The sequence below is a fragment of the Pseudonocardia sp. 73-21 genome, from assembly GCF_001899645.1.
Lineage (GTDB): Bacteria > Actinomycetota > Actinomycetes > Mycobacteriales > Pseudonocardiaceae > Pseudonocardia.
The window spans coordinates 28,745-115,090 of sequence record NZ_MKVV01000047.1 but is presented as its reverse complement, the minus strand read 5'-3'; the positions used below and the strand labels follow the sequence as shown (position 1 = coordinate 115,090).

Here is an 86,346-nt window from a genome sequence, read left to right as displayed (position 1 = left end):
GAAGAACACGGCGGACACACCATCACCGGTGCCGCCGCCCGGGCCTACCAGCGACCACCCGCCCCGACCGCCGCGATCGGGCACAACCACCACACCGGCCAACCCGTCCAACGATCACTCTCAGGCCCACGACCATCGACCTGGGAATCAGTCATCTACTGGGAAACACCGTGGGCTGGGCCGCGTCTGGTCGGCCACGCCTCTGGTGCGGCGCGGCCGTCGGCCGGCCTGAGCGGGTCGTTGGGCTCTACGCGCGGTGATCGTCGACGACGACGCTGGGGGCATGAGCAGAACGACGATGACGGCAGTGGCGGCCGCGGCGGTGGCCGTCCTGGCCGGGTGCGGCACCGGAGCCGGCGCCGTACCCGGCCCCGGGATGATGAACGGGGCCGGGTCCGCCGGCTACACCTACTCGGGCCCGACCTGCGCAACGCCGGCGACGCTGCCCGGGCACACGGTCACGGTGATGCTCGCGGACGCGGGCATGGGCTCGATGATGGGGGGCACCGCCCCGCTGGGTGCGCCGATGATGCTGCGGAGCATGCCCGCCACCGTCGCGGCGGGCCGCATCAGCCTGGTGGCGCAGAACCGGGGGTGGCGCACCCACGAGCTGGTGGTCCTGCCGCTGCGGGCCGGGTCGGTGGCCGGTGCGCTGGTCCCGGGAGCGGACGGTCGGGTCGACGAGACCGGCGCGCTGGGCGAGGCGTCCGCGACCTGCGCGGCCGACGGCGGGGACGGGATCACCGGCGGCGCGGTCGGCTGGACGACGGTGACCCTGCCCGCCGGCCGCTACGAGCTGGTGTGCAACCTCGCGAACCACTACGCCGACGGGATGCACCAGGAGCTCGACGTGACGGCCGGCTGAGGCTTGTGGCCGGCGTCCGCGTGCGGGAGGTTCGGCTCATGATCCTCCCCGCGGTCCGGGACCCCCGCTTCGTGACGGTCCGCCGCGGCGGCACCCTCACCGACCCGGACCACCACCTCCTGGCCCTGTGGGCGGCGGCGTGCGCGGAGCACGTCCTCGACCTGTTCGAGTCGGTCCGGCCCGGGGACGACCGGCCCCGTCGGGCGGTGGGGCACGCCCGCGCCTGGGCGCGCGGCGAGGTCACGATGACGCAGGCCCGCACCGCGGGCGGGCACGCGATGGGCGCGGCGAGGGGCCTGCGCGGCGCCGCCCGGCACGCCGCCTACGCCGCCGGCCAGGCCGGCGTCGTCGCGCACGTCGCCGCCCACGAGCTCGGCGCGGCCGCCTACGCGATCAAGGCCGCGCGGGCCGCCGCACCGGAGGGCGCGGGGGAGGCCGAGGGCCGGCGGGAGTGCCGGTGGCAGCGCGACCAGCTCCCGGAGGCGATCCGCGAGCTCGTCCTCGACGACCAGCGGTTGCGCAACGACATCTGCTGGTCGGTGTTCGACTGCTGAGCCCGGCGATCCGGTCAGCGCGCGGCCAGCGACCGGACGAGGTCGGTCGCGGTGACGATCCCGACCAGCCGGTCCCCGTCGACGACCACGACGGCGTCGGTCGCGGCGGCCGCCATGACCTGCGCCGCGGTGGACCGCCGGTCGCCGGGACGGACGGCGGGCGCGGGGCGGCACACGTCCGCGACGGTGAGCGCGCGCCGGACCAGGCTCTTCAGCAGGTCGGTCTCCCCGACCAGTGCCACGCAGCGGTCACCGTCCATCACCGGCAGGTGCCGGACCACCCCGTCGGCCATCAGCTGCAGCGCGACCGGGATCGGCGCCCCGGACACGATGCCCAGGAGGCGGCGGGTCATCAGGGTCCGGACCAGCGGGTCGTCGTCGGCGGTCTCGGGACGTGCGGCCAGCCGCACCTCGTGGTCGGTCACGCGGTCACCTCCATCGGCCGGGCGGCGGGGGCCCCGAGCCGCAGCGCCGGCAGACCGGGTGTCTGGTCGGGGCGGTGGGTGACGATCAGCGCGGTGCGGCCCGCGGTGACGGTGAGCAGCTCGGACGCCAGCGCGTCCGACGTCGCCGGGTCGAGGTGCGCGGTGGGTTCGTCCAGGACGAGGACGGGCCGGTCGGCCAGCAGCGCGCGGGCGATCCCGAGGCGCTGGCGTTCACCGCCGGAGACGGGCCCGCCGTGCTCGCCGAGCGGCGTGTCGAGGCCGTCCGGGAGGCCGTCGAGCCAGCTCCCGAGCTGGGCCCGGTCCAGCGCGGCGACGAGAGCGGCGTCGTCGGAGGCGGGGGCGGCGAGCCGCAGGTTGGCCCGCAGGGTGCTGTCGAACAGGTGGGTGTGGGCCCCGCACCAGGCGATGCCGCCGCGGACCTCGTCCCCGGTGAGCTCGTGCACGTCGCGCCCGTCGGCGTGGACGGTGCCGGCCGTGGGCTCCAGCGTGCGCAGCAGGGCGGCGACGACGGTGGACTTGCCCGACCCGGACGGTCCGGTCACGGCGAGGCGGGTGCCGGCGGCCAGCACCAGGTCGACGTCGCGGACGGCGTCGCGCCCGGCGCCGGGCCAGCGCACGGCGAGCCCCTCGGCGGTGAGGCGCGACGGGGGAGCCACGCCGGCCGGACGGGCGGGATCGGCGACGGTGGCGGGCACGGACCCGAGGTCGGCGAGCCGCTGCGCGGCCGGGACGGCGGTGAGCAGGCGGACGGCGGCGTCGGGCAGGCCGACGAGGACGTCGCCGAGCGCGAGCGGCGTCAGCGCCAGCACGGCGAGCGCCGGACCGGGCAGCATCCCGGTGCGCAGGGCCGCGATCCCGACGGCCGCGGCCAGCACGGAGGTGGCGCCGACGGCGAGCACCCCGATGCCGCTGCCGAGCCCGCGGGCGGTGGCGGCCCGGCGCAGCAGTGCCGCGAGGGAGCGGTCGGCGGCGGCGAGCCGGTCGCGGTAGTGCGATGCCGCACCGAAGACGATCAGGTCCGGCGCCGCGTCGAGGATCTCGACGGTGCGGGCCAGCACGTCCCCGCGGGCGGCGGCGGTGCGGCGTTCGGAGCGGTGCGCCGCCCACAGGGTGGCGGCCGGGGCCACGACACCGGCGGCGACCAGCCCGGCCAGCACGACGGCACCGGCGGCGGGCAGCAGCAGCCACAGCCCGGTGACGGCCAGCGCCCCGACGACGGCGGCGGACGCGGCCGGGACGGCGGCCCGGATCAGCAGGTCCTGCTGGGCGTCGACGTCGCCGACGAGCCGCGAGAGCAGCTCGCCGCGGCGCAGCCGGGCGGTGCCGGCCGGGCCGATGCGCACGAGCTCGTCCCAGATCCGGGCGCGCAGCGCGGCCCCGGCGCGGAGCGCGGCGTCGTGGGAGACGAGCCGCTCGGCGTAGCGCAGCACGCCTTTCCCGAGCCCGAACGCGCGCACGGCCACGATCGCGACCATCAGCGTGAGCACCGGTGGCCCGAGCGCGGCCGCGGAGATCAGCCAGGCCGACGTCGCGGTCAGGGCGACGCCGCAGCCGAGGGCGGCCGTGCCGAGCAGGACGGCGAGGGTCAGCCGTCCGCGCTGCTCGCGGGCCGAGGCGAGCGACCAGCGCAGGGCGGCGACCGGGCCCGTGGCGGGGGCCGGGCCCGGCCGCGCCACCCGGGGGGCGTGGGCGGGCGCGGCCGGGGTCGATGTGGCCGTTGCTCCGGCCAGGGTGGGGTGCCGGGGCCCGGGCGTCACGGCGACCCCGACGGTCAGCACGCGGTCGCACGCGGCGAGCACGTCGGGGCGGTGGCTGACCAGCACCACGGTGCGGCCCGCGGCGATGCGGGGCAGCGCGGCGACGATCGCGTCCTCCGTGCCGGCGTCGACGCCCTCGGTGGGCTCGTCGAGCAGCAGCAGGGGCCGGTCGGCGAGCACGGCCCTGGCGAGCGCCACGCGGCGCTGCTGGCCGGTGGACAGCCCGGCGCCGCCCTCTCCGACGGGGGTGTCGAGGGGCACGTCGAGCGCGGCGAGGGCGGCGGCCGCCGCCACCAGGTCGGCGGGGGCGAACGGGTGGCCCAGCCGGATGTTGTCGGCGACGGTGCCCGCCAGCAGCACGGGCTGCTGTGGCACCCAGGCGACGCGGCGCAGCCAGGCGTCGCGGTCGATGTCGGCGAGATCGACGCCGCCGACGGTGACCCGCCCGACGTCCGGGGTGCGCAGGGCGAGCAGCAGATCGACGAGGGTGGACTTGCCGCCGCCGCTGGGGCCCTGCACGCCGAGGACCCGGCCGGGCTCGATGATCAGGTCGAGGCCGTCGAGCACCCGGCGCCCGCGGCCCTCGACGACGACGCCCTCCAGGCGGAGCGGCAGCAGCGCGGGGTTCGGGGCGGGCACGCGGTGGCCGCCGCCGGCCTCGGGGGTCTCGAGCACCGCGAACACCTCGGCCGCCGCGGCCAGGCCCTCGGCCGAGTCGTGGAAGCGGGCACCGACGGCGCGCAGCGGCAGGTAGACCTCCGGGGCGAGGATCAGTACGACGAGCCCGGTGGGCAGGTCGAGCCGGCCCTCGACGAGCCGCAGGCCCACCGACACCGCGATCAGCGCCACCGACAGCGTCGCGAGCAGTTCCAGCACGAGCGCGGACAGGAACGCCACCCGCAGCGTGCGCATGGTGGCCCGCCGGTACTGCTCGGCCAGGTCGCGCAGCCGCGAGGACTGGTGCCGCCCGCGCCCGAACGCCACGAGCACGTCCAGACCGGTGACGAGGTCGAGGAAGTGGTGCCCCAGCACGGCCAGCGCGCGCCACTGCCGCTGCGTGGAGCGCTCGGTGTGCATCCCGACGAGGATCATGAAGATCGGGATGAGCGGGACGGTGAGCCCGACGATCAGCCCCGAGAGCAGGTCGCCGACCAGGATCCGCGCGGCGACGACGGCCGGGACGACCGCGGCGACGAGCAACGCGGGCAGGTAGCGGCTGAAGTAGCCCTCCAGCCCGTCGAGGCCGCGGGTGGCGAGCGTGGCGACCTCGGCGGTGGGGGGCAGGCCGCGGTGCCGCGGGCCCAGCCGCAGCACGTGGCCGACGAGCCGGGCCCGCAGCTGCCGGATGACGTCGGCCGACGCCCGGTGGGCGGCGACCTCGCCGGCCCAGGCCAGCACCGCCCGGCCCGCCACGACGGCGAGCAGGGCGGCCAGCAGGGGCGTCAGGTCGGCGAGGCCGGCCCCGCCGAGGAAGGCGCGGTCGATCCCACCGGCCAGCAGCTGGGCCTGCACGAGCACCAGGCCCGCGGTGGCGACGGCAATGGCGGCGGCGAGCCCGACGAACCGACGTGCGGCCGACGCGTGGCGGAGCAACCGCGGGTCGAGCGGCTTCATCGCCCGGAGGCCACGGGCAGCCCCGACGCGGCCGGGATGTCGCCCGCGCCGATGCGCCGGCGGAACACCCAGAACGTCCAGGACTGGTAGACGAGCACGATCGGTGTGAACACCACGGCCACCCACGTCATGATCGTCAACGTGTAGGGCGTCGAGGCCGCGTTGGTGGTGTTCAGGCTGTTGGCCGCCGACGTGCTCGAGGGCAGCACGTCCGGGTAGAGCGTGCCGAACAGCGTCACCGTCACACCGACGATCGCGGCGGCCGTGAGCAGGAACGCCCAGCCCTCCCGCACGCGGTGGATCATGAGTACCGCGCCGACCAGCGCGAGCGCGGCGACCAGCATTGGCGCCGCCGTCCAGATCCGGTCGTGGGCGAGGAACGTCCAGACCAGGAACGAGCCGCCGGTGAGGATCGCGGCGAGCCCGGTGCGGTGGGCCAGCCCACGGGCCCGCGCCCGGACGTCGCCCGTGGTCTTGAGCGCCAGGAACACCGCGCCGTGCAGGGCGAACAGCGACAGCGTCGCCAGCCCGCCGAGCAGGGCGTAGGGGTTGAGCAGGGTGAGCAGCGAGCCGGTGAACTCGTGGCGCGCGTCCAGCGGCACGCCCTGGACGATGTTGGCGAACGCCACGCCCCACAGCAGGGCCGGGACGGCCGAGCCCACGACGATCGCGACGTCCCAGTTGCGGCGCCAGCGGTCGCTGTCGATCTTGCCACGGAACTCGAAGGCGACCCCGCGGATGATCAGCGCGACCAGGATGAGCAGCAGCGCCAGGTAGAAGCCCGAGAACAGGCTCGCGTACCACTCGGGGAACGCCGCGAACGTCGCGCCGCCCGCCACGAGCAGCCAGACCTCGTTGCCGTCCCAGACCGGGCCGATCGTGTTGATGGCCACCCTGCGGTTCGTCTCCGAGGGGCCGGTCTCGGTGCGCCCGACGAACGGCAGCAGCATGCCGACGCCGAAGTCGAAGCCGTCGAGGACGAAGTAGCCCGTCCAGAGCACGGCGATGAGCAGGAACCAGATGTCGGTGAGAGCCATGGTGCCGCTTCCTTCAGTACGCGACGGCGAGCGGACGCGGCTCGTCGGTGACGGGGTCGACGGGGGTGGGCGGGGGAGGGCCGGCCTTGGCGTAGCGCACCATCAGGACGCCGTCGACCACCGCGAGCGCGCCGTAGAGCAGCGTGAACACGATCAGCGACGTCAGTACCGTCCCGGCGCCGACGGTGGGCGAGACGCCGTCGGCGGTGCGCAGCACCCCGTAGACGCTCCAGGGCTGGCGGCCCATCTCGGTGAAGACCCAGCCCACGCTGTTGGCGGCGAAGGGCAGGAACAGCCCGGCGAACGCGGCGCGGTAGAACCAGCGCGGGACCTGCCGGACGGCCCGCCTGCGGGTGAGCCACAGGCCGACCAGCGAGATCAGGCCGGCCAGCATACCGAACCCGATCATGAGACGGAACGTCCAGTACGTCATCGGGATGAGCGGGGTGTAGTCGCCCGCGCCGAACGTCGCGGCCTCCTGCGCCTGGATCTGGTTGACGCCCTCGACCCTCCCGTCGAACGAGCCGGTGGCCATGAACGACAGCACGCCGGGCACGCGGACGCTCCAGACCTCCTTCGACCCGTCGAGGGATCCGATCGTGAACAGCGAGAACGACGCGGGCGCGGTGGTGTCGTAGAGCGCCTCGGCGGCGGCCATCTTCATCGGCTGCTGCTGGGTCATCAGGCGCGCCTGCAGGTCACCGGTGAACACGACGCCGATGCTGGCGATCAGCACCGTGACCAGCGCGATGCGCAGCGACGGCCGGAACACCTCGGTATCGGTGCTCGGGCCCGACGGGTGACCCGCGGTGTGCCGCCCACGGGCGAGGTGCCAGGCGCTGATCGCGAGCACGAACATGCCGGCGGTGACGAAGCACGCGGTGATCGTGTGGGCGAAGGCGCCGACGGCCGTGGAGTTGGTGAGCACGGCCCCGAAGTCGGTGAGCTCCGCGCGGCCGCGGGCGTTGTTCACGACCGAGCCGACGGGGTGCTGCATCCACGAGTTCGCGGCGAGGATGAAGTAGGCCGAGAGCATCGTGCCGATCGAGGCGATCCAGATGCAGGCCAGGTGCAGCCGCTTGGGCAGCCGGTCCCATCCGAAGATCCACAGTCCGAGGAACGTGGACTCCAGGAAGAATGCGAGCAGGCCCTCGATGGCCAGCGGCGCGCCGAAGATGTCGCCGACGAAGCGGCTGTAGTCGCTCCAGTTCATCCCGAACTGGAACTCCTGGACGATCCCGGTGACCACGCCCATCGCGAAGTTGATCAGGAACAGCTTGCCCCAGAACTTCGTCATCCGGAGGTAGCGGTCGTCGTCGGTACGGACCCAGGCCGTCTGCATGCCCGCGACGAGCACGGACAGCCCGATCGTCAGCGGGACGAACAGGAAGTGGTACACGGTGACGATCGCGAACTGCCAGCGTGCGAGGTCGAGGTTCATGGGCTCCTCCGGCTCATGCGGCCGGGGCCCCGGCCGTTGCGAGGAGCGTCCGGCAGCGCATGGCGGCAGCGGCAGGGCCGAGAGTCCCGATCACCCGGGACCAACAGCTGACCTGGGCTTTGCCCCGGTGACCGGGGCCACGTTCCCCGCCCGCCCGGCGCCGGTGGCCCGGCTGTGTGTCGAGGACCCGGCGGCCTGACGCACCGGACGGTGGTTGTCCCGCCGCCGCCCGGCCAGCAGGATGGGCGGCTCGCACCGAGGGACCGGAATCGGGGGACACAAGTATGTCGGAGCGTGACCGCCCGCCGCCCGCCGGCGTGGTGCCGGACCTGCTGGCCGGGCTGCGGCTCGACGAGCTGCTCACCGAGGTCCAGGAGCGGATCGCCGAGATCGTGGCGACCCGTGACCGGATGCAGGGGCTGCTGCGCGCCGTCATCGCCGTCGGGGAGGGGCTGGAGCTCGACACCACCCTGCACCGGATCGTCGCGTCGGCCGTCGATCTCGTCGACGCGAGCTACGGTGCGCTGGGGGTTCTCGGGCCCGACGGCGGGATCACGCGGTTCCTGAATGTCGGGATCGACGAGGAGACCCGTTCCCGGATGGGTTCGCTGCCCGAGGGCAAGGGGCTGCTGGGCCAGCTGATCCTGGATCCCCGGCCGCTGCGGCTGGCGTCGCTCGCCGCGCACCCCTCGTCGGTGGGCTTCCCGCCGCACCACCCGCCGATGCGGACGTTCCTCGGGGTCCCCGTGCGGGTGCGGGACGCGGTGTTCGGGAACCTCTACCTCACCGAGAAGCGGGGCGGCGCGGAGTTCACGGCGGCCGACGAGGTGGTCGTCGAGGCACTGGCCGCCGCGGCCGGGATCGCGGTGCAGAACGCCGACCTGTTCGAGCAGACGCGCCTGCGGCAGCAGTGGCTCGAGGCGTCGGCGGAGATCCGCTCGGAGCTGCTCTCGGGCGCGAGCGACGCCGACGCCCTGCGGCTGATCGCGCAGCGCACCCTCGAGCTCACCGGCTCCGTCGCCACCCTGATCGTGCTGGGGCCGGGCCCCGACGACGGCGAGTTCGTCGTGCGGGCGGAGTGCGGCACGGAGCCGCTCGGGCTGCTCGGGCGGCCGCTGGACGCGGAGGACCCGCTGCTGCGGGAGGTCGTGGAGGGCCGCGCCGCGGTGCTCGCCACCGCTCCTCCCGCGACGCTGGCCCCGCACTACGGGCCCACGCTCGCGGTGCCGCTGCGCTCCCAGGACATCGTGACCGGCGTGCTCCTGGCGTTGCGTCGCACGGACGGGCCGCGGTTCCAGCACAGCGAGGTGCCGCTGCTGACGTCGTTCGCCGAGCAGACGACGCTGGCGCTGGAGCTGGGGGAGAAGAACCGGGCGCAACGCCAGCTCGACGTGTTCGCCGACCGCGACCGGATCGCCCGCGACCTGCACGACCACGTCATCCAGCGGTTGTTCGCCACCGGCCTGCAGCTGCAGAGCACGTTGCTGCGCACCGACGACCCGGTGGTGCAGGAGCGGATCGGGCACGCGGTGGAGGAGCTCGACACCACGGTGCGGGAGATCCGCACGGCCATCTTCGACCTGCACACCGTCGGTGGCGAGTCTGTCGCGCTGCGCCGACGGATACTCGACACCGCGGCCGATGCCGCCGCGGGGTCCGGGGTCTCCCCGTCCGTGCGGACCTCGGGGCCGGTGGACGCGCTGGTGCCCGACGAGGTCGGCGTGCACGCGGTCGCGGTGGTGCGGGAGGCGATCAGCAACGCACTGCGCCACGGGCAGGCCGCCGAGGTCACCGTCACCGTCGAGGCCGGCCCCGAGCTGCTGGTGGAGGTCGTCGACGACGGTATCGGGATCGACCCCGCGGCCGCGCGCAGCGGCCTGCACAACCTCGAGGACCGGGCGGCCGCGTGCGGCGGCACGCTCGTGGTGCAGCCGATGCCCGGGCGGGGCACCCGCCTGAGCTGGCGGGTGCCCCTGTCCTGACGGGACCTCAGCGGTCGGGGAAGGGCTCGACCACGTCCTGGAGCCGCCGCCGCGGGGTCGGGGGCAGGGCCTCCTGCGGCCCCCAGCCCAGCCGCAGCACCACCTGCGGGGACATCGCGCCGCCGAGCACGTCGTCGCGCAGCGAACGCCGGGTGGCGTCGACCTCGAGGACCTGGGTCAGCGGGCAGGACGCCAGGCCCAGCGTCGTGGCGTGGAGCGTCACGGCACTCAGTGCCTCACCGGCGCGCAGCTGGGAGAGCGTGTCGTCCGACGCGGTACCGAGCACGGCGAGCAGGGCCCCGTCGCGGACTCCGGTCGAGCGGTCGATCGTGCCGGTGGCGAACCGCCCTCCTGTCACGGCGCCCGGCCCGCGCAGCAGGTTCGCGGCCGGGATGCCGTCGGCACCGGTCCGGCGTCCGGTCCACACGGTGGTCTCGGTGGCGTAGCCCGGCGTCCGGTCCTGGGCGGCGGCCGCGGCGGCGACGGCGCGCCGGAGCGCGGCCCCGTCGGTGACCGGCGTCAGCACCGCACCCTGGTGGGCGGCGACCGCGGTCAGCTCGGCCAGCATCGCCTCGGGCACCTCCCAGCTGGAGAAGCCACGACGGTCGCTGCGCCGCCGGGTGATCGCCGCGGCCAGGGCGACGTCCGCTTCGGGGGCCACCCCGGGCGCCAGCTCGACGGCGGCCAGGTGGTCGGGCTCGTCGGGGTCGGTCAACCGGTGCACCGTGGCGCGCAGCCCGGACGCCGCGAGTGCGACGCGCAGGTGGTGCAGGGCGGCCCCGCAGCTCAGGACCAGGTCGCGGCCGTCGGGGTCGGTCGCCGGCAGCCAGCGCCGCAGGTCGGCGAGCAGGTGGACGCTGCGGTCCCCGATCCGCCACCGCCACGGCTGGCTGTTGTGCACGGACGGTGCGCGGCAGGCCAGCTCCAGGGCACTGCGCACGGTCCGGCGGTCCACGGTCTCGGTGATCATCAGCGGGCTCCTCGGCGGTCGGGTTGCACCGTCGAGGTTCCCGTCCGGGCCGGTCCCGCCACCACCGCCGTCGGTCCTGCCGCCGCCGGGCCGATGGACCTACCGGGTGCCGTCGCGGCGCAGCTCCGTGGCGTAGACGGCGGCCTCGGTGCGGCGGGCGAAGCCGAGCTTGTGCAGCAGCGAGGAGACGTAGTTCTTGACCGTCTTCTCGGCGAGGTACATCTCGGCGCCGATCTGGCGATTGGTGAGGCCGTCGGCGATGAGGCCGAGGATGCGGCGTTCCTGGGGGCTCAGCGACTCGTAGCGGGGGTCGACGGGGGCGTCGCCGGCGCGCAGCCGGGCGAGGACGGTGGTGGTGGCGCGGGGGTCGAGCAGGGATCCACCGGCGGCGACGGTGCGCACGGCGCCGACGAGGTCGACCCCGGCGACCTGTTTGAGCAGGTAGCCGGCCGCGCCGGCCATGATCGCACCGAACAGCGCCTCGTCGTCGGAGTAGGAGGTGAGCATCAGGCACGCCGGCGGGGGCGAGACCGCGGAGCGGACGTCCCGGCAGACCGAGATGCCTTCGCCGTCGGGCAGCCGGACGTCGAGGATGGCGACGTCGGGGCGCAGCGCGGGGATGCGGGCCATGGCCTGGGCGGCGGTGCCGGCCTCACCGACGATCTGGATGTCGTCCTCGGTCTCGAGCAGCTGCGCGATGCCGCGGCGGACGATCTCGTGATCGTCGAGCAGGAACACGGAGATGGTCACCGAGCGAAGGTACCCCCGATCGACGGGCCGCGGAGCCGCCGGACGGCCCCCCACCGGGGGACGAAGGTCACTGGTCCGCCGCGGCACGGTCGCTCGGCGGGGTCCGCGGGACCTCCGGCCCTTCCGGCCGCCCGACCGTCCGGCCGACACTCGTCGCATGTCCGCATCGCCGACCGCCCTGCCCACGGACGGGCCGTTCGACCCCGCCGAGCTGCTCGTGGCGCTCACCGCCGCCCCGTCGCTGCACAACACGCAGCCGTGGCGCGTGCGGCGCATCGACCGCGGCCTGCAGCTGCGGTCCGACATGCGCCGGTGGCTGCCCGCCACCGACGCGGGCGCGCGCGAGCTGCGCCTGTCGTGCGGGGCCGGGCTGCTCAACATGCGCCTGGCGCTGGCCGTGCAGGGGAGGCGACCGGTGGTCGAGCTGCTGCCCGACCGCACCGACCCGGTGCTGCTGGCGACGATCCGTCCCGGCGTGCCGGTCGACCCCACCCCGGAGGACGTCGCGCTCGCGGCCGCCATCCCGGTACGGCACTCCGACCGGCGGCCGTTCCGGCCCGAGCCGGTCGCGGCGCTGCACCGGCACCTGTTGCGCCGCGCCGCCGAACGGGAGGGGGCGTGGCTGCACGGTGTCACCGATCCGGTGGAGCAGGAGCGGCTCCGGGACCTGCTCGACCGCGCCCACCGGGCCCAGTCCGCTTCGCCGGCGTTCCTGCAGGAGTGGGAGGCCTGGACCGGCGTCGCCGACGGCGAGCCGCGAGGCGTTCCCGCGCGCTCCGGCGGCCTGCCGCCGGGGGAGAACGACGCGTGGATGCTGCGCGACTTCACCGGCGGGGTGCCCGGCGGGGAACCGGACGGCCCGGAGTTCGACGCGTCCCCGCTCGTCCTCGTGATCAGCACGCCGCACGACCTGCCGACGGCCCACCTGCGTGCGGGGCAGGCGATGCAGCGCGTGCTGCTCACGGCCACCGCCCTCGGCCTGGCGTCCTCGGTGCTCTCGGCTCCGGTGGAGGTCGGCCACGTCCGCCGCGAGCTGGGCCGGCTGGCGGGCCGCGACGTGCACCCCCAGATCCTCGTCCGGGTCGGGCACGGCGACGGCCCACCGGCCGTCACCCCCAGAGTGGACCCGGCCCGGCTCTGGGGGTGAGCCCCGCCGCTCAGCCGGTCCGGGCGGGGTCGACGAGGCCGTAGCGGCCGTCGTGGCGGTGGTGCAGCACCGCGGCCCTGCCGTGGTCGGCGTCGAGGTAGAACACGAACGGCCACCCGGTCAGCTCCAGCCGCGCCACGGCCTCGTCGGTGTCGAGCACCGGCGCTGCCTGCGTGCTGACGGTGACCTCGGGACCGTAGGGGCCCGTGGTGTCACCGTCCGCGAGCGCGAGGCGCAGACCGGTCGGGCCGGCGCGGTAGACGACGGCGTCCTGGCCGCTCACGACGTCGGTGAACAGGTGGAAGTCGTAGCCGAGGTCGTCCATCTCGGCGGCGGCGTCCTGCACCGAGCAGCATGTGGCGCTCAGCGAGCGGTGCCGCACGATCTCCGGGTCACCCGGTGCCACCGGTCCGCGGGCCGCCTCGGGCCGGGGCCGGTGGGCATGGCGGATGACCCGTTCCAGACGGTGGTCGAGCCGCTCGACGAGCAGGTCCACGGCCTCCCGCGGCTGCGTCGCCGCGACATGCACCCGCACGGGGCGGCCGTCGAGGTCGACGTCGGCGGTGGCCACGACGGGCCGCTCCCGGGCGGGGTCGTGGTGGCGCAGCACCCGCACGCGGGCCCGCAGCACCGCACGGCCGGTGTGGCCCAGCACGACCGCCATCTTCTCCCGTGCGTAGTCGGCGAGGTCGGGGGCGATCCCGCCCCGCAGCTCGACGACGGCGACCGGCACGTGCTGCTCGCTGGTTGTCATGCGCCGATGCTCGCTCCGGGGACACCCGCCGGGCAGGGCCGGGAGACCCGGGCGCCGCGGGACCCCCGGCCCTGGGGCCTGTCCGACGGACCTCCAGCCGGCTGCGCGACGCCCAGGTGGGCACCTCGCGGCGTTGTCGTCGCCACCGATCCAACACCGGGATCGGCGGCTCCTCCGCCTTGTGATGCACCCACCTGGACGCCGCTCGCTCGGCATGGATCGGTCGGACAGGCCCTAGGAGCGCGGCATGAGGACGGCGTCCAGCCTGCGCCGCGGGGTCTCCGGGAGCTCGTCGGCGAGGTTCGCCGGGTGGCCGATCCGCAACAGGATCTGCGGGTGCTCGGGCACGTGCAGCACGGTGCGGCGGATCACGTCGCGCGTGGCCCGCACCTCGACGGCCTGGCTCAGCGGGGTGGTGGCCAGCCCCAGTCCGGTGGCGGTCAGCAGGACCGCGCTGGTGGCCTCCCCGGCGCGGAGGTGGTCGATCACGTCGTCGCCCGGGGTCGTGACGGCGAACAGCGACGCGGCGTCGTCGGGGACGCGCGGACCGGACGGTTCCCGCGGCTGGGACAGCAGCCCGTGCGGGAAGTGGCGCAGCGGCATGGGCTTGAGGAGGCCGACCGGCGGTGGCGCCACGCTCTCGCGGGGCACCCCGTCCCGGGCCCCGGAGTAGCGGCCCGTCCACATGCGCAGTTCGGCCGGGTAACCGGGGACGAACGCCTGGCGGTGGGACGCGTCGACCATCACCGAGGCGAGAAGCTCCCGGGCGGCGGGCGTCGTCACGGGGAGGAGGGCGCCGCCCGCCCGCTCGGCGGCATCGACCAGGGCACGGAGCTGCGTCGGGGTCAGGTCGGTGTGGCCCATCCTGCGGCGGTCGGTCCGGCGCCGTTCGATCGAGGGGCTCATCGCGGCCGCCTCGGGATCGGCCGGGCCCGGCCGCAGGGTCACGGTGGCCAGATGGTCGCGGTCCTCGGGATCCGGCAGCCGCCGGACCTCGACCGCGGACCCGGCCGCGGCGAGGGCGACCAGGAGGTGGTGCAACGCCGTGCCGCAGCTGATGACGAGGTCGCGACCGTCGGGATCGGTGGCGTCGAGGTGGCGCAGCGGATCGGCGAACAGCTGCACGCCGTCGGCCGTGATGCGCCAGCGCCACGGCTGGGTGTTGTGGACCGACGGAGCGCGGAGCGCGCGCTCGACCGCCCGTGGGAGGTCCGTCACCGCCTACCCGTTCCGAGGTCGGTCACCGTCAGCTCGCGTTCGGGCTCGATGAGGTCGGCGACCGGGCGGCGTGGCGTGGCGTTCACGGGATATCCGCGGCCGATCCGGAGGACGGCCTGGGGCGGGCGTGTCCCGCCCACGAGCCTGCGCAGCTCCTCCCGCGTCCGCGGCACCTCGATGACCTGCGACAGGAACGACACAGCCAGCCCCGCCACCGTCGCGGTGAGCAGGACCCGTTCCAGCGCCTTCCCGACCTGGACGTCGGCGCGGTCTCCGGTCAGGTGGGCGGTCAGCACCGCGACCGTCGGGTTCTCCTCGAACTGCGACACCCCGGGCTCGTCGGTGTCGTGGCCCCGGAAGTCGCGCAGCAGCCAGCGGCGCTGCGGCGCCGGCAGCGGCCCGCCCGCCGCGGCGGGCACCCCGTCGTCGCGGCCGGGACCGGTCGCGGTCCACCGCCGGATCTCCTCCCGGAAGGCGGGGTCGGTCATCTGCTGGCGGTGGGCCTCCGCGGCCAGGTCCTGCAGCCGGTCCCGCTCGGCGGGCTCCTGCACGACGTGCAGCCAGGCCGCCTCGGCGAGCGCGGCCCGCCGCAGAGCCTGCAGCTCGCCGAGGGTCGGGCCGGTGTCGGTGAACGGCTGCCGGTTGGTCCGGCGTCGCGGCACCGCACGGAGCAGCTCGCGCTGCTCGGGCGTGGCGAGCTTGTGCCCACCGTTGCGGACGGTCGCGATGAGCGTCGGCCGGGCGGGGTCGGGGAGGATCGTGATGGTCGGCCGGACGTCGAGGCCGTGCAGGGCCAGGCTCAGGTTGAACAGGGCCGCTCCGCAGGCGATGCGCATCTCCCGGCCGCCGGGATCGATGACCGGTACGGCCCGTGCCGGGTCGCAGTGCAGCTCGATCACCTGGGGCGTGATCCGGAACCGCCAGGGCTGCGTGTTGTGCAACGAGGGGGCGCGGCCGGCCGTCTCGAGCAGGTGCTCGATCTGCCCGGCGGTCAACCCTAGGGCGCTGGGAATCGCATTCATCATCACGTCCGGGACGTTGTGCCATCCGGCGAGCTGCCGGCATCAGCCTGACAGTGCCGGATCCGGCACCGTCAGGGGTACGGCCGAAAGTCCCGTCGCGTGCTGTCGACCTGCCCGGTGCCCATCAGCGGCACCCGTCCGCGACCGCGGTCACGAGGTGGGGCAGCAGCGTGGCCCGGCCCTGCCGGCCGCGGCCGCTCCCAGGCGTTCTCGGCCGCGTTTCCACGCGGTCACCCGGCCGACCGATGAGTTCGGGCCGCCGGGCGGGTCTCCATCTCCGAAACCACCCACCCGGCGCGATCCGAGAGGCACCTCATGGCCACCAGTGCACTGCCGCCCGTCGTCGACACCGACACCTGGCAGCGTCAGCTCGACGAGCTGCGCGCCCGCGAGAAGGCCGCCACCCGGGAGCTCGACGCCATCGCCGCGCAGCGCCGCCGCCTGCCGATGGTCGAGATGCCCGACTACACCCTGGAGGGCGAGGACGGGCCGGTCCGGCTGGCCGACGTCTTCGGCGATGCGTCGCAGCTGATCGTCTACAACCACATGTGGTTCCCGGGCCAGGAGTGGCAGTGCGGGGGCTGCACGGGGTTCACGTCGCAGTTCACCCGCCTGGAGGTCCTGGGCAACTACGACGCCCGTTTCGTCGTGGTCACCCAGGGGCCGATCGACGAGGCCCTCGCCTACAAGAAGCGCGTCGGCAACGCCATGACCTGGTACTCCACGGCCAACAGCCCGTTCGGCGACGACGTCGGCGCGCCTCTCGACGGCGGGTTCGCGGTCAACGTCTTCCTGCGGGACGGCGACACGGTCTACCGCACCTGGCACACCACCGGCCGGGGCACCGAGCAGCTCAGCCACACCTTCGCGCTGATCGACCTGCTGCCCTACGGGCGGCAGGAGGTGTGGCAGGACTCGCCGGAGGGCTGGCCGCAGGGGCCCACCTACAGCCGGTGGGGCGGCTCCGAGGACATCGCCGCGCTCTACGGTCCGGCCCGGGTCGGGTAGGTACCGCGCCGTCACGGGCTGGGGGAGGTGCAGGAGTCGGTGAGAGGCGCCGCCTGCGGCGCGGCCGTAGCGGGGGCGGCTGTTCCTGCGGCCGGTGCCGGGGTCGAGGCGCCCGCCGGCGGGCCCGGCGCGGGAGCCGACATGCCGGCGATCGTCGTGGCGACGACCTGCCGGACGAAGCCGTAGTCCGGATGGGAGGGGTCGAACTTCCCGTCGCGCTGCAGCGGGTCGTGCAGGGTCGGGTCGAAGGCGACGCTGTCGAGCTCCAGGCTCTGTCCGTTGCCCGCGAGCGACGCCAGCGAGGGGAGGAACGACTGGGGGATGTTGGTGGCCACGCTGTCCGCGGTGGCCGCGGCGACGGCCTGGAAGTGGGCCAGCAGGTCGGCGGCGCTCTTCTGCTTCAGCAGCGTCTGGATCATGCAGCGCTGGCGGCTCATGCGGTTGTAGTCGTCGGAGTCGCGGCGCGACCGCGCGTACCAGAGGGCCTGGTCGCCGTCGAGGTGCTGGACACCGGCGGGCACGTAGCCACTGGGGGCGACGTGGGTGCCGTCGGGTAGGACGCCGCCGATCGGCAGCGGGACCGGCCCGACGTCGATCGTGACGCCGCCGACCGCGTCGATGATCGAGGAGAACCCGGCCATGTCGATCTTGACGTAGTAGTCGAGCGGGATCCCGAGCATCGTGCCGATCGACGACATGAGCAGGTTGAGGCCCGGGTCCGGGGTGGGGCCGGCGGGTGCCACACCCGGGTGGGTGATGGCGTAGGTGTACTCGGCGTTGAGCAGGTACTCCCCCGACAGCGGGTCCTTCGGGTCGAAGAAGCCGTCCGGGAACCGGGCCGCCATGGGGGAGCCGGGCGGGAACGGGGCGTGCTCGAGGTTGCGCGGCAGCCCGAACAGGACCGCACGCGAGGTGGTGGTGTCGACGCTGGCGACCATCATGGAGTCGCTGCGAGTGCCCGTGCGGTCGGTGCCCGCGTCGCTGCCGAACAGCAGGACGTTGATGTGGGCCGGGAGAGCCACGTCGGCGCCCGCCGTCCCCCCACCGGTCGGGAACAGGGTGTTGACGACGCTGCGCTCGGACTGGGCCAGGTCGGCTGCGAACCCGAACGGGGCCGCCACGGCGAGACACAGCAGTGCCACGACGGCGACGCCGAGGATCCGGCGGCCGCCGCCGATCCGGCGGGGCCTGGCCAGGACGTAGGTGCGGACGACGACAGCCATCCACCCGGCAGCCAGGATGCCGCAGCCGATCTCGACACCGAGCAGCACACGTGTGTCCAGCGCCAGGCCCAGCAGTCCGCTACGGCCCTCGCGAAGGGCGAGGACCGTCCCGCCGACGGCGAGCAGCACGAAGGTCGAGAGGATCAGGATGCCGGGACGGCGTCGTCGTAGCAGCAGGTGGCCGGAGCCGGGGAGCACCGCGGCTGCCGCAGTCGTGAGCAGGGCCCGCCCGAGTCCGCCGGTGGGCCGCGCGGAGTGGACCGCGCCCCGGGGCCTCGCGTGTCCGTCCTGCCTGCGACGGACGACGTGGACGGAGGGGGTCGCGACCGGTATCACGACCGTAGGCGGATCCACCGTCCGGGGCCGCGACGGTCGTGGCCGCTGGTGGACAGGAATGCGCGTGGTCGGACCCTCCGCATCCGGCGGGGTGGCGACCGTACGGCGCGGGCGTTCGGCGAATACCATGGCGTCCGTCCGCTCCTGTCCCGTTTTCGGCATTTGTCAGAACATCACCCGTGTTAGTCACGGAGAGTGATACTGCGAGGTCACGACGCCGGGACAGGATAGAGGGGGTCTGCGCGCGGTTGAATACGGGACGGCCGCAGCTCGGTGTGTCGGGGCCGCTTCGGGCCGTGGGGCATCATTGCGGCAAATCGACGGTTGGTGGTATTTGCCGACCGCTATCACCGATGCGTGCATACTTCGATCCGTGTTCGGAGCGGGTCGAGGGATCGAAGCGGTACGTGTGATGTGGTTCCGCGCGGCGGTGGCCGCCGGGACGTGGACGGCCCGGCTGTCGCGGCGACTCGGCGCCGGAAGCGGCTCCATCATCGGTGGTCGCGTCACGCTGGCCCTGTGCCCCGATGCCCTGGCCCGGTTGGCGGCGGGGAGGCAGGTGGCGCTGGTCTCGGGAACCAACGGCAAGACCACCACCAGCCACCTGCTGGCTGCGGCCCTGGCGTCGATGGGGACGGTGGCCCACAACGCGACCGGGTCGAACATGCTCGACGGCGCGCTCGCGGCCCTCGCCCAGGACCCGGACACCCGGTTCGCGGTGATCGAGGTCGACGAGCTGCACCTCGCGACCGTCGCCGAGGCGGTCGATCCCGAGGTGATCGTGCTGCTCAACCTGAGCCGCGACCAGCTCGACCGCGGCAGCGAGGTCCGCTCCGTCGCGGCCGCGCTGTCCGCGGCGCTGATCCGGCAACCCCGCACGACGGTCGTCGCGAACGCGGACGATCCGATGGTGGTGTGGGCGGCGGCACCGGCCGTGCGGACGGTGTGGGTGTCGGCGGGGGCGACGTGGGCCGGCGACACCACCACGTGCCCCCGGTGCGGTCGCTCCCTGGCCTCGACCACCGAGCGCTGGGCGTGCGAGTGCGGCCTGGCCCGGCCGGACGCGGCGTGGACGGCGGTGGACCAGGCGGCGGGAGCCGCGTCCGCGGTGCGGACCACCGGTGAGTCGGTCCCGGTCCGGCTGTCCCTGCCGGGCCGGTTCAACCTGGGCAACGCGGTGATGGCGATCGCTGCGGCAGCGCGGATGGGCGTGGATCCGCAGGATGCGTCCGACGCGATGTCGCGGGTCGACGACGTCGCGGGTCGCTACTCGCTGGTGACCTACGGGTCGCACGAGGTGCGGCTGCTGCTGGCGAAGAACCCGGCGGGATGGACGGAGACACTCGGGGTGATCGACGATGCCAAGGCGCTCCTGATCGTCGTCAACGCCCGGGAGGCGGACGGCCGCGACACCTCGTGGCTGTGGGACGTGCCCTTCGACGAGCTGCGGTCCCCGACCGTGGTGGCCTGCGGCGAGCGCGCGGCCGATCTCGGCGTCCGGCTGAGCTACGCCGACATCGTCCACACCACCATCGCCGATCCCGTGGCCGCGATCGCGGCCATGCCGCCGGGGAAGATCGACGTCGTCGCGAACTACACGGCGTTCGCCGACCTCCGTCGGCGCCTGCCGTCGGCACCGGCCGAGGCCCTCTGATGGGGGGTACCGCCGACTCGACGCTGGTGATCGGCGTACTGCTGCCGGACGCGCTCGGGACCTACTCCGACTCGGGCAACGCCGTGGTGCTCGCCCAGCGGGCCCGCTGGCGGGGCATCGCAGCCCGGGTCCTGCAGATCACCGCCGACGTCACCCCGCCGACCGGGTGCGACATCTACGTGCTCGGAGGAGGCGAGGACCAGGCGCAGGTCACCGCCACGCGATGGCTGCAGCAGCATCCCGCGCTGGTCGGGGCGATGGAGACGAGCGCGGTGACGCTGGCGGTCTGCGCCGGGTTCCAGATCCTCGGCCGGTCGATGTCGGACCGCAGCGGGCACTCGTACTCCGGGGTGGGCCTGATCGACGTCACCACCGTCCCCGGCCCGCGGCGAGCGGTCGGCCAGGTGATCACGCACTGCGTGATCCCGGGTGTCGGGCAGCTCACCGGCTTCGAGAACCACCGTGGCATCAGCACCGTCGCCGCGAGCCACGTGCCGCTCGGGCGGGTCGTGCGCGGGACCGGCAACGGCACCCCCGACGCCGCAGGTCACCTCGGTGACGGGGTGTGGACCGACCGGATCGTCGGCACCTACCTGCACGGACCGGTGCTGGCGCGCAACCCGGCACTGGCCGACCACCTCCTGACCACGGCGACCGGCCGCACCCTGGACCCGCTCGACCTGCCCGACCAGCAGGCGCTGCGCCGGACCTACCTCCAACGGTCTTCGCGCTAGATCCGGAAGGATGGGCCCTCCACCCCCCGATCCCCCGGAGGCCCTCTCGTGAAGCTGCTCGACATCATCCTGGCGTTCCTGCTCCCGCCGCTGGTCGTGGCCCTGCGGACGGGGTCGGTGAAGAAGACCCTGCTCTCCATCCTGCTCATGCTGCTCGGGCACATCCCGGCCGTCGTCTACGCGCTGTACATGATCAGCCGGACCGATCATCACGTCGTCGGCCCCGGCGCCTGAGCCCTGCGTCGCCCGGATCAGGGGCGCAGGTACCAGGCGTACCAGTCGCGGCTCGTCGGAATGAGGTAGTGCCCGGGCGCGACCCGCTCGGCGTCGAAGAGCCGGAAGCCCTGCGGCGCGCCACCGGGCTGGTCGTGGAAGTAGGTGCCGCTGACCCAGGTCGGGTTGATGTCGAGCTCCATGCCGCGCACGACCCCGGCGTTCTGCAGGATCCGGCCGAGCGTGCACACCGACAGCGCCGGGCCGCCGACGTAGACCTCGGCGCCGGTCGCGGTCACCCCGAACCCGGAGCGGTGGATGTACGCGGCCTGGCCGACGGTGCTGCCCCACTCGGCCTGGCCGCCCGTGGCGCACGTGGGGTTGACCTGCCCGCCGTCGACGAGCGGGAGCAGGTTCTGGCGGACGCTGGCGACGTCCGGCGCCATCCGGACCTCCGTGCCCCACGTGCCGACGTCGGCGGTGCCGTCGGTGTGCAGGACGAGGCTGGCCTTGCCGTCGACCAGCGGGCGGACCGTGCGGCCCTCGCTGAAGTAGCCGTTGTGGCTGGGGTCGCTGAGCCGGAAGCCGCCGTGGAAGGCCACCACCGTCTGCCACTGCCCCTCGCCGGGCAGCGCGGGCCCGGCGGCCAGCGGCGGGAGCGCCGGGACGGGTGCAGGATGCGGGAACCGGGACGCCGGCGTACTCGCCGACGGCGCGCCGGTCGTCGGGGTCACGGCGCCGGCCGCCGCGGGAACGCCGCCCGGGGGGAGTCCGCCGACCTCCGGGGGCGCCTGCTCGTACTGCGCCGCCTCCAGCCACGTGACCACGGGGTTGAGCCCGTGGTCACGGCCCCACTCGGCGAGCTTGGCCGTGGGCTGGTCGTCACCGGGGGCCTGCAGGGCGTCACCGACGACGAGCGCGCCGCCGAGCAGCGTCACGACGATGAGGGAGAGCGCGAGCCGGGTGAGAGTCCGGCGGACCGGCCGGGTCGTCGTCACGGTCGACGGCCGGGGTGGTGCGGGTCGTTCATGGTTCCACCGTGTCGTGCCGTTCTTGGGGATTCCTGAGCCGTGGTGGCGGCCGGTCACCCCGCGGCCAGGGTCCAGATGCCGGTGAGCGGCCGTGCGGTGTCCGTGGAACCGAGGGCCGGGAGGCCGTACATGTCCTCCAGCGTCCGCAGCACGTCGTAGTGGTCGATGGTCTGCGTGCTGGTGCCCGGCCGGACCATCGGCCCCACGACCATGGTGGGGATCCGGTTCGCAGCGGTGCCACCGTCCTCATCGAACGTGACGACCAGCAGGCTGTTGTGGGTCGCGGCCCACGTGACGTACGGCGCCAGGTGCTGCCGCGCCCAGGCGTCGCCGGTGGCGATCGGGCAGCTGTGCATGTCGTCGCACAGGTTCGGCACCACGATCGACACCGTGGGCAGGGCGCCGTAGTCCTGCGGCAGCGCGCTCAGCGGCTGGTTGGCCGTGGCCGGCACGTCGGCGAAGTCGGCCCAGGGGTTGTGCTTGCGGGCGTAGGAGCCCGCGGTGCACCCGGTGTAACCGGCGCGGGGGAGGTCCTCGGAGTAGCCGGTGAACGTGTGGCCGGTGGCCACCAGCTCGCTGGCGAGGTCGGGGCCGCTGAGCGCCTGCGGGCAGGCGTCGCTGCTGACGCCCTGGGTGCCGCCCGAGAACAGCGCGACGTAGTTGGGCTGGCTGGGATGGGCCACCCCGTGCGCGTCGGTGAAGGCGGCCCCGGACGCCGCGAGGGAGTTGAGGTACGGCGCGGTCGAGGCACCGAACACGGCCGTGCTGTCCTCGTTCTCGAAGACCACGAGCATGACGTGGTCGGGCCGGGGGAGCGCCCCGGGCACGGACGTGACGGTGGGTCCGGTGGCGTCGGGATCGGGGGTGGCGGTGACGGTCGAGCACGCCGCGACCGCCGTCAGCAGCACGGCGCCCAGCGCGGGGAGGAGCCGGTTCATGACGACCACTGTCCCCCGCTCCCCCCGGGGGACCGGGAGCGGGTGCGGTCCCAGCGGGTTCCAAGAATTCCGGTGGACGCTGGGCGATGTGGACATCATCGAGCGGCCCGGCAGCGTCACGGCCCCGGCCCGACCCGACGGGGGCGCTGAGGGGAACACCCGCCTGACGTCGCTCGTCGGCATGGTCCTGCTGGTGCTGTTCGCCGCCGAGGGGGTGACGATCCTGAGCGTGCGGCGGCTGCTCGTCGTGCACGTGGTCGTGGGGATCGTGCTGATCGCGCCGGTGCTGCTCAAGACGGCCACCACCGGCTACCGGTTCGTGCGGTACTACCGCGGGTCGGCGCCCTACGTGCGGAAGGGGCCGCCCCATCCGGTGCTGCGCGTCCTCGGCCCCGTCGTGATCGCGTCCAGCCTGGCGGTGCTCGGGACGGGCGTCGCGCTGCTCGCGGTCACCCCCGCCACGGCGGGGCTGCTGCTGTTCGCGCACAAGGCGAGTTTCGTCGGGTGGGGTGCGGTGATGACGGTGCACGTGCTGGGGCACCTGAAGGAGGCGATCGTGTCGTCGTGGCGGGATGTCCGCGCGACGGCGCTGGCCGGGCGGGCCCGGAGGCTGGTGCTCGTGGCGTCGGTGCTGGTCGTCGGGGTGGTCGTGACGGTGGCCGTGCTGCCGGCGGCGACCGCGTGGACGACGCGGTAGGGCCCGATAGCCTCGCGGTCATGTGCGAATCGTCGTCCGATCCCCGCGAGGCCCGCGTGTCCGCCCCTCGCCCGGCGCCGGGCGCCGCCGTCGACCCGATCGCGCTAGAACCGGTCGACGAGGTGCGCATCACGACGCTCGTGGACAACACCTACGACGCACTGCTGACCGGTGACGACCGCACCACACGCACCCCGTTCGGTGTCGCCACGGCCGCCGCCGCGCAGTTCGAGGGCGGGTCCACGAACGTCGGGCTCGTGGCCGAGCACGGGTTCTCCGCGCTGGTCACGGTGCGTCGCGGGGAGACCGACACGACCCTGCTGTTCGACACCGGCCTGTCGCCGGACGCAATGGTCACCAACGCGAACCGGCTCGGGATCGACCTGTCCGGGATCCAGGGGGTGGTGCTGAGCCACGGTCACTTCGACCACGCCGGTGGTCTGGCCGGGCTGGTCGGCCGGCGCAGCGTCCGGTCGCTGCCGATGGTGGTGCACCCCGGGATCTGGGCGCGCCGGCGTCTCGCCGTGCCCGGCCGGGAGCCCGAGGCCATGCCCACGCTGAGCAGACGGGCGCTCGACGGCGAGGGGTTCGCGGTCGTCGAGCGCCGGCAGCCGTCGCTGCTCGTCGACGGGTGCGTGCTGATCACCGGCGAGGTCGACCGCACCACGGAGTTCGAACGCGGCATGCCGCCCGCGCACCAGGCGTGGTCCGGCCACGATTGGCGCCACGACCCGCTGGTGATCGACGACCAGGCGCTCGTCGTCCACGTCCGTGGCCGCGGCCTCGTCGTGCTCACCGGCTGCGGCCACGCCGGCGTCGTGAACATCGTGCGCCACGCGCAGCGCCTCACGGGCGTGCCGACCCTGCACGCCCTCCTCGGTGGCCTGCACCTGGGCGGGCCGGCGTTCGAGCCGGTCATCGCCCCGACGGTCGCGGAGCTGACCGCGCTGGCCCCCGACCTCCTGGTGCCGGGACACTGCACCGGCTGGCGGGCCCAGCACGCGCTGGCCGCCGCGCTGCCCACCGCATGGACGGCCGGCTCCAGCGGGTCCGCCTTCCGTCTCGCCGCCTGAACCGGAGACCGCCGTGCCCACCGTCCAGACCGTGATCGTCACCGCCCGGTTCGACGACCTGCTGCGCTTCTACACCGAGCTGTTCGGCGGCACCCAGGTGTCGCGGGTGCCCGACGAGGGGCCCGCCTTCTTCGTCGGCCTGCGGGTCGGCGACTCCGAGATCGGGTTCGTGTCCGACACCGGGGTCGGCACCGGACCGGCCGGTCGCCTGCTGCTCAGCGTGGACGTCCCGGACGTCGACGCGCTGCTGCCGCAGGTGGAGGCCCTCGGCGGCACCGTGCTCGGCCCGCCGAACGACATGCCGTGGGGCCAGCGCGTGGCGCACGTGCAGGACCCCGACGGCAACACCGTCAACCTGACCCGCCCGATCGGTTAGGCCTCGTCGTCGAGCATGTACCAGGGCACCATGTGGATCGCGCCGTTGAGGCCCGGCATCGCCACGCCCTGCGCGGTGAGGTTCCGCTCCTCGTCGCGGGCCACCACGATCCAGCGGCCCGCGGTGTCCACGCTCATCTCCAGCTCCACGGTCTGGTCCTCGCCGTCGGCTCGCGCCCGGTAGGCACGGCAGCGGTGGGCGATACGCCAGATCTGGGCGTCCAGGAGCTGTGGAATCTTCTCCAGGATCTCGAGGACGTCGATGTCGTCGGTGGGCATGCGCGCACCGTATCCTGGGACGAAGCTCTTCCGGGAGGTGCGCGATGGCCCGCACGGTGGATCAGGAGCACGTGTTCGAGCTCCAGGACGCAGCGCTGTCCGCGCTCGCGGCCGGACGGCACGACGCGGCCCGCGCGACGTTCGCGGAGGCCACGCGGTTGTCGTGCGAGGTCCTGCCGCCCGCCGACCCCGTGCGCCTCGCGCTGGCCGGCGCCCACGCCGGCGCGTGGTTCGAGCACTGGGACAACCCGGACCAGGCGCTCGACATCGCCCGCACCGCGTACGAGGACGCCGTCTTCGCGATCGACGACGCCCCCGAGCAGCAGTACCGCGAGGCCGTGCGGGAGCTGTCGCAGCTGCGCGACCAGATGACGTTCTGGGCGTTCCGGATAACGAGCTGAGAGCTCCCGGCGCTCGCGCCGGTTTTGTCGGGCTGCGGGCGGGGTCGGGTGCAACGAGCTCGACGACCAGGCCGCGCCGCGACGGGTTGAGCGCGGGCCCGTTGTCGGTCAGCAGCCGCTCTGGCACGCCGTGGGCGGCCACGGCCTTGTCGAAGACCGCGACCGTGTCCTGGGCGGTCTCACCGGCCGCGGCCCGGGAGGCGAGCGGGTAGCGGGAATGGTCGTCGATGAGCTGGAAGATCACGCACTTGCGTCCACCGGTCGGCACGTACTCGGTGGCGTCGAGTTGCCAGCAGGGGTTCGGCGCGGCGTAGACACACCGTCGCCACGCCGAGCGGGGCTTCTCGCGCGGCTCCGTCGAGCGCGGCCCGCACCCCGACAGCCTCCGATCACCGCCGCTGCGAACCCCCTGCCCCTGGGGATTGCTCGACGTCGACGTGGACGAGCCGTGCGTGTGATCGGCGACGTCCCGGTCGATGATCGCTCCCGGATCGACTTCACCGAGGACGTGCGCGACCCCGTGGGTCGATGGCAACGCTGAACGGCGCAACCGGACCCGGCTCGCCGAGTCCGCTCCCCGGCCATGGGCTGGGCAATACCGACCGCTAGGCGGCGGCCGTGTAGGTCTCCGGGCGTCGGTCGCGCAGGTGACCCATCCCGTGTCGGAACGACTCCAGCGCCGCGTCCACGTCGATCTCGGCCACGGCGAGGCCCTCGTCCTGCTTGGTCCAGGCCACGATCTCGCCGCCCGGGTCCACGACCTTGGCGCTGGCGGCGAACCGCAGCGAGCCGAAGGTGCCGAACTGGTTCGACGACACCCAGACGATCTGGTTCTCCAGCGCGCGGGCGCGGTCGAACAGGTCGAAGCGGCGCGTCCAGCGGTCCCGGGCCGGGTCGGGGTGGGGGTCGGTGGCGCTGATGGGCCAGGCCGACATCGACACGACCACCCCGGCGCCGTCGAGCGCTAGCGCCCTCGCCGCCTCGGGGAAGGCCTTGTCGTAGCAGATCTGCATGCCGATCCGGCCGACCGGAGTGTCGAAGGCGCGGAAGCCGTCGCCCGCGGAGTAGGAGGCGTCCTCGCGCAGCGGCTGGTGGACCTTGCGGTAGTTGCCGAGCACACCGTCGCCGGTGACGCAGACGGCGCTGTTGAAGATCTCGTCCCCTGCGGCCTCGCAGTAGCCGGCCGTCACGACCACGTCGCCGGCCAGTGCGGCCAGCCGGGCGATCTCCGGTCCGTCGACGGGGAACGACGGCGGCATCGCGGCCGCGCCGTTGAGATCGGCCAGGTAGCCACCGAGGCAGGCCTCCGGCAGGGCCAGCAGCCGGACGCCGGCGTCGCGGGCCTGGCCGATGAGCCCGGTGATCCGGGTGAAGCACTCGTCGAGGTCACGCCCGAACGGCGCCGAGACCGCGGCCATGCGCAAAGCCGTCATTGCTCCTACCGATCTGTGGGTGTCCCGTCGGGACGGGTCGGCCGGGCCGCCGAGGGGTGACGGCCCGGCCGGGGTCCGTTCAGAACGAACTCAGAACATGTAGGTGGAGTTGATGATGGCGCCCTTGCGGGCGTAGTGGATCAGCGCGTCCTGGACGTCGAGGGGGTGGGTGGGGATGACCCCGGCGATGAGGTCCTCCTCGCGGGCGCCGTGCAGCGACAGCCCGAAGCGGCAGCAGAACACCTTGCCGCCCTCCTTGATGAACGTCTCCAGCGAGGAGTTGATGTTGTGCTCGCCGGGGAACGCGGAGTTGCCGGTGGTGGGGAAGCCGCGGGTGGCCAGGCAGTTGAGCGAGCCGGGCCCGTAGAAGTAGACGGCGGACTCGAAGCCCTTCCGCAGGGCGCGGGTGGCCTGCAGGATCGCGACGAAGCTGACCGAGGACTCGTGGGCGATGCCGTGCACGAGGGTGAAGTAGGTCTCGCCGGGCTCGGCCTGGTAGTCGGGGAAGACCTTGGTGCCACCGTAGATGGTGGAGCCCTCGGGCAGCGACGGGTGGGCGATCTCCTCGATGCTCTGCTTCTCGAGATCGGTCAGTTCAGCCATTCCTGGTCCTCTTCCTTGTGGGTACTGATCAGGCGACGGTCCGCGGCGCGGACCAGTCGTCGTCGAGGGGGTAGGTCTCCTGCGGCGTGCCGGCCAGCCAGTGCAGGCCCGTGGCCACCGCACTGCGCCGGGTGGCGACGATCTCCTTGACCAGGTACTCGGCGTCGGCGGCCACGCCGGCGAACCGGCCGGAGCCCCAGGTGTACTGCCAGGGCAGGCCGATGAAGTACAGGCCCGGCTGGCTGGTGACGCCGCGGTCGTGGCTGGGGTAACCGCGGCCGTTGAAGATCGGCAGCTCGATCCAGCGGTCGTCGCGGCCGTAGCCGGTGCTCCAGATGACCGTGGTGATGCCCGCGGCCGCCAGGTCGAGGTCCGGCGGGTTCTCGGCCTCGGGGCCGGGTTCCCACACCGGGGTGTAGCCGGCCTCGGCGGGGGCGTCGATGCCTTCGCGGGTGATGTAGGCGTCGATCGAGCCCTTGATCGACTCGGATACCGCGTCGGCGCCGTCGAGGTTGGCGCGCAGGTCGCGGCCGAACGTCAGCCGGCCGTTGGAGATGCCGGTGAGCCGCCCGTGCAGGGCCATGCCCTCGGTGGCGAAGGCCCGCAGGTCGATGTCGTGCCCGCCGTCGCGGCCGGTGACGTAGTGGTTGGCGCGGAAGCGCACGGCGTCGGCGTCGTCGAACCTGTCGTCGTCGAACTTGTCGATGCCGCGGGTGTAGGTGCCCATGTCGTCGAGCCAGGCCACGACGTCGCGGCCGCGGTACCAGCGGGCGACGCGCGGCGCCGAACCGGTGGCGAGGTGGACGGTGCGGCCGTCGAGGTGCAGGTCCTCGGCGATCTGGCAGCCCGACTGCCCGGTGCCCACCACGAGCACGGCGCCGTCGGGCAGCGTCGCAGAGTTCTTGTACTGCGACGAGTGCAGCTGCAGGACGTGTTCGGGCACGCGCTCGGCCATCCGTGGGATGCGCGGCACCTGGTACGGGCCGGTGGCCACCACGACCTGGTCGGCGGTGATCGTGCCGCGGTCGGTGCGGATCTCGAACGTGCCGTCGGAGCGGCGGCGCAGCCGGGTGGCCGACACGCCCTCCAGCAGTGGCGGGTCGAACGAGGCGGCGAACTTCTCCAGGTAGGCGACGATCTCGTCACGGACGATGAAGCCGTCGGGCTGGTCGCCGGAGTACGGGAAGCCGGGGAGCCGGCACTGCCAGTTCGGGGTGACCAGGCAGAAGGAGTCCCAGCGCCGGTTGCGCCACTCGGTCGCGACGCGGTCGCGCTCGAGCACCACGTGGTCGATGCCGCGGTGGGTGAGCCACCAGCTCATCGACAGCCCGGCCTGGCCGCCGCCGATGACCACGACCGGTCGGTGGATGACTTCCGGCCAGAGGGCGGTCAGAGTGGGCTCGGGCATGGGAACGAGTGAAGCGATCCCGCTATGCCGAGCTGTTGCCTCCGGAACTCGCCCGCGTTGCGGACTGTTGCCGGACGGTAACGAGATGTCCGGCGCCACGATGACCGCATCGCTGTCGAACCCCGGCCCCAGGCCGTGCTGGACGACCTCCAGGCCCTTCTACCGCCGCAGCAGGATCTCGCCGTGGAGGATCGCGAACCAGCCGTCGGCGTCCGCGGCCCAGCGCTTCCAGGCCTCCGCGATCCCGGTGAGCTCGTCGAGGGTGGCGTGGCCGCCGTCCACCGCCTGCCGCGTGATCGACGAGGTGAGGATCCGGTCGGCCCACACCCCGCCCCACCAGGCCCGCTCCTCGGGCGTGGAGTACGACCACACCGACGTCGACGGAGTGACGTCGGCGGCGCCGGCCGCGCGCGCCCACGCGAGCATCCGGCGGCCGGCGTCGGGCTCGGCGCCGTTGCCGTGGGCGACGGCGCGGTAGATCTCCAGCCAGCGGTCGAGCCGCGGGTCGGCCGGGTACCAGGCCATGGCGGCGTAGTCGGCGTCGCGGGCGGCCACCAGTCGGCGGCTCACGCGCAGCATCTCGCGCAGCGCGGCGACCGGGTCGGTCAGGTGCTGCAGCACCTGGTGGGCGTGCACCACGTCGTAGGAACCGTCGGGATCGTCGAGCGCGTAGACGTCGCCGAGCCGGAACTCGACGTTGCCGGTGCCGGCCGCGAGCTCCCGGGCCCCCGCCAGGGGTGCCTCCACCGGCTCGATGCCCACGACGTGGCCCACGCGCCCGGCCAGGTCGAGCGTGATCGTGCCCGGGCCACACCCGACGTCGAGCAGGCGGTCGGCCGGACGGAGGTGCGGCGCCAGGTAGGCGGCGGAGTTGTCCACCGTCCGGGACACGTGGGAGCGCAGCACGCTCGGGGCGTGTCCGTGGGTGTAGGTCTCCTGCTCGGCGCGCATACCCCTGACTACATCAGACGCGGCGCGCGTTGTGGAACGGCATGTAGGCCATGTTGCTGATCTGCACGGGCTCGCCGGACTGCGTGGCGTTGAGGACCTTGCCGTCGCCCAGGTAGATGCCCACGTGGCTCACGGGGGAGTAGAAGAACACGAGGTCGCCCGGCTGCAGGTCGCCCTTCGAGACCGCCGTGCCCACCTGCGACTGAGCCGCCGCGGTGCGGGGCAGCGAGACACCGACCTGCTTGAACGCCCACATGACGAGCCCGGAGCAGTCGAAGGCGTTCGGGCCCGAGGCGCCCCACACGTACGGCGTGCCGATCTTGCCTTCGGCGACGGCCAGCGCCGCGGCGCCGACGCCCGCTCCCGCGGACACCTTCGGCGCGTCGGTGCCCGGCGTCGGGCGGGGGACGTGGGCCACGGCCGCCGCCTTCGCCGCCTCCGCCTTCTTGGCCGCGTCGGCCTTCGCGGCGGCCGCCCGGGCGGCGAACGTCTTGGCGGCGCTCGTAGCGTCGTCGACGATCGACGAGACGTGGACGGTCTGCAGGGCTGAGGTCAGCGTGGAGGCGACGGGCGGGGCCGCGATCGGGGCCGCGATCGGGGCCGCCGTCGCAGGCGCCTGGTCCGGCAGAGACAGCGAGGCCCGGACGGGCGCCACGGCGGCGAACTGGCCGGTGGCGGTGACCGCGGCGACGGCGCCGATGGCCGTGACCGACATGGCGGCCATCACCGGCTTGCTCGGCAGCCCGGTGCGCCTGGTCCGCTGCTTCGGGGCGTACGGCGGCAGCGTGGGCACAGCGGCGGCGTGCCGGCGGGGGCCGCCGTCGCGCGGCTCCGGGATGAACCCGAACCGCTCCAGGAGAGCGGTGGCGAGCTCGGCACCACTGCTGCCGAGGAGTTCGTTCGAGGCGCCGGGGAGCGCCGCGCAGTGCTTGGGCATCGGGGAGCGTCCTTTGTGCCGGGCGCTCGCTCGTCCCGACTGGGGTTCGGGACGAACAGGCTCCTGCCCTGGTGCGAGGCGGCGCCCGTGGGGAGCGTCGGCGGGCAGGAACCCGGAGCCGACCAGGCGCACCGATCGGCGGACGAGATGCCGACCAGGCGAGAGAGACCGTAACCATTCCGTGATCGCCTGCGGGCAACTTCCGCCACGGTGTGCGACGACCGGACGGCTCGGCGCCACGAACGGCCCCACGGCTACGGCGAACAGAGTATTCCGACCCCCGGTCACGAGGCGGAGGTCCGGAAGACCGGCCACCCGATCCGGGTGCGCCACTCGTCGGCGTCCGGGGTGTCGCGCGGCCCGACGAGGTAGGTCTCCCGGACGAGCCCGGCCACGGCGAGCGCTGCGTGCTGACGTGGGTGCCCGGCGAGCTGGTCCTCCAGCCGTTCCCGGCGTCCGGACCCTCACGGCGGGGGAGGGGCGAGCCCTCCGCTCAGGGCGCGGTGGCGCGGTGCAGGGCCAGCACGCCGTCCGTCGGCCCGGTGGTGGTCCACGCGCCCGACGACGCGGTCCAGGTGCGGCCGTCGTAGTCGACCTGGTCGAGGCCCAGGCGGGCGGCGTGCGCCACGAGCCAGGTGGCGTAGGCCCAGCCCCGGGTCCGGGGCTGGGCGCCGCTGAGCCGGGTGGTGCCCAGCTCCTGGCCCGCCAGCGTGGCGACGTCCGCGCCGGGGACGGTGAGCGTCAGGTCGTGGCAGGTCAGGGCGGCGGGGAACTCGCCGGTCAGGGCGGCAGCCATGGACCGGGCCCGTGGTTCCCACCTCGCGTAGGCCTCGGGAGCGGCCGAGCGCTGCACGAGCTGAGCCGCCTCGGTCACGCTCAACGAGGGCCAGTCGGGCTCGGAGCGGAGCTTGGCGTAGAACGCGGTGGCGGCGTGGACGGGGTCGGTGACCTGCGCGTACGTTCCCCAGCCCTGGCTGGGGCGCTGCTGGAACAGACCCGCGGAGTCACGGTCGCCGCCGGTGAGGTTCCGCAGCCCCGACTCCTGCAGTGCCGTGGCCAGCGCGACGGTGACGGCGTGGTCGGGCATGCCCTGAGCGATGCCGACGCCGGCGATGGTGGCGGCGTTGTCGGCCTGCTCGACCGTCATGTCGGCCGAACCGGCGGCGGCCGTGGCGCAGCCCGGCGACGAGAACGGCCGCAGCACCACCACGGCGACCACGAGCGCCCCGACGACGGCGAACGCGAGCACCCCGGCCACCCACTTGCCCATTCCCCCATGGTGCTCCTGCGCCCGGAGCGGCCGGACGGCAGACTCACGATCACCCGTTCCCCCTGGAGGATCCCCGTGCCCGCCATCTCCGTTCCCGGTGCCGCCACGGCACCGTCCCTGAAGGCGCACCTCGCCGTCCCGCCGGTCGGCGAGGGCCCGTGGCCCGGCGTCGTCGTCATCCACGAGGCGTTCGGCCTCGACGACGACACCCGCGTGCAGGCCGAGCGGCTCGCCGCCGCCGGCTACCTCGCCGTCGCCCCCGACATGTTCACCGCGGGCGGGGCGCTGCGCTGCCTGCGGTCGACGATGTCGGCGATGGCGGCCGGCAAGGGCCCGGCGTTCGACGACATCGAGGCCGTCCGCAGCTGGCTCGCGGCCCGGCCCGACTGCACCGGCAAGGTCGGCATCATCGGGTTCTGCATGGGCGGCGGGTTCGCGCTGGTCGCGGCCACGCGCGAGTTCGACGCGTCCGCCCCGAACTACGGCCTGGTCCCCAAGGATGCCGCCACGGTGCTGCGCGGCGCGTGCCCGGTCGTGGCCAGCTACGGCGCCAAGGACCGCGGCTTGAGGGGGGCCGCCGCGAAGCTGGAGACGGCGCTGACCGAGGCCGGCGTGGTGCACGACGTCAAGGAGTACCCCGACGCCGGGCACTCGTTCATGAACCGGCTCAACGTCGGGCCGCTGTCGGTGCTCATGCGCGTGGCCGGTCTCGGGTACCACGGGCCGTCGTCGGAGGACGCGTGGACGCGCATCCTGCGCTTCTTCGACGAGCACCTGCGCGGTTCGTCCGCTTCGTCGTAACTGAGAGCGCACTATCGCTTCGGTGGTAGCGTCGGGCGCGTCGTCATCCGTCGGGGAAGGGACATCCATGACACAGGCACCACCCGAGCTGCCGCTCCACATGCGCCGCGACCACTTCGACCCGGTGGCGGAGCTGGCCGAGGTCCGCGAGTCCGAGGGGGTCCGCCGCGTCACGTCGACGTTCGGGATGCCGGCCTGGCTGGTCGCCCGCCACGACGACGTGCGCGACGTCCTCGCCGACGCCACGCGCTTCAGCAACGCCTCGCAGCTCGCGTTCTCCCTGCCCGACGACCCGCGCTCCGCCGAGGAGAAGCGCAAGGCGCTGGCCGGGCAGATGCTGGCCACCGACCCGCCCGACCACACGCGGCTGCGCCGGTTCCTCACGCCGGAGTTCACCGTCCGGCGGATGCGGCGTCTCGAGCCGCGGATCGTGGAGATCGTCGATCAGCACCTCGACGCCATGGAGGCCGCCGGCAGCCCGGCCGACCTCGTGCCGTCGTTCGCGCTGCCGATCCCGTCGCTGGTGATCTGCGAGCTGCTCGGCGTGCCCTACGCCGACCGCGACGAGTTCCAGCACCGCACCGCACGCCAGCTGGACCTCTCGATCCCCATGCCGGAGCGGATCGCGCTTCAGCGCGAGGGGCGCGCGTACATGGAGAAGCTGGTCGCGGGCGCGAAGGCGGATCCGGGCGAGGACATGCTCGGCATGCTGGTGCGCGAGCACGGCGCCGACGGACTCTCTACCGCGGAGGCGCAGGACGGCGCTGCGGAGATCACCGACGACGAGCTCGCCGGCCTCGCGTCGCTGCTGCTGGTGGCCGGGCACGAGACCACGTCCAACATGCTGGGGCTGGGCACGCTCGCCCTGCTGCGGCACCCCGACCAGCTCGCCCTCGTCCGCGACGACCCCGACGCGATCGTGCCGGCCGTCGAGGAGCTGATGCGGTGGCTGTCGATCGTGCACACCGGCGTCGCGCGCACCACCACGCAGGACGTCGAGATCGCCGGGCAGCACATCCCGAAGGGCGAGCTGGTCCTCTGCGCACTGCCGTCGGCGAACCGGGACCCGTCGTTCATCGACGACCCCGACACGCTCGACGTCAGGCGGGGCTCGATGGGGCACATCGCGTTCGGGCACGGCGTGCACCACTGCCTCGGCGCGCCGCTGGCCCGCATGGAGATGCGGATCGCGTTCCCGGCGCTGCTGAAGCGCTTCCCGGACCTGGCGTCGGCGCTCCCGTTCGACGAGATCCCGTTCCGGGCGTACCACTTCATCTACGGGCTGCACTCGCTGCCCGTCACCTGGTGAGCCGAGGAGTGACATGAAGATCGTGGCCGATCGCGACGTGTGCATCGGGGCCGGGCTGTGCGTCGGCACGTCCGATACCGTCTTCGACCAGGACGACGACGGCATCGTCGTGGTGCTGGTGGAGGACCCCGAGGGTGCCGACGCCGACCTCGCCCGCGAGGCCGTGTCGCTCTGCCCGTCCAGTGCCCTCAGGATCGTCGACTAGCTTCTACGCCGTGACGGCCCGGGTGATGCGCGCCGACGCCGCGCGCAACCACGACCGCATCGTGGTGGCCGCGGCGGAGGCGTTCGAGGAGCTGGGTGCCGGCGTGGCGCTCGACGAGGTCGCGCGCCGCGCCGGTGTCGGCGTGGCCACCCTCTACCGGCGCTTCCGCAACCGCGACCAGCTCGTCCGCGCGGTGCTGGAGCACGTGGTGGCCACGGAGATCCAGCCCGCCACGGCCATCGGCCACGACGAGCCCTGGCGGGAGCTCGTGGCCACGCTCGAGGCGCTCGTCGAGTCCGTGGCGTCGCACCGCACGGTGCTCGCCGTGGCCCACGAGGCCGGCGCCATCGACGTCGACATGGTCGAGAGCTACCTGAGCTGGCTCGACCGGCTGCTGCGCCGCGCCCTGGACGCGGGGGTGGTGCGGCCGGAGCTGCGGGCCCGCGACCTCGCGGCGGTGGTGGTGATGGCCCTGGCCACCGCGGACGACCGGGATCCCGGGGGCGCCGACCGCCGCCGCTACCTCGCCCTCCTGATCGACGGCCTGCGCCCCGCGCCCGGCCTCCTGCCGCCGCCGTCGGACGCGGTGTGACCGTCCAGGTCGTGCTGCTCAACGGGGGTTGCAGCTCCGGCACGACCACGCGGCCGTGCGCTGCAACAGGTTCTGCCTCCACGGCGGTGATCAAGGCGCCGATGTCGTCCGGTGATCTCCACGGGCGACCGCCGTGCCGTGATCACCGCCGTGGGGCATGCTGCGAGGTGTGACCGAAGGGGATCCCTGGGCTCGGGAGGTGGCGCTCGCCCGGACCACCGCCGTCTGGGGCGCGGCCGGTGTCGTGGGCGGGCTGGGGTTCGCCGGCCGGTTCCGGCACGACCCGTGGCGGCGGGCGTTCGGGATGCAGAACGCGGGCTGGGGCGCGATGGACCTCGCCATCGTGGTGGTGGCCGAACGGCTGCGCAAACGCCGGATGGCGCGGCTCGCCGACCCCTACGAGCCGGCCGAGCTGCGGGTGGAGGGCCGGAGGCTGCGGCGGATCCTGCTGGTCAACGTGGGTCTCGACGCCGGGTACGTCGTGGGCGGGCTGGCGCTGTGGCGATGGCGCCGCGGCAGCGGTGCCGCGGCCGGGGCGAGCGCGGGAATCGTGGCGCAGGGCGCGTTCCTGCTGGCCCATGACGCGCACCACGCCTACCACTCGACGGCGTAGGGTCACTTCCACGGCCGTCCGGGGCACCTCGTCCCGCACCCCCGCCAGGAGCGTCATGACCGACAAGTCTCCGCGCCAGACAGCCACCAAGAAGTCCGGGAAGTCCCTCAAGGAGAAGCGCGCCATCAAGAAGGGCAAGAAGGACGGCGGCCCGGCCGGCACCAGCCTGATCAACGGGAAGTAGCCGGCACCACCTGGTCGATCAGCCGGCGCACGCTCGCGTGCAGGTGCACCTCCGCACCCTCCTGGCCGGCCAGGTGCCGCAGCAGGGCCTGCTGGAACAGCCCGTCGAACATCGCGTAGGTCATCGACTCGCCGGTGAGCACCGGCGAGCCGGTGAGCTCGGCGTACCGGCTGACGATCCGCCAGATCATCCGCTCCAGCGTGGAGTCGATCTCCAGCACGTCCGCGCGGAACGAGTCCTCGAACAGCGCCTGCGAGCGCAGGTCGTACCAGAGCCGGTGCATGTGCGCGTCGGCGACGAGGGTGGCCACGAGCCCGTCGGCGAAACCCTGCGCGAGACCCTCGGGGGTGCGGGCGGTGGCCACGATCTGGTCGTAGCGCTGCACGCAGACCGCCTTGTACCGCCGCACGCAGTAGGTGATCAGGTCGACCTTGTCGCGGAAGTAGTAGTGCAGGACGCCGTGGGAGAACGCCGAGTTCTGGGCGATCTCGCGCAGGCTGGTGCGCGCGTAACCGAGGGCGGACAGCGTCTGGAGCGCCGCGTCCGCGAGCTCGCGGCGGCGCTCCTCGACCTTGTCGACCCTGTCGACCCTGTCGACCCTGTCGACCCTGTCGACCCTGTCGACCTGGGGTCGGTCGACCTTCCCTGCGGTGGCCATCGCGACCCAGGGTAGCCGAACGTCAAAATCTTGACAGTCGTCCAGAATCCGCCCTACCTTGTGGTCCGGATCACTGGAGATCGCGAGAGGACCTCGGATGACTCAACTGAACGGACGTCGGGCGCTCGTCACCGGAGGAGCCCGCGGGTTGGGGGCCGGCATGGCGGAGGCGCTCACCGCAGCCGGGGCCCGCGTGATGATCGCGGACGTGCTCAAGGACGTCGGGGAGCAGACGGCCGCAGGTCTCGAGGGCGCGGGCTTCGTCTCGCTCGACATCACCAGCGACGCCGACTGGGAGGCCGCGGTCGCGCACACCGTCGCGGAGTTCGGCGGGCTCGACATCGTCGTCAACAACGCCGGCATCGAGGTCACCTCGCTGATCATCGACACCGACGCCGACGAGCTGCGCACGATGCTCGACGTCAACATCCTGGGCACCACGCTGGGCATCAAGCACGCCTTCCGCGCGATGAAGCCCGACGGCGCCGCAGGCCAGGGCGGCACGGTCATCAACATCTCCTCGGTGGCCGCCACCATCGCCTTCCCCGGCATCGCGGGCTACTCAGGCACCAAGTCCGCCGTCGACCGCATCACCCGCATCGCGGCCGCGGAGTCGGGCCGGCTCGGCTACGGCGTGCGCGTCAACTGCATCTACCCGGGCCTGGTGGCCACCGACATGGGCGTCAAGCTCGCCGTCGAGACCTCCGCGCTGGGCCTGTTCGAGAGCCCCGACGCCGCCGTCGGTGCGGTCATCGGGCTCACCCCGTCCGGCCGGCTGGGCGAGGTCTCCGACATCGCCGACGCCGTGGTCTTCCTCGCCTCCGACCAGTCCCGCTTCGTCAACGGCATCGGGCTGCCGGTCGACGGCGGAATGGGCATGTGACCCTCACCGACTACCTGGACAAGGGGGCGTCGCTCGGCCGCGACGCCCCCTGTCTCACCGCATCGATGTCCGGGGCGGACGACGTCACCCTCACCTACGGCGACGTGGTCGACCACAGCTGGTCCGTCGCCCGGGCGCTCGCGCGTTCGGGCGTCGCGGCCGGCGACAAGGTCGGCATCCTGTCCGGCAACGACCCCCTCGCGTTCGCCACGGTGTTCGGCATCGCGCGCCGCGGCGCGGTGTGGTGCCCGATCAACCCGCGCAACACCGCGGGCGAGAACGCGGAGCTGCTCGACCTCTTCGACTGCGTGTGCCTGTTCTACCGCACCCCGTACGCCGCGCTGGTGGAGCAGATGCGGTCGCAGCTCCCGCAGGTCCGCACGTTCGTCTGCATCGACGACGGCATGGACGCGTGGCTGGCCGACGGCGCGGAGTTCGACCCGACCCCGGTCGACGACACGGTCATGATCGTCGGAACCGGCGGCACCACCGGCCGTCCCAAGGGCGTGCAGCTCACCGACCGCAACATCGAGACGATGACGGCCCTGACGCTCATGGGGTACCCCTTCGAGGGGCGCCCGGTCTACCTCGCCATGGCCCCGCTCACCCACGCCGCCGGGGTGCTGTGCTTCCCCGTGATGGCGCTCGGCGGGCAGATCGTGGTGATGGCCGGGCCCGACCTGGAGGGGTTCCTGGAGATCGTCCCGCGCCGCAGCGTCACGCACACGTTCCTGCCGCCCACGGTGATCTACATGCTGCTGGCGCACGAGAAGCTCGCGGCCACGGACCTCTCGTCGCTGCAGTGCTTCTGGTACGGCGCCGCGCCCATGTCGCCCGCCCGCCTGGAGCAGGCGCTCACCGACATCGGTCCCGTGATGGCGCAGCTGTTCGGGCAGTCCGAGGCGCCGATGATGGTGTCGATGATGGCCCCGCGCGACCACTTCGACGCCGACGGCACGGTGGCGACCCACCGGCTCGCGTCGGCGGGCCGGCCGGGGCCGCTGGTCACCGTCGGCATCATGGGTGGTGACGGGCGGCTGCTGGATCAGGGCGAACGCGGCGAGATCGTCGTCCGCAGCTCGCTGGTGATGGCCGGGTACTACAAGAACCCCGAGGCCACCGCGGAGGCGTCGGCGCACGGGTGGCACCACACCGGCGACATCGGCTACCTCGACGGGGACGGCTTCCTGTTCATCGTCGACCGCGCCAAGGACATGATCATCACCGGCGGCTTCAACGTGTACTCGGCCGAGGTCGAGCAGGCGCTGATGGCCCACCCCGCCGTCCGCGACTGCGGCGTGGTCGGCCTGCCCGACGACAAGTGGGGCGAGCGGGTGGTGGCGGTCGTCCAGCCGCAGCCGGGCGTCGAGGCCGATCCCGCGGCCATCACCGCGTTCGTCAAGGAGCGCATCGGCAGCGTCAAGACCCCGAAGCAGATCGAGATCTGGCCCGATCTGCCCCGCTCCACGGTGGGCAAGGTGCTCAAGACCGAGATCAAGGAGAGGCTCGTCGGATGACCCTTGCCTGATGGGTAGGAAGGCCTGTCACACGTGGGGTGGGGACCTGGTCCCCGCGATCATTACCCTCCGGCCCGCCGCGCGGCAGTCTTCTCCCATCGGGCGGACACACCGCCCCGGCGCACCAGGAGCGCAGAGGCATGATGGCGAACACGATGAACCACGGGCCCGCCCGGTTCGCTGGCCGCCCGTACAGCGACGAGGTCACCGTCTGCGTTCCCGGCAGCATGCTCGCCCCCGCGCCGGCCGCCGAGGCCCCGCCGGTGTTCGTCGACGACAGCGGCACGCGGCGCAAGCTCATCCGGGCCACCGGCTGCATCCTCATGCTGCTGCTGGTGGGCTTCCTCGGGGTCGTGGGCGTCGCGCTGGCGCTGCCGTCGGTGGGATCCACCGTCGCCCTCGGCAACGTCGTCCCGTTCCTGATCCCGGCGGCGGCCGCCAAGCCCCCGGCGCCCGCGCCTGTGGCGTTCGTCACCGAGCCGGTGCAGAATGTGTCCCACGCCACTCGGCGGCCGGCGCCGAGGCCGAAGGTCGTGCCGGTCACCAAGCCGGCGCCGAAGAAGGAGGCGCGGGTCGCCGTGCAAGCGCCGCTGCAGAGCCCGGCCTCCTCCCCGCCGGTCGTGCACCCGCCCGTCGTCGAGCCGCCCGCCACGACCACGACCACCGGCACGGGAACGACGGGCACCGGAACGACGGGTACGACCGGCACCACGGGCACCGGCACCACGGGGACGACCGGGACCGGCACCACGGGGACGACCGGGACCGGCACCACGGGGACGACCGGCACGGGCACCACGGGCACCACGGGGACGACCGGCACCACCGGCACGGGCACCACGGGGACGACCGGCACGACCGGTACGACCGGTACGACGGGCACCGGCACGACCGGCCCCGCGACGGGCCCGGCCGCCCCCGCCGGGAACGGCTGATCGTCGGCCATGAGGATCCTGCCCCGGCCCACCTGGGTGCTCTCCGTCGCGATCCTCCTGGTCTTCGGCACCGTCCTGGTCATCGACGGGACGGTGCGCGGCAGCACCCTGACCGAGGCCCCGGCCCCCGCGGTCGCGGGGCCGAACGGCCAGGTGCCGTTCGCGGTGGCGCACGGCGCCCCGGTGGTCGACGTCCGCAGCAGCCCGATCCGCACGTTCGCCCCGGCCAGGGGCACCATCGCCTTCACCATCGACGGCGGGCCGGACCCGTCCCGCACGGCCCAGCTCCTCGGCGTCCTGAGCCACTTCGGTGTGCCGGCCACGTTCTTCGTCAGCGGGGCCGTGGTGGCGCAGCACCCCGAGGCGGCCCGCTCGATCCTCGGCGCAGGATCGGAGATCGGGATCCGCACGTTCACCAGCCAGGACCTCGCCTCGGTGTCCGACACCCGGCTCGACCGCGAGCTCACCCTCACCGAGCTCGCACTGGCCGGCGCGGTGGACCGGACGACCTACCTGGTGCGACCGCCGTACTCCGCGTCGGTGGCCGGGCTCGACGACGAGCACTTCGCGCTCGTCCGCCGGCTGGCCGACCACGGCATGGTGTCGGTCTTCAGCGACGTCTCGGCGGCCGGATGGACGCGGCGCACCACCGACGAGATCCTCGCGACCGTCGTCACGCCGGACAAGGCCGGGCGGGTCATCTCCGTCGACGCCTCCGAGGGCGGCCCCGCGCAGCTGGCCTCGGCGCTGGCCCGGGTGATCCCGGCCCTGCGCGACCGGGGCTACACGTTCGCGACCGTCACCAGGGCAACCGGCCTGCCCCCCGCCGGCCAGCAGGCGCGCGAGCGCGACAAGGCCGTCGGCGACGGGATGCTCGCGGTGGTGGCGGTGTCGACGACGATCGTGGCGGCCCTGGGATGGCTGCTGCTGGTGGCCGGCGGCCTGGTGCTGCTGCGGCTGGCGCTGATGCTCGTGTTCGCGATCTACCACTCGGTCCGACGTAACCCGAAGCGCTTCCGGTGGGGGCCGCCCGTCACCGCGCCCGTGTCGGTGATCGTCCCGGCCTACAACGAGAAGGAGTGCATCGCCGCCACCGTGCGCTCCCTGATGGCCAGCGAGCACCCCATCGAGATCATCGTCGTGGACGACGGGTCCACCGACGAGACCGCCGCGATCGTCCGCGGGCTCAACCTGCCCGGCGTCCGGCTGATCCGGCAGGCCAACGGCGGCAAGCCTGCGGCGCTGAACAACGGCATCAAGCACGCGCGCCACGAGATCGTGGTGATGATCGACGGGGACACGGTCTTCGAGCCCTCCACCGTGCGGCTGCTCGTCCAGCCGTTCGCCCGGCCCGAGGTCGGCGCCGTCTCGGGGAACGCGAAGGTCGCCAACCGGAAGAAGCTGGTGGGCCGCTGGCAGCACATCGAGTACGTCATCGGGTTCAACATCGACCGCCGGATCCAGGACCTGCTCGGCTGTATGACCACCATCCCGGGTGCGGTCGGGGCGTTCCGCCGCACGGCGTTGCTGCAGGCGGGCCTGGTCAGCGACGACACCCTCGCCGAGGACACCGACCTGACGATGGCGGTCTGCGCCGCCGGCTGGCAGATCGTCTACGAGGAGCGGGCCCGGGCCTGGACGGAGGCCCCCACCACGCTCCAGCAGCTCTGGCGGCAGCGCTACCGCTGGAGCTACGGCACCATGCAGGCGATGTGGAAGCACCGCGGGTCGGTGTTCCGCTCGGGCCCGGCCGGGCGGATGGGCCGGGTGGGGCTGCTGAACCTCGCGCTGTTCCAGGTGATGCTCCCGATGCTGGCGCCGCTGATCGACGTCTTCCTGGTCTACGGTCTCGTCGCGCTCGACCCCGTCCGGACCCTGCAGCTGTGGGGCGCGGTGCTGGGCATCCAGATGCTCTCGGGCCTGCTCGCCTTCGGCATGGAGCGGGAGAACCCGCTGCCCCTGCTGTGGATGCCGCTCCAGCAGCTCGTCTACCGGCAGATGATGTACGCGGTGCTGATCAAGTCCATGGGCACCGCGCTGGCCGGGGTGAGGTTGCGCTGGCAGAAGCTCAAGCGGGTCGGCGACTTCGGCGGCGCCGGCGCGGCCGCCGGGGGCCGGTGATGGCGGGCCTCCGCCGGGCCCTGCTCGCCCTGCTCCTGCTCGCCCTCACCGGGTGCCAGAGCGTCGTCACGGGCTCGCCGTCGCCGTCCACGGAGATCACTCCCGGCGTGGCGTTCGCCCCCTACGTCGACGTCTCCGTCAAGCGGCCCGACCTGGCCCAGGTGGCCGCGGCCACCGGCCTGAAGCACGTGACGCTGGCGTTCGCGCTGGCCGGACCCGGCGGCTGCAACCCGATGTGGGGCGGCACCGTCCCGGCGGCCGACCCGGCACTGGGCGCCGCGGTCGACGCGTTCCGCAAGGCCGGTGGTGACGTCGTCGTCGGCACCGGGGGAGCGGTCGGCACCTACCTGGAGAACGCGTGCGGCACGGCCGACAAGCTGGCGGGCGCCTACACCGGACTGCTCGACGCGGTGCGCGCGCAGCGGCTCGACGTCGACATCGAGGCGCCCGTCGACGCCACGAGGATCGCCACCGCGCTGGCGCAGGTGCAGCGCAGCCGGGGCACGGCGGTGACGCTCACGCTGCCCATCGACCTCGCCGGGCTGACCCCGGCCGGCCTCGACCTGGTGCGGAAGACCGTCGCGGCGGGCGTCCGGCTCTCGGTGAACGGGATGGACATGAACTTCCGCACCGGCGGCGACTGGGGCCAGGCGATGGTGGACGCCGGGCAGGCCACCCTCGACCAGATGCGGTCGGTCTACCCCGACGCGAGCGAGGCCGTCCAGAACCGGACCCTCGGCCTCACCGTCATGGTGGGCCGCAACGACGCCGGGCCCGTCACCACGGTCGCCGACGCGACGAAGGTGCTCGAGTTCGCCCGCTCGCGGGGGCTCGGGCACGTCGGGATCTGGTCGCTGGGCCGCGACACGGGGGGCTGCCCGGACGCGGTGAAGCCGGCCGTCGACTGCAGTGGCATCGCCCAGGAGGACCTCGCGTTCACGCGGCTGCTCGGTGGTTTCGCCGCGGTGTCCGGCTGAAATCCATCCATGAGAGCCGTTCGGCGGCTCGCGCCCGTATCGGGCACCGGGGATCCTTCACCGATCACGAACCCCGAGGAGCTCACGTGGCGACCCTGATGCAGCAGGCCTTCCGCCGCACACCGGTGGGGGCCGTGGCGGCCGAGTCCTGAGGCGCGCTGCTACGCGGAGCCGGCCGGCCCGGTCCCGCTAGGAGCGGACAAGACGGGCGATGGCGTCGGAGGCCTCGCGGACCTTCTCCTCGGCCTCCGCGCCGCCGGCCTGCGCCGCGTGCACCACGCACGTGGCCAGGTGCTCGTCGAGCAGCTCCAGGGAGAACGACTGCAGCGCCTTGGTGGCTGCGGACACCTGCGTCAGGATGTCGATGCAGTACTTGTCCTCCTCGACCATCCGCTGCAGGCCCCGGACCTGACCCTCGATCCGGCGCAGCCGCTTGAGGTACGCGTCCTTCTCACCGCTGTAACTCGCCATCGCCACGCCCCTCGCCGGTGGACCACTCCCGTTGACGGTACGGACCGTGTCGAACCCCGTCCATCGGGCAGGGGTGCCGTCACGCGGTTACGGTAGGTTATGCGCGTCCTCTCAGGGTGCCCCCTGGGAACGCGCGCCGGCGGCCGTCATGCGGATTCCCCTCCCCAAGGACGGCCGCCGGCCTGCACCAGGACGTACGCAGCGGAGCCCCGGGTGGTTCAGACCAGGAACCGGTACGCGGTGGTGCCCGGCGCCACCAGCTGGATCGTCAGCGGGCTCGCCTCCATGCGCTTCCACAGCGGGTCGTAGGCGTCCCGCGCGGTGATCTCGACGCCCACCAGCGCGGCGCCGGTCTCCCGGTTGTCGCGCTTGACGTACTCGAACAGCACGATGTCGTCGTCCGGGCCGAGCACCTCGTCGAGGAACCGGCGCAGGGCGCCCGGCTCCTGCGGGAACTCCACGAGGAAGTAGTGCTTGAGCCCACGGTGCACCAGCGAGCGCTCCACCACCTCGCCGTAGCGGCTGACGTCGTTGTTGCCGCCCGACAGCAGGCAGACGACGGTCTCGCCGGCGACGACGAGGTCGTCCAGGGCCGCGGTGGCGAGCGCGCCCGCGGGCTCGGCGATGATGCCGTCGGTCTGGTAGAGGTCGAGCATCTCGGTGCAGACGCGGCCCTCGTCCACCGTCATCAGCTCGGCGCCGCACGCCCGGACCAGCGGGAACGTCACGTCCCCGACGCGGCGCACGGCGGCGCCGTCGACGAACGTGTCGAGCTCGGGCAGCACCACCGGCCCGGCCGCCCCGAACGCCGCGGCCATCCCGGCGGCGCCGGCGGGCTCGACGCCGATGATCCGGACCTCCGGGTACCGCGCGGCCAGCCAGCTGCCGACGCCGGCGAGCAGCCCGCCGCCGCCGACGGGCAGCACCACGACGTCCGGTGCCTTCCCGAGCTGCTCGACGATCTCGACGCCGACGGTGCCCTGCCCGGCGATGGTGCGCTCGTCGTCGAACGCGGGGACGACGGTGGCGCCGGTGTGCAGCGCGTGCTCGGCGGCCGCGGCGGCCGCCTCGTCGTAGGTGTCGCCCGCGACGACGAGCTCCACGGCCTCGCCACCCAGCGCCCGGATCCGCTCGCGCTTCTGCCGGGGCGTGGTGCTCGGGACGTGCACGCGCCCGCGGATGCCCAGCTCCCGACACGCGTACGCGACGCCCTGCCCGTGGTTGCCGGCACTCGCGCACACCGCTCCCGCGGCACGCTCGGTGGCGTCCAGGCCGGCGAGGAGGTTGTAGGCGCCGCGCAGCTTGTAGGAGCGCCCGACCTGCAGGTCCTCGCGCTTGAGCCACACGTCCGCGCCGGTGGCGGCGGAGAGCCGGAGGTTGGGCTGCAGGGGGGTGCTGAGGACGACCCCGGCGAGGCGGGCGGCAGCGGCGGAGACGGAGTCGGCGATCACGGCCAGATTCTCCTCCGCGCGACCGGCGACCGACGCCGCGCCCCACCCCTGCGTCGTCAGTGGATGTGGCTCTGCCAGTCCGCCGGGACCCGCCCGGCCGGGCCCGGGGCCGGCTGGTCCAGCGGGTGGTGGGCCGGGCCGGCCAGCTCGGGGCCGTCCAGCGCGTCGTTCGTCGAGTAGTCCCAGAACCAGTCCTCGCCCGGCTCGAAGCTCTGCACGACCGGGTGGCCGGTGGCGGTGAAGTGGGCGGTGGCGTGCTGGGCGGGGGAGGAGTCGCAGCAGCCGACGTGGCCGCACTGCGCGCACCGGCGCAGGTGCACCCACCATCCACCGGCCGCGTCGCACTCGACGCACCCGGCGCCGCTGGGGGCCACGTTCGGATCGATCGCGTGCTCAGGTGAGGAGCTCACGGGCCACGTCCTTCCACATCGGCAGGTGGGGGTCGGTACGGGGATCGCGGTGCTCGAGCGCGTAGGTCAGCCCGACGCCGCGCATGCTCGTGAACAGCAGGTCGCGCACGTGCAGGTACCGCGGGTGCGACACCAGCTCCGGCCCGTAGAAGCGCGCCATCCCGGCGCGCACGGCCGCCAGGATCTCGCGCTCCTCGGGCAGCACGGCGTCGCGCAGCTCGTGGTTGGTGCGGGCGGCGGTCCAGAGCTCGACGGCGGCCCAGAAGTGCGGCTCGGAGAACGTCTCCCACATCAGCTCGACGGCGCGGTCGAGGCGCTCGGCGGGCGTGAGGTGGTCGCCCAGGTCGTCCACGCGCATCCCCGTGTCGCGCAGCCGCTCGGTGGCCAGGTGCCGCGACGCCGCGACCAGCAGCTCGTCGCGGGAGGGGAAGTGGTGCAGCAGCCGCCCGCGGGAGACGCCCGCCCGGGCCTGGATGCGCAGGGTGGTGGCGCCCGCGTACCCCGACTCGACGAGGCAGGCCACCGCCGCGTCGAGGATGCGCGCACGGCTGGTGGCCGTGCGCTCCTCGCGCCGGCCCAGGGGCCGTGGATCGGGGGTGCTCACCCGGTCAGCGTAGCCGTTGGGGCGACTGAACAGTCACGGTTGACCGCTTCCACCCCGCGAGTCGGCGGTTTCGCGTGCGCGAGTCGGCGGATTCCGGCGCCCGGGACGTCACATCGCGGAGGGCGGCGGGCCGCTCGTGGTGCCGATCCGCAGGCTCACCGGGAACACCACATCCGCCGGTCGCTCGCCGGCCACCAGTGCGATGGCGGCCTGGGCGGCGGCGCGGCCCTTCACCTCCGTGGGCTGCACGACCGTGGTGAGGCGGGTGGCGCCGAGCCAGTGCAGGTCGGCGCCGTCGAAACCGGCCACGGACACGTCGCCGGGCACGTCGAGGCCCAGGTCGGCGGCGGCCTGCAGGACCCCGGCGGCCAGCACGTCGCTCTGCGCGATGACGGCCGTGGGGCGCCGGTGCGCGGGTACGTCGAGCAGGATGCGGCCCGCCGTGGTGCCCTCGGCGACGGCGTTGCTCGCGGTCTCGAAGATCGGCACGGGCCCGAACACGTCCTCGACGCCCTCCATGCGGTGCCGCACGTCGCGGTAGTGGGCGCGGGCACGACGGGCGGCGTCGACGGGTCCGCGGGTGCCGTCGAGGCGCAGCGGCATCGCGATCGCCTCGACGCGCCGGTGGCCGAGGCCGTGCAGGTGGCGGGCGAGGTCGGCGGTGCCGCCGCGGTCGTCGATGTCGACGAGCGTGACGCCCTCGGCCACCGGTCCCTCCACCGCCACGACCGGAACACCCCTGGCGCGCAACGCCTCCAGGGCCGGGTCGTCCTCCAGCCCGCAGGTGGCGAAGATCGCAGCGTCCAGCGGGATGCGGGTGATCTGCTCGATCGACGGGCGGCCGGTGTCGCCGGCGAGCAGCAGCAGCCCGAGGCCCTCGGCGCCCAGCACCTCGGTGATGCCGTCGAGCAGCTGGATGGCCACGGGGTCGCGGAACGCGTAGAGCAGGCGCTCGCCGACGACCGCGCCGATCACGCCACTGCGCCCGCGCCGCAGGGAGGCGGCGATCGGGTCGGGGCCCGCGTAGCCGAGCTCCGCGGCGGCGGTCAGGACGCGCTCGCGGGTGGCGACGGTGACCCGCGGGCTGCCCGAGAACGCCAGCGACGCGGTGGACGGGGACACGCCGGCGAGGGCCGCGACGGCGGCGAGCGTCGGGCGTCCGGACATCGTCCGACGGTAGCGGCCGGGTTGAGCTGCGCGGGAACGACCCGTATCGTCGCTCATCGAATCGATTCGATCGGAGTTCCAGCGTGACCACCACCCGGGCTCGGCCCGCCCCCGAGCTCTCCCGTGCCCGCACGGCCGTCGTCGTCGCGTTCGCCGTGAACGGGCTGGCCTTCGCCTCGTTCATCTCGCGCACGCCGGCGATCCGCGACGCGCTGGGACTGTCGTCGGCGCAGCTCGGGCTGCTGCTGCTGTGCCTCTCGGGCGGCTCGATCGCCGGGCTGCCGCTGTCCGGGCCGATCGTGCACAAGCTCGGTCCCGGCCGCACGGTGCTGACGGGGGCGCTGTCGGTGGCCCTCGGGCTGGCGCTGCTGGTGGTGGGCCTGGTCGCCGGCGTGGTGCTCCCGGCCGCGGTCGGTCTCGTGTTCACCGGGCTCGGCAGCGGGATCTGGGACGTCGCGATGAACGTCGAGGGCGCGGACGTCGAGCGCCGGCTGGGCCGGTCGCTGATGCCGCGGTTGCACGCCGCGTTCAGCCTCGGGACGGTCACCGGCGCCGGGCTGGGCGCCCTCTCGGCCGCCACCGGTGTGCCGCTCGCCGTGCAGGTGATCGTGGTCGCGGCCCTGGTGCCGGTCATCGTCACGGTGGCCACGCGACGGTTCACGGCGCACGTCCCCGCGCCGGTCGAGGAGCGCTCCGCCGGATCCGGCACCCTGGCCGCCTGGCGCGAGCCGCGGACGCTGCTGGTCGGGCTGATGGTGCTCGGGTTCGCGTTCACCGAGGGCAGCGCGAACGACTGGCTTGCCGTCGCGTTCGTCGACGGCTACCGCACCGACCAGACGCTCGGCGCCGTCGGGTACGGGTTCTTCGTCGTCGCGATGACATTCGGGCGGACGTTCGGCGGAGCGGCGCTGGAGCGGTTCGGGCGCGTGGCGATCCTGCGGACGATGGCCGTCCTCGGGGTGGCGGGCCTGCTGCTGGTGCTGCTCGGCGGCTCCACGCCCGTCGCGCTCGCCGGGGCGCTGCTGTGGGGGGTCGGGGCCTCGCTGGGCTTCCCGGTGGGCATGAGCGCCGCCGCGGACGACCCCGCACGGGCGGCGGCCCGCGTGTCGGTCGTGAGCTCGATCGGCTACACGGCGTTCCTCGCGGGACCGCCGTTGATCGGGCTGCTCGCCGAGCACGCGGGCATCCTGCACGCGCTGTTCGTGGTGCTCGGGGCACTGGTGCTGGGCCTGCTGGCGTCCGGGGCGGCGCGGCCGCTGGCGGCGACGCCCGAAAAGGACTGATCACCCAGGTTACGGGCTGTTTTCCAGTCCGTTTGCGGGCTTGACAGGCCCCCTCCGCGCCAGCGACGCTGTTGCGCGTTGTGCACGCCGTTCCGCACTGCGCTCCCGGAGACCGACATGATCCACGTCTGCGCCCTCGCCGACATGCCTCGCGGCAGTGCCCGCCGCCTGCCGCTCAGCCCGCCGGTGTCGGTGTTCCACACCGACGACGGCGAGCTCTACGCCATCGACGACACCTGCACCCACCAGGACGCCTCGCTCGCCGACGGGTGGCTCGAGGGGTGCGAGGTGGAGTGCCCGCTGCACGCGGCCATCTTCGACCTGCGCACCGGCGAGCCCGACGGTCTGCTGGCGCGCGAGCCCGTCCGCACGCACACCGTGGTGCTGGAGGGGGATGCGGTGTACGTGCTGCTGGCCGACGGCGCCGCGCTCGAAGCCGCCTCGTGACACTCGCCGAGCCCGGTCTCGCTCAGCCCAGCCTCATCCGCACCCCGCCAGGCTCTGCGTACACCGACGCGTCCGTCTTCGCGCGCGAGCAGGAACGGATCTTCGAGACCACGTGGACCTGCGTCGCGCTCGCGGCCGACCTCACCGGTCCTGGCGCGTTCCGCACGGTGACGGTGGGCCGGGAGAGCGTGGTGCTCGTCCGCGGTCGTGACGGCGTCGTGCGCGGCTTCCTCAACGTGTGCCGGCACCGTGGTGCGCGGGTGTGTGCAGAGCCTGCGGGGCAGCTGCGCCGCAACCTCCAGTGCTCCTACCACGCCTGGACCTACGACTTCACCGGCAAGCTCATCGCCGCCCCCAACCTGACGTCCATGCCCGACGTCGACCGCGTCGAGTACGGCCTGCGCCCCGTACACCTGCGGGAGTGGCTCGGCTACGTCTGGATCTGCCTGGGCTCCGACGACGCCGGGGAGCCCCCGTCGTTCGAGGACGACGTACTGGGCGAGATCGTCACGCGCCTCGGCGACGTCGCGTCGATCGAGCACTACGACGTGGAGCACCTGACGCTGGGCCGCCGCATCACCTACGACGTGGCGGCCAACTGGAAGCTGATCGTCGAGAACTTCATGGAGTGCTACCACTGCGCCACGATCCACCCGGAGCTCACGGAGGTGCTGCCCGAGTTCGCCGACGGCTACGCGGCGCAGTACTACGTCGGCCACGGCGCGGAGTTCGCCGCCGGGGCGGAGGGTTTCACGGTGGACGGCCGCGCCGGCGCCGAGCGGCTGCCCGGCGTCACCGAGGAGCAGGACCGCCGCTACTACGCGATCACCATCAAGCCGCAGGTGTTCGTGAACCTGGTGCCCGACCACGTGATCGTCCACCGCATGACCCCGCTGGCCCCCGACCGCACCGTGGTGGAGTGCGACTGGCTCTTCGCCCCCGGGGTGACCGACATCGATGCGAGCGTGGAGCTGTTCCACCGCGTCAACCAGCAGGATTTCGAGGCGTGCGAGCGCACCCAGCCCGGGATGAGCAGCCGGGCGTACCGCGACGGCGGGGTGCTCGTCCCGAGTGAGCACCACATCGCGACGTTCCACGCCTGGGTCGCCGACCGGTTGAACGGCACGTGACGCTTGCTGTCGGAGTCGACGTGCCCGGGTGAGCTGGGCGATGTCGTGCCGGGCTCGCCGTGCACCTCGTACTTCGTGTAGCGGTAGATCCGCCATGTGTCGTCGACCAGGCGCGTGTAGCGGCCCACGTCGCGTAGGACCCGCTCCGTGCTCGCGTGCACCTCGCCCTCGTACTCGATGCCGATCTTCAGCTCGGGCCGCGCCATGTCCAGCCACACCGCCGTTCGGGGATCAGGTCGGGGTGGAAGCGGCAGCGGTTGGCCAGCGCGTCGACGGCGGCCACCACACCCTCGACGAGGTCGAGGAGGCGCGCGAGGTCGAACGCCGTGCGCAGGGGAGTGATGACCCCACAGGCCGTCGACGAGCTGGATCTCGTCAGGGGCGAGCCGGTCGCGGTGGACGAGCAGGCCCGGGTGCTCCCGTTGCCGCCCACTCACCGTGACTTCGGCCGGGGGCACACGGTGCACCGAGCAGTTCGGCGGCCGAGTACCCCGACACCACACCCCGCCCGGCCACGAGCAGTCCGGCGCCCCGCGATCGGAGCTTCAGCGTCGGCTCCTTCTCCGACGCGGGCGCATAGATGTCAGGGAACAGCTTCCGGAACCGGGGCCCACACAGCCGCGACCACGTGACGAGCCCGGCGGCGACCGCTGCCGACCCGCGGAACACCCCGGGCCCACCCGGAACAACGTTCACGGTGCGGAGCGTGCCCGATGATCACCGGTTGCGTGGACGATTCGGGAAAGTCGCGGTCGAACCGCGAAGACGTGCCGTCACTCGCCGAACCAGCCCATCTTCTTGCTGATCTCCGCCGCCCCCGCCTTGAGCGGCTCGATCAGCGTCGCGAGGCGCTCCTCGGTGAGCCGGTAGCTCGGGCCGCTCACGCTCACCGCCGCGATCACCTCGCCGGCCCGGTCCAGGACCGGCGCGGCCACCGCGTTCAGGCCCGTCTCGTACTCCTCCACGGCCAGGGCGTACCCGTCCTCGCGCACCCGGGCCAGCTCCACGTCGAGGGCCGCGGCGCTGGTGACGGTGCCGGACGTGAGCCGCGTCATCCCGGACGCCGCGAGCAGGCCCGCACGGTGCTCCGCCGGCAGGTGGGCCAGCAGCACCTTCCCGCTCGACGTGCAATGCAGCGGCGTGAGGCGACCGATCCAGTTGTGCGTGGCGACCGTCGACGGACCGCGGGCCTGGTCGACGTTCACCGCCCAGTGCTCCTGGAGCACGGCGACGTTGATCGTCTCGCCCATCTCCTCGGCCATGCGGTGGCAGATCGCGCGGCCCTGCTGGGTGACGTCGAGGCGGTCGGAGACGGCTCCGGCCAGCGGGATGAGGCCGAAGCCGAGGCGGTACTTGCCGCGGTCGGCCGACTGTTCCACGAGCCCGCGGCCCTCCAGCGCGCCGAGCAGCCGGAACGCCGTGGACTTGTGCACCTCGATTTCGGAGGCGACCTCGCTGACCCCGGCCTCACCGCGTCGCGCGAGGATCTCCAGCACGCTGATAGCCCGATCGACGGATTGGACACCACCGTCGCGACCAGCCGTGTTGCTCATAGCAAAACTATTAGCACCAAACGGGACCGAACGCTTGACGCTGGGTCGAATCCGGGCACGATCATCGGAGTGGCCGACCTCTATATCGACGGAATGTGGACAGCGGGCTCCGGGGGCACCGCCGAGGTGATCAACCCCTTCGACGCCAGCGTCGCCGCGGTGGTGGACCAGGCGGGACCTGACGACGTCGACCGGGCGGTGGCGGCGGCGCGCGCAGCCTTCGACACCGGGCCGTGGCGCACCACCCCGGCCCCGGAGCGGGGCGCGATCCTGCGCCGGATCTCCGAGCTGCTCGTGCGCGACAAGGAGTCGATCGCGCACACCGAGACCCTCGACACCGGCAAGACGCTCAAGGAGAGCCGCATCGACGTCGACGACGTCACCGCGGTGTTCCGCTACTACGCCGACCTGGCCGACAAGGACGCCGGGCGCATCGTCGACACCGGTATGGACAACGTGCTGTCCCGCGTGGTGCACGAGCCCGTCGGCGTCTGCGCCCTGATCACGCCCTGGAACTACCCGCTGCTGCAGCTGTCGTGGAAGGTGGCGCCCGCGCTGGCCGCCGGCAACACGATGGTGATCAAACCCAGCGAGGTCACACCGCTCACCAGCATCGTGCTCGTGCGGCTGTGCGAGGAGGCGGGCGTGCCGCCGGGCGTGGTCAACATCGTCCTCGGCGACGGCCGGTCGGTGGGCGCCACGCTCACCGAGCACGACGACGTCGACATGGTCAGCTTCACCGGCGGCCTGGCCACCGGGCAGGCGATCATCCGCGCGAGCGCCGCCACCGTGAAGCGCGTGGCCGTGGAGCTGGGCGGCAAGAACCCCAACATCATGTTCGCCGACACCCCAGTCGACCTCGCCGCCGACTGGGCCATGACCGCGGTGTTCCTGCACTCCGGCCAGGTCTGCTCGGCGGGGGCGCGGCTGATCGTCGAGGAGTCGATGCATGACGAGCTGGTGGCCGAGATCGCGAAGCGCGCCGCGCTGATCCGGCTGGGCAACGGCCTCGACGACAGCAGCGAGGTCGGCCCGCTGGTCTCCGCCGCCCACCGCGCGAAGATCGAGGACTTCGTGGCGTCCGCGCAGGCCGAGGGCGCCACGGTGGTCCTGGGCGGGAAGCGGCCCGAGGACCCGGATCTGCAGAAGGGCTACTTCTACGGCCCGACGATCCTCACCGGGGTCCGCCGCGACATGCGCGTGATCCGCGAGGAGACGTTCGGCCCGATCATGACGGTCGAGACGTTCCGCACCGAGGCCGAGGCGATCGAGCTCGGCAACGACACCGAGTACGGCCTCGCCGGCGCGGTCTGGACACCCGACATGGCGAAGGCGCACCGGGTCGCCGGGGCGCTGCGGCACGGCACGGTGTGGATCAACGACTACCACCCCTACGTCCCCGCGGCGGAGTGGGGCGGGATGAAGCGGTCGGGCAACGGGCGCGAGCTCGGTTTGACCGGGCTGGCCGAGTACCAGGAGCACAAGCACATCTGGCACAACACCGACCCCGCGCCGTCGCGGTGGTTCTCTGGAGAGGAGCGCCCGTGAGTACCACTGAAGATCGGTCCACCGACGACGGGATGGCCGAGTTCGGCTACAACCAGTCGTTGGAACGCAGCATCGGGAAGTTCGCCAGCTTCGCGGCCGGGGTCAGCTACATCTCGATCCTGACCGGCACGTTCCAGCTGTTCTACTTCGGCTTCGCCAACGGAGGCCCGACCTACTGGTGGTCGTGGCCGATGGTGTTCGTCGGGCAGCTGATGGTGGCGCTGTGCTTCGCCGAGCTGGCGGGGCGTTACCCCGTGGCCGGGTCGGTCTACAACTGGAGCAAGCGGCTGGCGGGGCCCACGGTGAGCTGGCTGGCCGGCTGGATGATGTTCACGGCGTCCGTCGTGACGCTGGCCGCGGTGGTGCTGGCCTACCAGGTGACGCTGCCGCAGATCTGGAGCGGCTTCCAGCTCGTCGGCGACGGCACGGGCGCCAGCTTCGGCCTCAGCGCGGTGATCTGGGGCGCGATCCTCGTCGTGTTCACGACGGTGGTGAACGCGTTCGGCGTCAAGCTGATGGCCCGGATCAACAGCACCGGCGTGTTCATCGAGCTGATCGCCGCGATCCTGCTGGTGATCATCCTGGCGGTCAACATCGTGAACCCGCCGAGCGTCATCGTCGACACCACCGGCTACACCTCGGGCCCGGGCGGGTACGCCGGGGCGTTCCTCATCGCGGCCATCGCGTCGGCCTACGTCATGTACGGCTTCGACACGGCCAGCTCGCTCGGTGAGGAGACGGTCGACCCGCGCCGCACCGGCCCCACGGCGATCCTGCGCGCCGTGATCGCGTCGTTCGTCATCGGCGGCCTGATCCTGCTCTTCGGCATCCTCGCCGCGCCCAACCTGTCCGACCCGGCGCTGGGCCAGGCCTCCGGCGGGCTGCAGCTGATCGTGCTGCAGGCGCTCGGCGGCCCGCTGGGCAAGGTGTTCCTGGTCTGCATCGTCGTCGCGATCACGGTCTGCGCGCTGGCCGTGCACACCGCGGGCATCCGGCTGATGTTCGCGATGGCCCGCGACAACGCCCTGCCCGCCGGCGCGGCGCTGGCGAGGATCGACCCCAAGCGCAAGACGCCGGTGGTGCCCGCGGTGGTCATCGGCGTGGTGGCGGTGCTGATCCTGGCGGTCAACATCGGCACCCCGGAGATCTTCACGGCGGTCACGAGCGTGGCCGTCATCATGATCTACGTGGCGTACCTGCTGGTCACGGTGCCGATGCTGCTGAAGCGGTTCAAGGGTGAATGGCCCGGCCCGGACGCCCCGAAGGGGTACTTCTCCCTCGGGAAGCTCGGGTTGCCGGTCAACATCGTCGCCGTCCTGTGGGGCGCCGCGATGGCGATCAACCTGGCCTGGCCGCGGGTCGAGGTCTACGGCGAGGGGCCACTGCGGTTCATCGCGTTCATCTTCATCGGCGCGATCGTCGTGATCGGGCTGGCCTGGTTCCTGTTGCGGGGCCGCCACCACCTCGGGACGCTGCCGGAGCACGTGCGGCAGAACCTGGAGGAGGCACCGTGAGCGAGCTTGCGAGCTCCGCAGACAGCATGAGCGACACGTTCGACTACGTCGTCGTCGGCGGCGGGTCGTCGGGCTGTGCGCTCGCCGCCCGGCTGTCCGAGGACCCCGCCGTCACCGTCTGCCTGCTGGAGGCCGGGCCGTCCGATGTGGACGATCCGGCGATCCTGCGGCTCGAGGACTGGATGGGGCTGCTCGACTCCGGCTACGACTGGGACTACCTCGTCGAGCCACAGCAGCACGGCAACTCCTTCCTGCGCCATGCGCGCGCGAAGGTGCTCGGCGGCTGCTCGTCGCACAACTCGTGCATCGCCTTCTGGACGCCGCGCGAGGACCTCGACGAGTGGGCCGCAGGAGGCTGCACCGGCTGGAGCGCCGACGAGTGCTGGCCGCTGATCAAGCGGCTGGAGACCAACGACGGGGAGTGGGACGGCCACGGCCGCTCCGGCCCGGTCAACCTGCGCCAGATCCCGCCGGACGACCCGTGCGGGGTGGCGGTGCTCGAGGCGGCCGCGGCGGTGGGGCTGCCCACCGTCCGGTTCAACGAGGGCCACACCGTCACCGAGGGCGCCGGGTTCTTCCAGATCAACGCCGCGGCCGACAACACCCGCATGTCGTCGTCGCACGCGTACCTGCACCCGATCATGGGCACGCGGCCCAACCTGGAGGTCCGGACGGGCGCGTGGGCGTCGAAGGTCCTGTTCGTGGGGAGGAAGGCCACCGGCGTCGAGTACCAGCAGGACATCGGCCCCGGCCGCCAGGTGGTGAACGCCCGCCGCGAGGTGATCCTCTCCACCGGCGCGATCGACACCCCGAAGCTGCTGATGCTGTCGGGGATCGGCCCGTCCGCGCACCTGCGCGAGATGGGCCTCGACGTGCTGGTGGACTCGCCCGGCGTCGGCGCCAACCTCGACGACCACGTCGAGGGCCTCGTGATGTGGGAGGCCGCCAAGCCGATGGTCACGACCTCCACGCAGTGGTGGGAGATCGGGCTGTTCGCGCGCACCGAGGAGGGGCTGGACCGGCCGGACCTGATGATGCACTACGGCTCGGTGCCGTTCGACCTCAACACGGTGCGCTGGGGCTACCCGACCACCGACAACGGCTTCTGCCTCACGCCCAACGTCACACGCGGACGGTCGCGGGGCACGGTGCGGCTGCGCTCGCTGGACTTCCGCGACCGGGCGAAGGTCGACCCGCGGTACTTCACCGACCCCGAGGGCCACGACATGGCCGTCATGCTGCACGGCGTGAAGCTCGCGCGGCGGATCGCGGAGCAGCCCGCGCTCAAGGAGTGGATCACCCGGGAGCTGACGCCGGGCCCGGACGCGGTGACCGACGACGACCTCGTCGACTACATCACCAAGACCCACAACACCGTCTACCACCCGGCGTGCACGGCGAAGATGGGACCGGGCTCCGACCCGATGGCCGTCGTGGACCCCCAGCTGCGCGTGCGCGGGGTGGAGGGGCTGCGGATCGCCGACGCGTCGATCCTGCCGTTCCTGCCGGCGATCAACCCCAACATCACCTGCATGATGATCGGGGAGAAGGCCTCGGACCTCATTCGCGGCTGACGTCCAGCACCGTCACCCCGGTGGCGGTGCCGACCAGCACCCGGCCGTCCCCGATCACGGCGACGGGACCGGTCGGGTCGGTCACGGGCAGGACCGTGCGCACCGTCGCGGAGGCCGGGTCGATCACGGCCAGGCCGCCGTCGACGGGGGCGTAGGCGCGGGTCCCGTCGGACGACGCGGCGATCCCGAGCGGGACGACGCCGGCCACGAACCGGGAGGTGCCGACGACGGGGTCCACCACCGACAGGTCGTTCCGGGCCGTGACAAGGACCCGTGACCCGGCGACGGCGACGTCGCGCGCGTAGTCGCCGACCGCGATCTCCGCCGTGACCCGGCCCGCGACCGGGTCCACCACCAGCAGTTTCCCGGCACCCGTCTGCTGCAGCTCGTACCAGGAGACGAAGAGCGTCGTGCCGTCGGCGGCCAGGGCGTCGGAGACGGGGGCGTTGCCGACGTCGATGCGGCTCGCCACGGTGGGCCCGGCCAGGTCCACCACCGCGACGGTGGACGACGTCGTGACGTAGCCGCGCGTGCCGTCCGCGCTGACGGCGATGCCGCCCCCCGAGTTGCCGACGCTCACCGAGCCCACCTCACGACCGGCGGTGACGTCGATGACGTGCAGGCCGCCGTCCTGGTCGACGACGTAGGCGCGCGTGCCGCCGGGGGAGAAGGCGGCCGTGCCGACGACCGGCCGCACGAACGCGCCGCCGACCGGCACCGTCGCGCGGACCGCGCCCGTCGTGACGTCGAGGATGTCGGTGTCGGCCTCCCCGACGGCGAGGGCGGTGCGGCCGTCCCGGCTGATCGCCAGCGTCCGGGCGGTGACGGTGGCCAACGGGCCGATCGCCGCGGGCGCCGAGGTCGTGGTGGGAGCGGGGCGGGCGGTGGTGGGGGCCGGCAACGACGAGGTGTCGACGACCGGTCCGAGCCCCGCGCCGGAGGCGCCGCCGCTCAGCGTCACCGCCCCCACGATCGCGGCGGCCACGACACCCGCGCCCACACCCGCGGCGACGAGCCACCTCCGCCGGTTCCCCGCACCGGTCCCGCCCGGGGCCGGCGTGGGCAGCCACGGGACTCCCGGTGCGCGCGAATCCCCCGACCCGTTCGCACGGAGGCCCCGACTCGCGGGCACGGAGGCCCCGACTCGCGGGGGTGCGGTCAGGGCCGTCCGCGCCGCCGCCGCCAGGGCGCCGGCCGTGGGGTAGCGGGCGTCGGGGTCCTTCGCCATCCCGCGCGCCACCACCGCGTCCAGGCTCCCCGGGATGCCCTCGCGCAGCTCGGACGGGCGTGGTGGGTCCCTCGTCAGGTGCGCGCCCATCACGGCCAGCTGGCCTGTGGCGGGGAAGGGCCTGCTCCCGGTCAGGGCCTCGTGCAGCACGCAGGCCAGCGCGTAGACGTCGGCGCGGCCGTCGATCCGCCGGCCGTCGAACCGCTCGGGGGCCATGTAGTGCAGCGTCCCGACCGTGGAACCGGTGGCCGTCAGCGACGTGTCGCCGGTGATGGAGCGGGCGATGCCGAAGTCCACGAGGTAGACGAACCCACCCGCAGTGACCAGCGCGTTCGAGGGCTTGACGTCGCGGTGCACCAGGCCGTCGGCGTGGGCGGCGTCGAGGGCGCTCGCGAGCTGCGTGATCACGTCGACGGCCCGTTCGGGCGTCAGCGGGCCGTCCCGCCGGAGGAGGTCGCCCAGGTCGTCGCCCTCGACGAGACGCATGTCGAGGTAGAGCCGGCCGTCGATGGTGCCGAAGTCGTGGATCGGGATGATGTGCGGCTCGTTCAGCTTCGCGACCAGCGCAGACTCGCGGCGGAACCGCGCCTCGAACGCCGGGTCGTCGGCGAGGTCCGGGATGAGGCGCTTGAGCGCGACGAGACGGTCACGCACCGTGTCGTGCGCGCGGAAGACCTCGCCCATCCCGCCACGCCCGAGCCGCTCCAACAGCTGGTAGGGCCCGAAGGTCTCCACGGGTAGAACCTACTGGTAGCTGACGAACACCGGTGGCGTCGGTGGGATCGGCACCGTCTGGGCGGGCGTGAACGTCGGCTTGTCCTCGTCGATGAAGTTCTTCCAGCTCCAGCGGATGTTCGCCGGTGCGGCGCCGTGCAGGGCGTTCCAGGTGGCCGTCTTCTCCGACGGGGTGCCGAAACCGTCGGAGTGGATCACCACGGCCAGCTCGTCGCGGGAGGTGTCCAGCCGGGCCCTGTCCTTGATCATCGTGAGCCGAACCGGTGCAGCATCAGGAGCTTCTGCGGCAGTGCCTTGTCGCGCGTGAGGTCGGCGAGCCACGTGACCGCGCGGTTCACCTCGTCGACGCCCACCGAGCCGATCTGCACGCGGTGCACCTCGTTCGGGCCCAGCCGCCTCTCCGGGTCCAGGGCCAGACCGACGTTCGGCTCGGCCAGCAGGTCGGCGTAGCGCTACGCCTGGGTGAGGAAGTCGGCGCGGCCGGGCTGCAGGTCAGCACGACGTAGACGCCGGCGGCCTTCGCCGCGTCCACCCACGGGCGGACGGCGGCGGGGGAGAGCTCCGAGGAGTAGTCGCCGTCGGCGCCCGGGGTGGCGCCGGCGACCGTCGTGATCAGCTCGAGCGCCGGGACGACGGTCTCCCTCACCAACGGCTGGTATTGCGCGGCGAGCTGCTTCGCCCGGGCCGCCGACGCCGGGAGGTCCTGCTCGCCGAGCACGCTCAGGGCGGCGCTGCCGGGGGTGCCGTAGAGCGCCGTGCCGGGGCGTTGCGCGGGTCGGCGCGGGGGACGGTGGCCGTGCGCGCTCCGGACGCGGTCGCCGTGGCCAGGGCGGCGGCGCGCACCGGTGCCCCGTCGGTGAGGACCAGCACCTCGGGCGCGGCGGCAGGGCGACGACGGCGGGCAGGGCCACCGCATCGCCACCCGCCGTAGGTATCGGGAAGGATGGGCCCGTGGGCGGTGCGTCGGCGTTCCTGAGGGCGCATCCGCCCTTCGACGCGCTCGACGACGCCGAGCTCGCCGCCCTCGCCGCGGTGGCGGAGCCCGAGGAGTACCGCTCCGGCGCCACGGTCCTCGCGCCGGGGGAGCGCCCGCCGGAACACGTCCGCATCGTCGAGGGCGGTCTGGTCGAGCTGGTGCTGGGCTCGCGGGTGCTCGACCTGCTCGGGCCCGGTGAGCTGTTCGGCCACGCGGCGATGCTGGCCGGGCTGCCGCTGGGCTTCACGGCCGTCGCGCGCGGGGCCACCCGGTGCCTACGGCTGCCCGCCGACGCCGTCCGCCCGCTGCTGGGACGGCCGGAGGGGCTGCGCTACGTCGCCCGGTCGCTGCTCGCGCCGACGCTGCTGGCCCCGACCCCGCACGTCGGCCCGGACCCGACGCAGCGCGCGGTGGGCGACCTGCTGCGCGCCCCGCTGTGCACCGCCACGCCGGACACCCCGATCCGCGAGGCCGCCCAGCGCATGACGGCCTGCGGGGCGTCCGCCGTGGTGGTGCCCCTGGGGCCGGGCCGCGTCGGGATCCTCACCGACCGGGACCTGCGGGTGGTGATCGCGGACGCCACCGACACCGCGGCTCCGGTCCGCGACGCGATGAGCGCCCCCGCCTGGACCGCCGCCGCCGACCGCCTCGGCGGCGAGGTGCTGCTCGACATGCTCGACCGCGGCATCCGCCACGCCCCGGTGCTCGCCGCGAACGGCGAGGTGCTGGGCGTGCTCGAGGACGTCGACGTCGTCGCGGCCACCACCCGCGGCAGCTTCGGGCTGCGGGCGGCCATCGCGCGGGCCGGCTCGGTCGACGAGGTGACCCGGGCCGCCGCCGAGCTGACGCCCACGGTGATCGCCCTGCACGACGCCCGGGTCGCCGCCGCGGACGTCGCCGGGATCACCGCGGTGGTGGCCGACGCCGTCACCCGCCGCCTCGCCGAGCTGGCCGTCGCGGAGCTGGGCCCGCCGCCCCGTCCGCTGACGTGGCTGGCGCTGGGCAGCCTGGCCCGCCGCGAGGCCGTGCCGTCATCCGATGTGGACAGTGCGCTGGTGTGGGCCGGGCCCGAGGGTGACGCCGGGGCCGCCGCCTACGGCCGCACGTTCGCCGAGCGGGTGCTCGCGGGCCTCGCCGCGGCCGGCTACCGGGCCGACACCAACGGCGCCGTGGCCACCAACCCGTTGTTCCGCCGCTCCTACGAGGCGTGGGCGGCCGCTGCCCGGAGCTGGTTGCGCGACCCGTTGCAGGAGAAGGCGCCGATCCTCGTCTCGCTGGTGGTGGACGCGCGTCCGGTGTGGGGGATCCGGTCCAGCCTGCCGGTGCCCGACGTCTTCCGCGACGCGCGGCGCCATCCCGAGATGCTGCGGCTGCTCGCCCGCTATGCGCTGGCCCACCGCCCGCCCACGGGGTTCCTGCGCGACTTCGTGGTGGAGCACTCCGGCGCCCGTCGCGGCACGCTGGACCTGAAGCGCGGGGGTCTCGTCCCGGTCGTCGACCTCGCCCGCTGGGCGGGGATGACGGCCGGTGTGACCAGCGCGTCCACCCCCGCCCGGCTGCGCGCGGCCGCGGCCGACGGGGTGCTCGACGCGGGCGCGGCGGCCACGCTGGAGGAGGCGTTCCACCTCGTCCTGGCGCTGCGGCTGGACCACCAGGTCGAGCAGCTGCGCGCCGGCGCGGAACCCGACGACCTGGTGCGCCCCCGGGATCTCTCCCCGGTGACCAGGGCGTCGCTGCGGGAGGCGTTCCGGGCGGTGGCGGCCGTACAGCGTCGCATCACCGGCGAGCTGGACGTCGGCGTCCGCTGACGCACCCCGGGTGGGGGCTGCGGGTCAGGGGCGGAGCGGGCGGTCCGCCGACGCCAGTTCCTCGGCCACCTGGCACGCGCCGGCCGCGGGCAGGCCGGTGTGCGTGGCGAGGCGTTGCAGGAGGTCGCGCAGCACCGTGCGCTCGCCCTCGTCGAGGGGGTCGAGCAGGTGCTGCTCGGCGGAACGGAAGCGGCGCTCCAGCTCGCACAGGCGGGCCTGCCCGGCCTCGGTGAGCACCACGCGGCGGGCGCGGCGGTCGGCCGGATCGGGGCGCCGCTCGATGAGGCCGGCGGTCTCCAGGTCGTCGAGGAGGTAGGTCATGACCGTGCGGTCGACGCCGAGCTTCTGCGCGAGCGCGAGCTGGCTGCTGGGCTCGCCCCGGCCCGCGACCGCGAGCACCTGGTAGCCGCGGGGGCCGCCGGGCAGCTCGCCCACCACCTCCTGGGCGGTGCGCAGATGGGCCCGCATGACCTGGCCCAGCGCCCAGCCGAGGTCGTTCTCGACGCCGGTGGGGGTGCTCACGGTCCCAGCCTACCCGTGGAATGCGATCTGGCATACGATCTGTTGACACGATCGTCTGCTTCACAGAACATCTAGGTACCCGCACACCCCCCCAGGAGATCCCGATGACCCTCTTCCGTCTCGACAGCAGCATCCGCACCGAGGGCTCGGTGACCCGTCAGGTCGCCGACACCCTGGTCTCCTCCTGGCTCGGGAAGCACCCGGGCGACACCGTCGTCCGCCGCGACCTCGGCGCGTCGCCGCTGCCGGCCGACGTCTGGCCCGTGGCCGCCACGGCCGGCTACACCCCCGAGGACCAGCGCAGCGAGCAGCAGCGCTCCGCGCAGGCCCTCGCCGCGACGCTCGCCGACGAGCTCATTGGCGCCGACGCCGCCGTGATCGGCGCGCCGCTGTACAACTTCGGCCTCTCCCAGCACCTCAAGACCTGGATCGACCTGCTGATCACTGACCCGCGGTTCAGCCCCGGCACCACGCCGCTGGCCGGTCGCCCGCTGACGCTCGTGCTCGCGCGGGGTGGCGGCTACGGCGCCGGCACCCCGCGCGCGGGCTGGGACCACGCCACCCCGTACCTGCTGCAGATCTTCCGGGACGTCTTCGGCACCGACGTGACCCTGGTCGAGGCGGAGCTGACGCTGGCCGACGTGAACCCGGCGATGGCCGACCTGCGCGACCTGGCCGCCACCAACCTCGCGAACGCCCACGAGAAGGCGGCCGAGACCGGCCGGGCCCACGCCGAGCTGGTCGCGGCCGCGGCAGCCTGACGCGGGGATCACCCCGCGGGGATCACCGCGGCATCGGGGCGTTCCACCGGCGCCACAGCGCCAGCACCCGGACCGCCGCCACCAGCACCGCACCCGCCAGGGCGACCGGGACCTGTGGCAGGCCCAGCCGGTCGCCCGCCACCACCACGACCGCCCCGCCGGCCGCGGCGATCGCGTAGATGTCGCGGCGCAGCACCGTCGGGATCTCGTTGAGCAGGAGGTCACGGAGCACTCCACCGCCGACGCCCGTGATCACGCCGACCAGCGCGGCGGTGATCGCGGGCGCGCCGGTGGACAGCGCCACCGTCGTGCCGGTGGTCACGAACAGCGCGAGACCGAGCGCGTCGGCCAGCTGGACGCCCAGGCGCAGCCGGGCCACGGCGGGGTGCCAGCGGAACACCAGCAGCGCCACCACGGCGGGAACCAGCAGGTAGGGCCACTGGCGCAGGGTGCTCGGCGGGGTGATGCCGAGCAGCAGGTCGCGCACGATGCCCCCACCCAGCGCGGTGACGGCGGCGAGCACCACCACCCCGAACACGTCGAGGCGCGCGTGCACCGCCGCGAGCGCCCCGGACGCGGCGAAGACGGCCACACCGATGAGGTCGAGCACCGCGAGCATGCCGTCACGGTAGGGCGTGCGCCCGGATCGCGGTGATGGTGAGGTGGGGATCAGGGTGACCGCGCACGAGCCCTCGATCTGGAGGCAGTGCTACGAGCCGGCATGGGGCACAGCGACGTGGAGGCGGTCGGCTACCCGGCCAGGGAGGCGGGGAGATCGCGGGCGGCCTCGGCGAGGCTCGGGCCGTACCAGGTGAGCAGCCGGCCGCTGACCAGCGCCGACGGCACACCGGGGAACGCCTCGGGCCCGTCGTCGGCGGTGAAGAGGTAGGGCTCGTCGGGCAGCACCGCGAGGTCGACGGGGGGTAGTCCGGCCGGGTCGAACCTCGGGTAGCGCTCCTCGCTCGCGTCCAGCACGTTGTCCACACCCAGCCGCGCGAGCACCGCGCCGGTGAACGTGTCGCTGCCGACCGCCATCCAGGGCTTCCGCCAGATCGGGATCACGGCCCGGCGCCGTTCGGCGGGCTCGGGTACGGCGGACCAGGCCTTCTCCGCGTCGTCGAGCCACCCGGGCCGGGCCAGCCCGCACGCGGCGAGCATGCGGTCCAGCGAGCCGAACGCGCCGTCGAGGGTGCGGATGTCGGTGACGTACACGGCGACACCCGCGGCGCGCAGCGCGTCGAGGTCACCGACGCGGTTCTCCTCCTGGTTGGCCACCACGAGGTCCGGCCGCAGGGCGACGATCGCGTCGACATCGGGGTTCTTGGTGCCGCGGATGCGCGGGACGTCGAGGTCGGCGGGGTGGGTGCACCAGTCGGTGGCGCCCACCAGCAGTCCGGGCGCGGTGGCCGCCACCGCCTCGGTCAGCGACGGGACGATGCTCACGACCCGGCGGACCTCGGTGGGCACGGGCACGGAACGGCCCTCGTCGTCGACGGTCATGAAGCGATCACCATGCGCCCACGGTAACCCGGTGTGGTTATCTCCACCCGTGCCCGGACATCCCCTCGACAACCCGGCCTGGACCTCGTTGACCGGCCCCCACGAGACGCTCGCCGAGCGCAAGGGCCGCGCCGCGCGCTACCTGCCCGACGTCGCCCCCTTCGCCGCGCTGCCGCTGGAGCCCGAGCCGCAGGACTGGGCCGATCTCGCGGCGCTGGCCGGGCCGGGGGAGACCGTGGTCATCGCGGGTCCGCTGCGCACGCCGCCGGAGGGCTGGACGGTCGGGATGTCGCTGCCGGGCGTCCAGATGGACGGCTCCGCGATGGTGGTGGCGCCCGATCCCGAGGCCGTCGTCCTCGGTGCGGCCGACGTGCCCGAGATGCTCGACCTCGTGGCCCGCACCCGGCCCGGCCCGTTCCTGGAACGCACCCGCCTCACCGGCACCTACCTGGGCATCCGCCGTGACGGCGCGCTGGTGTCGATGGCGGGGGAGCGGATGCACCCGCCGGGCTGGACGGAGATCAGCGCGGTCTGCACCGACCCCGCCTTCCGGGGCCACGGGTTCGGCGGACGGCTGGTGCGGGCGGTCGGCGCCGTCGTGCGCGAGCGCGGGGACATCCCGATGCTGCACGCCTCGGCGGACAACGTCCCGGCGATCCGGCTCTACGAGCACCTGGGCTTCACGCTGCGCCAGAACCTGACCTTCATGGGGCTGACGACGCCGGCCTGAGCCGCTCACGGCCCCGGACGGACTCCAGCAGGGCCCGCGCGGGCGCGGTGAGCGGGCGGTCGCGCGCGTCGACGGTGCCGCGGAGCCCGTAGCCGGGCAGGGAGCGCACGAACGGCTCTCCGGCGGCCTCCGCCGGCGCCACGGCGATGCGCCGGCCCGACGCGGCCGTGCAGGACTCGGCATCGGTGCCGAGTGGCGGGCGCCGCCGCCGTCTCATGCGTGTCTGCATCCTGTCTCCTGCGGACATGCATTGGACGCATCCGATCACGGCTCGTACGGTCGTCAGCAATGGCAACGACTCTTCCGGCCCCGGTTCTCCACGAGCGGGGCACCCCCGGCTACAAGCGCCTCGGCGTGGCGATGTGGTGCGCCGGGCTGGCCACGTTCGTGCTGGTCTACTGCGTGCAGGGGCTGCTGCCCACGCTGGCCGCGCAGTTCGGTGTGTCGTCGTCCACGTCCAGCCTGGTGCTCTCGGCCACGACCGGCACGCTCGCGCTGGCCGTCGTGCCGCTCTCGGCCGTCGCGGAGTCGTGGGGCCGGCGCCGGGTGATGACCGTCGCGCTCGGGGCGTCGGCGGTGCTGGGGCTGCTCGCGCCGTTCGCGCCGACGTTCGCGGCGCTCGTCGGCATCCGGGCGCTGCAGGGCGTCGCGCTCGCGGCCCTGCCCGCGCTCGCGATGGCCCACGTGACGGCGGAGGTCGCACCGCGCTGGCTCGGCGGCGCGGTCGGCCTGCTCATCGCGGGCAACACGCTCGGCGGGCTGTCGGGACGGCTCGTCGCCGGGTTCGTGTCCGACGTCGCCGGCTGGCGGGTGGCGCTGGGCGTGATCGGGCTGCTGTCGCTGGGCTGCATGGTGGCGTTCCGCGCACTGCTGCCGCCGACCCTCGCCCCCACGCCGCCGAAGGTCCGGCTGCGCGAGCTGGGCCGGCCGCTGCGCACCCACCTGCGCGACCCCGGCCTGCTGTGCCTGTTCGGCGTCGCCTTCCTGCTCATGGGCTCGTTCGTGACGGTCTACAACTACCTCGGCTTCCGGCTGCTCGCCGCCCCGTTCGACCTGCCGGGCTGGCTGACCGGGCTGATCTTCCTCGGCTATGTCGCCGGCACCGGGGCGTCCACCGGGGCCGGTCGGCTCGGCGACCGGATCGGGCGTCGGAAGGTGATGTGGGGCGCCGTCGCGGTGGCGATCGTCGGGGGCTGGGTGACGCTTCCCGACGTGCTGCCGACGGTGGTGGCCGGGCTGCTGCTCGTCACCGTCGGGTTCTTCGGCGCGCACTCGGTGGCCAGCAGCTGGGTGGGGCGCCGGGCGTCGCTGCTGCCCGGGGGTGCGCCGGGGCAGGCGTCGTCGCTGTACCTGTTCTGCTACTACGCGGGCAGCAGCGTCGGCGGTGCGCTGGGCGGGGTCGCGTTCGATCTCGCGGGCTGGACCGGCCTGGTCGGGTTCGTGACGCTGCTGCTGGGCGGCGCGCTCACGCTGGCCCTGACCCTGCGGCGGATCCGGGCTCCTCAGCCGTAGGGCTGGTCGGCCGTCGACGGGTCGCCGTAGGTCAGCGCCCGCTCGGCCCGACGGCGGAACCCGAGTGTGAGCAGCCACGACGTGAGCGTCGCGAAGCGGTTGCGCACCCCGGCCAGGAACGCGATGTGGATGGCGCCCCAGGCGACCCAGCCCACGAAGCCCGACAGCCGGATCGGCCCCACCGACAGCACGGCGTGCCCGCGGCTGATGTAGGCGGCACTGCCCAGGTCGCGGTAGCGGAACGGCGTGCCGGACGCGGCCGGGTCGGCGATCCTGCGGCGGATCTCCGAACCGGCGTGGTGGCCCGACTGCATCGCCACCTCGGCCACGCCCGGCAGGTCGCGCAGGCTCATCACGTCACCGACCACGCGGATCTCCGGATGTCCGGCCACCGTCAGGTCCGGCTGCACGGGGATGCGGCCCTGCTTGTCCGGCGTGGCCCCCAGGGCCGTCGCGACGGTGGCGAGGAACGGGGCGGCCTCGACGCCGGCCGTCCACAGCACCGTGCGGGCGGCGTAGCGGGTGGTGGTGCCGTCCTTCGCCGTGGTGACCAGACCCGTCGCGTCGACGTCGGTGACGCGCACGCCGAGCACGGTCTCGACGCCCAGCGCGGCCAGCGTCTGCTGGGCCCGGCGCGACAGGGTGGGCCCGAACGACTTCAGCACGGCCGTGCCGCCGTCGAACAGCAGGACGCGGGCCTCGGCCGGGTCGATCCGGCGGAACTCCCGCTCGATCGTGCGCAGGGCCAGCTCGCGGATCTGCCCCGCCAGCTCGACGCCCGTGGGTCCGGCGCCCGCGACGGCGAAGGTCAGCCACTCGCGGCGCTCCTCGGCCCGGGGCAGCGTCTCGGCCATCTCGAACGCGCCGAGCACCCGGCGGCGGATCGTCAGCGCGTCGTCGATGCTCTTCATGCCGGGCGCGTGCCGGGCGAACTCGGGGTGGCCGAAGTAGGACTGGCGCATCCCGGCCGCGACGACCAGGTGGTCGTAGGGCAGGTCGAACGTGGTGGCGTCGGGTCGGCGGGCCGTGACCACCCGTCGCTCGGGATCCAGGCCGTGCGCCTCGCCGAGCATCACGCGGACGTCGCGGTGGCGGCGCAGCAGGGTGCGCAGCGGGCTCGTGATCTGGCCCTCGGACAGCAGGCCGGTGGCGCACTGGTAGAGCAGCGGCTGGAACAGGTTGCTGGTGCCGCGGTCGAGCAGGGTGATCTCCGCGCCCGAACCGGCCAGCCGACGTACGGCGTACATGCCCGCGAACCCGCCACCGACCACCAGCACCCTGTCCGCCATGGACCCGTTCTACCCCGAACGGGGCCGCGGCACGCGCCCGGCGGAACCGGCGAACATCAGCGCCAGCACGCGGCCGAGCAGGTCGTCGGGCACGCCGTCGGGGTCGATGGCCGATTCCATCGCCATGCCGTTGCTCAGCGCGAACAGCACGGCGGCGAGGTCGGGAGCGGGGAGCGGGAGCCGGATGCCGGTGGTCTCGGCCACCTGGACCAGCGCCCGGGCCACCGCGTCGCGGGCCTCGCGGCGGCGCAGGCGCAGCCCTTCCCGCCGGTCGGGGTCGCGGTGCGACAGCGCGAAGTACTCCGCGAGCAGGCGGTGCCACGCCGCCCCGTCGTGCATGCTCCGCACCAGCACCGTCGCGGCCGTCGCCAGCGCCTCGTCGACGTCGGTGGTCGGGGTGATCCCGGCCAGCGCGCCGGACAGGCGGTGCATCGCGTGCTCCTCCATGAGCGCGAGCACGAGGTCGTCCTTGCCGCGGAAGTTGGAGTAGACCGCGCCCTTGGTGAGCCCCGCCTCGCGGGCCACCTCGGCCAGCGACGACGCGGCGATGCCCCGCTCACCGAACACCGCGAACGCCGCGTCCAGCACCCGGCGCCGGGTCTCGGAGCGGGTGGGGCGGGTGCGGATCGGCTTGCTCATGATCGCTATCTTGACATTCTCCGCGCGATCCCGATACTCAACGGTACTCGATACCGTTCGGTATCGCTGCTGGTCGTCGTCGGGGAGACCTCATGCGGGTGCGGTGGATCGGACTGGTGGCCGCCGTCGCGGCGCTCCTGACGGTGATGGCGGTGCCTGCCGCCGCGGCGCCGACCGGTGGCATCAACGACGCGTCGTGCCGTCCGAGCGCGGAGCACCCCGACCCGGTGGTGCTGCTGCACGGCCTGGGCGCCACCTCCTACGAGGACCTCAACGTCCTGCAGGGCTGGCTCGCCGCCCGCGGCTACTGCACGTTCGCGTCCACCTACGGGGCATACGAGGGGTTCCCGTTGGTGGGCGGGCTGCGGGACGTCGACGAGTCGGCGCAGGAGATCGCCGCCTACGTCGCGAAGGTGCGCGGCTGGACGGGGGCGGCGAAGGTCGACCTGGTCGGCCACTCCGAGGGCGGCTTCCAGTCGCTCTACGTGCCGAAGACCCAGGACGTGCAGGTCGGCAAGGTGGTGGCGATCGCCCCGCCCACCCACGGCACCACCTTCGCGGGCGTCTACAACCTGGCCTACCTCTTCGGTCGGGCCGAGCGCGACGCCGTCGACAAGGCGCTCAAGACCGTGGGCTGCCCGGCCTGCAGCCAGATCGGCAGCGGCGGCACCGCGGTCGCGACGCTGAACGACGGCCCGATCGCCCGGCCCGACGTCGACTACACGGTGATCACCTCGCGCTACGACGAGCTGGTCACCCCGACGGAGACGGCGTTCGTCCGCGAGCCCGGCGTCGTCAACCAGTACGTGCAGGACTTCTGCCCGCTCGACCCGGTCGGGCACATCGGCGAGGCCTACGACACCAACGTCTGGAACATGGTGGCAGGAGGCCTGGAGTCCACACCGAACCGCCGCTTCCTCTGCGGGGTGGGCTCGCCCGGCTGAGGAGGGTCCGATCGGCGGCATCCTGTGGGGCCCCGCGTCACCTATCGTCGAGCGTCCGGGGGCGACGACGGGAGCGATCGTGGGCCGACGCGACATCGAGTTCAGTGCCGAGGGTGTGACCCTGCGGGGCTGGTTCTACCGGGCAGACGGGGCATCCGGGCGAGCGCCCACCGTCGTGATGGCGCACGGGTTCTCCGCGGTGAAGGAGATGTACCTCGACTCCGTCGCCGAGGTGTTCGTCGCCGCAGGCCTCAACGCGCTGGTCTACGACAACCGCAACACCGGCGCGAGCGACGGCGAGCCGCGCCAGGAGCTCGACCCGTGGGAGCAGGTGCGCGACTACCGCCACGCCATCACCTACGCCTCGACGCTGGACGAGGTGGACGCCACGCGGATCGGTGTCTGGGGCAGCAGCTACTCCGGCGGGCACGTGCTGGTCGTCGGGGCCATCGACCGCCGGGTGAAGGCCGTTGTCGCGCAGGTGCCGCTGGTCAGCGGCTCGGCCAACATCGGCGAGCTCGTGCGGGCCGACTTCCGGGCCGGCTTCCGCGAGATGTTCGACGCCGACCGCGCCGCCCGGTTCGCGGGCGACCCGCCGGCGATGGTGCCCGTCGTCGACGAGGACCCGCTCGCCCCCTCGGCCCTGCCCACCCCGGACTCGTGGACGTGGTTCACCGAGACCGGGAAGCTGCGGGCGCCGTCGTGGCGCAACGAGGTGACCCTGCGGACCGTCGAGATGCTGGGGGAGTACGAGCCGGGCAGCTACATCAGCCGGATCAGCCCCACGCCGCTGCTGATGGTGGTGGCCCGCGAGGACCACCTCACGCCCGCGCACCTGGCCATCGACGCGTACGAGCACGCCCGCGAGCCGAAGAAGCTGGTGATCGTGCCGGGCGGCCATTTCGACGCGTACACGGTCGGCCTGGAGGCGACCAGCGGCCCGGCGCGCGACTGGTTCGTAGAGCACCTGGGCGCCTGAGCAGGTCGTGCGCGGATATCAGTGCCCCGGCACTGATATCCGCGCACAAGCTACATATTTCTCCGGTACTGCCCGCCCACCTCGAAGAACGCGTCCGTCAGCTGGCCCAGGCTGCACACCCGGGCCGCCTTCATCAGCTCGTCGAAGACGTTGCCGTCGCCCGTGGCCACGTCCTGCAGGCGGCGCAACGCCTCCTGGGCGTCGTCGGAGTGCCGTCCCTGGAAGTCGGCGAGCCGGTCGAGCTGGCTCTTCTTCTCCTCCTCCGTGGCGCGGGCGAGCTCGATCTCGGTGGGCGAGACGTCCGACTCGGGCTTGACGAACGTGTTCACCCCGACGATCGGCAGCGAGCCGTCGTGCTTGCGGTGCTCGTAGAGCATCGACTCGTCCTGGATGCGGCCGCGCTGGTAGCCGGTCTCCATCGCGCCCAGCACGCCGCCGCGCTCGGAGATGCGGTCGAACTCGGCCAGCACGGCCTGCTCGACGAGGTCGGTGAGCTCGTCGATGACGAACGAACCCTGGAGCGGGTTCTCGTTCATCGAGAGGCCCCACTCCTTGTTGATGATCATCTGGATGGCCATCGCGCGCCGCACCGACTCCTCCGTCGGGGTCGTCACGGCCTCGTCGTAGGCGTTCGTGTGCAGCGAGTTCGCGTTGTCGTAGAGCGCGCAGAGCGCCTGGAGCGTGGTGCGGATGTCGTTGAAGTTCATCTCCTGCGCGTGCAGGGACCGACCGGACGTCTGCACGTGGTACTTGAGCTTCTGCGACCGCTCGTTGGCGCCGTAGCGCTCCCGCATCGCGACGGCCCAGATCCGGCGGGCCACCCGGCCGATCACCGAGTACTCGGCGTCCATGCCGTTGGAGAAGAAGAACGACAGGTTGGGCGCGAAGTCGTCGATGTCCATGCCGCGCGCGAGGTAGCTCTCGACGAACGTGAAGCCGTTGGACAGCGTGAACGCGAGCTGGCTGATGGGGTTCGCCCCGGCCTCGGCGATGTGGTAGCCGGAGATCGAGACGGAGTAGAAGTTCCGCACCTTGTGGCGGATGAACCACTCCTGGATGTCGGCCATCATCCGCAGGCTGAACTCGGTGGAGAAGATGCAGGTGTTCTGGCCCTGGTCCTCCTTGAGGATGTCGGCCTGAACGGTGCCGCGCACGTTCGCGAGCGTGAACGCGGTGAGCTCCTCGCGCTCGGCGTCGTCGGGCTCGCGGCCCTCCTCGTCGCGGAAGCGTTCCAGCGTCTGGTCGATGGCGGTGTTGAGGTAGAACGCGAGGATCGTGGGCGCCGGGCCGTTGATCGTCATCGACACCGAGGTGCTCGGCGAGGTCAGGTCGAACCCGCCGTAGAGCACCTTCATGTCCTCGAGCGTCGCGATCGAGACACCCGACGTACCGACCTTGCCGTAGACGTCCGGACGGGTGTCGGGGTCGCGGCCGTACAGCGTCACGGAGTCGAACGCGGTGGACAGGCGCTTGGCGTCGGAGTCGGCCGACAGGAGCTGGAAGCGGCGGTTGGTGCGGAACGCGTCGCCCTCGCCGGCGAACATGCGCGCCGGGTCCTCGCCCTCGCGCTTGAACGGGAACACCCCGGCGGTGAACGGGAACCTGCCCGGAAGGTTCTCGTCGCGCAGGAAGCGCAGCAGGTCGGCGTCCTCGGTGAAGCGCGGCAGCGACACCCGGCGCACCTTGTTGCCCGACAACGTCTCCCGCGTGAGCTGGGTGCGCAGCTCCTTGTCGCGGATCGTCACGACCAGCTCGTCGCCGGAGTAGTCCTCCACCACCTGGGCCCACGTGTCGAGCAGCTCGGCCGCTTCCGGCGCGAGAGCCTTCTCGGCCTTCGTCAGCTGCTCGTCGACGGCCTCGCCGACCAGCTCCCGGGCGGTGCGCAGGTGCTGGCGGGTGCGCGCCGCGTCGACCTGCTTCTCGGTGGCCTCGTGGTAGCGCCGCACGGTCTCCGCGATGTCGGCGAGGTACCGGGTCTTGTTCGCCGGGATGACGGCGGCGTGCTCGGAGGACGTCTTGCGGTCAGTCCGCGGCAGCCGGCCCTCGCCCGCCACCAGCCCGTTCTCGCCCAGGATCTCGACGAGGTGCTGGTAGAGCGCGGTGACGCCGTCGTCGTTGAACGTGGCCGCGGACGTGCCGTAGACGGGCATGTCCTCCCAGCCTGCGCCGAACGCCTCGCGGTTGCGCACGAGCTGACGGCCCACGTCGCGGCGGGCGTCCTCGGCGCCGCGGCGCTCGAACTTGTTGATGGCCACGGCGTCGGCGAAGTCCAGCATGTCGATCTTCTCGAGCTGCGACGCGGCGCCGAACTCCGGCGTCATCACGTACAGCGAGCGGTCGACGAACGGCACGATCGCGGCGTCGCCCTGGCCGATGCCGGGCGTCTCGACGATCACCAGGTCGAACGACGCGGCCTTGAGCACGGCCAGCACGTCGGCCAGCTGCTCGGGGAGGTGCCCGTCGTCGGAGCGGGTGGCCATGGACCGGAAGAACACCTGGTCGCCGACGAGGGTGTTCATCCGGATCCGGTCGCCCAGCAGGGCTCCGCCGCCCTTGCGCCGGGTGGGGTCGACCGCGAGCACGGCGATGCGGAGCTTGTCCTCCTGGTCGAGGCGGAAGCGGCGCACGAGCTCGTCGGTGAGCGACGACTTTCCCGAGCCACCGGTGCCCGTGATCCCCAGGACCGGCACCTCGCGCCGGGGCGTGAGGTCGAGCCCCTCGGGCAGTCGTCCGGCTTCCGCCAGCGTCAGCATCCGGGCCAGGGTGGCCGGCTCGCCGGTGTAGAGGCCGTCCAGCGAGGCCGGGGGAGTGTCGGCGAGGTCGACGTCGCACTCCCGGATCATGATGTTGATCATTCCCGGGAGGCCGAGGTGCTGGCCGTCCTCGGGGGAGAAGATGCGGGCGACGCCGCGGCTGTGCAGCAGGTCGATCTCGCGCGGCACGATCACCCCGCCGCCCCCGCCGTAGACCTTCACGTGCCCCGCGCCGCGCTCGCGCAACAGTTCCACCAGGTAGGAGAAGTACTCGACGTGCCCGCCCTGGTACGAGCTGATGGCGACGCCCTGCGCGTCCTCCTGGATCGCGGCGGCCACCACCTCGTCCACCGAGCGGTTGTGGCCCAGGTGGATCACCTCGGCGCCCTGGCGCTGCAGGATCCGCCGCATGATGTTGATCGCGGCGTCGTGCCCGTCGAACAGGCTCGCGGCGGTCACGAAACGCACCGGGTGGGTGGGAACGTGCAGGTCCATGACGGTCTGTCCTCTCGCCGTGACGCGTGCCCCTGGATTTACTATGACATCCTACTATCGGACGTACAAGGGAACCTGGAACGGCGAGAGGAAGCTCTCAGGCGGCGTCCCGCTGGGTGGGGACGCGGGGGATGCGGGCGGTGGGCAGATCGCCGTCGAGGGAGAACTCAGCCAGGGGAATCTCCATGGTGGTCTCGCGCGCCACCAGCGCCTCCCTGCGGCGGGTCAGCCGCCGTGCCGCGGCGGCCAGGAGGCCGCCGAGCAGGGCCAGTACCAGCCCGGCCCCGACGATCACCCCGGTGGCCGCCTCCGGATCGACGACGACCAGCACGAACGAGATCGCGGGCCACCACAGCAGAGTTCGAACCGGTGCGGGGACCGACCATTCGCGGGTCTCAGGCGCCATGCCCGTTTCTTACCCGATCCGTCCGCGGGTCATGCACCCGGGCGTCCGATCACCACGCCCGCGTCGAGGAACTCGAGGTGGGTGTTCGGGCGGGGTTCACCGTCGGTGAGCACAGCGGGGGTGATCGGCCCGTCCTGCACGGCCAGCAGCCCGTTCGGAAGCGCGGCAGTGACGCGGGATCGGTGGCGGCCCCGTCGGGGTCCTGCGTGCCGCCGATGGGACCGGCCGGGGTTCTTGCGATCGCCGGGTCGTCGGTGTCGGCGCCGCGGCCGCGCGCGTCGTCGACGGGGTTGGCTGGGGTCTCGACGGTGGCACGGACGTCGAGGACGAATGATGAGTCGATCACCACTATCGGGTGGCCGGAAGGCGGCTATCGTGCCACGCGTGGACTACGCAGCCGCCCTGATCGAGCAGAACCGCCTCCTCGGTGAACTGACCCGCGACGCCGACCCCGCGACGCCGATCCCCACCTGCCCGGACTGGACGCTGCAGCAGCTCGTCCGGCACGTCGGGCGGGGGCACCGGTGGGCGGCCACGATGGTGCGCGAGCGGGCCACGCAGGCCGCCGATCCCCGCACCGTCGCGGGTGGGAAGCCGCTCGGGGACGTCGTGGAGTGGCTGCACGAGTGCGCCGCCGATGTGATCGACGCGGTGACGGCCACCGGCGCCGACGTCCCGATCTGGACGTTCACCGGTCCGAAGCCCGCCTCGTGGTGGATCCGGCGGCGCCTGCACGAGGAGACGGTGCACCGGGCCGACGCCGCTCTCGCCCTGGGCGTGCCGGTCGACCTGACCCCCGAGCTGGCCGCCGACGGGCTGTCGGAGTGGTTGGATCTCGTGACGGCCCGCCCGTCCGTCCTCGACGCCGGCGCCACGCTGCACCTGCACGCCACCGACGCCGGGGCGGGCGGCGAGTGGATGATCCGGGGCGCGGCCGATCACGTCACCTGGGAGCACGGCCACGGCAAGGGCGACGCCGCCGTGCGCGGCACGGCTGTGGAGCTCCTGCTGGCCGCGGTGCGCCGCACGCACGACGTCCAGGTCCTCGGCGACGAGAAGACCTGGACGCAGTGGCTGGAGCGCACCGGCTACTGAGCGACCGTCTCCGCCGCGTCCGCGGGGCGGGCGCGGCGGGGGAGCAGGAAGGCCGGCGCCGCCGTCAGCAGGACCAGCCCGCACGTCGTCCGGAGCACCGCCTCGGATGCGCCCAGCGGGTCGCCGGCGTCGACGAGCTGGAAGAACGCGGTGCCCGGCACCGCGATGGCCGCCGCTCCGCCGAGCTGCGGGTCGGCGTTGAGCACCCCGGACGCGGAGCCGACCATCGGCAGCGCCCCGGCCACCGCCATCGAGACCGCGGAGCACGTCGACCTGCAGCGCGACGGCGGCGATCCCGGTGAGTACTACGCCCGGGTGTTCCGGTACTTCGCGCAGCTGCCCGCCGACCGGTTCCCGGTGACGGCCGCGCTCGGGCCCGTGCTCACCCAGGGTGACAGCGACGACGCTTCGCGTTCGGTCTGGACCTCATCGTGCGCGGGCCGGCCGCGCACGCCGACGAGGCGCGGGTCAGCGCAGGTCCTCGACCAGCAGGTCCATGAGCAGCCCGTCGTGCCACTGGCCGTCGGCGGAGCGCTCGTAGCGGCGCATGATGCCCACCGGCCGGAACCCGGCGCGGCCGCAGCTGCGGATGGCCCGCTCGTTGTGCGCGGCCGGGTCGATCACCACGCGGTGGTGGCCGCGGGTGCGGAACAGGAACCGGGCCATCGCGCGCATCGCGTCGCAGCCCAGGCCCTGGGCCTGCTGGTCGGGGTGCAGGGCGAGGTCCATCGCGGCGTGGCGGTGGTCGGGGTCGAGCTCCTCGCGGTAGATGATCAGCCCGACCACCTCGCCGGCCAACTCGATCGCGTAGCCCTGCGGGCCGAGCAGCTCGCGCCGGACGCGCTCCAGGTCGTAGCCGCCCCACCACTTGGCGATGTCCGGGTGGCCGAGGATCTCCATGAACTGCGGCACGTGCGCGGCGCTGCTGGGCCGCAGGACGACGGTCTGTCCGGCGATGGGGCCGAGGTCGTTCATGATGCCGAGTTCTCCTCGACCGGTGGGGCGGCAGGGACGGGGGCCGTGATCGTGGTCCGCCGTGATGTCAGCTCCAGGCGCTCCTTCTCGACCAGCGCGGCCGAGGACACGGGCTGCTCGAAGAACACCTGCGCGGTGCGTCCGTCGAGGTCGAGGGTGGCGATGGTGTTGCCGAACAGCGGTCCGGCGAGCCTCTTCCACGTGACGGGCTTGGGCGGGGCGCCGGCGCGCAGCGACCAGCGCTCGGCGAACCGCTTGGCCCCGCGCGACCAGGCCAGCCGGAACCCGGGTTTCACGTACCAGTCCATCTTGTTGTGCACGGGGGAGCAGGTGAGCTGGTGGACGGCGGCGTCCCCGGACATCTCCGCGCGGGCGGCGTAGCTGTGGTGGACGTCCCCGGACAGGACGTTGACGGTGGCGAGCCCGCTCCCGGCGGCCCGTTCGATCATGGCGGCGAGCCGGTCGAACGACACCCGGAACGCGGACCAGTGCTCGAGGTCGGCGATCTGCCGGACCGACTCGCCGAGCTTCCCCGCGCGGCCCGGCTTGGCCGCGGCGATCTCGTTGACCGTCTCCAGGTCGCCGATCGCGTGCGGCAGCAGCCAGGGCACGGACGTGCCGAGGACGAGGTGGTCGATCGCGCCGGGCGCGGCGGTCTGCTCCTCGAGCCAGCGGAACTCCGGGTCGCCCAGCATCAGGTGCTCGTCGCCGTCGAGGATGCGGCCGTTGCGGGAGTCGATCATCAGCAGCCGGTTGCGGCCGATGTCCCACCGGAAGCTGAACCGCACGCCCTTCGCACCGTCGGTCTCGGCGTCGGCGCGGTCGGCGATCTCCTGCAGCAGCGGCCACGTGTCGCCCTCGTGCTCGACGACCTTGCGGTAGTCGGGATCGGCGGCGAGCTCGTCGGGGGAGAGGTTGCCGATGTGCTGGTAGACCCAGTACGACGCGAGCGCCGACCGGATGCGCGTGCGCCACCAGGTGGTCTCGTTCATCTCGGCGCGCCAGGCGGCGGAGGTGTTCCAGTCGTCGCGCACGTCGTGGTCGTCGAAGATCATCGCGGTGGGCACGCTCGACATCAGCCAGCGCACCTCCGGGTCCTTCCACGAGTCGTCGTAGAGGCCGACGTACTCGTCGAAGCCGACGATCTCGTCGTCGGGCCAGTCCGGGTGCCGGCCGCGCCGCCCGGCGATGCGGCGGCGGTTCTGCGGCGTCAGCTCGTCGGCGTAGACCTGGTCGCCCAGCAGCAGCAGCGCGTCGGGCCACTCGTCGACGGGCCGGTGGACCATCCGCGCGGCGTAGACGTCGAGCGCGTCCAGGCCGAGCTCGCGGGACAGCTTCGGGTCGGCGACCTTGGGGTAGCGGCACGACCCGAAGATCATCCGCGTGTGCTCGCCGGCCTTCGGCCCGCGGGTGCGGATCAGGCAGCCCGGGAACGGGCTCGCCGGGAGCGGCCACACCTGCTCGCCGTCGAACCGCACGTCGTAGGGGGTGACGGAGTCGGGCTCCAGCCCCGTGACGGGAACGAGTGCGTAGTGGTGGCCGGCGACCTCGAAGGTGCGGGCCGTGCACCCCAGGACCGTGACGGACCCGGCTGCCTCGGTCTGCACCCACACCTGCGCGGTGGTCTCGCCGACGTGACGCAGGACAGGCCCGAGAACGAGTGACACGTCCCTCACCCTACCGGGCGCACCGCCCCCGCCCGGCCCCGCGAGTCGGGCTCGAGGTGCGCGCGAGTCGCGGTGAGGACGTGCGCGAGTCGGGGTCTGCGTGCGCGCGAGTCGGGGTCCCGGCGTGCGAGTTCGCCATCCCACGCGGCGAGTTCGCGATTCCGCCGCGTGAGTTCGCGATCCTGTCGACGGGTCGTCCGGCGGGATCACGACACCTCGGGCGCCGGATGGCGAACCCGCCGGGTGGGATCAGATGTGGTCGAGGGCCAGGAGGGCCGCGCCGATCTTGCCGGCGTCCCCGCCGAACGTCGCGGGCACGATCGGCGGGATGCCGCGGGCCGTCGGGGCGTAGGCGTACTCGCGCGCCGCGGCCCGGGCGGGCGCCAGCAGCAGGTCACCGGTCTCGACGAGCCCACCGCCGACGACCACGGCGTCGACCTCGAAGATGTTGGCGAGTGACGCGATCCCGACGCCGAGCCACCGACCCAACCGCGCGAACAGGGCCTTGGCGGTCTCGTCGCCCTGCTCGACGGCCTCGACCACCGTGCGACCCGTGACATCGCCCGCACCCAACCGCGCGATGAGGCCATCGGGGTCGTCGTCGGCGGCGTCGCGGCCCATCCGGGTCAGCGCCGTGCCCGACGCGTACGCCTCGAAGCAGCCGTGGTTGCCGCAGCCGCAGCGCGGGCCGTCGGGGTTGAGGATGATGTGGCCCAGCTCGGCGCCGCGACCGGTGGGGCCGCGGTAGATCTCGCCGTTCATCACGAGGCCGCCGCCGATGCCGGTACCCACGGTGACCAGCACCATGTTCGGATAGGGCTCGCCCAGACGGGCCTCGGCGAGGGCGGCGACGTTGGCGTCGTTGTCGACCACGACGGGCAGGTCCGTGATCTTCTCGAGGTGCTCGCGCACGGGCCAGTCGCGGTAGGCGTTGTTGGGGGCCCACAGCGTCGTGCCGACCGGCCACTCGACGATCCCGGCGGCACCGACCCCGATGGTGACGACCTCGTGCGCGGCCCGCAGCCGTCCGATCATGTCGACGAGAACGGCGGTCACGGAACCGGCGTCGGACTCCTCCGGCGTCGGCTCCGTGATCTCCGTGAGCACGGCGCCGGTCCCGTCGACCACCGCCCCCGCGATCTTCGTACCGCCGATGTCCAGCCCGATGGCCAGGCTCCTGCTCGTCACGAACGCATGATCTCATCCCCGCTTCGGGTCACACCGCGTTTGTCACCGGGGCCTCATGGGTACCGTGAAGCATGCTGTTGCGACGAGTTGCCCGCCCCATGTTGGCGGCCGTTTTCATCACCGGTGGTATCAATGCGCTGCGGTCCCCCGAGGGACACGCGCAGGCGGCCAAGCCGGTTCTCGACGCCATGGCGCCCGCCGTCGACAAGGTCGTCGACGCCGCCCCGATCGAACAGCGTCCCACCGACGTCATGCTCGTCAAGGTCGACGCCGGCGTGAAGATCGCGGCCGGGTCGCTGCTGGCGATCGGCAAGTTCCCGCGGGTGGCGTCCACCGCGCTCGCGGCGTCCCTGATCCCGACCACGCTGGCCGGGCACCGCTTCTGGGAGGAGTCCGACCCGGAGGTCAAGGCCCAGCAGCAGGTCCACTTCTTCAAGAACGTCGGCCTCCTCGGCGGCCTGCTGATCGCGGCCTCCGACACCGCGGGCAAGCCGTCCCTCGGCTGGCGCGGCAAGCGTGCGGCCCGGCTCGCGTCGGCCGCCGTTTCGGAGCAGGCCGAGTCGATCTCCAACGCCGTCTCGAGCCTCACCGGCCACACCTCCGACGCCACGGGCACGCTGTCGGACGTCGGCACCAGGGTCGCCGGGGTCGCGAGCGACGCAGGCGGCGCCGTGAGCGGTGTCGCGGCGGGCCTCGTCGGCATGGCCCCCGGCGTCGGAGCGGCGCTGTCGGACCGCGCCTCGAAGGCGGGCACGGAGTTCGCGAGCCGGGCCTCCGACGTCTCCGGCGATCTCTCCGAGCGCGCCGCGAAGGTGAACAAGAAGGTGCAGAAGCGCCAGGCCAAACTGCAGAAGGTGGCGTCCAAGCGCGCCGCCGCCCTGCAGAAGGTGGCGGAGAAGCGCGGCGGCGAGTTCCAGAAGGTGGCCGAGAAGCGCACCGCCGAGCTGCAGAAGGTCACCGAGAAGCGTGCCGCGGAGCTGCAGAAGCGGGCCGCGAAGCGTGGGGCGAAGCTGCAGAAGACGGCCGAGAAGAAGTGGTCGGAGTTCGAGAAGAAGGCCCCCGGCGTGATCGACCAGGTCACCACCCAGGCCGCGAAGCTCGGGCACGACGTGGCCGAGCGGGCCGCTGTCGTCGGTTCCGAGGTCGCGCAGCAGGCGGAGGGGCTGGCCAAGGACACGCGCAAGCGGGTCCATGCCATGACCGCCTGATTTCTCCGAAACGCCACGAAGCTCCATGCCGGCCTGTCACGATGGTCGGCGTGGAGCTTCCGGGGGCTGATGAGGGTGATCGTCAGGGCGACATCATGGGCGCCCAGTGGCGGTTGTGGATGGCGAGCATCGAGGAGTCCGGGGCCGTGGGGGCGGCCGGGGGCTACGTCGTCGATCCGGAGCGGGCGCAGGAGTGCATCGCGGAGTTGAGTCGGATCGCGGCCGACGTGAGGCGGTCGGTCATCTCGTCGCAGCAGTTCTACTTCGACCCTCCTGGGTATGACGTGGTCAGCACAAACGCTGCGCGGCAAGGCGCGGTCATGGGAGAGCGTGCGTTAACCTACGTCCGGGCCTGGGCGGCTCAGATCGAGGCCACTCGGGATGCCCTTCAGCGACAGGTGGACGCGTACCCCGCCGTCGAGCAGAGCAACAGCAGGCTTACGTGAATGCGAAGCGGCGGATCGCCGCCGTCGCGGGTGGAGTTCTGGTCGCAGCCGGGTGTGCAACGTCGGTGTCGGGGTCTCCGGCTCCGGCGCCGGCCTCGTCAGCGCCGTCATCCGAGGCGAAGCTGCCACCTCGCTTGGCTCCGCCAGTGCAGATGCCTCTCGACGCGCGCGGATTCAAGGCGTGTGAGCTCCTCACGCCGACCCAGCTCACTGAGCTCGACCTTGATCCCGCCACCGCCGAAGCCAAGACCGTCGGTGTCACCGACAACTGCTCGTGGAAGTACACAAATGACCCCGGCAATGTCGGTGGTATTCAGCTGAGCACTCGTCCAACCCTGCCGGCACTTGACGGCATCTATCTGCTTCGCGGCACGACGGCAACGTTCACACCGCTAGAGGTGGCTGGCCACCCCGCTGTTCGCGCCGACGCGGGCGGCGCATTCTGCTCGATTTATGTCGGAATCGCGGACTACCAGGGCGTGGCTGTCGAAGCGGATACCGCAGGCCGTCCCCGGGCGGATGCATGCGCGCCGTCCCGCCGCATGGCCGAAATGATCTTGTCCAACCTGCCACCCCTGCGCTGAGGGAGTACGCGATGTCGGAGACCTACCCGGGCACCAACGTCCCCTTCGAGAGCTACGCGCTCCCTGACCTGCACGATCCGATCGTGCTGGGCCCGGGCTCCGACAGCCTCCAGACCACGTCCCAGGTCTACAGCTCGCTGGCGGAGACCCTCGACAAGGCCGTCGGGGACCTTCGGGCCGTCCTGGTCAAGAGCCAGCACGCCCAGCAGGGCCAGGCGGCCGACGCCGCCCGCCAGCACGTGCTCAAGGTCGTCTCGGCGGGGGAGGTGGGCGCCGAGCACGCCCGCCTCGCCACCTACGCGCTGCAGGAGCAGGCGGCCTACTTCGCCCGCGCCCGCACCGACATGCAGGCCGCGGCGGACGCGGCCGCCACGCCCGTCCCGGATCTGCCGCCGGCCGGCAAGGGTGGTGTCTCGCCCCCCAACCCCCAGGTCGGGGTCGTCGCCGAGCAGGCCCACACCGTCGCCGTCGAAGGCGCGCACCTCTACCAGAACAACTCCAACCACAACCTCACCTACATCTTCCAGGGCTTCGACCCGCCGCAGATCGCCGCACCGGACGTGTCCGTGGGTGCCCAGCCACAGGCCCCGGGTTGGGGAGGCGGCTCGCTCCGCTCCGGCGCGCATGCCGTCACACCGGCGGGAGCCGCCGGCGGGACCGGCGCATCTACCACCGGCGCTGGCCCAGGGGGCCTTGCATCCGTCGTGCCGCCGTCCGGTGGCGCAGGCGGGTCGGTGACCGTTCCACCGAACGTCGATGCGCCATCAGCCTCCGGCTCGACCCTGCTACCCGCCCCGGCCGGAACGGGAGGTCGCAGCGGTGGTGCAGCCACCCCGGGCGGATCCACCGTGAAACCGGGCAGCGCCATCCCGACCCCCAGCGCGGCGGCACCGTCCCTGCCCGGTGGCACCCCGGCCGGGCGAACACCACCCAGCGCCCCACGGGTCGGCGGACCGTTGCCCGCCACCCGTCTCACCCCGAACCCCACCGACGCGGAAGCGGGCCGTTCCGGCTGGGTGCCGGGCCAACCCTGGACATCGCGTCCCGGCACCTCGTTTCCCGGCTCGTCTCTCCCCGGGGCGGGGTCCGGTGACCTCGCGGGCCGCTCGGCCGCAGGCGCCCCGGAGCCGAAGGCAGGCGGGGTGACGGAACCCCGTTCCGTATCGGGACGACCCTCGACGCCGGGGACAGGGGAACCGAGCCCGTCAGCCACCGGCTCGTCGTCCCGGACTACGAACGGCCACACCCCGCTCATGCCGATGGGCGGTGCGGGCGGCCGCGGCCAGGACACCGAACACCGCCGCCCGTCGTGGCTGGTGGAGGATGACCCGGAGGCACTCTGGATGTCGGGCCTGCCACCGCACGGCCCGGCCGTCATCGAGCCGCTGGAGGACTGAACCCGGTCGCCGGTAGGCTCCGTCTGGCCCGGGGCGGTAGCTCAGCTGGTCAGAGCAGCGGACTCATAACCCGTCAGGTCGTGGGTTCGAACCCCACCCGCCCCACCCACGATCTACCAGTGCCTATGAGGTATCTGCCGAGCGGCGCCCTGCGTTTCGATCGAACGGAGCGATCGTCGTCGTGTGGGCGTGTCACAGCTGGCTGGACCTGGGGTGATCGGCTGGGCGCGATCGGGTCAGCGGGGACTCCGGACTGTGTGGCTGTGGCCGGCGGCTCAGGCCACCGGCCGTAGCCGCAGACCGCAGAGGTTCATGACCGCCAGCCCGCGCAGGTCGTGTGCCCGCACGGACAAGGTCGTGGAACCGGGCGGGAGTGCGATCCGCCCCAGCGGAAGCCATGGTGACGAGCTGGTCCAGGCGCCGGTGTCGTGCACGGTCGCGAGCAGGTCGTCACCTCGGCCGGAGCCGACGGTGTAGGCGCTCCCGGCTGATTCTCGGGGGCATGCGTATCGGATTTCGACCTCGTAGTGTTCGCGGTCCTCGACGTCTATGTCCCAGGACGGGTGATCGGCTGGGTCGGTCCAGTCGATGAGCACCGGCTGGCCGTCGATGTCCTCGACGCAGCGCAGTGCTCGTCCGTGCAGGCTCGCGCTGTCAGCGGGCAGGTTCAGCGTCGCGTCGGGACAGGGCGCGACGCCGGCGGCCAGCTGTTCCGGCCGCCACGCCTCGGGCCATTCGCGCATCCAGGAGTAGGCGTCGGGCGAGACGGGGTAACGCACCTGGTTCCAGGTGAAGGGTCCGTCGTCGACGGGTAGGAAAGCGCCGTGGTCGAATCGGACGAGTGGCGACTGGAAGTCGTCGTAGCAGTAGAGGGCCTCGGCGTGCGGGTCGACGAAGCCCCGCATGCGGTGGATCAAGCCGGTGAAGGTGCTGAAGAAGGTGCCGGCAAACGTGTGGGCCTTGGTGGCGACGAGTTGGGTGAGCAGCGCGTCGACCGCCTCGCCGCGCTGCGGGAGGCTACGCACGCAGTCGCGGGCCGCGGCGTCCTCGCGCAGGTGCTGGTCGAGGAAGACCGAGTGGCGGAAGTGACGCTGGATCGGGCCGAAGATCTCCTCGCCGGCCGTGCCATCGGTGCAGATCACCAGTGGTGTGTCGCGGTTCATGTGGGCGGCGAGGTTGCCCACGACCTCCCACCCGTGGGTTGTTGCGGCGCGGGAGATGCCGCGTCGGGAGAGCTCGTTGGTCAGGAAGTCGCCGCGGCGCAGGTGGATGGCGTTGTAGGTGCCGAGTCCGGCGGTGATCCGATCGGCGGCGTCGCGGTAGGCCTGCTTCGGACGGACTTGCCGCATCAGGTCGGCGACCTCGTGGCGGCGCTCGTCTTCGAGGTAGAAGGACGTCGAGTAGTTGCCGAGGGCCTCCGTGGTGATGTGGAGGTCTCGGTCATCGGTCGCGATGGATCCGATCGTGTGGACGTGGCTGCGCCCGTTGCGGAACGCGGCGAACTGGGCATCGTCGCGGGGTGGAACGGGGCCGACGCAGATTACGGACTCGTAGATCGGCTCCCAGTCCCAACGGGCGACGTCGGGTACGGAGACCCAGGTCTTGAGCAGGTGCTCGTCGGACGACGTGACGGGCAGGTCGAACAGGTCCGGAACCACCATCGGCGCGAGAACCCGGTCGTCGTCGGGATCGATCGGGTGCCGGCGCGGCATGCGGAAGCGGTAGGGCACCAGCACGCGGCCGGTGAGGTGGGCCAGCACGACGGCGATGTCCAGCGACATCCTGTTGTTGCTGTACCCGGAGTAGTAGCCGGGGAAGAACAGCCGCCGGGCGTCGGTCACGGTCGTGCGGGTGCCGTGTGCGCGGGGCCGGTCAGGTCGGTGACGAGCGATGTGGGGAAGCGTTCGGGGCGCCCGTCGAAGGCTTGCTGGGCATAGGGACCGTCCCGGTCGACGTAGTGCAGGAAGACCTGGCCCATCGTGTAGCCGGCGAACGGTGCCCGCCAGTGGTCGGTGGCGCAGCCGAGGTAGACCGCGCCGTCGCCCTCGTCCATGTCGACGCGGTCGTCGGCGCCGAAGCAGAGGCTGCCGTCGCCGCCGACTCTGCCGAGATGGATGGAGACGCTGATCTCGCAGGCCTGGCGGTCACGGTGGCGGATCAGGCCGTCGCCGCGGAAGTAGAGGCGGGCGTAGCTGTAGGTGGGCACGAGGTGGCAGCCGGAAATCTCCTCGATCCGCGGCCGCAGGTCCAGCAGTAGCGCGTCGGTCGTCGCCGACCCGGCGACGCTGGCAGCGGTCGGGACGTGGTTGTCGCGGAAGGCCTCACCGCGCCACTGGTTGAGCAGCAGCGTCGTCCAGAGCACCCGTGCGAGCGATGGATCGAGCAGGCCTTTGCAGGCGACGTAACCGCGGTCGCGAAGCTCCTGGTTCACCACGCGCACGCTAGCATCGGCGCGCCGGATCCTCCTGCGGCCTCGCGCCAGCTGCGCCAGCCGAGCAGCGAGCGCGACGCGGTCCAGGCCACCGTCCTGGGTCGCGACCAGCCAGCCCGGCAGCGGCGGGTGCCACCATTCGGAGTAGACGATCACGCCATGCGGGTTGAGCTGGCCGGCGAAGTAGCCAAGTGAGGACCGCGACAGCACCAGGATGTCGGCGGTGGCGAAGTCGTCGAGCACCTCTTTCGGGTCGACGTTGGCCACGACCTCGACGTTCGGCACCGCCGCGAACTCCTCGAGCGCGATCTCGGCCGGGTCCACAGTGCCCGGTTCGTCGAGGCGGAAGTAGATGCCCTCAGCGCCGGGTTGCAGGGTGACTGCGTGCGGTGGCACCTCGGTGTGGATGCGGATCAGGAACGGCAGGCCCTGCTTGGCCAGCTCGTCGGTCAGCGTGGCGAGGACCTGCAGGTAGTAGGCGTTGGGCTGCAGGCGCTCGTCACGGTCGGGGCGGCCGGTGAAGCTGTTGTCGCCGCGCCGCAGGTGTACGCACACGCGAATCGGCCCGGTGGGGCGGTGATGGCGGTAGGGGCTGACGACGCGGATGCGGGAGCAGGCCTCCGGCACGTGGTCGGTGTAGCCGAAGGGATGGCATGCCGACACCAGCACCGGCCGTCCGGTCGCGGCGGCCCGTTCCCGCAGCTGCTCGATGTCGTGGGGCGTCGGGCCATGGATCGTGACGACCTCGCAGCGCTCCCGGTCGAATTCGTCGGAGGGCAGCGTGAAGAACGCGTTGAACCGGTCGACGAAGTCGGGTTCCAGGGACCCCTCAAGCAGCGGCATGAGGCCCTGGTAGCCGACACGGCCGAGCGGCGTGTGCACGTACCTGATGCCGAGGCCGCGCGAGAGGGCCCATAACCCGAAGATTCGCTGCAGCTGCGACCCGACGCCATCGGAGTTCGAGTTGTCGTAGGTGACGGCGACCTCGCCTGCCGGGGCGGCCCTGCGATCGTCCGGGCCGCGGACCAGCGAGGGAACGGTCTCGACGACGCCGCCCAGCGAGGGGGAAGCGAGTACGACGCAACCCCGCCGGGCGCCCGCCTCCTCCGCGGCACTCGCGGCCGGGAAGAAGATCCGCCACCCTGGCAGCCGGGGCAGATAGGCGAGGGTCAGTGCCTTGCCCGGGCCGTGGTTGTCGTAGCCGTACCCGGGATCCGTGGGGACTTCGAAGTCGTCGATCATGACTACGGCGTTGTCCCAGCTCTCGGCGATGATCTCCAGTTCCTCGGCCAGCGGCAGGTCGTCGTCGCCGTGGGCGTCGAGGTAGAACAGCGTCGTCTCCTGCCGCGCCTGCGGCCGGGCGGCCAGGTCCCGGAGGAAACGGCGGGAGTCCCCGCAGGTGACTGCCACCTCTGCGTGGACGGCCAAGCGACGTCGGCAGTAGGCGGCCATCCGGGGGATGAGCTCTACGGTGGAAACCGGGACTCCGCAGACCACGGCGAAGAACGCGGTGCTGGACCCGCGGTTGGTGCCCGTCTCGACGACGTGCTCGAACCCGATCGCCGCGTGCAGGTCCCGGACGATCTGCTGCCGCTTCGGTTGCCCGTTGAGCGGGCCACCCCACGGGTCACGCAGCGCGGGTCGGCGATCGTCGAGCCACGCTCCGAGTCGGGGAGGGGCGGCGACGATGGTGTTGTACCAGCGTTCCAACGGAGCCACGACAGATCCTCTCGGGCGCACCGGATCCGACCTTCGGTGGTCGCAGACGCTAGCCAGGCATGCCACGATCCGCTAGCGTCCGCGCTCGCTGTGTCGGGCATTCCGTGACATGCACGAGGGGTGGGACCAGCCGGCGTGAGCGACACCCTCCTTCAGCTGCGCTGGCAGGGCCGGTTCGGTAACCGTCTCCTGCAGTACGCCTACGGCGCCACCTACGCCCGGCGTACCGGCGCCGCGTACTGGTTGCCGTCGGAGTGGGAGGGCACGCGGCTGTTCGCACCGCAACCACAC

General features: G+C 73.1%; 85 protein-coding genes, 1 tRNA gene and 1 pseudogene. 42 read left to right on the top strand and 45 right to left on the bottom strand.

Annotated elements, in window-relative coordinates; genetic code table 11:
* Positions 1-283 precede the first annotated feature (283 nt).
* Entirely contained in the window at positions 284-865 is a 582-nt protein-coding gene (locus tag BGP03_RS15450) for a hypothetical protein (protein WP_298796495.1), read from the top strand.
* Positions 866-903: 38 nt separating this feature from the next.
* Complete coding sequence (locus BGP03_RS15445; RefSeq protein WP_298796493.1) at positions 904-1,419, top strand: putative immunity protein; 516 nt, start codon at positions 904-906, stop codon at positions 1,417-1,419.
* Between the two features lie 14 nt (positions 1,420-1,433).
* On the opposite strand, the gene BGP03_RS15440 is transcribed toward BGP03_RS15445, so the two are convergent.
* Genes BGP03_RS15440 through BGP03_RS15425 form a run of 4 tightly spaced genes read right to left on the bottom strand, consistent with a single transcriptional unit; the run spans position 1,434 to position 7,714 of the window.
* On the bottom strand, positions 1,434-1,844 hold the full coding sequence (locus BGP03_RS15440; protein ID WP_298796491.1) for a CBS domain-containing protein: 411 nt from the start codon (positions 1,842-1,844) through the stop codon (positions 1,434-1,436).
* The gene (gene cydD, locus BGP03_RS15435) at positions 1,841-5,236 is read right to left on the bottom strand and encodes a thiol reductant ABC exporter subunit CydD (RefSeq protein ID WP_298796489.1); all 3,396 of its coding nucleotides are present in this window, start codon (positions 5,234-5,236) and stop codon (positions 1,841-1,843) included. Before cydD ends, BGP03_RS15440 begins: the two co-directional genes overlap by 4 nt.
* Positions 5,233-6,273, bottom strand: a complete 1,041-nt coding sequence (gene cydB, locus BGP03_RS15430; RefSeq protein ID WP_298796487.1) for a cytochrome d ubiquinol oxidase subunit II — start codon at positions 6,271-6,273, stop codon at positions 5,233-5,235. Before cydB ends, cydD begins: the two co-directional genes overlap by 4 nt.
* Positions 6,274-6,286: 13 nt before the next feature.
* Positions 6,287-7,714, bottom strand: coding sequence for a cytochrome ubiquinol oxidase subunit I (locus BGP03_RS15425; RefSeq protein WP_296377350.1), 1,428 nt, complete (start codon positions 7,712-7,714; stop codon positions 6,287-6,289).
* 284 nt (positions 7,715-7,998) lie between these two features.
* Here BGP03_RS15425 and BGP03_RS15420 point away from each other — a divergent pair, with 284 nt between their 5' ends.
* On the top strand, positions 7,999-9,696 hold the full coding sequence (locus tag BGP03_RS15420; RefSeq protein ID WP_296377351.1) for a GAF domain-containing protein: 1,698 nt from the start codon (positions 7,999-8,001) through the stop codon (positions 9,694-9,696).
* A gap of 7 nt (positions 9,697-9,703) precedes the next feature.
* Here BGP03_RS15420 and BGP03_RS15415 read toward each other — a convergent pair whose 3' ends face one another.
* Both BGP03_RS15415 and BGP03_RS15410 read right to left on the bottom strand, forming a co-directional pair.
* Positions 9,704-10,666, bottom strand: a complete 963-nt coding sequence (locus tag BGP03_RS15415) for an NAD(P)H nitroreductase (protein WP_296377352.1) — start codon at positions 10,664-10,666, stop codon at positions 9,704-9,706.
* 99 nt (positions 10,667-10,765) lie between these two features.
* Positions 10,766-11,416: a response regulator transcription factor gene (locus tag BGP03_RS15410; RefSeq protein ID WP_296377353.1), complete on the bottom strand. Its 651-nt coding sequence runs from the start codon at positions 11,414-11,416 to the stop codon at positions 10,766-10,768.
* 157 nt (positions 11,417-11,573) lie between these two features.
* On the opposite strand from BGP03_RS15410, the gene BGP03_RS15405 reads away from it, so the two are divergent.
* Entirely contained in the window at positions 11,574-12,563 is a 990-nt protein-coding gene (locus BGP03_RS15405; protein ID WP_296377354.1) for a nitroreductase family protein, read from the top strand.
* A gap of 10 nt (positions 12,564-12,573) precedes the next feature.
* Here BGP03_RS15405 and BGP03_RS15400 read toward each other — a convergent pair whose 3' ends face one another.
* The 3 genes from BGP03_RS15400 to BGP03_RS15390 all read right to left on the bottom strand — a co-directional run bounded on the left by BGP03_RS15400 (position 12,574) and on the right by BGP03_RS15390 (position 15,530).
* On the bottom strand, positions 12,574-13,317 hold the full coding sequence (locus BGP03_RS15400) for a sigma 54 modulation/S30EA ribosomal C-terminal domain-containing protein (protein WP_296377355.1): 744 nt from the start codon (positions 13,315-13,317) through the stop codon (positions 12,574-12,576).
* A gap of 234 nt (positions 13,318-13,551) precedes the next feature.
* Entirely contained in the window at positions 13,552-14,535 is a 984-nt protein-coding gene (locus BGP03_RS15395; protein ID WP_298796483.1) for an NAD(P)H nitroreductase, read from the bottom strand.
* Positions 14,532-15,530, bottom strand: coding sequence for a nitroreductase (locus BGP03_RS15390; RefSeq protein ID WP_296377357.1), 999 nt, complete (start codon positions 15,528-15,530; stop codon positions 14,532-14,534). Before BGP03_RS15390 ends, BGP03_RS15395 begins: the two co-directional genes overlap by 4 nt.
* A gap of 342 nt (positions 15,531-15,872) precedes the next feature.
* On the opposite strand from BGP03_RS15390, the gene BGP03_RS15385 reads away from it, so the two are divergent.
* Complete coding sequence (locus BGP03_RS15385) at positions 15,873-16,565, top strand: DUF899 family protein (protein ID WP_298796481.1); 693 nt, start codon at positions 15,873-15,875, stop codon at positions 16,563-16,565.
* An 11-nt stretch (positions 16,566-16,576) separates the two neighbouring features.
* On the opposite strand, the gene BGP03_RS15380 is transcribed toward BGP03_RS15385, so the two are convergent.
* Positions 16,577-17,986 carry an LCP family protein gene (locus tag BGP03_RS15380; RefSeq protein ID WP_296377359.1) on the bottom strand — a complete coding sequence of 470 codons (1,410 nt, stop codon included), beginning with the start codon at positions 17,984-17,986 and terminating at the stop codon, positions 16,577-16,579.
* A gap of 550 nt (positions 17,987-18,536) precedes the next feature.
* Here BGP03_RS15380 and BGP03_RS15375 point away from each other — a divergent pair.
* The 3 genes from BGP03_RS15375 to BGP03_RS15365 are packed head-to-tail and all read left to right on the top strand — an operon-like array spanning position 18,537 to position 20,746.
* Positions 18,537-19,778, top strand: a complete 1,242-nt coding sequence (locus BGP03_RS15375; RefSeq protein WP_298796479.1) for a MurT ligase domain-containing protein — start codon at positions 18,537-18,539, stop codon at positions 19,776-19,778.
* Positions 19,778-20,512 carry a glutamine amidotransferase gene (locus BGP03_RS15370; RefSeq protein WP_296377360.1) on the top strand — a complete coding sequence of 245 codons (735 nt, stop codon included), beginning with the start codon at positions 19,778-19,780 and terminating at the stop codon, positions 20,510-20,512. The genes BGP03_RS15375 and BGP03_RS15370 overlap by 1 nt, the downstream gene beginning before the upstream one ends.
* 48 nt (positions 20,513-20,560) lie before the next feature.
* Complete coding sequence (locus BGP03_RS15365) at positions 20,561-20,746, top strand: YqaE/Pmp3 family membrane protein (protein ID WP_296377361.1); 186 nt, start codon at positions 20,561-20,563, stop codon at positions 20,744-20,746.
* A gap of 17 nt (positions 20,747-20,763) precedes the next feature.
* On the opposite strand, the gene BGP03_RS15360 is transcribed toward BGP03_RS15365, so the two are convergent.
* Both BGP03_RS15360 and BGP03_RS15355 read right to left on the bottom strand, forming a co-directional pair.
* A complete protein-coding gene (locus BGP03_RS15360) occupies positions 20,764-21,723 on the bottom strand; it encodes a hypothetical protein (RefSeq protein ID WP_298796476.1) in 960 nt (319 codons plus the stop codon).
* Positions 21,724-21,809: 86 nt separating this feature from the next.
* A complete protein-coding gene (locus BGP03_RS15355) occupies positions 21,810-22,694 on the bottom strand; it encodes an alkaline phosphatase family protein (RefSeq protein WP_296377364.1) in 885 nt (294 codons plus the stop codon).
* Positions 22,695-22,782: 88 nt separating this feature from the next.
* On the opposite strand from BGP03_RS15355, the gene BGP03_RS15350 reads away from it, so the two are divergent.
* Genes BGP03_RS15350 through BGP03_RS15340 form a run of 3 tightly spaced genes read left to right on the top strand, consistent with a single transcriptional unit; the run spans position 22,783 to position 24,840 of the window.
* The gene (locus BGP03_RS15350) at positions 22,783-23,391 is read left to right on the top strand and encodes a hypothetical protein (protein WP_298796474.1); all 609 of its coding nucleotides are present in this window, start codon (positions 22,783-22,785) and stop codon (positions 23,389-23,391) included.
* A 20-nt stretch (positions 23,392-23,411) separates the two neighbouring features.
* Positions 23,412-24,464 (top strand): MBL fold metallo-hydrolase, encoded by a 1,053-nt coding sequence (locus BGP03_RS15345; RefSeq protein WP_296377366.1) that lies wholly within the window; start codon positions 23,412-23,414, stop codon positions 24,462-24,464.
* Positions 24,465-24,477: 13 nt separating this feature from the next.
* Positions 24,478-24,840: a VOC family protein gene (locus BGP03_RS15340; protein WP_296377367.1), complete on the top strand. Its 363-nt coding sequence runs from the start codon at positions 24,478-24,480 to the stop codon at positions 24,838-24,840.
* On the opposite strand, the gene BGP03_RS15335 is transcribed toward BGP03_RS15340, so the two are convergent.
* A complete protein-coding gene (locus BGP03_RS15335) occupies positions 24,837-25,118 on the bottom strand; it encodes a hypothetical protein (RefSeq protein ID WP_296377394.1) in 282 nt (93 codons plus the stop codon). The two genes, BGP03_RS15340 and BGP03_RS15335, sit on opposite strands and share 4 nt — an antisense overlap.
* A 44-nt stretch (positions 25,119-25,162) precedes the next feature.
* Here BGP03_RS15335 and BGP03_RS15330 point away from each other — a divergent pair, with 44 nt between their 5' ends.
* Positions 25,163-25,519 carry a 14-3-3 family protein gene (locus BGP03_RS15330; RefSeq protein WP_296377395.1) on the top strand — a complete coding sequence of 119 codons (357 nt, stop codon included), beginning with the start codon at positions 25,163-25,165 and terminating at the stop codon, positions 25,517-25,519.
* A 70-nt stretch (positions 25,520-25,589) separates the two neighbouring features.
* Here BGP03_RS15330 and BGP03_RS15325 read toward each other — a convergent pair.
* The 7 genes and pseudogenes from BGP03_RS15325 to BGP03_RS15295 all read right to left on the bottom strand — a co-directional run.
* Positions 25,590-25,874: pseudogene (locus BGP03_RS15325) on the bottom strand (DDE-type integrase/transposase/recombinase); the annotation flags it as partial.
* A gap of 250 nt (positions 25,875-26,124) precedes the next feature.
* Complete coding sequence (locus tag BGP03_RS15320) at positions 26,125-26,952, bottom strand: carbon-nitrogen hydrolase family protein (RefSeq protein WP_296377368.1); 828 nt, start codon at positions 26,950-26,952, stop codon at positions 26,125-26,127.
* Between the two features lie 90 nt (positions 26,953-27,042).
* The gene (locus BGP03_RS15315; RefSeq protein WP_296377369.1) at positions 27,043-27,555 is read right to left on the bottom strand and encodes an MSMEG_0572/Sll0783 family nitrogen starvation response protein; all 513 of its coding nucleotides are present in this window, start codon (positions 27,553-27,555) and stop codon (positions 27,043-27,045) included.
* A gap of 28 nt (positions 27,556-27,583) precedes the next feature.
* Positions 27,584-28,963, bottom strand: coding sequence for an MSMEG_0569 family flavin-dependent oxidoreductase (locus BGP03_RS15310; RefSeq protein ID WP_298796471.1), 1,380 nt, complete (start codon positions 28,961-28,963; stop codon positions 27,584-27,586).
* Between the two features lie 159 nt (positions 28,964-29,122).
* On the bottom strand, positions 29,123-29,914 hold the full coding sequence (locus tag BGP03_RS15305) for a methyltransferase domain-containing protein (RefSeq protein WP_296377371.1): 792 nt from the start codon (positions 29,912-29,914) through the stop codon (positions 29,123-29,125).
* Positions 29,915-29,927: 13 nt separating this feature from the next.
* Entirely contained in the window at positions 29,928-30,851 is a 924-nt protein-coding gene (locus BGP03_RS15300) for an NlpC/P60 family protein (protein ID WP_298796469.1), read from the bottom strand.
* Positions 30,852-31,344: 493 nt separating this feature from the next.
* Entirely contained in the window at positions 31,345-32,121 is a 777-nt protein-coding gene (locus BGP03_RS15295; protein WP_296377373.1) for a hypothetical protein, read from the bottom strand.
* Between the two features lie 69 nt (positions 32,122-32,190).
* Here BGP03_RS15295 and BGP03_RS15290 point away from each other — a divergent pair, with 69 nt between their 5' ends.
* The 6 genes from BGP03_RS15290 (at position 32,191) to BGP03_RS15265 (ending at position 35,825) form a co-directional block, all read left to right on the top strand.
* The gene (locus BGP03_RS15290) at positions 32,191-32,922 is read left to right on the top strand and encodes a dienelactone hydrolase family protein (protein WP_296377393.1); all 732 of its coding nucleotides are present in this window, start codon (positions 32,191-32,193) and stop codon (positions 32,920-32,922) included.
* Positions 32,923-32,989: 67 nt separating this feature from the next.
* Complete coding sequence (locus BGP03_RS15285) at positions 32,990-34,231, top strand: cytochrome P450 (protein WP_296377374.1); 1,242 nt, start codon at positions 32,990-32,992, stop codon at positions 34,229-34,231.
* Between the two features lie 13 nt (positions 34,232-34,244).
* Positions 34,245-34,436 carry a (4Fe-4S)-binding protein gene (locus tag BGP03_RS15280; RefSeq protein ID WP_296377375.1) on the top strand — a complete coding sequence of 64 codons (192 nt, stop codon included), beginning with the start codon at positions 34,245-34,247 and terminating at the stop codon, positions 34,434-34,436.
* Between the two features lie 10 nt (positions 34,437-34,446).
* Positions 34,447-35,028: a TetR/AcrR family transcriptional regulator gene (locus BGP03_RS15275; RefSeq protein WP_296377376.1), complete on the top strand. Its 582-nt coding sequence runs from the start codon at positions 34,447-34,449 to the stop codon at positions 35,026-35,028.
* 169 nt (positions 35,029-35,197) lie between these two features.
* Positions 35,198-35,641: a hypothetical protein gene (locus BGP03_RS15270; RefSeq protein WP_296377377.1), complete on the top strand. Its 444-nt coding sequence runs from the start codon at positions 35,198-35,200 to the stop codon at positions 35,639-35,641.
* Between the two features lie 55 nt (positions 35,642-35,696).
* The gene (locus tag BGP03_RS15265; RefSeq protein WP_296377378.1) at positions 35,697-35,825 is read left to right on the top strand and encodes a hypothetical protein; all 129 of its coding nucleotides are present in this window, start codon (positions 35,697-35,699) and stop codon (positions 35,823-35,825) included.
* On the opposite strand, the gene BGP03_RS15260 is transcribed toward BGP03_RS15265, so the two are convergent.
* A complete protein-coding gene (locus BGP03_RS15260; protein WP_298796465.1) occupies positions 35,812-36,483 on the bottom strand; it encodes a TetR/AcrR family transcriptional regulator in 672 nt (223 codons plus the stop codon). The two genes, BGP03_RS15265 and BGP03_RS15260, sit on opposite strands and share 14 nt — an antisense overlap.
* A gap of 97 nt (positions 36,484-36,580) precedes the next feature.
* Here BGP03_RS15260 and BGP03_RS15255 point away from each other — a divergent pair, with 97 nt between their 5' ends.
* From BGP03_RS15255 to BGP03_RS15235, 5 genes are all read left to right on the top strand, one after another.
* A complete protein-coding gene (locus tag BGP03_RS15255) occupies positions 36,581-37,366 on the top strand; it encodes an SDR family oxidoreductase (RefSeq protein ID WP_298796463.1) in 786 nt (261 codons plus the stop codon).
* Positions 37,363-38,883: an AMP-binding protein gene (locus BGP03_RS15250; RefSeq protein ID WP_298796460.1), complete on the top strand. Its 1,521-nt coding sequence runs from the start codon at positions 37,363-37,365 to the stop codon at positions 38,881-38,883. Before BGP03_RS15255 ends, BGP03_RS15250 begins: the two co-directional genes overlap by 4 nt.
* Before the next feature lie 140 nt (positions 38,884-39,023).
* The gene (locus tag BGP03_RS15245; protein ID WP_298796458.1) at positions 39,024-39,818 is read left to right on the top strand and encodes a hypothetical protein; all 795 of its coding nucleotides are present in this window, start codon (positions 39,024-39,026) and stop codon (positions 39,816-39,818) included.
* Positions 39,819-39,827: 9 nt separating this feature from the next.
* A complete protein-coding gene (locus BGP03_RS15240) occupies positions 39,828-41,939 on the top strand; it encodes a glycosyltransferase (RefSeq protein ID WP_298796456.1) in 2,112 nt (703 codons plus the stop codon).
* Positions 41,939-42,916, top strand: coding sequence for a glycosyl hydrolase (locus BGP03_RS15235; RefSeq protein WP_298796454.1), 978 nt, complete (start codon positions 41,939-41,941; stop codon positions 42,914-42,916). The genes BGP03_RS15240 and BGP03_RS15235 overlap by 1 nt, the downstream gene beginning before the upstream one ends.
* A 189-nt stretch (positions 42,917-43,105) precedes the next feature.
* On the opposite strand, the gene BGP03_RS15230 is transcribed toward BGP03_RS15235, so the two are convergent.
* From BGP03_RS15230 to BGP03_RS15210, 5 genes are all read right to left on the bottom strand, one after another.
* Positions 43,106-43,387 carry a metal-sensitive transcriptional regulator gene (locus tag BGP03_RS15230; protein WP_296377384.1) on the bottom strand — a complete coding sequence of 94 codons (282 nt, stop codon included), beginning with the start codon at positions 43,385-43,387 and terminating at the stop codon, positions 43,106-43,108.
* Between the two features lie 218 nt (positions 43,388-43,605).
* On the bottom strand, positions 43,606-44,838 hold the full coding sequence (gene ilvA / locus BGP03_RS15225; protein WP_298796451.1) for a threonine ammonia-lyase IlvA: 1,233 nt from the start codon (positions 44,836-44,838) through the stop codon (positions 43,606-43,608).
* A 56-nt stretch (positions 44,839-44,894) separates the two neighbouring features.
* The gene (locus BGP03_RS15220) at positions 44,895-45,248 is read right to left on the bottom strand and encodes a UBP-type zinc finger domain-containing protein (RefSeq protein ID WP_296377386.1); all 354 of its coding nucleotides are present in this window, start codon (positions 45,246-45,248) and stop codon (positions 44,895-44,897) included.
* Entirely contained in the window at positions 45,232-45,852 is a 621-nt protein-coding gene (locus BGP03_RS15215) for a TetR/AcrR family transcriptional regulator (protein ID WP_296377387.1), read from the bottom strand. The genes BGP03_RS15220 and BGP03_RS15215 overlap by 17 nt, the downstream gene beginning before the upstream one ends.
* A 108-nt stretch (positions 45,853-45,960) precedes the next feature.
* Positions 45,961-47,019 (bottom strand): LacI family DNA-binding transcriptional regulator, encoded by a 1,059-nt coding sequence (locus tag BGP03_RS15210; RefSeq protein ID WP_298796449.1) that lies wholly within the window; start codon positions 47,017-47,019, stop codon positions 45,961-45,963.
* Positions 47,020-47,102: 83 nt separating this feature from the next.
* On the opposite strand from BGP03_RS15210, the gene BGP03_RS15205 reads away from it, so the two are divergent.
* The 3 genes from BGP03_RS15205 (at position 47,103) to BGP03_RS15195 (ending at position 49,879) form a co-directional block, all read left to right on the top strand.
* Positions 47,103-48,302 carry an MFS transporter gene (locus BGP03_RS15205; protein ID WP_298796447.1) on the top strand — a complete coding sequence of 400 codons (1,200 nt, stop codon included), beginning with the start codon at positions 47,103-47,105 and terminating at the stop codon, positions 48,300-48,302.
* 117 nt (positions 48,303-48,419) lie between these two features.
* Complete coding sequence (locus BGP03_RS15200) at positions 48,420-48,749, top strand: bifunctional 3-phenylpropionate/cinnamic acid dioxygenase ferredoxin subunit (protein ID WP_296377390.1); 330 nt, start codon at positions 48,420-48,422, stop codon at positions 48,747-48,749.
* Entirely contained in the window at positions 48,746-49,879 is a 1,134-nt protein-coding gene (locus tag BGP03_RS15195) for an aromatic ring-hydroxylating dioxygenase subunit alpha (RefSeq protein ID WP_296377391.1), read from the top strand. The genes BGP03_RS15200 and BGP03_RS15195 overlap by 4 nt, the downstream gene beginning before the upstream one ends.
* A gap of 187 nt (positions 49,880-50,066) precedes the next feature.
* Here the strand turns inward: BGP03_RS15195 and BGP03_RS15190 are convergent, their stop codons facing one another.
* Positions 50,067-50,312 (bottom strand): hypothetical protein, encoded by a 246-nt coding sequence (locus tag BGP03_RS15190; RefSeq protein WP_296376172.1) that lies wholly within the window; start codon positions 50,310-50,312, stop codon positions 50,067-50,069.
* Positions 50,313-50,652: 340 nt separating this feature from the next.
* On the bottom strand, positions 50,653-51,432 hold the full coding sequence (locus BGP03_RS15185; protein ID WP_296376170.1) for an IclR family transcriptional regulator: 780 nt from the start codon (positions 51,430-51,432) through the stop codon (positions 50,653-50,655).
* 93 nt (positions 51,433-51,525) lie between these two features.
* Between BGP03_RS15185 and BGP03_RS15180 the strand changes: the two genes are divergently transcribed.
* Genes BGP03_RS15180 through BGP03_RS15170 form a run of 3 tightly spaced genes read left to right on the top strand, consistent with a single transcriptional unit; the run spans position 51,526 to position 56,068 of the window.
* A complete protein-coding gene (locus BGP03_RS15180) occupies positions 51,526-52,980 on the top strand; it encodes an aldehyde dehydrogenase family protein (protein ID WP_298796502.1) in 1,455 nt (484 codons plus the stop codon).
* Between the two features lie 32 nt (positions 52,981-53,012).
* Positions 53,013-54,494, top strand: coding sequence for an amino acid permease (locus BGP03_RS15175; protein WP_298796499.1), 1,482 nt, complete (start codon positions 53,013-53,015; stop codon positions 54,492-54,494).
* 26 nt (positions 54,495-54,520) lie between these two features.
* Positions 54,521-56,068 carry a GMC family oxidoreductase N-terminal domain-containing protein gene (locus BGP03_RS15170; RefSeq protein ID WP_296376168.1) on the top strand — a complete coding sequence of 516 codons (1,548 nt, stop codon included), beginning with the start codon at positions 54,521-54,523 and terminating at the stop codon, positions 56,066-56,068.
* Here the strand turns inward: BGP03_RS15170 and BGP03_RS15165 are convergent.
* The 3 genes from BGP03_RS15165 to BGP03_RS15155 are packed head-to-tail and all read right to left on the bottom strand — an operon-like array spanning position 56,055 to position 58,399.
* On the bottom strand, positions 56,055-58,031 hold the full coding sequence (locus BGP03_RS15165) for a serine/threonine-protein kinase (protein ID WP_298796444.1): 1,977 nt from the start codon (positions 58,029-58,031) through the stop codon (positions 56,055-56,057). The two genes, BGP03_RS15170 and BGP03_RS15165, sit on opposite strands and share 14 nt — an antisense overlap.
* Before the next feature lie 9 nt (positions 58,032-58,040).
* Positions 58,041-58,280: a hypothetical protein gene (locus tag BGP03_RS15160; RefSeq protein WP_296376162.1), complete on the bottom strand. Its 240-nt coding sequence runs from the start codon at positions 58,278-58,280 to the stop codon at positions 58,041-58,043.
* The gene (locus BGP03_RS15155) at positions 58,277-58,399 is read right to left on the bottom strand and encodes a hypothetical protein (protein ID WP_296376160.1); all 123 of its coding nucleotides are present in this window, start codon (positions 58,397-58,399) and stop codon (positions 58,277-58,279) included. The genes BGP03_RS15160 and BGP03_RS15155 overlap by 4 nt, the downstream gene beginning before the upstream one ends.
* 240 nt (positions 58,400-58,639) lie before the next feature.
* Here BGP03_RS15155 and BGP03_RS15150 point away from each other — a divergent pair, with 240 nt between their 5' ends.
* Entirely contained in the window at positions 58,640-58,780 is a 141-nt protein-coding gene (locus tag BGP03_RS15150) for a hypothetical protein (protein ID WP_299736573.1), read from the top strand.
* Positions 58,781-58,982: 202 nt separating this feature from the next.
* Positions 58,983-60,815: a putative nucleotidyltransferase substrate binding domain-containing protein gene (locus tag BGP03_RS15145; protein WP_296376157.1), complete on the top strand. Its 1,833-nt coding sequence runs from the start codon at positions 58,983-58,985 to the stop codon at positions 60,813-60,815.
* Positions 60,816-60,839: 24 nt separating this feature from the next.
* Here BGP03_RS15145 and BGP03_RS15140 read toward each other — a convergent pair whose 3' ends face one another.
* The gene (locus BGP03_RS15140) at positions 60,840-61,337 is read right to left on the bottom strand and encodes a MarR family winged helix-turn-helix transcriptional regulator (protein WP_296376155.1); all 498 of its coding nucleotides are present in this window, start codon (positions 61,335-61,337) and stop codon (positions 60,840-60,842) included.
* Between the two features lie 104 nt (positions 61,338-61,441).
* Between BGP03_RS15140 and BGP03_RS15135 the strand changes: the two genes are divergently transcribed.
* Complete coding sequence (locus tag BGP03_RS15135) at positions 61,442-62,098, top strand: NAD(P)H-dependent oxidoreductase (RefSeq protein WP_298796441.1); 657 nt, start codon at positions 61,442-61,444, stop codon at positions 62,096-62,098.
* A gap of 22 nt (positions 62,099-62,120) precedes the next feature.
* On the opposite strand, the gene BGP03_RS15130 is transcribed toward BGP03_RS15135, so the two are convergent.
* Together BGP03_RS15130 and BGP03_RS15125 are read right to left on the bottom strand one after the other, a co-directional pair.
* Positions 62,121-62,717, bottom strand: coding sequence for a TRIC cation channel family protein (locus tag BGP03_RS15130; protein WP_298796439.1), 597 nt, complete (start codon positions 62,715-62,717; stop codon positions 62,121-62,123).
* Between the two features lie 131 nt (positions 62,718-62,848).
* Positions 62,849-63,598 (bottom strand): helical backbone metal receptor, encoded by a 750-nt coding sequence (locus BGP03_RS15125; protein WP_298796437.1) that lies wholly within the window; start codon positions 63,596-63,598, stop codon positions 62,849-62,851.
* A gap of 49 nt (positions 63,599-63,647) precedes the next feature.
* On the opposite strand from BGP03_RS15125, the gene BGP03_RS15120 reads away from it, so the two are divergent.
* Positions 63,648-64,328, top strand: coding sequence for a GNAT family N-acetyltransferase (locus BGP03_RS15120; RefSeq protein WP_296376147.1), 681 nt, complete (start codon positions 63,648-63,650; stop codon positions 64,326-64,328).
* Here BGP03_RS15120 and BGP03_RS15115 read toward each other — a convergent pair.
* Positions 64,303-64,557, bottom strand: coding sequence for a hypothetical protein (locus BGP03_RS15115; protein WP_296376145.1), 255 nt, complete (start codon positions 64,555-64,557; stop codon positions 64,303-64,305). The two genes, BGP03_RS15120 and BGP03_RS15115, sit on opposite strands and share 26 nt — an antisense overlap.
* A 59-nt stretch (positions 64,558-64,616) precedes the next feature.
* Between BGP03_RS15115 and BGP03_RS15110 the strand changes: the two genes are divergently transcribed.
* On the top strand, positions 64,617-65,840 hold the full coding sequence (locus BGP03_RS15110) for an MFS transporter (protein ID WP_298796435.1): 1,224 nt from the start codon (positions 64,617-64,619) through the stop codon (positions 65,838-65,840).
* On the opposite strand, the gene BGP03_RS15105 is transcribed toward BGP03_RS15110, so the two are convergent.
* Both BGP03_RS15105 and BGP03_RS15100 read right to left on the bottom strand, forming a co-directional pair.
* Positions 65,831-67,129, bottom strand: coding sequence for an NAD(P)/FAD-dependent oxidoreductase (locus BGP03_RS15105; protein WP_296376141.1), 1,299 nt, complete (start codon positions 67,127-67,129; stop codon positions 65,831-65,833). The genes BGP03_RS15110 and BGP03_RS15105 overlap by 10 nt on opposite strands.
* A 9-nt stretch (positions 67,130-67,138) precedes the next feature.
* On the bottom strand, positions 67,139-67,768 hold the full coding sequence (locus BGP03_RS15100) for a TetR family transcriptional regulator (protein WP_296376140.1): 630 nt from the start codon (positions 67,766-67,768) through the stop codon (positions 67,139-67,141).
* 92 nt (positions 67,769-67,860) lie between these two features.
* On the opposite strand from BGP03_RS15100, the gene BGP03_RS15095 reads away from it, so the two are divergent.
* Complete coding sequence (locus BGP03_RS15095; RefSeq protein ID WP_296376139.1) at positions 67,861-68,712, top strand: alpha/beta fold hydrolase; 852 nt, start codon at positions 67,861-67,863, stop codon at positions 68,710-68,712.
* Between the two features lie 79 nt (positions 68,713-68,791).
* Positions 68,792-69,691, top strand: coding sequence for an alpha/beta hydrolase (locus BGP03_RS15090; RefSeq protein WP_296376137.1), 900 nt, complete (start codon positions 68,792-68,794; stop codon positions 69,689-69,691).
* 50 nt (positions 69,692-69,741) lie between these two features.
* Here BGP03_RS15090 and icmF read toward each other — a convergent pair whose 3' ends face one another.
* Complete coding sequence (icmF, locus tag BGP03_RS15085; RefSeq protein ID WP_296376135.1) at positions 69,742-72,939, bottom strand: fused isobutyryl-CoA mutase/GTPase IcmF; 3,198 nt, start codon at positions 72,937-72,939, stop codon at positions 69,742-69,744.
* 97 nt (positions 72,940-73,036) lie between these two features.
* Positions 73,037-73,345 (bottom strand): hypothetical protein, encoded by a 309-nt coding sequence (locus BGP03_RS15080; RefSeq protein WP_296376133.1) that lies wholly within the window; start codon positions 73,343-73,345, stop codon positions 73,037-73,039.
* Between the two features lie 384 nt (positions 73,346-73,729).
* Between BGP03_RS15080 and BGP03_RS15075 the strand changes: the two genes are divergently transcribed.
* Positions 73,730-74,440, top strand: a complete 711-nt coding sequence (locus BGP03_RS15075) for a maleylpyruvate isomerase family mycothiol-dependent enzyme (RefSeq protein ID WP_296376131.1) — start codon at positions 73,730-73,732, stop codon at positions 74,438-74,440.
* Here the strand turns inward: BGP03_RS15075 and BGP03_RS15070 are convergent.
* The 4 genes from BGP03_RS15070 to BGP03_RS15055 all read right to left on the bottom strand — a co-directional run bounded on the left by BGP03_RS15070 (position 74,434) and on the right by BGP03_RS15055 (position 78,270).
* Positions 74,434-74,691, bottom strand: coding sequence for a hypothetical protein (locus BGP03_RS15070; protein ID WP_296376129.1), 258 nt, complete (start codon positions 74,689-74,691; stop codon positions 74,434-74,436). The two genes, BGP03_RS15075 and BGP03_RS15070, sit on opposite strands and share 7 nt — an antisense overlap.
* A gap of 217 nt (positions 74,692-74,908) precedes the next feature.
* On the bottom strand, positions 74,909-75,415 hold the full coding sequence (locus tag BGP03_RS15065) for a GNAT family protein (protein WP_296376128.1): 507 nt from the start codon (positions 75,413-75,415) through the stop codon (positions 74,909-74,911).
* Complete coding sequence (locus tag BGP03_RS15060; RefSeq protein ID WP_298796431.1) at positions 75,412-77,082, bottom strand: alkaline phosphatase D family protein; 1,671 nt, start codon at positions 77,080-77,082, stop codon at positions 75,412-75,414. The genes BGP03_RS15065 and BGP03_RS15060 overlap by 4 nt, the downstream gene beginning before the upstream one ends.
* A gap of 249 nt (positions 77,083-77,331) precedes the next feature.
* Complete coding sequence (locus tag BGP03_RS15055; RefSeq protein WP_298796429.1) at positions 77,332-78,270, bottom strand: ROK family protein; 939 nt, start codon at positions 78,268-78,270, stop codon at positions 77,332-77,334.
* Between the two features lie 98 nt (positions 78,271-78,368).
* On the opposite strand from BGP03_RS15055, the gene BGP03_RS15050 reads away from it, so the two are divergent.
* From BGP03_RS15050 to BGP03_RS15030, 5 genes are all read left to right on the top strand, one after another.
* Complete coding sequence (locus BGP03_RS15050; protein WP_298796427.1) at positions 78,369-79,478, top strand: DoxX family membrane protein; 1,110 nt, start codon at positions 78,369-78,371, stop codon at positions 79,476-79,478.
* A 50-nt stretch (positions 79,479-79,528) separates the two neighbouring features.
* The gene (locus BGP03_RS15045) at positions 79,529-79,924 is read left to right on the top strand and encodes a PE domain-containing protein (RefSeq protein WP_298796425.1); all 396 of its coding nucleotides are present in this window, start codon (positions 79,529-79,531) and stop codon (positions 79,922-79,924) included.
* Entirely contained in the window at positions 79,921-80,508 is a 588-nt protein-coding gene (locus BGP03_RS15040) for a DUF3558 domain-containing protein (RefSeq protein ID WP_298796424.1), read from the top strand. Before BGP03_RS15045 ends, BGP03_RS15040 begins: the two co-directional genes overlap by 4 nt.
* A gap of 11 nt (positions 80,509-80,519) precedes the next feature.
* Complete coding sequence (locus BGP03_RS15035; protein ID WP_298796422.1) at positions 80,520-81,905, top strand: hypothetical protein; 1,386 nt, start codon at positions 80,520-80,522, stop codon at positions 81,903-81,905.
* 30 nt (positions 81,906-81,935) lie between these two features.
* Positions 81,936-82,010 (top strand) — tRNA-Ile (locus BGP03_RS15030).
* Positions 82,011-82,180: 170 nt separating this feature from the next.
* Here BGP03_RS15030 and BGP03_RS15025 read toward each other — a convergent pair.
* On the bottom strand, positions 82,181-83,746 hold the full coding sequence (locus BGP03_RS15025) for an O-fucosyltransferase family protein (RefSeq protein WP_298796420.1): 1,566 nt from the start codon (positions 83,744-83,746) through the stop codon (positions 82,181-82,183).
* A complete protein-coding gene (locus BGP03_RS15020; RefSeq protein WP_298796418.1) occupies positions 83,743-86,055 on the bottom strand; it encodes a hypothetical protein in 2,313 nt (770 codons plus the stop codon). Before BGP03_RS15020 ends, BGP03_RS15025 begins: the two co-directional genes overlap by 4 nt.
* Between the last annotated feature and the right edge of the window lie 291 nt (positions 86,056-86,346).

Bases quoted from the DNA above. Each gene is read 5' to 3' on its own strand.
- BGP03_RS15425 (WP_296377350.1), bottom strand. From the start codon at position 7,714: ATGAACCTCGACCTCGCACGCTGGCAGTTCGCGATCGTCACCGTGTAC.
- BGP03_RS15345 (WP_296377366.1), top strand. From the start codon at position 23,412: ATGTGCGAATCGTCGTCCGATCCCCGCGAGGCCCGCGTGTCCGCCCCT.
- BGP03_RS15375 (WP_298796479.1), top strand. From the start codon at position 18,537: ATGTGGTTCCGCGCGGCGGTGGCCGCCGGGACGTGGACGGCCCGGCTG.
- BGP03_RS15175 (WP_298796499.1), top strand. From the start codon at position 53,013: ATGGCCGAGTTCGGCTACAACCAGTCGTTGGAACGCAGCATCGGGAAG.
- cydB (WP_298796487.1), bottom strand. From the start codon at position 6,273: ATGGCTCTCACCGACATCTGGTTCCTGCTCATCGCCGTGCTCTGGACG.
- BGP03_RS15240 (WP_298796456.1), top strand. From the start codon at position 39,828: ATGAGGATCCTGCCCCGGCCCACCTGGGTGCTCTCCGTCGCGATCCTC.
- BGP03_RS15315 (WP_296377369.1), bottom strand. From the start codon at position 27,555: ATGGCTGAACTGACCGATCTCGAGAAGCAGAGCATCGAGGAGATCGCC.
- BGP03_RS15405 (WP_296377354.1), top strand. From the start codon at position 11,574: ATGTCCGCATCGCCGACCGCCCTGCCCACGGACGGGCCGTTCGACCCC.
- BGP03_RS15450 (WP_298796495.1), top strand. From the start codon at position 284: ATGAGCAGAACGACGATGACGGCAGTGGCGGCCGCGGCGGTGGCCGTC.
- BGP03_RS15130 (WP_298796439.1), bottom strand. From the start codon at position 62,717: ATGCTCGCGGTGCTCGACCTCATCGGTGTGGCCGTCTTCGCCGCGTCC.
- BGP03_RS15305 (WP_296377371.1), bottom strand. From the start codon at position 29,914: ATGCGCGCCGAGCAGGAGACCTACACCCACGGACACGCCCCGAGCGTG.
- BGP03_RS15125 (WP_298796437.1), bottom strand. From the start codon at position 63,598: ATGACCGTCGACGACGAGGGCCGTTCCGTGCCCGTGCCCACCGAGGTC.
- BGP03_RS15200 (WP_296377390.1), top strand. From the start codon at position 48,420: ATGATCCACGTCTGCGCCCTCGCCGACATGCCTCGCGGCAGTGCCCGC.
- BGP03_RS15095 (WP_296376139.1), top strand. From the start codon at position 67,861: ATGCGGGTGCGGTGGATCGGACTGGTGGCCGCCGTCGCGGCGCTCCTG.
- BGP03_RS15035 (WP_298796422.1), top strand. From the start codon at position 80,520: ATGTCGGAGACCTACCCGGGCACCAACGTCCCCTTCGAGAGCTACGCG.
- BGP03_RS15230 (WP_296377384.1), bottom strand. From the start codon at position 43,387: ATGGCGAGTTACAGCGGTGAGAAGGACGCGTACCTCAAGCGGCTGCGC.
- BGP03_RS15050 (WP_298796427.1), top strand. From the start codon at position 78,369: ATGTTGGCGGCCGTTTTCATCACCGGTGGTATCAATGCGCTGCGGTCC.
- BGP03_RS15210 (WP_298796449.1), bottom strand. From the start codon at position 47,019: ATGTCCGGACGCCCGACGCTCGCCGCCGTCGCGGCCCTCGCCGGCGTG.
- BGP03_RS15115 (WP_296376145.1), bottom strand. From the start codon at position 64,557: ATGCAGACACGCATGAGACGGCGGCGGCGCCCGCCACTCGGCACCGAT.
- BGP03_RS15065 (WP_296376128.1), bottom strand. From the start codon at position 75,415: ATGAACGACCTCGGCCCCATCGCCGGACAGACCGTCGTCCTGCGGCCC.
- BGP03_RS15260 (WP_298796465.1), bottom strand. From the start codon at position 36,483: ATGGCCACCGCAGGGAAGGTCGACCGACCCCAGGTCGACAGGGTCGAC.
- BGP03_RS15330 (WP_296377395.1), top strand. From the start codon at position 25,163: ATGGCCCGCACGGTGGATCAGGAGCACGTGTTCGAGCTCCAGGACGCA.
- BGP03_RS15295 (WP_296377373.1), bottom strand. From the start codon at position 32,121: ATGGGCAAGTGGGTGGCCGGGGTGCTCGCGTTCGCCGTCGTCGGGGCG.
- cydD (WP_298796489.1), bottom strand. From the start codon at position 5,236: ATGAAGCCGCTCGACCCGCGGTTGCTCCGCCACGCGTCGGCCGCACGT.
- BGP03_RS15235 (WP_298796454.1), top strand. From the start codon at position 41,939: ATGGCGGGCCTCCGCCGGGCCCTGCTCGCCCTGCTCCTGCTCGCCCTC.
- BGP03_RS15180 (WP_298796502.1), top strand. From the start codon at position 51,526: ATGTGGACAGCGGGCTCCGGGGGCACCGCCGAGGTGATCAACCCCTTC.
- BGP03_RS15420 (WP_296377351.1), top strand. From the start codon at position 7,999: ATGTCGGAGCGTGACCGCCCGCCGCCCGCCGGCGTGGTGCCGGACCTG.
- BGP03_RS15355 (WP_296377364.1), bottom strand. From the start codon at position 22,694: ATGAACCGGCTCCTCCCCGCGCTGGGCGCCGTGCTGCTGACGGCGGTC.
- BGP03_RS15170 (WP_296376168.1), top strand. From the start codon at position 54,521: ATGAGCGACACGTTCGACTACGTCGTCGTCGGCGGCGGGTCGTCGGGC.
- BGP03_RS15280 (WP_296377375.1), top strand. From the start codon at position 34,245: ATGAAGATCGTGGCCGATCGCGACGTGTGCATCGGGGCCGGGCTGTGC.
- BGP03_RS15135 (WP_298796441.1), top strand. From the start codon at position 61,442: ATGACCCTCTTCCGTCTCGACAGCAGCATCCGCACCGAGGGCTCGGTG.
- BGP03_RS15320 (WP_296377368.1), bottom strand. From the start codon at position 26,952: ATGACGGCTTTGCGCATGGCCGCGGTCTCGGCGCCGTTCGGGCGTGAC.
- BGP03_RS15335 (WP_296377394.1), bottom strand. From the start codon at position 25,118: ATGCCCACCGACGACATCGACGTCCTCGAGATCCTGGAGAAGATTCCA.
- BGP03_RS15100 (WP_296376140.1), bottom strand. From the start codon at position 67,768: ATGAGCAAGCCGATCCGCACCCGCCCCACCCGCTCCGAGACCCGGCGC.
- BGP03_RS15445 (WP_298796493.1), top strand. From the start codon at position 904: ATGATCCTCCCCGCGGTCCGGGACCCCCGCTTCGTGACGGTCCGCCGC.
- BGP03_RS15160 (WP_296376162.1), bottom strand. From the start codon at position 58,280: ATGATCAAGGACAGGGCCCGGCTGGACACCTCCCGCGACGAGCTGGCC.
- BGP03_RS15080 (WP_296376133.1), bottom strand. From the start codon at position 73,345: ATGGCGCCTGAGACCCGCGAATGGTCGGTCCCCGCACCGGTTCGAACT.
- BGP03_RS15310 (WP_298796471.1), bottom strand. From the start codon at position 28,963: ATGCCCGAGCCCACTCTGACCGCCCTCTGGCCGGAAGTCATCCACCGA.
- BGP03_RS15185 (WP_296376170.1), bottom strand. From the start codon at position 51,432: ATGAGCAACACGGCTGGTCGCGACGGTGGTGTCCAATCCGTCGATCGG.
- BGP03_RS15400 (WP_296377355.1), bottom strand. From the start codon at position 13,317: ATGACAACCAGCGAGCAGCACGTGCCGGTCGCCGTCGTCGAGCTGCGG.
- BGP03_RS15245 (WP_298796458.1), top strand. From the start codon at position 39,024: ATGATGGCGAACACGATGAACCACGGGCCCGCCCGGTTCGCTGGCCGC.
- BGP03_RS15285 (WP_296377374.1), top strand. From the start codon at position 32,990: ATGACACAGGCACCACCCGAGCTGCCGCTCCACATGCGCCGCGACCAC.
- BGP03_RS15255 (WP_298796463.1), top strand. From the start codon at position 36,581: ATGACTCAACTGAACGGACGTCGGGCGCTCGTCACCGGAGGAGCCCGC.
- BGP03_RS15415 (WP_296377352.1), bottom strand. From the start codon at position 10,666: ATGATCACCGAGACCGTGGACCGCCGGACCGTGCGCAGTGCCCTGGAG.
- BGP03_RS15370 (WP_296377360.1), top strand. From the start codon at position 19,778: ATGGGGGGTACCGCCGACTCGACGCTGGTGATCGGCGTACTGCTGCCG.
- icmF (WP_296376135.1), bottom strand. From the start codon at position 72,939: ATGGACCTGCACGTTCCCACCCACCCGGTGCGTTTCGTGACCGCCGCG.
- BGP03_RS15110 (WP_298796435.1), top strand. From the start codon at position 64,617: ATGGCAACGACTCTTCCGGCCCCGGTTCTCCACGAGCGGGGCACCCCC.
- BGP03_RS15385 (WP_298796481.1), top strand. From the start codon at position 15,873: ATGGCCACCAGTGCACTGCCGCCCGTCGTCGACACCGACACCTGGCAG.
- BGP03_RS15105 (WP_296376141.1), bottom strand. From the start codon at position 67,129: ATGGCGGACAGGGTGCTGGTGGTCGGTGGCGGGTTCGCGGGCATGTAC.
- BGP03_RS15265 (WP_296377378.1), top strand. From the start codon at position 35,697: ATGACCGACAAGTCTCCGCGCCAGACAGCCACCAAGAAGTCCGGGAAG.
- BGP03_RS15300 (WP_298796469.1), bottom strand. From the start codon at position 30,851: ATGCCCAAGCACTGCGCGGCGCTCCCCGGCGCCTCGAACGAACTCCTC.
- BGP03_RS15070 (WP_296376129.1), bottom strand. From the start codon at position 74,691: ATGGCGGTGGCCGGGGCGCTGCCGATGGTCGGCTCCGCGTCCGGGGTG.